This window comes from Gordonia sp. 852002-50816_SCH5313054-c, from assembly GCF_001665925.1.
In the GTDB taxonomy this organism is placed as follows: domain Bacteria; phylum Actinomycetota; class Actinomycetes; order Mycobacteriales; family Mycobacteriaceae; genus Gordonia; species Gordonia jacobaea.
This window is the reverse complement of the sequence record NZ_LZTE01000068.1, coordinates 56,804-169,928: the sequence shown is the minus strand read 5'-3', so window position 1 is coordinate 169,928 and position 113,125 is coordinate 56,804. Positions and strand designations below refer to the sequence as shown.

Sequence of the window (113,125 nt, the reverse complement as noted above, 5' to 3'; positions counted from 1 at the left end):
CGACGCAATCGCGTGGCCGACTAGCGCGAATGTGGTGCGCCCCGGGCGACGCTGAGCGTCGTCCGGGGCGGTACGTACACAACTGTGACGTCAGCGGGGCGCGGCGACAATTATTGTCGTGGCCTCGCGCTGACGACCGGATTGTGTACGTACCGGTCGGGCGACGCGCGACGTCGCCCGGGGTTGGTGATCGCGCCAGGTGGAGCAGGCCGTGTTTCTCGCGCTCAGGGCTGCGGGCTACGTCGCATAGCGCGAAATTCTCAGTGGAGAAGGCCGTCGATGGTGACCCGTTCGGGAAGCTGCGCGACATCTGCGGGCGGCGTCGTCGAGATGAACTCTGCAAGCGCTGAGCCCAACGCTCCCGCGTGATGGATCGGTACGCCGTCGAGTCGGTCGTCGGCGAGCAGCGTCGTCGGGTCGGTGTCGTGGCGGTGAACGGCTGCGGCGCCGAGTAATCTGCGCGCCTGCGCCGGGTCGGTGTCCCAGAGGGCGTCGGCGGTCAGCACGTAGAGGCGCAGCGCGCGTGCGTAGTCGGACAGGTGAATCAGTGCCCAGGCCCAGTGCTTGGCGACGTCGACGGTGTCGGCCTCGCCGCGGCCGTGGGTGTGCACGTACTTGCCGTAGAGCTCGTGGCAGAGCGGGTTGGAATCGGCCCACAGTTCGAGTGCCGACATGCAGCGCACGCAGTCGTGGACGTTGGCGAGGTACGACACCGAATAGGGGCCTTCGCGTCGTGAGCGCATCTCGCGCAGCACCGAGAACTCGGCGAGGGCGTGGTCGTACTCGCCGGCGGCGTAGAGCGACTCGGCATCTTGTTGCATTTCTGCCAACATCTCCATAGTTTCCCTGATCGCGAGTCCTCGCGTGCCGTCTTCTGCGATTCGCTCCTGGGCCTATCGTGGAGGTGTGAGCGACGAAAACGAATCCATCATCGAAGGTGACAGCGAGTACGCACTCGACCCCGACGATCAGTTGCAGCCTCAGGACTCACTCGACGACCGCGGCGTCGACGACGTCCTCGACGAGGGGTACTCGCCGCCCGACTACGAGCCCAAGGCCGCGATGCGCGGGCTCACCGCATCCGAGATGCGCGAGGGTGAGTCGCTCGACGAGAAACTCTCTGAGGAAGAGCCCGACCCGTGGCAGAAGGACGATCCGATCGACGAGATCGAGCGCGACGAGCACCCCGATTGGCAAGCGCACGAGAGCGATTCGAGTCCTGAGTTCGTCGAGGACGACCAGGTGGGCGATCGACGCGCAGGCCGACTCCTCGCACCCGATCAGGGTGGCGTCGTCGACAACGAAGCCGAGGCCGTGGCGACTGACTGCGGAATCGACGGTGCGGGCGCGAGCGCCGAGGAAGCCGCCGTGCACGTCGTCGACGAGGGCGAAGACGCCGCCGACGCCGAGTGGGAGGACGAGGCCGAGGGCCGCTGAGCGCTTCGGTGAGGGGTTGATGTCAGACCCCTGTGCTGGACTGGATGCAGGAGTACGCGAACCACCTGGTCGACGCCCACCGCGTTGACAGGGTGCGCGGCCCTGGCAACGATGGTGTTGTCGGCGAGTGATCGTTTGATCGCTTGTCCCGCGACGAACAGCCACCGGAGGTATTCCAGTGAGCATCACCAATCGCATATCCGCTGAGCAGATTTCGACATCTGCCACCGACGAAGCGTCGAGAACACGGCGATTCCTCGATATCCGCGCACTGACAGATCAGTTGTGCTCGACGCTGTCGGCCGAAGACCAGACACCACAATCGATGACCGCGGCCAGTCCCGCCAAGTGGCATCGCGCGCACGTGACCTGGTTCTTCGAAGAGTTCATCCTGCGCAACGATCCGTCGTACGTGGTGTACGACGAGACCTTCCGCTATCTGTTCAACAGCTACTACGAGACCGTCGGCGAGCGACATCCGCGACCCGACCGCGGGCTGGTCACCCGCCCCGGCATCACCGACATCACGCGGTATCGCGAATACGTCGACGCCGCGATGACCGAACTTCTTCAGCGCGGCGACCACGACGAGTCGACGCTGGGGCTGCTCGAGCTGGGCTGTAACCATGAGCAGCAGCATCAGGAGCTGATCCTGATGGACCTCAAGCATCTGTTCTCCACGCACCACTTCGACCCGGTCTACGTCGACCGCCCCGCCGACGAGCAGGGCGAGCCCGACGCGTTGACATGGCGTGAGGTCGCAGGCGGCGTCGTCGAGGTCGGTACACCGTTCGCCGGGTCGGGCACCACGCCCGAGACTTTCGCGTACGACAACGAGGGTCCGCGGCATCGCGTGTTCCTGGAAGACTTCGAGATCGCCGAGCGCGCTGTCACCAATGCCGACTGGCTCGACTTCATCGCCGACGACGGCTACCGACGACACGAACTGTGGCTGTCGAATGGGTGGGCACATATCAACGAAACCGGCTGGCGCGCACCGGGTTACTGGTCGTTCGACGACGGCGAGTGGACGACGTTCACGCTGTCGGGGCGTCGACCTGTCGTGTGGGACGAGCCTGTCGTGCACGTGTCGTTCTATGAGGCGGATGCCTTTGCGCGGTGGGCGGGGGCGCGGCTGCCAACCGAGTTCGAGTGGGAGTACGCGGCAACGGGCGCGCCCAGCGTTCCAGGCGGCCCGAACCCGGCAGGCGTCGGCGGCGCGCGTGGGGAACTGCTCGATCCGGCACGATGTCATCCCGGACGCGCAGGGTCGGCGATGATCGGCGATGTGTGGGAGTGGACGTCGAGTGCATACCTGCCCTATCCCGGTTTCGCGCCCGCGAACGGGGCCGTCGGCGAGTACAACGGCAAGTTCATGTGCGACCAACACGTGCTGCGTGGCGCGAGCGCGATCACGCCTCGCGGCCACGAGCGGGTCAGCTATCGCAACTTTTTCCCGGCCGATTCGCGCTGGGTGTTCTCCGGGTTGCGCCTGGCCCGATGACCTCAACCACAGCCAATCCGGCCCTGGCCGCAGATGCCGCCGAGGGACTCTGGCAAACCCCGCCTGTCCTGCCGACCAAATGGCTCTACGACGAACGCGGCAGCAAACTCTTCGACGAAATCACCTTCCTGCCCGAGTACTACCCGACGCGCAGGGAGACAGCGATCCTCGCCGCGAACGCCGCCGACATCGCGTCGACGACGGACGCGACGATGATGGTCGAGTTGGGTTCGGGAACGTCGACCAAGACGCGACTGCTACTCGACGCCTTTGCCGCGCACGCCGCCGAACGCGGACGTGAGTTCACCTACGTACCGGTCGATGTGAGTGCCGAAATGCTCGCCGGCACAGCCGAGATCCTCGCCGCCGACTACCCGTCGCTGACGATCGAGCCCGTGCTCGCCGACTTCACCGCACCGGGGCTCCAGCTGCCGCGGTCCGACGGACCCAGGTTGGCGGCGTTCCTGGGTGGCACCATCGGAAACTTCGACGACCCCGCGCGCGACGACTTCTTCACTGCACTGTCGGAGGCGTTGAGTCCGGGCGACTACTTTCTGCTCGGTGCCGACCGCATCAAGGACACCGGCCGACTGGTTGCCGCCTATGACGACAAAGCCGGTGTCACAGCGGATTTCAACAGGAACATGATCGAGGTGCTGCGTCGCGGACTTGATGCGTCGGGGTTGTTCGTCGACGACTTCGACCACATCGCCCGGTGGAACCCCAAGCTGCACCGGATCGAGATGTGGTTGCGGGCGCGGCGTCCGGTCAACGCGCACCTCGGTGCACTCGATCGCGAGTGGCAGCTACCCGAAGGTGCCGAGATCCTCACCGAGATCAGCACCAAGTTCGCGCCGGAGCAACTCGCCGCCGAGTTGTCCGACGCCGGGCTGCCGGTCGTGGAGACCTGGTCTGATCCTGCCGGCGACTTCCAGGTCACGCTGAGCCGGCGCTGACGCGTTGGGGCGCACCGCGACTGGGCGCGCACAGTCGACGGTATGCGGCGCACAGTCGGCGGTATGCGACGCCCAGTCGACGGGATAGAGCGCCCAGTCGGCTGTCTCGAGCGCACAGTCGGCGGTGTCGAGCGCACGGTCGGCAGTGGGCGGTCAGGAGTCGGCGAGCAGCTCGCGGACGCGCGGGATCACCTGTGTGCCATAGAGTTCGACGCTGCGCATGAGGGCGGGGTGGGGGAGTGTGCCGTGTGAGTACTTGAGGTCGAACCGGCTCAGGCTCAGCGCCTTCGCGGTGCGTGCGATTTTCTGCGCGACGGTTTCCGGTGATCCGACGTAGAGCGAACCGGCGGGTCCGGTCGACTGGTCGAACTCGATGCGCGTCGGTGGTGGCCAGCCGCGTTCGGCGCCGATGCGCCCGACGGTGACCCGGTAGTGCGGCCAGAGTTCGTCGCGCGCCTGCTCGTCGGTCTCGGCGATGTGCCCGGGGGAGTGGACGCCGACGGGAAGGTCGGTCGGCTTCTCGAGCTGTTCGAGAGCGCGACGGTAGAGGTCGACGTACGGCGCGAAGCGCAGCGGGTCGCCACCGATGATCGCGAGCATCAGCGGCAGCCCGTAACTGGCTGCGCGGACCACGGACTCGGGGCTGCCACCCACGGCAATCCACGTCGGGAGCGGCGGGTTCTCCAGCTTGGGATACACCGTCTGGTCGCGCAGCGGTGGTCGCAGCGCACCTTCCCAGGTCACCGGCTCACCCGTGCGCAAGTCGGCGAACAGTGACAGCTTCTCGGTGAACAACTCCTCATACTGATCGAGTTCGAACCCGAACAGCGGGAAGGATTCGGTGAAGGAGCCGCGGCCGAGGATGACCTCCGCGCGCCCGGACGAGATCGCGTCGACCGTCGAGAAGCGTTCGAACACCCGGATCGGGTCGTCGGAGCTGAGGACGGTGACCGCGGAGCCGAGTCGTATCCGCTCGGTGCGCGCGGCGATCGCGCCGAGGACGACGTCGGGCGCCGAGATCGCGTAGTCGTCGCGATGGTGTTCGCCGACCCCCAAGAAGTCGACACCGACCGAATCGGCGAGGACGGCTTGGTCGAGTACGTTGCGGATCGTCTGCGCATACGAGATGGTGTCGCCGGAGTCGTCGACAGTGACGTCGCCGAACGTGTCGAGGCCGAGTTCGATGGTCATATGTCTCATCATGCCGGACCTGCCAAATGGCCCGGGTGAGTGAAAGACATTTTGTGGAATTGGTGAATCCGCAGCTCGCGCTTACAGCGCTCGGGATTGCATGTACCGTCATCCACGGCCAATAAGGCCGATTCCCGCCAAGCTAGGAGAAACCGAAATGTGGGAAGGCTTCTGGAACTTCCTGTGGACGATGGTCGTGATCTTTGCGTTCGTCGCCTACCTGATCGTGTTGTGGTACATCATCGCCGACCTCTTCCGTGACCATAAGTCTTCGGGGTGGGCGAAGGCGATCTGGGTCATCTGCCTGATCATTTTCCCGTACATCACGGCGATCGTGTATCTGCTCGCCAAGGGCAAGGGTATGCAGGAGCGTGCGCAGGCAGCCGCCGCCGAGTACAAGAAGGCATCCGACACCTATATCCGTGACGTCGCAGGCACCTCGCCCGCACAACAGATCGCGGATGCAAAGTCGCTGCTCGACTCGGGAGCCATCACACCCGAGGAGTTCGAGCACCTCAAGTCCAAGGCCCTCGCCTCGAGCTGAGCTTCGACGACATGCAGAAGTGCCCGCCCCGAACTCGAGGCGGGCACTTTCGCGTGCACCACGGTGCTGTTCGAGAAGGCCGGCAGGCTACGTCGATGACTCCGGCGTGACGGCGTCGCCGAAGGGATCGTTGGTGTGGCCGACGAGGTCGTTGACCGAGTCCAGGATCAGTGTGGGGCGGTAGGGATACTTCTCGACGGACTTGCGGGTGGAGATTCCGGTGAGCACCAGGATCGTCCGCATTCCCGATTCGAGGCCCGCGATGATGTCGGTGTCCATGCGGTCGCCGATCATCAGGGTGTTCTCCGAATGCGAGCCGAGGCGTCGTAGCGCCGACCGCATCATGATCGGATTGGGCTTGCCGACGTAGTAGGGCTCGCGGCCGGTCGCCTTGGAGATCATGGCGGCCACCGCGCCGGTCGCCGGGATCGAGCCGTCGTGCGAGGGGCCGGTCACGTCGGGGTTGGTGGCGATGAACTTCGAACCGCGCTCGATCATCCGAATTGCGCTCGTGATCGCCTCGAACGAGTACATGCGCGTCTCGCCGAGCACCACGTAGTCGGGGTTGGTCTCCGTCGTCACGAACCCCTTCTCGTACAGCGGCGTGGTCAGCCCCGATTCGCCGATGACGAAGGCGGTGTCGCCTTGGTCCTGTGACGCGAGGAAGTCGGCCGTCGCCATTCCCGACGTCCAGATCGATTCCTCGGGAATGTCGAGGCCGATCTGCAGCAATCTGGCGTGTTGGTCACGTGCCGTGCGGATCGAGTTGTTGGTGAGAACGGAAAAGGGAATGTCGTTGTTGCGCAATTCCGCGATGAATTCGTCTGCGCCGGGTACGAGGTGTTCCTCGTTCGTCAGCACGCCGTCCATGTCCATGAGAAACGTCCAGCCCATGACTCTCACCCTACGGCGAGCTTCGTGATGTTTATCGCGAGATGTGGCCGACTGTTATTGGTCCGCTACCTCTCAGACGATTCCCGTTCACGCATGTCGGACGTCGTTGCCGACGCGCCACAACGGGTTGACGGGGCCGTGCCCGGCTCCCAGCGGATAGGCCGAACGCAGGCCGCGGGTAACCCACTGCTTTGCGAAATCGATGGCGTCCGGCACGGCATATCCATGCGCGAGAGCGCACGCGATGGCCGCTGCGAGTGTGTCGCCCGCGCCGTGATCGTGCGGGGTGTCGACGCGAGCTGTCGCGAACTCGAGAAAGTCGGTGCCGTCGTACAGCAGGTCGGGACTGAGCGCACTGGAGCGCAGGTGGCCACCTTTGACCAGTGCCCACTGCGGACCCAAACCGTGCAATTCGACGGCGGCCTTGCGCTGCGACGCCGCGTCGACGACCTCGATGCCCGTCAGCAGTCGCACTTCGTCGAGATTCGGTGTGACGACCGTGGCAAGAGGAAATAGTCTGCGCCGCAACACATCCAATGCTTCATCGGCGAGTAACTGATCGCCATGCATCGACGCGCAGACCGGGTCGACGACGAGCGGTGTGTCGCCACCGCGCCCGATGCCGAGTTCCACGCAGGTATCGACGATGGCGTCGATGATCGGTCCCGACGCCAGCATGCCGGTCTTGACGGCACTCGTCCCGATGTCGGTCACGACACTGCGGATCTGCGCCGCGACCGTCTCCGGATCGATCTCTTGAAAGCCGCTGACGCCCACCGAATTCTGGACCGTCACCGCGGTGACCGCGACGAGTCCGTGTAGTCCGAGCAACGCGAAAGTCCGCATATCTGCTTGGATTCCGGCGCCGCCACCGGAGTCCGAACCCGCGATGGTCATCACCCGGACGGGCGTGGCTCCCGGTTCGGTGGTGGGCAACAGTGGTGTCGTCATGATCTGCTTGCGGCTCCCGATGTCGCATCGATCGGCAGGTAGACGCGGTTGCCCGCGTCGGCGAACTCGGCGGACTTCGCTGCCATCTCCTGCTCGATTCGTCGGTCGATGTCTTCTGCCGTCACCAGATTGTGTTCCTCCGCGTAGGCCCGCACGTCGGCGGAGATGCGCATCGAGCAGAACTTGGGGCCGCACATCGAGCAGAAGTGAGCCGTCTTCGCGGGTTCCGCGGGGAGGGTTTCGTCGTGGTACTCGCGTGCCGTGTCGGGGTCGAGTGCGAGGTTGAACTGGTCTGTCCAGCGAAACTCGAAGCGCGCCTTGCTCAAAGCGTCGTCGCGTTCCTGAGCTCGCGGGTGGGCTTTGGCGAGATCGGCTGAGTGGGCCGCGATCTTGTACGTGATCACACCGACTTTCACGTCGTCGCGATCGGGTAGCCCAAGGTGCTCCTTTGGTGTGACATAGCAGAGCATCGCCGTCCCGGCTTGCGCGATCATCGCTGCGCCGATCGCGGAGGTGATGTGGTCGTATGCGGGCGCGATATCGGTGGCGAGCGGGCCGAGGGTGTAGAACGGCGCCTCCTCGCACAACTCCTCTTCGAGGCGCACGTTTTCGACGATCTTGTGCATCGGGATATGACCCGGACCCTCGATCATCACCTGCACGCCATGGGATTTCGCGATGCGGGTCAACTCGCCGAGGGTGCGCAGTTCGGCGAACTGTGCCTCGTCGTTGGCGTCGGCAATCGAGCCCGGACGCAGTCCGTCGCCGAGTGAGAAGGTGATGTCGTAGCGCGCGAAGATCTCGCACAGCTCGTCGAAATGCGTGTACAGGAACGACTCTTCGTGGTGGGCGAGGCACCACGCGGCCATGATCGACCCACCGCGCGAGACGATTCCGGTCACCCGGCGAGCCGTCAGCGGTACGTAGCGCAACAGCACGCCCGCGTGCACCGTCATGTAGTCGACACCCTGCTCGGCCTGCTCGATCACGGTGTCGCGGTAGATCTCCCACGTCAGCTTGGTGGGATCGCCCTTGACCTTCTCCAGTGCCTGGTAGATCGGCACAGTCCCGACCGGGACGGGGGAATTGCGCATGATCCACTCGCGGGTGAGGTGGATGTCGTCGCCGGTGGACAGATCCATGATCGTGTCGGCGCCCCAACGCGTCGCCCAGACCATCTTCTCTACCTCTTCCGCGATGGAGCTGGTCACCGCCGAATTGCCGATATTCGCATTGATTTTCACCGCGAACGCCTTGCCGATGATCATCGGCTCGGACTCGGGATGACGGTGGTTGGCGGGGATCACCGCGCGTCCGGCAGCGACCTCGCTGCGCACGAGTTCGACGTCGACGTTCTCGCGTGCGGCGATGAAGCGCATCTCGTCGGTGACGAGTCCTGCTCGTGCCCAGGCGAGTTGGGTCGACGCTCCGTCGACGGGGTCGGGACGGTGCCACTCGTCGCGGGTGCGGGCGAGGCCTGCCTCGACGTCGATCACGGCGGTGGAGTCGGTGTAGGGGCCCGACGTGTCGTAGACATCGAGGTGCTCGCCGTTGGTGAGGTTGATGCGTCGCTGCGGAACCCGTAACCCGTCGACGTCGGCGTAATGCTTGGTGCTGCCCTCGATCGGACCGGTTGTCAGGATGTCGGAGTCGACCTTGTACGCGGAATTCTTGTACGCGGAATTGCTGCCGCCGGATACACGTGTGCCCATGAGATTCTCCCTACGCCGGCATTACCCGGACAGGTTCATGCGGTCAGCGGCCGCCTGCCGCCATCTCAGCCCCCGGTTACGTGAGAGCCCCCGCGTTGATTCGGTTGTGTGCAGTTCACTCTACTGGCTTGCTGCTGTTGCGTCACGAAACCGGGGGGTAGCCCAACGCGAGTTCCTAACTTAGGATTGCCTTACCAAACGGACAGGGTGCTGTTCGAGCTCGCGACGATCCGGAAGGGTGCAACAGCGATGACGTTGGTGGAGATCGTAGGTCTGCAGAAGGATTACGGGGAGGTGCACGCGCTTCGCGGAATCGACGTCGAGATCGCCGAGGGAGAGGTCCTCGGCCTGTTGGGTCCCAACGGCAGCGGCAAGACGACGACCGTCTCGATCCTCGCGACGCTGCAGCGTCCGACCGCCGGGCGCGCACTCATCGCCGGACACGACGTCGTCGACGACGCGGCGCGGGTGCGCGAATTGATCTCTCTCACAGGGCAATACGCATCGCTGGACAACACCCTGTCCGCACGAGAGAACCTCGTCATGTTCGGCAGGCTCACCGGCCTGTCGTCGGCCGAGGCGAAGGGCTCCGTGGCACACGTGGCGGAGGCGTTCGGACTGAGCGAGTTCGTCGATCGTCGAGTGTCGGCGTTGTCGGGTGGCCAGCGCCGCCGGGTCGACATCGCGTGCGCACTCGTCACGCGACCACGGGTGCTGTTCCTCGACGAACCGACAACCGGGCTCGACCCGCGTAGCCGTGCCGCGGTGTGGGAAACGATTGCGGCGCTACGAACCGAGGGCATCACCGTGCTGCTCACGACGCAGTACCTCGAAGAGGCCGATCGTCTCGCCGACAACATCGTCATGCTCGATCACGGCTCAGTGGTCGCTCGCGGAACCCCCGAGCAGCTCAAACATCAAGCGGGATCGGCGATCTGCGAGATCACGCTGCTCGACGCAGCCGATGTGACACGGGTACGGACCGCGCTGGCCGGCCACGAATTCCTCGACGCCGCGACGTCGGCGCAGTCGCGTCCGGTCCTCGTCGTCGAGGCGCCGGGAGAACTCGACACTGTCGTCGCCGTCGCGTCGACGCTTCGCGCCGAAGGTGTGGGCGTCTTCGACATCGCGCTTCGCCGGCCGTCGCTCGACGAGGTGTTCCTGCAGTTGACCGACGAGAATCGCGCTGCCAGTGAGGAAGTCGTGCCATGACGATCTCCGCGGAGCGAACGGCGGTGCGTCGGGAAGCGGCGCCACGCACGTCGGTCGGCTGGTCGACGGCATACGCTGTGCTGACCAGGAGGAGTCTCGACTCGTCGATCCGCACCGGGTTGCTCTTCTTCGCGATCGGCTCGCCTATCGTGTTCTTCACCTGCTTCTACGTGCCGCTGCACTCTCGCTTTGAACGCAGCGGCGTCGACTACGCGCAATACGTTGCGCCGCTGGTCATTCTGCAGGCTGCCATGTTTGTCGCCATCATTTCGTGTGAGATCGCGGGCGACGAGGCGACCGGCGGTATGCGGGAGCGGCTGAGTTCGCTGCCCATCTCTCGCCTGACGCCAGGGGCTGCGCGCATGACGAATGCTGTTGTGCGGATGTGTGTCTCGGCTGTATCGGTGTCGCTGTACGCGTGCGTGTTCGGCTTCAGGCTGCGCGGAAGCATCGTCGAATCGATCGGGTTCTTCGCGCTCGCAATCGTTTTCGCGCTCGCACTGAGCATGATGGCCGATGCTCTGGGTAGCGCCGCCACACACGCCGAGAGCGTTGGGCAGATGCTGATGATTCCGCAGCTGTTGCTCGTGATGTGTTCGACGGGCTTGGTGCCTGCCAATGCTTTTCCCGGGTGGATCGAGCCTGTCGTCCGCAATCAGCCCGTGTCGGTGTTCGCCGAGGCAATGCGCGCGCTCTCGACCGGTGCCGACGTCCAGACCGGGCCAGTCGTCGGGTGGAGCGTCGGGCTGTTGGCCGTCGGAGCGCTGTGCTCGGCGCTGGCCGCACGAAAGGAGGAGCAGCGATGAGCGTCGACATCTCGCCGCGCGGTGCAGAAGGGCGCGGCGCGGCCGGAGCAGTGGAACGCAGAGCAGTGGATCGCAGACCAGTGGGGTGGGGTGTCGGGGCGCGGGTGCTCGCGTCGACGCTGCTGCGGACGTGGTCGCGCGACCCCGGGGTGCTCATTCAGGCAGTCGTCTTTCCCGCCTTCCTTCTCGCGATGTTCCAGCTCGTGCTCGGCCGGATCACCACCGCCATCGGTGCCGGTCAGAGCATCTACGGCTACGCCGGGCTCGTCGCGTTGGTCGGCGCGATGTTCGGCACGCTGATGACGGGCATCTACCTCGTGTCCGAGCGTGAATCCGGGGTTCTCGGGAGGCTGTGGACGCTGCCGATTCCGCGGTCGAGTTTCCTGGCCGGCCGTGTGCTCGCAGAGATGGCCCGCACGTTGCTGGGCACGGTCGTGTTGTTCGCGGTCGCGGCGCTCATGGGATTTCGGTTCACCCAGGGCTGGCTCGCCGGGATAGGCGCGGTGCTGGTGCCGGTGGTCTTCGGCATCGGATTCGTCTTCGTGGTCATCCCGATCGCGACCGTCGCGCAGAAGTCCGTCGTCGACCATCTCGGGGTCCTGTTCTTGCTGATGCTGTTCTTCAACACGGGGTTCGCGCCGATTTCCGAGTACCCGGGATGGCTGCAGCCCGTCGTGCGGTATCAGCCGATGAGCCCGGCGATCGACACCATGACCGGGTTGACCGAGGGCGGCCCGATTCTGGTTCCGTTCTGCCTCACCCTCGGATGGGCGGCGGCATTTGCGGTGGTCTTCGGCGCGCTCTCGATGCGTGGTTATCGGCGGGCCGTCGAACGTGGTGCCTCGTAGCGAGCCGTCGACTTCCTGTCACAGCCGGGTGAACCGCAGACGAACGTTTGCCGTGGATCTGTCTCGATACCGGCGATCTCGACTCAAAGTCCTTGAACCTACGCTCCCGCAGGTTACGATGTGACTGCGATCACACACCGTCGTGCCCGGAGGGGAACCGGACGCAGCAATCAGTGAGCTGTGTAGACGCTGCGAACGAGCCTGAAGAGGGGATGGACGAGCCATGCATCGGAAGAATCATCAACGGCCGACTCAGTCGGCGCGGTCGATCCTGCAGCAGATAGCGCAGGTCGTGCACAACCCGACGCGTGACAGATTCGAGCTGTGGGTTGCCGGTGACCTGGTGGGTGTTCTCGGATACTCGAGCGAGACGGTCGACGGCGAGACAACACTGACCGTTCTCCACACGGTGCTCTACGACGAGTACACCGGTCACGGCCTCGGTACCGGACTCACGCGCAGCGTGATCACCTACGCCAGAAGCCAGGGCGCCCGGCTACGCCCGGTGTGCACCTTCACCAAGCACTATCTCGACGGCCATCCGGGGGTTGTTCCGCTCGCTCCTGCCTGAGAGCTGCTCCTGCCTGAGAGCCGCTCCCGCCTGAGAGCCGATCCCGAGTGTGGAGCCGGGCCTGCCCCCGCAGACCCGGCCCGATGAACTCAGCGCCCAGACGTCAGCGCCTGCTCTGAACCACGCCAACGATCCACAGCAGGATCACCGCGCCGAGAACTGCGGTGAAGAGTGTGAACCACCAGCCGCCGGACGCGGTGTCGACGAAGAAGCTCAGCAGGAAGCCGCCGATCAGTGCGCCGATGATGCCGATGACGATGTTCATCAAGATGCCGGAGCCGCCGCCCTTGACGATCTTTCCGGCGATCCATCCGGCAATGGCGCCGATGATGATGTAGCCGATCCAGCCGACGCTTGTCGTCGTCGTCGATCGTGCGAGTACCTCGGTTGCAGCGAGAATTGTCATGACCGACTCCCTATTTAGTGGTTCCCCGTCTGTCTGCAGGGGTGCTGTCAACGTAACCCGTTGTGGCGCGGTGCAACAAGCGTTCCGTCACATGCGTGGCAGTGGGTCGTTTGCCTCAGAGTAGTGGCCGTCACCGACGGAGAAAATGGTCGTCACCGACGGTAACGACGGTGACGCCAGCCCGACGCCATCCGGTGATCACATCGCGTCGTCGGCTTGCCGACGTTTCGAGAAGCGTGGCAAAGGTGCTGCGCGGCACGGCAACGTCGCGATAGTGGTCGCGGAACCGTAGCTGCGACGTCGCGAACCAGCCGAATGCCTCACGGTCGGCGGTGAGCAGGCGGTCGGCGTCGACGATGTCGGTGAGGTAACCCGCGGGCTTGGAGGTGTGGTTGTCGGAGTCGTCGAGTTCGCGCATGCACTCGTCGAAGGCGTCGGCGTTGTGGCCGAAGTAGTCCGGAAAATCCCATGCGCGCGCATAGGTTTCGTAGAGGCCGCGCAGCGTGGTCATCGTTCTGCCGGTCACTTCACGGAACTCGTACGACGACGGCGCGCTCGGTGGTCGGCTACCAACCCAGAGTCCGACGGCGGGTCCTTGTCGGGCTGCGTCGTCGAGGAAACGCGCTAGGGGAATTCCGGTGTCGGAGATGTTGTCGCCTCCCGTGCTGGGTGTCATGGTTTGCGGCTCACAGGTTGGCGGTCATCGGTCGGGGCCTCGGATCTGGACGAAGGTGTTGTAGTGGTCGGCGGTGTACCACGCGGAACCGTCGCTGCCCGTCACGATACGTTCCGCGTCGCGGCTCCTCCCCGCTTCGCGGCGGTTGACGTCCCACTCGGTGTAGGTGATCCGCTTACCCGACGACGTCTTCTTCGGCAGCCGGCCCTCGAAGTTCCCGAAGTTGGTCCCGCCCTTGGTCCCCGACGCGTCGTCAGGCGGCCACTTACCGGCGTCGATGAGCGACAGCGTCTTGGTCACCTGCGCCGGAACCGATGCCGCCGCGGTCGGTGCCACCGTGGTCCGAGAAGCGGTGCCGCCCTGAGAAGCTGTGCCCGACTGCTTCTTCGACGACGGCTTCGCCGTGGACGATGTCGACGAGGCCGAATGGGTGGCGCAGCTCGAGTCGTCGGATCGGTTGATCAGCCACGTCGCCACGACGACGAGTCCGATGACCACCAGAGCGACGGCCGACACCACCGCTTGTCGACGGCGCTGCGCGACCGTCGGTTTGCGTGCCGACATCAGGTCACCGACTCGTAGTGCGAGGTGTGGTGCAAGGCGAATCCCCTTCTGCGGTACCAGCGTCCGGCAACAGCGTTGTCTGCTTCGACTTGCACGTACGCCGACTGCGCACCGTGTGTCACGCCCCACGCCATCAGTCGGGCGAGCACGGCGTCGGCGATATGGCGCCGACGGTGTGCCGGGTCGGTCCACAGCGCGGTGACTCCGAGCCACGCGACGCCGGACGGCGACGAGGTGACGGCCGCTCGCCCGGTTGCGATCAGCGAACCGCTCTCGTCGACGACCGTCGCGAACGTCACCGTGCCCTGCGCCGAACCGGCAACCGCGGCAACGAGATCTGTGTCGGTGCCGGGTCGGTACGACTGTGACCAACGCGCGCTCGGCGTCGGAGCGAGTTCGACGTCGATTTCTGTCGAGGTTGCCGGGAAATCACTTGCGCTACTGGCGGAGTCGTCGAGGTCGCGGGTCAGGATGTGCACGGTTGGGCTGGCGGGTTCGCCGCCGACCGTACGTGCTGCGATCAATCGCTCGGGAAGCGCGAGCAGGACGGGTAGTCCACGTTCGGCATACCAGGATCCGATGGCGTGCAAGGTCGGCGCATCCGCGTGTGCCGAACGGTCCAGTGGCACAGCGGAATTCGCGCGGCGGGAGAATCCGCCACCCGCACGCACCAGCCAGCCGCCGACCCACGTCGACTCGACGCCCGGCCACGCGAGCGCCGCGGCATGCTCGAGGTCGCGGATTGCGCTGTTGCGCACAGGCTTTGCCGACAAGAGGCGGATCGACACAACCGACTCGAGGGGGATGGACTCGACCTTTCCGTCGCGCTCGATCAGCAGCGTCGAGTCGAAACTCCCGGTATCGGCGCGTTCCAGGAGAAAACCCGTGACATCGGACATCGTGGGCGCCGCCGCGGGAGCCGGGTTCGGTGAGTGCCGCCAGTCGGCGGGCGCGGCGTCGCCGAGTAGATACCGCACGACGACGCGGTCGCCGGGGTAGGCGTCGGCGGGCAGACGTGCAGGGGGCAGACGTGCCGGATCGGGACTCGAGGGTCGCTCGCTCATCGCGTGTCCCGTCGGTGGGTCAGTCGTCGTCGTCGTCGTCGTGGCCGAACGGGTCGGCCTGCTCGCCGGGAATCCAGGTCAGCCCTGGGATGCCCCACTTGTGCTTCTTGATCGCCTTCTTGGCCGCGCGGGCGTTGCGGCCGATCAGGACGTCGACGTAGAGGAAGCCGTCGAGGTGTCCGGTCTCGTGCTGCAGCATGCGGGCGAAGAATCCGTTGCCCTCGATGACCACCTCGTCGCCGTTGCGGTCGACGCCGGTGACCCGCGCCCATTCGGCGCGGCCGGTGGGGAACTGCTCGCCGGGCACCGACAGGCAGCCCTCTTCGTCGTCGTCGGGGTCGGGCATGGTTTCCGGGATCTCCGACGTCTCGAGGACGGGATTGATCACCTCTCCCCGTCGCCGCGCCGAGGCGCGACCCGCGTCGCCGTCGGGACAGTCGTAGACGAACATCCGTTTGCCGACGCCCACCTGGTTGGCGGCGAGACCGACGCCGTGCGCGGCGTCCATGGTCTCGTACATGTCGTCGAGGAGGGTGACGATCTCGTCGGACGGACGACCGGCGTCGTCGAGTTCGACCAACTCGGTCTGCTGGTGCAGGACCGGCTCGCCAACGATGCAGATCGGAAGCACAGACATGAGTGAAAAGCCTACTGCGCGCGGATGACGTCGACTGCCCTGGGCCTTGCGTGATCGGCTCGGTAAGAGCGACCCGACCGGGCGAGTCACACACGGTTGACGGCTTGCGGGCGTGGTTAGATGGTCACGAACCACATCGGTGTCATTCGACGGTCAGCGCACTCGTAGCCCGAGTTCTGTCACCGGGGTGGTACGCCGATTGACCCGGTCGAGGAGCCGACGCGGGTAGGGCCGGAGGCGAGCGTGAGGGAGCAAGATGGACGGCGCAGCAGCGCGTAGTCGCAAGCACGGTGATCAACCCGAGAACGCACCCCAACCGACAACGCAGAGTGCGGCCGGACAATCCGTCGATCCTCACGAGGTGGGTCCGGATGGTCTGTCGCGACGCGAGCACGACATCCTGGCGTTCGAGCGGCAGTGGTGGAAGTACGCGGGGGCCAAGGAAGAAGCGATCAAAGAGCTGTTCGGATTGTCGGCGACGCGTTACTACCAGGTGTTGAACGCACTCGTCGATCGCCCGGAGGCGCTGGCTGCCGACCCGATGCTGGTGAAGCGTCTGCGGAGGCTGCGGGCATCGCGTCAGAAGGCCCGTGCGGCGCGGCGGCTCGGCTTCGACATCACCTAACGCTGAGCGCGGTTGCCCGCCGCGTGTGCGTTAAGGTCATCGGTGATGAATGCTGATCGCGAGCCCAATCGCCTTCCCTTGCGGGCGGGGGCCATGTTGCTCCTCGCGGTGGCTGTCGTGTTCGTCGGACTCGGCTGGCACTCCGCGGCGACCTCTGGACAAAGTCCGGACGAAGACCTGCGCGAGGCCCAGGCGAGCGTCGCCACCACGACGACCCCCGCGTCGTCGTCCGCCGCGAATGCCTCGACGAGCGAGCGTCTCTGCGTGATCAACGCGGGTTCGATCGCTGGTCTCGCGTCGGAGGTCACCGACGATCTGAAGGCCAAGGGTTTCAACACGGCCAGCCCGGCGAACTACGACGGCGGCAGCTTCACCGAGAACACCATCCTCTACCGCGACTCGTCGCAGAAGGCGGACGCGGAGAAGGTGGCGACCGCGCTGGGTTCAAACCCCAGCGTCGAGCAGCGCCCGTCGTCGTTCACGATGTGCCGGGACGGTCTCGCGGTGGTGGTGGTCACCCGATGAGTTCTGACGCGGCAAGACTTTTCATCCGACTTTGTTCACCCGACGGCCCAACGGATCTCTAGGAGCTTTCATGACCGGCAGTTCGACACTCGGCTCGAAGACCCTGCGCAGCGTGCTCGCGCTGGGTGCTGCGGGCGCCATCGCCGCGGCGCTTGCCGGCTGTACTCCCGACGAACCGCGGTCGGACACTCCCGGCACCACCCCGTCGGTCGTGACGGGTAATCAGGCTCCCCCCGGATCCGTCGACGACGCCGACGGCATCCCGAACTCGTCCAAGGAGTCGGCGACCGCCGAGCTCAAGGACACCAAGGGCGCGACCGTCGGCACCGCGACGTTCACACCGAGCGGGTCGTCGCTTCGCGTCGACGTCAAGGTCACCAACGGCATCGCGGCGGGCTTCCACGGCATGCACATCCACGAGAACGGCGTGTGCCAGGCGAGCGGCTCGACTCCGTTCTCGTCGGCGGGCGGTCATCTGCAGGTCGACGGCCGTACCACTCATCCGTCGAGCGGCGACCTCGTGTCGATCAACGTGCTCGCCGACGGCACCGGCGAGACCGTGACCACGACGGACTCGGTGAACCTCAATCAGGTCGCTGGTAAGTCGATCATCATCCACGAGAAGCCCGACAACTTCGCGAACATCCCGACTCGCTACGCACCGGCGCCCGACGCCGACACGATGAAGACCGGCGACGCGGGCTCACGCTTGGCATGCGGCGTCATCACCGTCGAGGGCTGACGCGACACCGGTACCGGTCTGACCGGCACCGGTCTGAGCGGAAGGCCTGATCGATGCCGAAGATCATCCCGATCGAGTTCTCCGGTTCGCCGACGCCGACGCTGGGCGTCGAGTGGGAGTTCGCACTCACCGACAAGGTGTCCGGCGATCTGTCGAACTCGGCGGCGGAGCTGTTCACCGAGGTCGGTCGTCGTGCCCCCGACCGTGCGGGCAAGGTTCACAAGGAGTTGCTGCGCAACACCGTCGAGTTGGTGACCGGTGTGAGTACGACGACGCGTGAGGCGATCGACGACCTCTCGGCGACGCTCGACGTCGTGCGGTCGATCACCGACGGGCTCGGTGTCGACCTGTATGGCGCAGGCACGCATCCGTTCGCGGAGTGGTCGACGCAGTTGCTCACCGAGGGACACCGGTACGCGGAGTTGATCAATCGCACCCAGTGGTGGGGCAGGCAGATGCTGATCTGGGGTGTCCACGTGCACGTCGGCATCGACCGACGCGACAAGGTCCTACCGATCCTGACGTCGCTGCTCAACTACTACCCGCACCTCCTCGCGCTCTCGTCGTCGTCTCCGATGTGGTCGGGTCAGGACACCGGCTACGCGAGCAACCGCGCCATGATGTTCCAGCAGTTGCCCACCGCGGGGCTACCGTTCCAATTCCAGACGTGGCACGAGTTCGAGGCGTTCGTCGCCGACCAGAAGACGACGGGAATCATCGACCATCTCAACGAGATTCGGTGGGACATCCGTCCCTCACCGCACCTGGGCACCATCGAGGTGCGGGTGTGCGACGGGATGACGAACCTGGTGGAGCTGTCCGGGATCGTCGCGCTCATCCACTGCCTCGTCGTCGATCTCGATCGTCGGCTGTCGGCGGGTGAGGAACTGCCGCACATGGCGCCGTGGTTGGTGCAGGAGAACAAGTGGCGAGCCGCGCGTTACGGCCTCGAGGCCATCGTCATCCTCGACTCCGATTGCGATGAACGACTCGTGACCGACGACCTCACCGTGCTGCTCAAACGACTCGAGCCCATCGCCGAGGAACTCGGGTGCATCGATGAACTGGCGCGCGTGGTCGACATCGTCGATCACGGAGCCAGCTATCAGCGGCAGCGCAGCGTCCACGAGCGCACCGGTGACATGCGCGCCGTGGTCGCGTCAGTGGTCTCAGAACTGGATTGAAAACCCGCGGGTGACGCTGCCCGTGGCATTCTCGGTTGTCGCGAAATCACGTTTTGCGTACATAGCGTGCGTGGTCGATTTTGGCGTTGTCATCGGTTTCACTTCTCGCTTTGCGGTCGGCAACCGGCACAATCAAGGGGTCGACCTTAAAACCCTCTGAAGGAAATCAGCCATGCATGCTGTTGTGCCCTTGTCGAGTCCTGCCCCGAACATCGCCGGCCCGCTCGATCCGATCGTCGTCCCGGACGCGACGAGCGATGCGACGATGGTCGTCGCATCGCCGACAATCGTCCCCGACCTCTGGCGCCAGTACCTCGACGGCGCTCACGCCGCGTACTCCGCTCGTGGCGTCGACGATGCGCTCGACTACGACGCCATCAGCGACGGCTCGAGTACCACGCTGTTCTGCGCGGTGCTCGATACCGCCGGGGACATCGTCGGTGGCCTGCGTGTTCAGGGACCGTACACGCTGCCGCATCAGTCGCATGCCGTCACCGAATGGGATGGCCAACCGGGGCAGTCGGAGCTGATCAGAGCGATCGGTGCGCGTCTGGCGGGAGGCCTGATCGAGGTGAAGTCGGCGTTCGTCGATCCGACGTCGAGCGACGCGGCGGCAGCCGCGGGCTTTCTTGCCCGCACACCGTTGATCGTGATGGCGGCCACCGGCACGCGACACATGCTCGCCACCGCGGCCGACTATGTGCTCGCCAGGTGGGAATCGGGTGGCGGTCGGGTTGATACCGACATTCCATACACGCCGTATCCCGACGAAAGGTATCGGACGCAGGCAATGTTCTGGGACCGCGACCTACTCGCACGTCATGCGAAACCGTCGGTGTGGCGAACAATGTGTACCGAATTCAGGCAAATTTCCCACACATTCGACGCTGGATCCGTCGACGTCGCGTGAAACACATCACCGACGCTATTCGGAAGTGAGCGGCCCGCTGGTCTTCGGTCGTTCACTCGTGCTCTCGCTGAAGACCTCGGCGAACACGTCGGGGGTCAGTTCGTTCCACTGCAATTCGTGGTACTCGCGTTGCGCCAGAATCATGCGCTCGATGTCGAGGACGTAGCGTCCGGACATCACCGGACGACCGCACACGATGTTGCGCGCGGCCGCGGCCGCGATACCACCCGACATTGCCGCGGTGGAGCCCAACTGCGGCCAGGAGGCGAGACTTCGACCGACCTGACTGGCGGAGAACGCCATACGCGACGTCAGATTGTCGCCGACGATGGCCATGGCCATGTCGAGGCGCTGCACCGGGTCCGCAGCGTCGGCGGCGCTGAAGTTCTCGCCGCGTCCGTGGAAGATCGGGTACTCGGGATCGAGATCGTATCGTTCGATGTCGAGCATCACGTTCTCGCCGATGTCGGTGACGCTGACCACCGGAATGCGCGCCGCGCGTGCCCGACGACGCATGTCGATCTTCATCGCGATGTCGTCGATCTCCTCGATGATCACCGAGACCGGCTTGCCCGTCGCCACGCCGAGGAAGGCGTCGGCGACGTCGGTCGAATAGCCGTGCACGAACTGTGTCACCGACGAGTACGGATCGCCCTCGAGGATGCGTCGTTCTGCGATGTCGACCTTGGCGAGCCCGACGTCGCAGATCGAGGTCGTCATGCGGTTGAGGTTGGTCGGTGAGAGTCGATCGGAGTCGGCGATGTGGAAACTGCGGGCACCGGTCAGCGCGCACGACGCCAACGCCGACGACCCGACCGAAAGGCCTGCGACGGCGACGGTCGCGTCGCGCCACGCCTCCTGCTCGGAAGTGGTCAGCAGGAATCGGTTGCGCGCGGTCTTGAGCCGATAGAACAGCTCGGCGTCGGGCATCCGGACGACCGTGTTGCGCCAGTCGATCACGACGTACCGTGTTCGGTCGTCGATGACGGCGGGATCGCCGAAGTCGACGAGGGCGTCCGGCGCGGGCCCCGGCTCGACATGCTCGAGCGCATCGAGCGCGCGAAGCTCTTCGAGCGCGGCGGGCCACATGTCGACCAGTTCGCGACGTGACGAGTCGGTGAGCTGCGCGATCCGCGCGGCGTCGTAGTAGGGGTGCAGGATCTCGATCATCGACTCTCTCCTGTTCCACTCGTTGCCGATGACCGTGGCAGTCACGGAGTCGGGCGGTGTGTCGGGTCCAGACCTCGCCGGAGCCGGGGTCGGTGCAGTACCGGCCTGCGCCGCCTTCATGTCGTCCGAGTGCCCATTGACCTCGGCGATCGAGGAGACGACCGACCGGTTTCTACCAAGGTGTTTTGCTGCGTAGAGGAGATGGTCGGCGGGAGCGATTAGCTGGTCGAGGCTCCGCGAGGTCAGCGTGGAGTCGCCGTCGTGGAGTTCGGCGGGGTCGGCGGTCACACCGCCGACGCTGATCGTGACTCCCGCGTGTACATGCACCGTCAGACACAGCCGCGCAGCGATGTCGCGCAGTTGTGCCTCGTCGTCGACGGCCATCAGGATGGTGAACTCCTCGCCGCCCGTTCTCGCGACCAGAGCGTCGTCGGGGACGTTGTTGCCCAGCATGGTCGTCACGTCGACGAGGATCGCGTCGCCCGCGGCGTGACCGTGGGCGTCGTTGATGCGTTTGAAGTGATCGATGTCGATGACGAGCATCGCGATACATCTGCCCGCGCGGTTCGCGGCGCGGAAGATCGGTGTGGCGCCGTCGAAGAGACCGCGTCTGTTGAGAGCGCCGGTGAGTGGGTCGGTGATGCTCAGCCGTGCCTGTTCATCGATCAACGACGACAGCGTGCGACGCAGCATCGTGACCATGATCGTCGGGACCGCGATTGCCATCAGCACCGCGCCACCACCGACCGCGAAAGCGGTCACCGACGTGGCGCGTACGGCCATTACCCCACATGCGAGAGCCATTGCCGCGACCACGAAACCGACAACGAGATGCTGTGGCGACGCCATGGCGGTGAGTGCGGGCACCGCAGCGATGAGCACGAGAACCGCGATTGCCGAGCCGTTGTCGGCGATTACCGCAGCAGAAGCCGCGATGCCCAACATTCCACCGAAACCGTCAAGCGTGAACTGCTGATCACTGAGCTTGCCGGCGCGAATAGTGAGCGCGACCGAGAACAGCGTGAAAACCCCGACGAGTGCCAATACCCAGTGCGTACCGGGCATGAGAAAAGAATCCGACGCGAGCCCGAATGCGATGAGCGGGACAGCGCCGACCTGGCTGCACAGCATAGCGAGCGAGCGCTGATCAAACCGCTGCGCCACCGACGACACTTCTCACCTCCGCGTGTGCTCTTCGTTCGCGCAGTCGGGCGCGAGGACGAATCCCCTACATGATTGTGACCGAACACTGTGTAGCGTGCGACGCTTCACAGGCGATTGTGACGAGATCAGTCGATATCGCCGCGGTCCAACCGTTCTTTGGCGATCAATCCGTCCTGGGCACGTTGTTCCTGATATACCAGTCGCCCGATTCTATGCGCGATGACCGGTGCAGTGATGATGGCGAAGAGGCCGGCGAGAATCAACATTCCGACGTCGACGTTGTCGCCGAGTTGGATGATCGCGCCGAGGAGGATTTGCAGCAGTCCGAAGGTCTGAGGTTTGGTCGCCGCGTGCATGCGGCTCAGGGTGTCGGGGAAACGGAACACGCCGAGCGCCGCGGTGAACGCCATCAACGCGCCGAGTATGAGGAAGACCGAGCTGATGATGTCGACGATCATGGTCGTTGCCCCCTCACGTCTGGTCGTCCCGGACTCGGAATCGGGCGATCGCGATCGACCCGACGAAGCTGAGTAGTGCCAGCGCCACGACGCCGGGCACCACGGTGGTGTCGCCGCTGTAGGCCGCCCACACCGCGAGACCGCACATCGCGAGCGCGATGAGAGTGTCGAGGGCGACGAGACGGTCGAGAGTTGTCGGTCCCATGAGCGCGCGGGCAGCGGTGAGCACGGCTGCGACGAGCAGCAGCGTGGCCACGATCACCCAGACGACGCTCATTGGTTCTGCTCCGCTTTGATCGACGCCCGCTCGGCGGTGCGCACGTGGTGATAGTCATCGTCGATGCCGTGGTACGGACTCGGGTGCCATTCGCTGTCACGCTCGAACGCCTTGATGAACATCCGCTCGACGAACGCGATCTGCCGGTGGAACGCCCGCACCTTCTTGTCTGAGCGGACATCGAAGACGTGCACGTAGATCAGCCGTCGACGATGGTCGATCTCCAGCACCATCGTGCCGGGCACGAGATTGAGATAGTCGACGGCGAGGGTGAGCACCATGTCGGATTTGATTGCCACCCGCACCCGGATGACCGCACCGAGTGGGCGATAGCCGGGTCGGATCGCGGCCCACGCCACCTGCGCGCTCGACACGAAGAAGTCGACGATCAGCCGTGCGATGAGCCAGAGCACCGACACGGGGTGGATACGGCCCTCGACCGGAACCCGCGGCAGCGGCAGCACGATGGAGATGACCAGCGCGAGCACGACGCCACCGATGATGTTGGCCCACGACACCGTGCCCCACAGCAGCACCCAGACAAAGGTGAGCCAGGCGAGGACCCACAAGCGGACGGCCAGTTCGCGGCCGTCGCTCGCGATTCGGCCGGGAAGCCGGATGTGTTCGCGAAGCCACACGAATACCCGGACGGTGTTCCAGAAGATGAACAGCAGCGACACGCGCCACGCATTGACGAGGAACGATCTCACGGGCCCCTTGCCGGGCGCGCGTACCGCCCCGGAGCTGCGGCGTCGGGGGTCTTGGTTGCCCTGGTCCTGGCTCGTCATCTGTCACCTCCCAGCACGCTGACGATGTAGTTGTCGCGGTCGGATATGTTGTCGGCCGCGCTGTCGGTGAAGCGCAGGATCGGGCCTGCCCAGAAGGTCAGCACGAGACCGGCCGCGACCATCAGCGCGGTCGGTACCACCATCGACGTCGGCATGCGGCCGACGTCTTCGCGGTCGTCGAAGGAGATGTCGGCACGCTCGTCGATGAGGGCAGACGGTGCGCTGTCGGCGAGCTCGCCCTCGGGAGCGTCGGCACGCGGTCGCCAGAACGCCTTGGTCCACACGCGGGCCATCACGTAAAGGGTCAACAGGCTGGTGATCACCGAACCGGCAACCAACAACCACGCGAGCACCGACCCGTCGCGAGTGCCCGCCTCGAGCAATCCGACCTTGCCGATGAACCCGGAGAACGGGGGGATACCGCCGAGGTTGAGGGCCGGGATCAAGAAGAGTCCTGCGAGCAGGGGACTCGCGATCAGGCCGCCGAGCCTGCGCAACGACGCAGAGCCCGCCTGTCGTTCGATCAGGCCGACGACCAGGAACAGCGTCGTCTGCACGAGGATGTGGTGCGCGACGTAGTAGATCGCCGCGGACAGTCCCAGTCGCGACGACAGCGCGATGCCGAAGATCATGTAGCCGATGTGCGAGACGAGCGTGAACGACAACAGGCGCTTGATGTCGGACTGCGCGATCGCACCGAAGATGCCGATCAGCATCGTCAGCAGCCCCGCGACCATCAGGATCGAATCCATCGATCCGCCGGGGAACAGCAGCGTATGTGTGCGCATGATCGCGTACACACCGACTTTGGTCAGCAAGCCTGCGAACACCGCGGTGACCGGGGCGGGAGCCGTCGGATACGAGTCGGGCAGCCACGACGACAGCGGGAACACGGCGGCCTTGATACCGAATGCGACGAGGAGCACCGCGTAGAGCGCGTTGCGGGTGCCCTCGGCCACGGTGTCGAGTCGCAGTGCCATCTCGGCGAGGTTCAGCGTGCCGGTCGTCGCGTAGGCGAACGCGATCCCTGCGAGGAAGATCAGCGACGAGAGCATCGACACCATCACGTACGACGCTCCTGCACGCACGCGCTCTCCGCTGGCACCGAGTGTGAGCAGCACGAAGCTCGCCGACAGCAGGATCTCGAACGAGACGAACAGGTTGAACAGGTCGCCGGCGAGGAAGGAGTTGCAGACGCCCGCGCACAGGATCAGATAGGTCGGCAGGAAGATCGACACCGGCTGCTGCGACGTGCCGTCGCGAATACCCTGCCCGATCGCGTAGCTCACCACGCACAGCAGCACCACCGTCGAGACCACCAGCATCAACGCCGCGAGCGGATCGACGACCAACGTGATCCCGAGCGGACCGTTCGGGTACCCCTTCGACCCCCACCCGCCGATATGGACCGAGAACGTTCCGTGTTCGTCGGTGAGGTAGAGCATCATGCCCGACGCAACAAGTGCGGTACCGATTGCGACGAGAGCGACAGCACGCTGCAGGATGGGGCTTCGACCGGCGAGCAGCGTGATCGCGGCACCGAGCAGCGGTACGAGCGTCGGCAGCGTGATGAGAACCGGAATCCACGAGGGCTGGGGGATCATCGATCGTCTCCCGGCTGCGGGGGATCACGCGGGTCGGCCGTTCCGGGATAGGGCTTGTCCGGATCCTGCAGATCGTTGCCCAGCGGCCACGTCATGTCGACGACGTCGAGGCCGGCTTCTGCGAGTTCGTCCTCCTCGCGCGAGACCTCATCGATGACGTCGTCATCGTCTGGCATGAGGTCGGTCTCGATCTTGGTCCGGTGCAGTGCGGCATACTCCTCGGGTGTCAGTGGGTTGCCTTCGTCGTCGAACAGGTCGCCGAGTGGTGTGTCGGCGCCGGTCTCGGGGTTGTCGCTGCGGTCGCGGTCCGGTGCGGTCTGCAGGTTCGTGTTGAGGACCTTGCGATCCTCCACGTCGTCTTCGAGGTCGTCGTCGTCTCGGTTGAGGACGAACAGGCGGTAGACCATCGCGAGGATGAACGCGGCGACACCCATCGTGATGACGATCGCCGTGAGGACCATCGCCTGCGCGAGAGGGTCGGCGTCCTGCGTGCGGTGATCCGACGTCCTGCCGAGGATCGGCGGATTTCCCGGAGGTCCCGCGAGGGTGATGATCAGCAGGTTGATGCCGTTTCCGACGAGCAGCAGACCCAACAGCATGCGGATCAGGCTGCGTTCCATGAGCAGATACGAGCCGCAGGCGGCGAGGATCGCGACGATGACGAGGAGTCCGAGATTCACGCTCATCGGCTTGCCTCCCCGGGTACGCGCATGATGGTGCCTGCCGGGATCGAGGTCTCGACGTCGAGACGCGCGCCGAGGCTGCGCAGGATGTCGAGCACCAGGCCGACCACGATCAGGTAGATGCCGAGGTCGAAGAACAGTGCGGTGACGATCTTGATGTCGCCGAGCAGCGGCAGCGTGACCTTGAGGACCGCCGACGACAGTGCGGGCGCACCGAGCAGCATCGATGTCGCCGCGGTGCCCGCGGAGATCAACAATCCTGTTCCGAGGAACTTGCCGGGTTCGATGGGTAGCGCCTCGCCGAGTTCGTAGCGGCCGCCCGCCAGATAGCGCAACACGAGTGCCAGTCCCATCGTGAGACCACCCGCGAACCCTCCGCCGGGAGCGTTGTGGCCCGCGAAGAAGAAGTAGATCGAGAGCACGACCATCGTCGGGAAGATCAGACGCGTCGTCGCCTCGAGCACCATCGACCGGTGGCGTGGGTCGCGGAACTCGCTGCCGCGCAGCCACGTCGTGCGATCCGGCGGGATCGGGTCGTCGTCTTCGTCGTTCTGGCCGTTCGGGTTGCCGTTGGGGCCATTCGCGAGCATGCGTGCGGCGTCGGACACGCGCGGTGCGGCACCGAACCTGCGGTTGCGGAACACCATCGACGCGACGCCCGTGGCTGCGACGATGAGGACGCTGATCTCGCCCATCGTGTCCCACGCGCGGATGTCGACGAGCAGCACGTTGACCGCGTTGGCGCCGTGGCCCCACTTGTACGCGGCTTCGGGGATGTCGACCGAGACAGGCTGTGAGTTGCGCGCGGCCGCGGCGAACAGGCCGATGACCACGAGGCTGACACCGACCGCTGCGCCGATGAGTGCGCGGACCGCCTTGAACCCCGTCGCGTGCCGCGGCTCGGGTTCTGCGGGCAGCTTGCGCAGGACCAGCACGAAGATGACCAGCGTGAGCGTCTCGACCAGGAACTGGGTGAGCGCGAGGTCGGGGGCGCCGTAGAGAGCGAACAGCACTCCGCAGCCGTAGCCCGTGACACCGACGATCAGTGTTGCGGCGAGTCGGTTGCGCAGCAGGACCGCCGCGATCGCCGCGGCGGCCATGATCCCACCGATCACCACCTCGATCGACGAGTCGAATCCGCGCGGCGAGAGTCGATCACGTGCACCGAGGAACAGCACTGTGACGGGCAGGATGATCGCGGTGCACATGATCACGCCCTGCGTGATGGGCAGCGAACCGCGCTGGGTGTTGCGCGTCAGTGTGAGCGAGAGAGAGTCGGCCGTGCGCAGCGTGGCGTCGTAGATGCGGTCGGCGTTGAGTAGCGGGCGGTAGCGGAACAGCACATCCCGAAGACGTCGGATCAGCATGAACAGCGCTGCGCCACCGACGATGACGATGATGGAGAAGACCACCGGCAGCCCGAAGCCGTGCCACATGGCCAGATGCTCGATCTTGTGGCCGTACGACGGCAGGGTCTCGGCGTAGGGCTCGAAGGCGGTGCCGATAAGCGGGCTCAGGAAAGCGGTGACGACACCGAGTACCGCGAGGATCGCGGGTGGCGTCTGGAACGCGACCGAGGGCGGATGCATCTGTGCGACGACGCGGCTCGGGAGCTGGCGCACCTTGCGACCGAACGCGCCCCACAGGAATCGCGTCGTGTACGCCATCGTGATGATCGACCCCGCCAACAAGACGTAGTCGACGGTCTCGGCCTGCCAGTGCTGCAGCGATCCGGTATCCCAGATCGAGGCGAACGCGGTCTCCTTGCCGACGAACCCCATGGTGAACGGCAACCCGGCCATGCTCGCACCCGCGATGGCGGCGATGAGGGCGAGGGCGGGCAGACGGTGGCCGAGGCGGGCCAGCTTGCGGATGTCGCGTGTGCCTGTCGAGTGGTCGATGATGCCGACGACCATGAACAGTGCGGCTTTGAACATCGCGTGCGCCACCAGCATCGCCAGCGCGGCCATCGCGACGTTCGCGTCGCCCATGCCGAACAACACGGCGAGGAAGCCGAGCTGCGACACAGTGCCGAACGCGAGGATGAGCTTGAGATCGAGTTCGCGAAGCGAGCGCCAGCCGCCGAGCAGCATGGTGAAACAGCCGAGCCCGATCGTCATGACCTGCCAACTGGTGAGGCCGGAGAAGCCGGGAGCCAACCGCCCGATCAGGTAGATGCCCGCCTTCACCATCGCCGCGGCGTGGAGGTACGCGCTGACCGGTGTCGGCGCGGCCATCGCGCCGGGCAGCCAGAAGTGGAACGGGACGATCGCGGACTTGCTGACGGCGCCGATCAGCACCAGCACGATCGCGACGTCGACAAAGATGCCGCTCGACGGCGGGTGCGCCACCAGGTCGGAAAGCAGATACGACCCGGTTCGTTCGCCGAGCATGATGATGCCGACGAGCATCGCGAGTCCGCCGAGGGTGGTCACGAGTAGTGCCTGCGTCGCGGATCTGCGCGAGGTGGCGCGGACGTGATAGAAGCCCACGAGCATGAACGACAACACCGTGGTGAGCTCCCAGAAGATATAGAGCATCAGCATGTTGTCGCTGGCGACGAGTCCGAACATCGCCGCTGCGAACGCAATCATCTCGCCACCGAAGATGGCGACCCGTGGGCGAGCGTCGTCGAAGTAATTGGCGCAGTAGCAGAGCACCAACGCCCCGACACCGAGGATCAGCACCGACATGATGGCCGTGAGCGTGTCGAAACGCATCACGAAATCCATCTGCAGCGTCGGAGCCCAGGTGACCGTCTCGACGCGAGGAGGATCGTGCGCGTGTGGCCAGTTGAGCAGGACCCAGATCAGTCCGCCGAGCGGAGCGAGCGCGAGTACGTAGAAACCCCTGGTGCCGAGCGCATGAACGATGGCGGGTGCGATGAGCGCACACACGGCCAACGCGGCCAACACCGAGATCAAAGGGCACTCCGTCTTTCGTCGTCTGGCGGGGTGTCACGGAGCAACTGCCCGCTCGACTATCTTACCGTTGCAGTCATGTCGCGCTTAGTCAGGTTCACAGTCGTTCTGCTGACGTGCACGCTTGCGCTGGTCATCGGTGCTTGCGGGTCCGACGAGGACAGCGGTCTCAAGGGAGTGGCACTACCGTCTGATTTTCCCTCCGATCAGGTTCCCCTGATCGACGGAACGGTGCTGACTGCGTCGGGTGATGCGACCAAGGGCTGGTCGGTGACGGTCCAGGCACCCGCGGGCGATTCCGGCGTCCTGGACACCGCGGTCAAGAAGTTGACCGACGCCGGCTACACCGAGTCGCAACGAACGTCGCAGAACGGACAGTCCGTCGTGGTGCTGACCGCGGACAAGGCAGGCAAGACGTACTGGGTGAGCGCGGGTGTCACCCCTGCCGCCGCGTCCGGCGGGTCGTCGGTGTTCTACACGATCACGACGAGCTGAGGTTCACAGCCGACTGCCAGAGAGTGGGCAGTCGGACGCAAGGGATGCCACGCACCGTGGACGGCACTGTTGATGCGTCATCAGCGCGCCGAACGTCGGCGCTGTTCGACGACGCACCCGAGCGCAGGGAGTCCCCACGATGTCCGCACCCACCACCGGAGAACACTCGACGAACCCCGAGTACCCGACGAATCCCGATCACCCGACGCCAGGGCAGTCGGCTTGGCAGGCGGAAGCGCCTCCGGCCGGTGACTCTGCGCAGCCACGAGCCGACCAGGTGCCGCCGAAGGTCAAGAACGCGATCATCGCAGGCGGGATCGGGCTGGCGGTCGGGTTCGGACTGCTCGGCTTCGGCGCGGGGTACGTCGTGGGCCACGACAACTCGTCGGGCCAGAGCCAGATGCGCGGCCCCGGGATGAACGGTGGCGGCATGAACGGGGGCGGGATGCCCGGCATGAACGGTGGTGGCATGAACGGTGGTGGCATGAATGGGGGCCAGATGCCTGGCATGAACGGCGGCACGGGCCAGAACGGGCAGCTTCCCAACGGTCAGCAGGGGCAGATGCCGAACGGCCAAGTGCCGAACGGCCAGCTGCCGAATGGCCAGCAGGGCCAGACCCCGAACGGGCAGGTGCCCAACGGCCAGCAGGGCCAGACCCCGAACGGGCAGGTGCCCAACGGCCAGCAGGGTCAGACCGGGCAGGCCGGCACCCAGACCAGCTGAACCCAGCCGTTCACTCGCCCCAGCTGTTCACTCACTCCGTCGGTCGGCGTAGGCGCGCAGATCCTCGACCTGTGCGGCGTCGAGTGACGGTCGCACCCGGGTGCGGGCGTCGACGACGTCGTCGGCGGTGACGGTCGCGGCGTCGATGTCGCGGCGCATGGCTGCCAGCGCCGCCTCGCGCAGCAGCGCGGCGCAGTCGGCGGCCGAGTAGCCCTCGAGGTCGGCGGCGAGCGCGTCGAGGTCGATGCCGTCGGCCAGGGGCACCTTGCGGCCCGACGTGCGCAGAATCTCCGCGCGGGCTTGCGCGTCCGGTGGCGGGACGAAGACCAATCGCTCCAGCCGCCCCGGACGTAGCAGTGCCGGGTCGATGAGGTCCGGCCGATTGGTCGCGCCGAGGACCACGACGTCCTGCAGCGGCTCGACGCCGTCGAGTTCGGTCAACAGCGCGGCCACGACGCGATCGCCGACGCCCGCATCGGTCGACTGGCCGCGACGCGGGGCGAGGGCGTCGACCTCGTCGAGAAAGATCAGCGACGGCGCCGATTCGCGTGCCGCGGCGAACAGGTCGCGCACCGCTTTCTCCGACGACCCGACCCACTTGTCCATGAGCTCGGCGCCCTTGACCATGTGCACCGAGAGCATGCCCGACGCCGCAAGCGCGCGTACGACGAAGGTCTTGCCGCAGCCGGGTGGTCCGTACAGGAGCACACCGCGCGGCGGCTCGACGCCGAGCCGTGTGAACGTGTCGGGGTGCTGCAGCGGCCAGAGCACGGTCTCGGTGAGAGCCTGCTTCGTCTCGGTCATGTCGCCGACGTCGTCGAGGGTGATGGACCCGACCGCGACCTCGGGGGTGCGTAGCCGCGAGACGGGTCGGATGACGTCGAGTGCCCCGATGAGATCATCGTCGGTGAGTGAGGGCGCCGCATCGCTGGCGCTTGCCCTCGCGGCCGCACGCAAGGCTGCCTCGCGCGCGAGCGCAGCCAAGTCGCCTGCGACGAAACCCGGTGTGCGCGCGGCGATGTGGTCGAGGTCGAGTGCACCGTCGGTGGGTACTCCGGTGAGGATCACCCCGAGTATCCGTGCGCGCCGGGCGGCGTCGGGTAGTCCGATGACGAGTTCGCGGTCGCACAGGTCGGGAGCGCGTAGGCGTTCGTCGAGCCCCGCGGGTTCAGCGCTGGTGACGATCAACGCGATGTGGTCGTCGGACGTCGACGTCGCGTCGGTGGGGCTGATCGCTGCGCGCAGTTCGTCGAGGATCAACGTCGAGACCGGCTCGGACTTCGCGGGCAGCAGGGCGTCGACGTCGGTGATCAGTAGCACCCCCGAGCCGGAGCGTCGGAGATCGGCGATCGCGTCGCTGACCGCGCGGAGGCGGGCCGAGGCCTCGAGCGATCCGATGGTTGGTCCGTCGATCGTCGTCAATGTCCTTGCGGCACAGACGGATCGCACAAGTGTCGCCTTCCCGGACCCTGCCGGACCGGAGAGCAGCACGCCGAGTCGGGGAGTGGCCCCGAGCGCGCGCAGTACGCCTGGCTCGTCGAGCGTGATGCTCAGCCACTCGGTGAGTTTCGCGACCTGCGCGTCGACCCCGACCAACTCCGATGCCGGGCGCACCACGTGCCCCGGCGATTCCGCACCCGGCGGTGTGGTGAGCCAACCGCGCCCGACCCCGCCTGCTGCCGCGCCGACGGCGCCGCGACTCTCGCCGACAACGCCGGGACTCGTGTCCGCGGCGCGAGGTGCTGCACCTACGCCGCCGCGTGCGGCGTCGACGCCATCCGACGCCCACAGCACGGCCGTCGACGGCTGCACGCTGACCGGCGACCCGGGATCGGTTGCGGTGACCGTCAGCAACTCGTTGGTCCAGGTGATCCCGACCGACAACGTGAGCGCGCGGGTCGCGGCGCTCGCGCTGAGTTCCGGACCGAGGTCGCGTGGAAGCAGCGACACCGCATCCCCGACCGACAGCACCTTGCCGAGGAGTGCACGCCGCAGCGTCGCCTCGTCGACGCCTCGACTCGCAACAGCAGAACCGGTGACGACGACCCGTGCCGCACCGTGCACGGCAACCTCGGAGAGCACGACGGAAGCGTTTTCCTTGATGCCCGCGTTGGAGAACGTGATGTCGTCGAGCAGTAGCGTGCCGGTCGGCGTCCCCGACGGTGCTGCCGCGACGACGGCTGCGGTGACCCGTGCACCCGTGATCGACACCGCGTCCCACTCGCGCAATCCGAGCGCCGTCAGCGCTTCGGGATGAGCGCGGACGATCCCGCGGCGCGAATCCGCAGCCGACGTATTGAGCCGAGCGGTCAGAGTGAGCTGCGCGTTCACCTGGCTTCACCGCCGGCAGGGGCGTCGGTGACAGGGGCGTCGGAAAGGGGGACGTCGGAAGCGGGGGCGTCGGAAACTGTGGTGTCGGAAACCGGGGCGTCGGAAACACTGTGCGGCGCCGTGGGTTCAGAGCCCGGGATGTGCAGGCCGAGTCGCGCGGTCGACTTGCGCGGTGGCAGCGTGCGGCGCGGCTGGCCGCGGGCGATCGCCCGACGTTCCGCCCGGCGCTCGGCGGGCGGGGCCTCCCAGTGTTCTGGCCGCGCCTGTACCCAGCGTCGACTGCGCCAGGCGAACGGAATGTGCACGGCGTATGCCGCCACCAGGATGATCATCAGCACGTATGGGTAGGTCAACAGCAGTGCTGCGCCGATCGCGACCAGGATCAACAGGCCCGCAAGCTTGCGCGGATGCACAGACGACGTCTTGAGCGATGCTGTCGGAACTCGACTGACCGCGAGCAGCGCCACTACGACCAACCACAATCCGACGACCAGCGGCGAGGTCCACCATCCGTCGCCGAACTGCTGGGCGAGCCCGATCGGCAGCAGGGCCACCAGGGCTGCTGCGGGCGCGGGGACACCGACAAAGAAGTCACGGGTGTAGCCGGGGGCATCGGTGTCGTCGAGCAGGGTGTTGAACCGCGCGAGCCGCAGCACGATCGCGCAGCAGTAGATCAGCGCGAATCCCCAGCCGAGGTCGTGTCCTTGCAGCAGATAGAGGTACACGATCAGTGCAGGCACGACGCCGAAGTTGATGGCATCGGCGAGTGAATCGATCTCGGCGCCGATCTTGGTGGTCGCGCCCATCAGCCGGGCCACCCGGCCGTCGATGCCGTCGAGCAGTGCCGCGGCGACGACGAGTGCCATCGCAAGGTCGACGTTGTCGTTGATGACAGCGCGTACCGCCGTCAAACCCGCGCAGATCGCGAGAATCGTCAGCGCCGACGGTACGAACATGCGGCCCGCTGCGGCCTGTCGCCGCAGTCTGCCCTGCTCGTCGTTCGATGCCGAGCCCCGGGGGACTCGACGTCGCGTCGACCTCATCGACGGATTGCGGTAGTGCAGCGGGGTGCGGTCTACGCCCGCTCGATTGTTGGTCGGCATGTCACCCGCCGTCGCGGACGCGGGTGGTATCCGAGGTACTCAGCGTGGCGAGCGGGGTCTCGGCGCCGACGGTGCGCTGCCCGACCAACACTCGTTGCTTCGTACCCGGCGGGAGGTAGACGTCGACGCGTGAGCCGAACCGGATGAGTCCGTAGGTGTCGCCGATGGAGAGGTGATCGCCGACCTTCGCGGTGCAGACGATTCGACGCGCAAGCAGGCCGGCGATCTGGACCACGGCGATGTCGGAGTCGCGGGGTGTCGGGTCGGGATCGTCGCCGTCGGAATCGTCCCCGCCGTCGGGGCGCACGACCATCGTCGTGCGCTCGTTTGCCGAACTCGCCTCCGGGAGGTCGGCGGACACGAACGAACCGGGCGTGTGCGTCACCGACAACACGCGACCGCTGATCGGGACGCGCTGCACGTGGACGTCGAAGATCGACAGGAACGTCGAGACGCGCGGTCGGGGCTGGTCGCCGAGACCCGATTCCGCTGGGGGCACGGCGTCGTCGACGAGGCTGACGATCCCGTCTGCCGGAGCCACCACGACGCCCGGCTCGGTCGGCGGAACCCGTGAGGGATGCCGGAAGAAGGCTGCGCACGCTCCTGCCGCGGCGGTCGCGGGTACCGCGATCCACCGATGTCGTCGACCAACCACCGCCACCGCCGATGCCGCAGCGACGAACGGGAGGCCTGCCGGGTGGATCGGGGGAAGGGTCTCGCGCGCAAGAGCAACGAGGTGCGTCGGGGTCAGGCCGGAACGGATCGGACCGTCGGATTCGGTTGCCGGATGTTGTGCTGATGCGTCCGGTCGCGGGCGCCTGGCCACCTGATCATCCTCCCGAGTCGGTCGCGCCGGAATTGCCCGTCGCGTCCGTACAGCTTAGCGATGCCAGACAGCTGCGGTTCCGGGGTCTGGGGGTCGCAGACGTCACAGAACGACGACGTCGACGACCGAACCCGCAGGCAATGCGGTGGTCGCGGCAGGGATGTCGATCAACGCGTTCGCCCCCGCGAGGTATCGCAGATGATGCGACCCCGGCGGACCTATCGGCTCGACGACCAGTTGGCCGTCGACGCCCGGGAGCAACGACTCGTCGACGACTCCGCGCATGAACTGCCTTTTGCCCTCCGGTGATCGGATGTCGCTGCCGAGCGTGGCTGCGACGCGCGGTCGGTCGGGTGACAGGCCCATCGCCGCGCGCAGGGGAGGACGGATGAACACCTCGAACGACACGAGTGAACTGACCGGATTTCCCGGCAACGTGATGATCGGGACGCGACGGCCGGCCGGGTTGAGGTGATGCCCACATCCCTGCGGCATCCCGGGCTGCATGGCCACCTTCACGAACTCGACCGGCCCGGCGTCGAGTGCCTCCTTGACCACCTCGTAGGCCCCGGCGCTCACGCCGCCGGAGGTGATGATCAGGTCCGCGTCGGCCGACGCCTCGTCGAGGCGCTCGAGGAAGTCCGCGACGTCGTCGGGCACGAAGTGAACGTGCCGCGCCAGTGCGCCCGCCTCGGTGAGTGCCGCGGTGAGCATGGCGCCGTTGGATTCGTAGATCTGACCGTGCTGCAACGATTTTCCCGGCTCGACGAGCTCGGAGCCGGTCGACAGCACCACAACCCGCAGCCGTCGGGCAACCGCGACGTCGGCGAGGCCGAGCGCCGAGAGGAGTCCGATCTGTGCCGCCCTGAGCACCGTGCCGGCGGGTAGCGCGACGTCGCCGCGCGCGATGTCGGAGCCTTCGCGTCGAATGTGCTTTCCCGCCTCGACGCCCGAGCTGAACCCGACCGTCGAGTCGGGCACGTGGTCGACAGAGAAGTCGCCGTCGGTGAGCTCCACCGGCACAACGGCGTCAGCGCCGTCGGGCAGCGGTGCGCCGGTCATGATCCGCGCGGTCGTCCCCGGTGCGAGTGTCACCAGACCCGTGCGGCCGGCAGGAATGTCGTCGACGACGGGCAGCCGGACCGGCTCCGCCGCACTGGCACCGGCGATGTCGTCGGCCCGCACCGCGTATCCGTCCATCGCGGAATTGTCGAAGGCGGGCATCGCGAATGCCGCGACGGCGTCGTCGACGGTGGCCATACCCAGCGCATCCGCAACCGCGACGCGGACCGTTTCCGGAGGCCCGAACAGCTCGCTGACGATCTTCTGATGCTCGGCGACGGAACGCATTGGCCCAGCATGCCACGTAGATCGAGCCCGTCCTGCGCTCGCGCCCGACGGGCACTAGATTCGATGCATGACGCTGGGGCTGCTGCTCGACATAGACGGGGTGATGGTCACCTCGTGGCATGCGCTGCCCGGCGCCGTCGAGGCGATCGAAGAACTCTCCGAGCGCGGCTACCCGCGAATGTTCTTGACCAACACCACATCACGGTCGCGATCACAGATCGCCGAAGCGCTCGGCAACTGCGGATTCGAGGTCGAACCCGACGAGATCCTCACCGCCGCCAAACTCACCGCCGAATTCCTGGCCCGCAACTATCCCGGCAAGCTCGCCTGGGTTCTCAACGAGGGACCGATCGCCGAGGACATGACCGGCGTCCCACTCACCGACGATCCGAACGAAGCTCAGGTCATCGTCCTCGGCGGCGCCGGGCCGGTTTTCACCCACACTGCGCTGTCGACAGTGCTGGAGAAGATGCTCGCCGGTACCCCGGTCGTCGCGATGCACCGTTCGATGATCTGGTCGACGGCCCGTGGACTCTCGATCGACACCGGCGTCTACCTCGAGGGCCTCGAGAAAGCCTCGGGTCGAAAGATCCGCGCGATCGGCAAGCCCTCGCCACTGGGCTTTCGCGCCGCCGTCGAACTCATGAATCTCGAGCCGACCCAGGTGGTGATGGTCGGCGACGACATGCACAACGACGTCCTCGGCGCCCAGGCCGCCGCACTCATCGGCGTGCTGGTGCGCACGGGCAAGTTTCGCGAAGACGCGCTGCGCGCCCTGCAGCGCGACGAGTTCGGGCCGGTGCCCGACCACATCATCGACTCCCTCGCCGACCTCCCGGCCCTGATCGAGAAGCTCGACGGCGCCTGAGCCTGCCCACTCGACCGTCTGGGGCGCCCACTCGACCGTCTCGGGCGCCCACTCGACGCGAAGTGCACCCGTCGACTGTGCGCTCGAGAGCGTCGACTGGGCGCTGTATCCGGCCGACTGGGCGCTCTATACCGTCGACTGGGCGCTGCATTCCGTCGACTGGGCGCTCTATCCCGTCGGCTGGGCGCTGTATCCGGCCGACTGTGCGTTCAGGCGGCCCGGGCGGTGCTCGATTCTGCGGCGCGCTTGATCTTGCCGAGGGTCTCGGCCATCCCGACCTTGAGCTCTTCCTCGAACGAGTCGGAGCCGCCGAACACGAGGTCGACGAGCGTCGACGACACCTTGGTGGTCTTGCCGCCCGCGGCTTCCCGACGTTCCGTCACCGTCACGCCGCCCGACGGGTTCGGCTCGATGGTGTAGCTCCACACCGTGTGGTTCTCCGCGACGCGGAACCCGATCTCCTGGTTGGGTGCGAACCGAACGACCTTCGACGTCGTCGGCCAGGCGAGCGGTCCGCGACGGTTGATGTTGACGGTGCGGGTGCCCAGCTTCACAGGCCCGCCGATGATGAACATCTTGGCGCACTGCGGACTCCACTCGCCCATGCGGGCGAGGTCGGAGATCACGGACCAGACCTGCGTGGGCGTGGCGTCGATGTCGATGGACTCTTCGATCAGTGCGGCGGTCATGGTTCCCCCGGGTTGTGCGTTGCGGACGGTCGATGACCGACGGTGTCGCCGGTCACAGCTCGCATCACCCTAGAACGCCTATTGTCGGACAGTCAATAAGGCTCAGACGATGAGCACGGTCCCGATCATCGCCGCGACGCCGACGAAGACCGCGGCAGAGATCCATCCCGCGGGATGCGCGTCGTTCTCGAGCAGGATGGTCCCGAGCTTGCCGGGCGTGAGCCAGTCGATGAGCACGAATGACCACATCATCACCGCGATGGTCAGCACCGCGTAGGCGAGCGTGTAGAGCAGCGCCTTCCACAACACGAGGGTCACCGTGTCGACCACCGAGGCGACCAGCACGAACGCGATTCCGACGACCATCGACGTCGTCAGGATCATCGCGTTGCGGTTGTTGTCCACCCAGACGAGCTGCCGAAGTCGGCCCGGCGTCACGAGGTCGAGGGCGCCGAACCCGACGACCATGAGCGCAACCCCCAGGAGGCTGAACGACGCACCCCAGGCCAGATTGGTGCCGAACACTGCGTCCACCTGTGATCTCCCCTCGTCGCCGACCCTCTGGTCGGTGCGTGGTCGCCGGTGCACGCGGGCGCGACACCCACGAAAACCCTAACCCGCGACGACCCCTGCGAGCCCGAGGTTCTCACGCAGTGTCCGACCCGGATACTCGGTCCGGTACACGCCGAGGTCTTGAAGCTCGGGAATCACGTCGTCGACGAAGCGGTCGAGGCCGCCCGGAGTGACGTGTGGAACGAGGATGAAGCCGTCACTCGCGTCGGCCTGCACGAAGCGGTTGATCTCGTCGGCGACGGTGCGCGCCGAACCGACGAACGCCTGACGCCCCGTGACCTCGATGATCAGCTCACGCGTCGTGAGCTTCTTCGACTCGGCCAACGCGCGCCAGCGGGCTGCGACGTCGCGTGGGTCCTCGTGGATGCGGACACTGGCTCGCCCCTTCGCGACTGTGTTCTCACCGGGCAGCGGGTCGATGCTCGGCAGCGGGCCGTCGGGATCGTGGTCGTGGAGGTCTCGATTCCAGAGTTGCTCGAGGAACTTGATCGCGGTCTGTCCGCTGACCTGCGCGAGTCTGATCTCGTGCGCGAGTTCGGCGGCGTCGGCATCGGTGTCTCCGACGACGAACGTCGCGGCGGGCAGGATCAGCAGATCCTCCGGTGTCCGCCCGTGTGCGGCGAGACGTCCCTTGACGTCGGCGTAGAACGCCTTGCCGTCGTCGAGCGTCGAGTGTCGCGAGAAGATCGCGTCGGCGCGCGCGGCGGCGAACTCCCGACCCTCGTCCGAATCGCCCGCCTGGAAGATGACCGGCCTGCCCTGCGGGCTGCGCGGCACCCCGAACGTGCCGCTGATGTCGAACTGCGAGTCGAGGTGCGCGAACTGTCCGGCGTGTGGCCTGCGCAGGAATTCGCCGGCGGACCGATCGGCGACGATGTCGTCGCGTTGCCACGAATCCCACAGTTCCACAGCGGTTTCGAGGAACTGCCGAGCCCGCACGTAGCGCTGATCTGCGGGAAGATATCCGCCGCGGCGGAAGTTCTCGCCGGTGAACGCATCCCACGATGTCACGACGTTCCAGGCGGCGCGACCGTCGGAGAGGTGGTCGAGCGACGCGAATTGCCTTGCCACCTCAACGGGTTCGTTGAACGTCGAGTTGATCGTCCCGGCGAGTCCGAGGTGTTCGGTGACGGCCGCGAGTGCGGCGAGAATCGTGAAGGTATCGGGTCTTCCGACGACGTCGAGGTCGTAGATCTTGCCGTTCTGCTCGCGCAGCCGGAGCCCCTCCGCGAGGAAGAGGAAGTCGAACAATCCGCGCTCTGCGGTCTGCGCGAAGCGCGTGAACGACGAGAACTCGATGTGGCTCCCGGCGGCGGGATCACTCCAGACCGTCGTGTTGTTGACGCCGGGGAAGTGCGCCGCGAGGTGTACCTGCTTGGTCATCGGACACCGCCTGACACGGTCGCACGTGAGTATCGATTGACGGGATGGCGCAGACCCAAGGTCTCCCGAAGGGTCTGTGCTCCTGAGGTTTTCGCTTCCGAGTCGACGACCAGACCGCGTCGACGCAGCTCGGGCGCGAGGTCGTCGGCGACGCGGCGTAGGTCGTGCCCGATCGCGGCCGGGTGTAGCCGGACACCCTGTACCGCACCTGCACGCTCCTCGATGAGGTCGGCCAATCCTGCTGCGGTACCGACGAATTCCTGTGTGCCGTCGTCGAAGTGAGTGCCGAGCCAGTCGTCGTACTGCGCTCGACGACCAGCCGCCGACGCCTGCGTGTCGTCGAGGTAGACGACGAGGTCGTCGTAAAGTCGTAGGTCTTCTCGGCGATCGCTGTCCGACGCTGCGAGCACCTCGTCGAGCGTCGCACGGTCATCTGGACTCGCGAAGAACCCGATATCGGCGCTGCCACTGAGCAATTCGAGTGACGCGGGATCGCCTGCCGAGACCGTCGTCGCGATGATCGGCTGGCCCTGTGGGGGTCGTGGTGTGATCGACGGACCGCGCACGGAGAAGAACTCGCCCTCGAAGTCGATGTAGTGCAATCGATCCCGGTCGATGAAGCGACCGGTCGCGACGTCGCGGATCTCGGCGTCGTCCTCCCACGAATCCCACAGTCGGCCGATCACCTCCGCGTACTCGGCAGCTTCTCGGTGCAGCGCAGCGCGATCCAACGCCACCTCGACGTCGCGACGCCCGAACAGTGAGACGTTCTCGGGTCGGTCGTCGACGGCCAGCACGACTCCCGCACGTCCACCGCTGACGTAGTCGAGCGTGGCGATCGCCTTCGATGTGTGGAACGGCTCCGTGTGCGTCACGGTCACGGTGGGCAGGAGTCCGATTCGCGAGGTGAGCGGTGCGATACGTGCCGCGATCAGCACGGTGTCGAGCCTTCCGTTGACGAGGTCGGTACGCACCGGCGGCGCGCCGGCCGACGACTCGCCGGGCAGTAGCGGTCGGGCCTCGAATCCGTCGTCGAGCGTGACGAGATCGGCTCCCGCGCGTTCGGCGGTGACGATCGCGTCGCGCCAGTAGCTCGCGCTGAACAGTGCGTCCGGTCTGGCCTCCGGGTCTCGCCAGGCGGCCGGGTGTCGACCGGCGCCACGCAGTCCGATGGCCAACGACAGCGTTGAATCACTCACGACTCGTCTCAACGGTCGGCCCGCTCGAGCCTCTTCCCGACCGCGACCAAAAGATCAGCGTGAGCGCAACCGTTCTCTCGATCGTCATATGGGTGCTTACTGGGACATTGCGGACTGGGAACAGAGCTGCCGAAATTCGAGCTGCGGGAGTGACGATGAGCTGGTTGTCCAAGGTGGGCGGGTTGTCGCAGATGGTCGAGACGCACCACCAGATGTTGTTGCGCGGAGCCGCTGGCCTGACGCCCGAATCGTCGGCGGCGTGCTACCCGGGATTCGGCGACGTCGACGCCGGCGTCAGCACACAGACCGCTCACACCAACCCCCAGCGCGTCCGCCGATGACAGCGAAAGGCGCTGCGCCGCTGCCACTCTCAGTCCTCGACCTTGCGCCGGTCAGTGAGGGGTCGACACCCGCAGAGGCGGTGCGGCGCAGCATCGCGCTGGCGCGCGCGGCCGAGGAGTGGGGCTATCGACGCTTCTGGCTCGCCGAGCACCACTTCGTCTCGGTCGGCTCGTCGTCGACCGCCACGCTGATAGCCCTGGTCGCTGCCGCGACCGAGTCGATTCGGGTCGGTAGTGCGGCAGTGCAACTCGGGCATCACACCGCGGCGTCGGTCGTCGAGGCGTTCGGCACCATCGACGCCGTGTTTCCCGGTCGCCTCGACCTCGGGCTCGGGCGGTCGGGGCAGAAGCGCACCGAAGCGCTCGCCGCCGCGGCGTCGGCGCCCAAGGGCCCGAAGGGTCCGCCACCCGCGACCGAACCCGAACGCGTCGTCGACGGCCTGCTCCTACCCGAACCGTTCTTCCTCGCGAGCATTCTGTCGTCACCGCTCATCGGCGCCACCGCGGCGGCACTGGAGTTCGAGGGGGCCGCGCAACCCGACTTCGCCGACGCCGTCTCCGACATCCTCGCGCTGCTCGACGGCGGTCTGCGCGTCGGCGACGTCGAATTGCACGCTGTCCCAGGCGAACACGCCGACCTCGAGGTCTGGGTGTTCGGTAGCAGTAAGGGGCAGAGCGCGCAGGTCGCGGGCGCAGAGGGTCTGCCGTTCGTCGCGAACTATCACGTCAGTCCCGCAACGGTTCTCGAGGCGGTCGAGGCCTACCGGGCCAACTTCCGTCCGTCGGCCCGACTGCGCGAGCCGTACGTGGTGGTGTCCGCAGACGTCGTCGTTGCCGACAATGATTCGACTGCAACACATCTCGCGTCGACCTACGGTCACTGGGTGCACGACATAAGGACCGGTCGGGGAGCGCAACCCTACCTCGATCCCGAGAACGCCGCGCCGCTGACCGATGAGCAACGCGCCGTTGTCGACGACCGAATCCGCACGCAGTTCGTCGGCTCGCCGTCGACCGTCGCCGAGCAACTCGACACGCTGGCACGCGTGACCGGCGCCGACGAGCTCGTGATCACCAGCGTCACACACGATTTCGACGACCGGCTTCGTTCCCATCAGCTCCTGGCAGCAGAATGGGGGCTCACCGACTCACGTCGATGAACCCCCATCCGGTGCGAACCTAGTTGACGGTCACCATCTCGTAGTCGCCCAGCTTGCTCGAGAGCACGCCGAGGTGCTCGTCGGCGTCGCCGAGCGTGCGAGAGATCGCGGTGAGGCGTGCAACGTAATGTCCCACAGGGTATTCCGCTGTCATGCCGATGCCGCCGTGCATCTGGATCGCCTCCTGGCCCACCTTGCGTGCCGAGCGGCAGATCTGCAGCTTCGTGCGGCTGTAGACCGACGGGTCGTCGACCTCGTCGTTGAGAGACGCCGTCGCGTACAAGCTCATGCTGCGTGCCAGCTCGAGCGCGACGTAGACGTCCGACGCGCGCTGCGTCAGCGTCTGGAAGGTCTTGAGCGGCACCCCGAACTGCTTGCGCGACTTGAGGTATTCGGTCGTCAGTTCCATCGCGCGTTCCATCGCACCGACAGCCTCGGCGCACTGAGCCGTCTGCGCGAAGATGTCCGCGTAGGCGATCGCGTCGGACTGATCGCCGTCGGCCAGTTCGATCGCCGGGGCGTTGGTGAAGCTCACCCGGGCGGCACGGCGATCGTCGTAGGTGCGGAAACCGTCGACGGTCACACCCGACGCGTCGGCGTCGACGATGAACAGTCCGATGGTTCCGTCGGTGCGGCGGGCGCTGACGACGAACTTCTGTGCCACGTCACCCGCGAGGACGGGGTACTTCACTCCATCGAGAGTGACGCCGTCGCTTGCGCCGGTCGCCGTGGTGGTGACTGCCGCTGCGGGCCAACGATCTTCGGGTTCTGCGTGTGCGTATCCGAGCAGCAGCCGCCCCTCCGATACCTCTGTCAGCAGACTGGTACGGCGGTCGCCGGATGCGACCTTGTCGATGACGACGCCCGGCAACAACGCGCCGTACAGCAGTGGCTCGGGTGCGAGGCTGCGACCAACCTCGCCCATCAGCGCGCTGACCTCGACCGGCCCTGCGCCGGTGCCGCCTGCGTCCTCGCTGAACGGCAGTCCGAGGATGCCGATCTCGGCAAGCGATTCCCAAATCGACGTCGACCAGCCCGTGTCGGTCTCCGACACGGCGCGGATCTTCTCGATGTCATAACTCTTGAACACGCTGCGGACGGTGTCGCGCAGCAGTGACTGCTCTTCGGTGAGCTCGAAATCCATTGTGTTACTCCAAGTGTGGTTGTCGGGCTACAGGCCGAGGATCGACGACGAGATGATGCTGCGCTGGACCTCCGACGAACCGCCGTAGATGGTCACCTTGCGGTAGTTGAGGTATTCGGGCACCGCGAGCTGCGCCCACTCCGGAGTTCCGACGCCCGGCGCGTCAACGGCCAATCCGCGCGCGCCCGCAACATCTGCGAGCAACTCGGTTGCCGACTGCTGCAGCTCACTGCCACGCAGCTTGACCAGTGACGACACCGGATTCGGCTTGCCGTCGGCAGAGCCTGCGACGACGCGCAGCTGGGTGACCTCCAGCGCGAGCAGTTCGGTTTCGAGTTCGGCGAGGCGCGCGGCGAACAGCGGGTCGTCGATCAAGGTGCCGGTCGCGGTCTTCGTTGCGGCGGCGAGCTTCTTGGCCTCGGCGAGCTTGGTCTTGGTCCAGCCGACGCGTGCGATACCGGTGCGCTCGTTGCCGAGCAGGAACTTGGCGTAGGTCCAGCCGGCGTTCTCCTCGCCGACGAGATTCTCGACAGGCACCTTGACGTCGTTGAAGAAGACCTCGTTGACCTCGACGCTGCCGTCGATGAGCTTGATCGGACGCATCTCGATGCCCGGGGTGTCGAGATCGATGAGCAGGAAGCTGATACCCGCCTGCTTCTTGACGTCGGGGTCGGTGCGCACGAGGCAGAAGATCCAGTCGGCGTACTGTCCGAGCGTGGTCCAGGTCTTCTGGCCGTTGACGATGTAGTGGTCGCCGTCGCGGACGGCGCGGGTCTTGAGTGACGCGAGGTCGGAGCCGGCCTCGGGCTCGGAGAAGCCCTGGCACCACCAGATGTCGAGGTTGGCGGTCTTCGGGAGGAATCGTTCCTTGATCTCCTGTGAACCGAACGTCGCGATGACCGGTCCGACCATGTTGACGTTGAACGTCAGAGGATCGGGCACGAAGTTCAGGCTGAGTTGATCGTGGTAGATGTTGCGCTGGATCGGCGTCCAATCGCGGCCACCCCACTCGCTCGGCCAGCCGGGTGTGGCCAAGCCCTCGGCATTGAGGATGCGCTGGGTGGTGACGATGTCGTCGGGCAGGTTCAGCGTGCCTGCGGCAGCACGCTGACGGATCTCCTCGGGGATCTTCGTCGTGAAGAAGCTCTGGAGTTCTTCGCGGAACTTCTGTTCATCTGAATCGAACTTCAAGTGCATGTAACCAGTCTTACCCTGTGGCACCTGTACTGCGAAAGTGCGGCCCCGCGAGATTCCTCCAGATCGTGATCTCGGCCACGCTGTCGCTGCATTCTGAGTCCTCATCGTAGTGAGGCGGGTCCGTGGCGTTGGGTCAGTGACGACGCCTCAGGCGCGAACGCGATTGTCTCTGGTTCGCGTCCATGCGGTGACGAGTGCGCCGAACACGGTGACGGCGAGGACATAGGCGACGTAGCAGACGACGGTCTCCTGCAGACCGATGTGCGACACCACGAGTCCCGCGATCACCGCGGGAACGCTGAAGGCGATGTAGCTCGTGATGAAGACTGCCGAGAACACCTGCCCGCGCTGATGTGACGGGGTTTGGCTGCTCAGGTTGTCGAGTGCCCCGAGGAACGTAGCCGCGAAACCGGAACCCGCGATGATCGACCCGACGATGTAGAGCGGAAGCATCGACGTGAGGACGCCCGCCAGAGAGATGATCGCGCCGCCGGCGAGTGCGGGATAGCCGTAAGCGAGTTTGGTACTGGCGTCCCAGGTGGTGATCGCCAGCGAGGTGACTGCGCCGGAGGCGAAGAATACGAACAGAACTGCGCCTGCTGCTCCGTGATTGGCGATGCCGAACACACGCGCCACCACCGATGAACCAAGCGAGAGGTAGAGGCCTCCCATCGACCAGGTCGCCACGAAGGCCGGGATTGCGGTGACGAACAGCTTCCGCAAAGCCGACGGCACGGACGCCTGCGGCGCGAGCGTTCGCCACAGATGGCGGCGGGAATCGAAGCCGACGCGTTCCGACGTCTCCGGGATGATCAGAAGTGCGACAAGCAAAATCGCGAACACCGCCAGCGTCACCTCGTAGACGAGGAATCGCGGCGCGGGTGCGTACTGGACCAGCACGCCTGCAACGACGACGCCTGCCGCCAGTCCGAGTGTGGGTCCCGCGCCGGTGATCGCCGAGCCCAGTCGCTCCGACGGCTGCATGTCGACGACCGTGGCGGTCAGCGTGCCGATCGCCGCTCCCGTCGCGAGTCCCTGTAGGGCCCGTGCGGCGATCAGGAGTCCGACGCTGTCGGCCACGACGAACAACACCATGCTGCCGATGAGCAGCACGAGCGCGACCGCGAGGACCGGGCGTCGGCCGATGTGATCCGACAGCGAGCCGACGGTGAGCAGGCTGACCAGCATGGTTGCGACATAGATCGCGAACACCACGGTCAGGGTGAACGGCGAGAATCCCCATAACTGCTGGTAGACGGGGTAAAGGGGGGAGGGGGCTGCCGACGCGAACAGCACCGTGATCATGGTTGCGGTGACGATCCAGAAAGCGCGGTGCGGGTGCAGCGGCCGCGCGCCGCGGCGGCGTCGAGCGGTGTTCTCCAACGTTGCGGTCACGACCGTGTCTCCTAAGGCAAAGCTGATTGCATTAAGGCCAATGTATGCGGTCGCTGTTCTAAAAGCAATGGGATTTGCAATAATGGTGACATGGCTGGAACGTCGCAGGCAACGGAGAGATCGTCGATGGAAAGCGCAGCGTCGAAGACCGTTCCATCAACGGCCCCATCGCACGGCAAGCGTCCCGGTGGCCGGAGCGCTCGCGTGCAGAGTGCGGTCTTCACGGCTGTCGGTCAGCTCGTAGGAAGCGGAGAGCGGGAGACGATGACCATCCCGCAGGTCGCCGAGCTGGCGGGAGTGAATCCCACAAGCATTTATCGACGCTGGGGGACCATCGGCGATCTACTCGAGGAGGTCGCGGTCGCCGCGCTGACGCAGGGCGAGGAACTGCCCGATCACGGCACATTCACCGACGACCTCGCCGACTGGTCGCGGATCATCGCCGCCGACATCAGCCGTCCGAAACGTCGTGCGTATCTGCGGGCGATGACGTCGGCTCGCGACGGCATTGTCGAGGTGTGTCCCTGCTGGGAGATCCGGCGGGAGCAGGCGACGGAGATGATCGACCGCGCCACCGCGCGCGGCGAGAGCGCACCCAGCGTGCCGCAGGTGCTCAACCACATCATCGCCCCGCTCTATCACCATGCGGTCTTCGCGCTGCCGATCGACGACGACTACGCCACCGACCTCGCCGCCGACGTCATGGCCATGGTTCGGTAGCGGTTCGGTGAGCTGGGGTGCGGTGAACTGTTGCGAACTGATTGTGTCCTGACGGCGGTCCGCTGCGGCTAGGCTTCGGGCCATGCAGCACGTACATGCCTTCCGCGACGATGCGCTGGGCGAACTCGACGGGGTAGGTGTCGGCGCGGCCATTGCCGCAGGCGAGATTTCGGCGGTTGAAGCGGTCGACGCGGCGCTCGACCGCATCGACGCGGTGAACTCGACGCTCAATGCGGTCGCCTTCGACGATCGTGAGCGCGCCCGCACACGCGCCGTCGAGGCCGATTTCGGTGCGGGGTCGTTCGCGGGGGTGCCCTCGATCGTCAAGAACAACACGGACTTTGCCGGGATTCCGACTCGTAACGGCTCTGCCGCTACTCCTGACACCCCCGCGTCGACCACCGAACCGCTCCTCGAACAGTTCGTCTCAACCGGTGTGAACATCGTCGGTGCGTCGACCTTGCCCGCCTTCGGGCTCACCGCGACAACGGAATTCGTCGACAGGCCGCCCACCCGCAATCCGTGGAACACCGAACTCTCCTGTGGCGCTTCGTCAGGAGGGTCGGCCGCCCTGGTCGCGGCAGGCGCGCTCCCGATCGCGCACGCGAACGACGGAGGCGGGTCGATCCGTATCCCCGCGGCCGCCTGCGGCCTGGTGGGTTTCAAGCCGAGTCGGGGACGGCTGCTGCTGACGGCGGAATCCGAGCAGATGCCGATCGACCTGATTGCCAACGGAATCGTGAGCCGCTCGGTGCGCGACACCGCACACTTCCTCGCCGATGCCGAAAAGTACCGGTCTGCAGCCGATCTGCCCGCCGTTGGTCTCGTGGCCGGCGAGAGTCGACGTCAGCTCCGCGTCGCGATGATGACCGAACCGATCACCGGAAGTTGCTCGACCGCGACACCGAGACCGCCGTCGCAGGCGTCGCCGAACTGCTCGAGTCGCTCGGGCACGGCGTCGAACATGTGCCGGTCCCCGTAGACAGGCGATACGTCGACGACTTCACCGAGTATTGGGCGCTGCTGGCCTTCTTCATCGACCACTTCGGAAAACGGTCCTACGGCAAGGGATTCGAGCGATCACAGCTCGATGCGTTCACGCGCGGACTGTCGCGGAAGTATCTGCGTCGCATGTGGCACACCCCCGCGATGATCCGCGCGCTCACACGCTCCACCGCGACGTTTCGGGAGATGTTCACGCGGTTCGACGTGGTGCTCTCGCCGACACTCGCGCACACCACTCCCGAGATCGGATACCTCGACCCCGCAGGCGATTTCGACGTCGTCTTCGAGCGGTTGATGCGATACGTCTCGTTCACGCCGATCAACAACACCTCCGGTACGCCCGGCATCAGCCTGCCGTTGGCGCAAACCGACGCCGGACTGCCACTGGGGGTCCACTTCTCCGCCGACGTCGGAGACGAGCGGACCCTCCTCGAGTTGGCATTCGAACTCGAAGCAGCGCAACCTTTTGCGCGGATCGATGCCTCGCGCTGATCGAGTAGCGACGAGCGAACGCAGTGAGCCCGACGCGTATCGAGATCCACAGTGCGCCCCACAGCTCCGTAGATCTGGTCGCTATATGCGACCAGATCTACGGAGTTGTTGACACGCATCCGGCAATGCGGGCGCTCAGTGCACGACGGTCTTCTCGGCGCCGACGCTGGTGCACCGGTCAGCCGTGACGTGCCACATTCCCGCGCGTCGACTGGTGCGGTCCCACGTTGACTGGGCACGCCTACGCGTCGACTGTGTCCGGCTCAGTCACCGATCCAGGTCACCACATCGTCAAGAGGTGCGCGGGTGGTGCGGAAGCCGTTGGCCGGGTGCGTGGTGTCAGCGAACCCGAAAGAGATGCCGCACAGGATCTTTCGATCGATGGGGATGGAAAAGTACTCGCGGAAGAACTCCGAGTGGTTCGCTACGGCCGCCTGGGCAATGGTGGCCACACCCAGGCTTTGTGCGACGGTCAGGAAAGTGGACACGTAGACGCCGGTATCGACCGCGCCGTACACACCGAGGGTCGCGTCGGTGGTGATCAACGCCAGATGTGGTGCGCCGAAGAAGCGGAAGTTCTCCAGGCCCTGTCGTGCCGATGCCGCGCGGTCACCACGTTCGATGCCCACCGCCTCATAGAGCTGCCAACCGCATTCGCGCCGACGGTCGCGGTAGACGCCGACGTAGTCGGTAGGTGGCGGGAAGTCGAAACCCGTTGCTGTGCCAGACTTTACATGGTCGACGAGTGCGGTGCGCATGTCGTCGGTGGCAGTTCCAGAGGTGACGATGACGTTCCACGGCTGGGTGTTGCACCATGAGGCGCTGCGTTGCGCGCCGGTCAGGATGCGTTCGATCGTGGCCCGCGGCACCTGGCGATCCTCGTACGCGCGACAACTGAACCGCTCCGAAAGCACCTCGTCGACGACGTCGGCGCGGTGCACGGACTCGATCGACGAACTCACTGCTCGCTCTGTGGGCGCAGCACGAACACCGGGATCTTCCGGTTGGTCTTGGCCTGATAGTCGTTATAGGCCGGCCAGATCGCGACGGCACGATCCCACCATTCGTCGCGCTCGTCGCCGGTGACGACCTCGGCCCGATAGGTCTTCGACGTCGGGCCGTCCTGCACCGTGACCTGCGGATCGGCCAACAAATTGCGGTACCACGCCGGGTGCGTCGGAGCGCCGCCCTTGGACGCCAGGGCCGCGTACTGCCCGTCGTGTTCGACGCGCATGACGGGCACCTTACGAATCTTGCCGCTGGTGGCACCGCGCATCGTCATCACGACGACAGGTACACCAGCGAGGGTGTTTCCCTCTGTGCCGCCCGAGGATTCGTACTTCGCGACTTGTTCTCGAACCATCTCCGACGGGCTGGGTTCGTAGGTGGACTGTTCGGTCATACGGTTTCTCTTTCCATGAACTCACGCAGCGCGGCCACCGCGTTCTCAATCACCATTGCGATACGTTCGGCGGCCACGTCCGGTGTGACATCGTTGGTGTGAACCACCAGGGAACTGTCGTCGTCGATGGCGATGACATCGACGACACCCACGTGTGAAGTCAACGAAGGGTTTCCGCCGACAATCCGGTACCGGAATCGGCGGATCGCGTCATCGCAGGAGAGTACCTCCTCCACCAGGGTGCCGCGGCCCTCGATGGTCACTGTCCTTGTGGTGCCGTCGAATTCGACGTTCTGCACGCCGGGGAACCACCAGCGGATCGCGGTGGGATCGGCGAACGCCGCCCACACGTCGGCGGCCGGCCGTCGGATGCACGCATGACTGCGCACTGCTGCCATGAATCCTCCAATCCGCTCCGATGTCAGACGAGCTGTGCCTGACGCAGGCGGTAGCGGATCGGCAGCGACGTCACGCCGCTGACGAAGGTCGACGCCAATCGTCCTGGCTCACCGGCGAGTTCGATGGATTCGGTGCGATCGAGCAACTGATTGAACAGCGCGGTCATCTCGAGCTTGGCCAGATGCTGGCCCAGGCACTGATGGACACCGAAGCCGAATCCGAGGTGGCGGTTGGGGGAGCGGTCGATCCGGAACTCGCGGGGGTTGTCGAATGCGGTCTCGTCGAAGTTTCCCGACGGGTAACACAGGAACACCGCTTCACCCTCGTGGATGGTAGTGCCAGCGACCTCGGTGTCGGCGGTAGCCGTGCGCATGAAGTGGTTGGCCGGTGAGCCCCAACGGATTCCCTCGTCGATGGCAGTGGGGAGTAGCGATCGGTCCTCACGCAGCCGTTCCAGCTGGTCGGGATGCTGCAGGAGGGCCAGGAGCAACTCACTGAGCGAGATCGCCGTGGTGTCGTGCCCGCCGATGGCGAGCAGGAAGAAGTAAGAGTTGCGGTCATGATCCGACAGCGGCTCACCATCGATCGTCGCGTTGCAGAGCAACGTAGCCAGGTCGTCGCGGGGGTCGGCACGACGGGCCGCGACGAGATTGTTGAAGTACTCGAAGGCGCCCTGCAGGGTGTTGCCCAGATCGATCTTCTTGCCCTTGTTGATCGACGGGTCGGCGGGTGAGAAGAACCGTTGGGTGATGTCGATCATCAAGTCCTCGTCCTCGGCGGGGACTCCGATGATCTTCATCAGCGCGCGGATCGTGTACTTGGCTGCGACATCTTCACCGAAGTCGTATTCAGTTCCCGCAGCGGACATGTCGTCGAGAAATGACGAGGCCAGTTCGTCGAGCGAGTCGGTCAGTGTCCGAAGGTTGGGCGGCATGAACCATTCCTGGGTGATCCGACGGTACTTGCGATGATCGGGCTCATCCATGTGCATCATCGAATGCATCGGTTGCGACGAGCCGGTGACCCGCCGGATGCTCTCCTCACGTTCGATGGTGCGCAGCACCGTGCGCGGCGCTGCGATCCATTGTTGTTGTGCACGTTCGATATTCATGATGTCCTGATAACGGCTGATGGTCCAGAACGGGTTGTGTCCGTCGGGTTGCGTCCACCGGACGGGCTCGTCGCGACGCAGTCGGCTGTAGAGGTCGTGGAAGATCTCTGGGTTGGAATACGTTGCCGCATCGGCGATGGCGTTATCGATTGCTTGACGATCGGTATCCTCGGACATGAGTGAACCTTTCTGAGTGACTGGTGAGTACTGGGCTGCGTAGTGGTTGGGCTGCTGACGATCAGAACCGGATGACGCCGCGAATGTTGCGGCCTTCGCGCATGTCGTCGAATCCCTGGTTGATGTCATCGAGTGTGTATGTGCGGGTGACCATTTCATCGAGCTTGAGTTTTCCGGCGCGGTACATGTTCAGTAGCATCGGCATGGCTTCGCGTGGTGACTTCATTCCGTAGAGCGCGCCCTGGATCCGCTTCTGGCTCATGGCCAAGACGTTCGCGTTCAGGCCTGGGATGATGGCTTCCTCGTTGTGGGAACTCAGGCCGGTGACGACGAGCGTGCCGGCCTTTCGAGTCGCCGCGAAGCCGGCGCCGATCAGTTCGTTGGGCACCAGGCCGGCGGCTAGGATCACTACGTCGGCGCCCTGTCCGTTGGTCAGGTGCGCGATCCGCTCCGCGCTCTCGTCGAAGCTGCCGTAGGACTCGGTGGCACCGAAGTCCAGGCACCACTTCTGTTTGTCGGCAACGGGATCGATCGCGATGATGTGGGCCGCGCCGCTTTCCCGTGCACCCTGAACGGCGCTCATGCCGATGCCACCGAGCCCGGCAATGACCACTACGTCACCCGCCGAGACATTGCCCGCGGTGGTGGCCGATCCGAAGCCGGTCTGCACACCACATGCCACCAGGCATGCGATTTCCAGCGGAATATCCTTGTCCACCTTGAGAAGTGAGATTTGGTCGTAGACCTGCCACTGGGAGAACGTGCCGAGCAGACCCATCGCCGAGACGTCGAGGCCGTCGTCGGTGTGCATCCGGAAGGTGCCGTCCATCTGGTGGCCGACCATGATCAGCCGGCCGTTGTCGCAGAGGTTCTGCATGCCCGCCGCACACCAGCGGCACTTCCCGCAGGCCGGGATGAACGACGTCAGGACGTGGTCGCCCACCTCGAGGCCGGTCACATTCGGGCCGACCTCGCGGACGATGCCGGCGCCCTCGTGTCCGCAGATCTTGGGCAGCATCGGTGCGTAGATGTCGCCCTGGGCGATGTGGTCGTCGCTGTGGCACAGGCCGGTGGCCACCATTTCCACCAGCACTTCGCCGGATCGCGGGGCGTCGAGTTCGACCTCCTCGACCGACCATTTTCCGGGTACTTCGCGCAGCAGGGCGGCTTGTGTTCGCATGGTGTCCTCTTCTGAATCAGCGGCCGAGCCGCGGACCGTGATCATCGTGATCTGTGTCCCAGACGCTAGGACTGTGTGGCGTGACTGACAAATGACAGTCGTTGATGTGATCTATTCGCGCGGTGAATGCTGATCGGTGTACCGATCGAGTCGACGCAACCACAATCGCGCTGAAAGTGTTTGTGCGTCAACGGTATCCACTCGATACGCGAACGGGAATCGACTGTGCGTTGTCGGTGCGCAGAGACGCCACTTCTCGTAAGAAACACTCCGCGCGCTTGACGTTTCTGGCCAAATGTGAGGTTTCCGCAGGCGCGGGATCGCTCTACTTGGTCAGATCCGACAAATTGTCCGAGGTCGACGCGGGTGGGCTGTCCGGTTCGTGGAAGAGCTCGCGGAACTGGGTGCGTAGCCAGGTGGTCGCCGGGTCGGTCTCGGCGTGGCGGCTCCAGTACTGCGCGACGGTGGTCCGAGGCGGTGCCGGATCCTCGTGAAAGGGAACCGGATACACCCGGATGCCGGGATAGCCGCTGAAGAAGGTGCCCACCGTCTGCGGGACGGTGGCGATGAGATCGGACTCGCGGACCACCGCGGGAACGCTCAGCATGTGCGGCACGGTCAATGCAACGCGGCGATCAAATCCGTTCTCGCTCAGGAACTCCTCGAACACATCCCGGGTGCGGCCGGGTGAATGGATGACCAGGTGGGCCTCGGAGAGGTAGACCTCGCGGGTCAGTCCGTGCTGGTTGACCGCGGGTTGATCGCGCGCGGCGAGGCACAGAAAACCACGCCGGTAGAGCCGCTCGCGTCGCAGGCCGGACTGCGAGAGCTCAGGGAACGGTCCGACGGCGAGGTCGGCCAGACCCCGGTCGAGCGCCTCCACCATCGCATCCGGCGGCAGGGTCGACGAGGCGATGTTGATGCGTGGTGCCCGCGCCCGCAGACGGTGCATGATCTGCGGCAGCAGCACCATCTCGGCCGAGTCGGTCATGAAGATCCGGAAGGTCCGCTCAAGCCGGCCCGGATCGAAGGTCGACGACGAGTCGAGTTCGTCATCGACGACCGCACGGATGCGCCGGGCCGCGCCGGCGAGGTACTCGCCGCGCTGCGTGGCGAGCATTCCGGTCGGTGTCCGCACGAACAGCTGATCGTCGAAGGTGGTGCGGAGCCGCCGCAGCGAGTGGCTGACGGCGGGTTGGCTGACCCCGAGTTCGTCAGCGGCTTGCGAAATCGACCCGGTCCGATGGATGGCCTCCAGTGTATACAGCAGGCGAACATCCAGGTCACGCAGGTTCATATGGTCGATATTCGCACATCTCATGCCGCGTATGTCAAGGATTCATTTTTCTAATTTCTCAAGCGCTGTTAGCGTGCTCTCACAGCCGGAATGTGATGTAGGCCACCTGCGTAAATGCATGAGCTCCGCCCCACATTCCCTCATTACCTCGGGAGACACGATGGACGACCAAGCTCTGAGCAACGCGATCGCCGATCCGCGCACCTACGCAGACATGGCGCGCTACCACGAGATCTTCTCGACGTTGCGGCGTGAGGCTCCGATCCGGTGGACCGAGCCGGAGGGCTACCGGCCGTTCTGGACAGTGAGCCGCTATAGCGACGTCGTCGAGATCGAGCGTCAGCAGAAACTGTTCATCAACGCGCCGCGCACGGCGTTGCGCTCGGTGGTCGAGGAAGAGCAGATCCGAGCGGTCACCGGCTCGACGCAGGCATCGCACACGCTGATCCAGATGGACGATCCCGAACACAAGAAGTACCGGATGCTCACCCAGTCCTGGTTCATGCCGCCCGCGTTGAAGGCGATGCACGAGCAGTTGACGGGACTGGCCTCGACATTTGTTGATCGCATGGAAACCTTCGGTGGCCGTTGCGATTTCGCCCGTGACATCGCCGTCTGGTATCCGCTGCGCGCGGTGATGCTGCTGCTGGGGGTGCCCGAGGAGGACGAGCCGCTCATGTTGCGGCTGACCCAGCAGCACTTTGCCGGCAACGACCCCGAGGTCAACGGCGGCGAGGCCGTCGACGCCGGTGCCGCGGCCAAGCAGGTCTTCGCCTATTTCACCGAGCTCACCGAGAAGCGGCGCGCAGATCCGCGTGAGGACATCGTCTCGCTGCTGGCCAACGCGGAGGTCGATGGCCAGCCCATCAGCGACTTCGACCGCAACTCCTACTATTTCGTGGTCGCCCTGGCTGGTCACGACACCACCAGTTCGTCGACGGCGGGATTGCTCGACGCACTTCTGCGCCACCCCGAGCAACTCGCCAAGCTGCGCGAGGATCCCTCGTTGCTGGACTTGGCGATCGACGAGGGTATCCGCTGGACCTCGCCGGTGCGGCACTTCTTCCGTACCGCCACTGAGGATTACGAGATCGGCGGACAGACGATCCGTGCCGGGGACTCGTTGATGATGTGTTACCCGTCGGCGAACTTCGACGACGACGCCTTCGACGCACCGCACGAATTCCGCGTCGATCGAAAGCCCAACCGCCACATCGCCTTCGGTTTCGGCGTCCACCAGTGCCTCGGCCAACACCTGGCGAAGATGGAGATGCGGGCATTGTTCGGCGAACTGCTGCGCCGGATCGACTGGATCGAGGCGACCGGCGATGCCCAGCTCCTCGAGACGAATTTCGTGGGCGGCATCAAGTCGCTGCCCATCCGATACCGCATGCTCGCACCGCAGCCAGCCTGACCGAATGTCCCTGACCGGATATCACTGTCCCACAACAGAGGTGAACAATGAACGACTACAATCTGCTGATCGACGGCAAGCTCGTTCCGGGAGCTCTCACACTGCCGGTGATCAACCCGGCCACCGAAGAGGTGGTCACGCACGCACCGCGGGCTTCCCGAGGCCAACTCGACGAGGCGGTCAACGCCGCCGCGGAGGCATTCCCCGCGTGGGCGCAGACCTCCGTCGACGAACGTCGTGACGCGTTGACCGCCATCGCGAAGGTCGTCACCGACAACAGCGATGAACTGGCCGAACTGATTACCGTCGAACAGGGAAAACCGTTGCGGGAGGCGCGACGTGAGGTCGGCGGCACCGCCGCGTTCTTCCGGTACGCCGCGACGCTGGAGATCCCGGAGACCACCATCGCCGATCCTGACCGCGACGTCGTCGTGGAGCAGCTGCCGCTTGGCCCGGTCGCAGCGATCATCCCGTGGAACTTCCCGTTGTTCACCATCGCGTTCAAGCTGCCGTGGGCATTGTTGGCCGGCAATACCGTGGTGGTGAAACCGGCGCCGACAACACCGCTGACCACACTGCGTTTCGGCGAGCTGGTCGCCCCCCTGCTGCCTGCCGGGGTGCTCAACATCATCGTCGACGACAACGATCTCGGGGACGCACTCACCTCGCACCCGGCTATCCGCAAGGTGAGCTTTACCGGCTCCACCCAGACCGGTGCACGCGTGATGGCCGGTGCCAGCGCCACCGTCAAGCGACTCACTCTGGAACTCGGCGGCAACGACTGTGCGCTGGTGCTGCCCGACGCCGACCCGGAACCGGTGGCCGACAGCATCTTCCGTGCGGCCTTCACCAACAACGGTCAGGTGTGCCTGGCGATCAAGCGCGTGTATGTACATCGCGCGAACTACGACGCTTTCGTGGCGGCGCTGGCCACGCGTGCCGAGGCGTCGGTGGTCGGTGACGGACACCAGGAGACCACCGACCTCGGGCCGGTCCAGAATGCCAAGCAGTATCAGAAGTTGTTGGGCCTGCTGGAGTCGGCTGCGCGCGACGGCCGGATCGTCGCCGGTGGCACGGCCATTGATGGGCCGGGCTACTTCCTGCGACCCACCATCGTTGCCGACATCGCCGAGGGAACCGAGATCGTCGACGACGAACAGTTCGGCCCGATCCTGCCGGTGGTGGTCTACGACGACCTCGACGACGCGGTGAAACGGGTGAACAACACCACCTTTGGGCTCGGTGCCTCAGTGTGGTCGTCGGATGTGACGCGGGCGCGGGAGGTCGCACGCCGGATCGACGCCGGCACCGTGTGGGTCAACAAGCACGCCGATCTGGCCCCGCACGTCCCCTTCGGAGGGGCCAAATTGTCCGGTGTCGGTGTGGAATTCGGGCAACAAGGACTGCTCGAGTTCACCCAGCGACGTGTGATCAGCAGCTGAGGAACCACAGATATGTACGACGTGAGGATCGGCCGCATCAACGAGCTGGCCACCGACATTTACGCCATGACGCTGGAGCCATGCGACGGACGTGACGCCCCGGAGATCACCCCTGGCATGCATGTGAACCTCCGGATGCCATCGGGTATCGAGCGCAGTTACTCACTGGTCAACGCACCCAAGATGCGCAAACACCTGGAGATCGCGGTCAAACTCGAAGCCGACGGACGTGGCGGCTCACGTGAGTTGTGTTCGCTGCCAACCGGAACGCAGCTGACCGTCGTCGAGCAAACCAACGACTTCGCCCTCGACGAGAACGACGAGACGCACGTGCTCATCGCGGCCGGCATCGGGATCACCCCGCTGTGGAGCATGATCCAGTACGCCGAATCCGCCGACCGCGCGTGGGTGCTGCACTACTGCGCCAAGAGTCGCAGTACCGCTGCCTATCTCGACGAGCTTGAGAAGCTGGAGGCGCAACGTCCCGGGCGGGTTCATCTCTATTTCTCCGACGAGGACAAACGTCTGGATATGGCGGCGGTGGTGGCCGGACTCGGACCCAGTGACGGCGCGTATTGCTGTGGTCCCGAACGGATTACCGCGGCCTTCTCGGGATACGCCGACGGACTTGGCGATCGCGCACATGTAGAGGACTTCAGTGTTGCCGAGGTGGCGGCGGGTGGATTCGTGGTCATGCTTGCGCGCTCGGAGATCGAGATCCAGGTGCCCGAGGATTCCACCATCCTCGACGCGGTCCTCGCGGCCGGTGTCGACCCGGACTACTCGTGCATGTCGGGTACCTGCGGGAGCTGCGAAGTGGCGGTGCTCGAAGGAGAACCCGACCATCAGGACTTCGTGCTGACCGATGAGGAGAAGGAGGTCGGTGACCGAATGATGATCTGCTGCTCCGGATGTCGTGGTAACCGACTGGTGATCGACCTCTGACGCCGGGCGTCCATGGAATAGAAGTGATGAGAGTAAGGAACAACATGTCTTCAGGTGGAATGGATTTCCACTCCCTGGGCCGGGTGGTCGACCATCGCGAGTTCGATGACGTGTCGCGTCGTATTGCCGCCGGGTTCGCCGAACTCGGCGTCGGTGACGGCGACGCCGTCGGACTGCTGATGGTCAATGAGATCGAGACCCTTATCTGCGCTGAGGCGCTGGCGTATCTGGGAGCCTTCACCGTGCCACTCAGCTGGCACAGCACTCCGGCGGAATTGGCCTATGTTCAACAGGATTCGTCGTTGAGCGCGCTCGTTGCTCACGATGCGCTGGCACAGACCGCCGTGGCGGGGACCACGTCGGATCTGCCGCTGGTCATCGTTGACCTGCCGGAGCCGACGGCGGCTGCCATGTCGATGTCGCCGTCGGTGATCGGTGAGCGTGGGTCGGTGTATCGATGGTCGGAGATGGTGGCATCGGCGACACCGTGGTCGGGTCCGCGTCGTGCGCCACGTCCGGCCGTCGTCTACACCTCGGGCACCACCGGGAAGCCAAAAGGTGTTGTGCGCGGTCAGCATTCCGATGACGAGGCACGCGCCCGCCAGGCCGCATCAGTCGGCTCGGTATGGGGGAGTGAGGACGGTATGCGGACACTGTTGGTCGCCCCGCTCTATCACTCCGCGCCAACCGCCTACATCCGTTCGGCGATGGGCGCTGCCCGCACTGGTGGCGAGATCCACTTCCTACCCAAGTTTGACGCCGAGACCGCGCTGGCGATGATCAGCGAGCATCGGATCACCCACATGTGGATGGTCCCGACGATGTTCATCAAACTCCTCGCGCTTCCCGACGAGGTACGTGCGAAGTACGACGTCTCATCGATCCGCAACATCGTGCACTCGGGTGCACCATGTCCGATCGGGGTGAAGCTCAGGATGATTGAATGGTTCGGGCCGGTGATCAACGAGTTCTACGGGTCCACCGAGACCGGCCCGGTCACCTATGCCGGTGCCGAGGACTACCTCGCCCATCCGGGTACGGCCGGCCGCGTACTCGACTTGTGCCGGATCGAAATCGTCGACGCCGACGGAAATATCTTGCCGCGCGGTGAGATCGGTGAGATCGCGGCCGCCAACACCACTTATCCCGATTTCACCTACCGCAACCGCGACAGTGAGCGTAACGATCTCGACGTCGCCGGTTTGATCCGGTCGGGCGACATCGGGCTCATCGACGCCGACGGCTTCTTGTTCCTCAAGGACCGCAAGAAGGACATGGTCATCTCCGGTGGCGTCAACCTGTACCCCGCCGAGGTGGAAGATGTCCTGCTGCAACTCGACAACGTTCGCGACGGAGCTGTCTTCGGTCTGCCCGACGAGGTCTTCGGGGAACGTCTGGTCGCGGCGGTGAGTTTGCATCATCCCGAATCCGACGTGGCCGATCGGCTCAAAGAGCAGTTGCGTGAACAGCTCTCGTCCACCAAGGTGCCGCGCGAGATCTTCGTCATCGACGACTTCCCCCGGTCGGAGGCCGGCAAAGTCGCCAAACACAAATTGCGTGCGCTCGTCGGATGAGCGCTGCACCACTGACCAATCAACCACCAGACAGGGAGGGCCCCATGAACGAAGTCCTGATCGAAAAGCCCGCCGACGGAATCGCGTTGGTGCGCATCAATCGTCCCGAGGTCCGCAACGCCCTCAACGCGGCGGTGCGCGCCCAGATCAACGAGGCCTTTAACAGTTTCGACACCGACTCCTCGGTCCTGGCCGTGGTACTGACCAGCACCGGCGACCATTTCGCGGCCGGCGGTGACCTGCGTGAGTTCGGTGCGGCGTCGATGGTCGACCGGATGACCGCGGAATACACCGACGGCATCGCGCGCTGCCGCAAGCCGGTGATCACCGCAGTGAACGGTTATGCGCTCGGCGGCGGGTGCGAGTATGCGATGAACGGCGACATCATCATCGCCGGCCGCGACGCGGTCTTCGGTCAGCCCGAGGTCAAGGTGGGCCTGGTACCCGGACTTGGTGGCACTCAGTACCTTCCGCGTGCCATCGGCATCTATCCGGCGATGCTGATGCTGCTCACCGGTGATCCCATCGACGCCGAGCGCGCCGCGTCACTCGGGTTGGTCAGTGAAGTGGTCGACGGTAGTGCCGAGGACCGCGCCCTCGAGATTGCCAAGAAGATCGCGAAGTTGCCACCGCTGACGGTGCAGACGATCAAGCGGGTGGTCCGCTACGGCACGCAGGTGTCGCTGAACAGCGCGCTGGAGATGGAGAAGATGGCGCATCAGCAGATGTTCGCCACCCAAGACATGCGCGAAGGTGCCACTGCTTTCTTCGAGAAGCGCCGCCCGAGCTTCGAAGGACACTGAACAATGAGTCAACACAACCAGATTGCGATATGTGGAGGCGGGCTCGGCGGTCTGACCGCCGCGCTGGCCCTGACCCGTCGGGGATTCGACGTCACCGTCTACGAACAGACCGAGCGGCTCGCGGAGGTTGGTGCCGGACTTCAACTGGCCGCCAATGCCACCCGGGTGTTCGCCGAACTGGGCGTGCTCGATCGCATTGCGGCACTGGCCTCGGTGCCGCAGGGCAAGCGGGTTCGCTTATGGGACAGTGGAGAATCCTGGAAACTGTTCGACCTGGGCGCCGTATCGCAGGAAAAGTACGGCTCCCCCTATCTGATGGTGCATCGCGCCGACCTGCAATCGGTACTGATCGATGCGTTCGCCGAGATCGCTCCCGGCCGACTGGTTTTGAGTAAGCGGTTGACCGGTATCGACCAGACCGGTGACCGGCCCACTTTGAAGTTCGCCGACGGCACCCAAGCGAGTGCCGATGTGGTGGTCGGCGCCGACGGTGTTCATTCAGTAGTTCGTCGTGAGCTCTTCGGCGCGACCGAGGCCACCTTCTCCGGGTGCATGGCGTGGCGCGGTGTTGTCGATGCCGGCACGCTGCCAGATGCTCTACGAGAACCGCAGGGCACCAATTGGATTGGTCCGCACGGACACGTAATCCAGTATCCACTGCGGGGTGGGAAGCTGGTGAACTTCGTTGGCATCGTCGAACGTGATGACTGGCGCCAGGATTCGTGGAACTCGGCCGGCGACAACGCCGAGTGTGCCCGCGACTTCGCCGGTTGGCATCACGACGTCCAGGCATTGATCACTGGCATCCCGACGCCGATGAAGTGGGCACTCAACCTGCGTCCCACCATGACTCAATGGAGCAAGGGCTCGGTGACCCTGCTCGGTGACGCCTGTCATCCGACGCTGCCGTTCCTTGCCCAGGGCGCCTGTATGGCCGTCGAGGACGGTATGGTGTTGGCTCGCGCGCTGAGCGAGATCGCCGACACTACAGCGGCATTGACCGCCTACGAACAGGCTCGAATCGATCGGACCACCGCGATCGTCGAGGGCTCGACGGCCAATATCGCGCGCTTTCACAATCCGGTTCTCGCCGATCCGGTCGCCGCGCGGGACTATGTGTCCAAGGAATGGGCCTCCGACGAGGTCTCCGACCGGTACGAGTGGCTGTTCCGTTACGACGCGGTGACGGTGGAGATCTGATGGCTGGCGACACGACAGCCACCGACGCCACCGACACCACCCTCGAGGGGTCGCGTGATCCTCGAACCGGCCAATGCTATTGGCCGAAAAGAACATTTAGCGTTGACGGGGAGCTGGTCAGGCTCGACGACGTCGAGCTGCCTTCCACCGGCGAGCTTGCGGCTTTCGTCTCCGCGGGCGATCGATGCTTCGGCTATGTCGATCTCCCCGGTGATGTCCGACTGATCACCGAACTCGGTACCGGACCACATGAGGTGGGCGCGAGTTATCGGGCCGTGGTGACCGAGAGCGGTAGGAGGTTTGATCGTGCGTGAAGTGTATGTACTCGGATCGGCGGTGTCTGCTTTCGGCAAGCATCCGACTGGCAGCGGCCGGCATCTGGCAGCGCAGGTGGCTGCTGATGCGCTCTCAGAAGCGGGAATCGACTTCAGTGCTGTCGACGGCGTGTGGGCCGGCGTCGCACTTGGTGCCAGCCCGCGCGCGGTCTTCGTGGCCAAGGAACTCGGTCTGACCGGAGTGCCGGTACAGCAGGTGGTCAACGCCTCGGCCAGCGGACTGGCCGCGGTGCACGAGGCGAGGATGGCCATCAGATCCGGCGACCACGACGTCGTCCTCGTCCTGGGTTACGATGTGCCCGAATATGATACGTCCGCGCAGGAGGCAATCGCGCGGCAGGGTTTCCTACCGCCGGTTACCCAATTCGCCTTATGGGCAGCCCAGCGCGAACAGGAGTTCGGCACCACGGCCGAGGATCTGGCACGGGTGGCGGCGAAGAACTGGAACTACGCGCGAAGTAACCCGCTCGCCGCGCGCCAGGCCGACGCCGAAGTGACCGTCGACGACATTCTCGCATCGAAAGTAGTTGCTGGACAGCTGCACTCAAAGATGTGTACGCCGTGGGGTGACGGTGCGGGAGCAATCGTGCTCGCCTCGGCCGAGGGAGCACGAGAAATCGGGGTCATTCCGACAACCGAACTCGCCTCGTCGGTGTTGCGCAGCGAGATCCACGGTCGGCACCACACCTTTGAAGGAGCGGTGGTGGGGCCACGTGAGATGACCACGCGCACATCCGAACTGGCTTTCGACGCAGCCGGCGTACGACCCCGTGATGTGGATGTGGTGCAAGTTCATGACGCCTTCGCCAACGAGGAACTCGAATACCTGGAGCTGATGGGGTTCGTGGGCCCTGGTGAGGCCGACAAGCTGTTGCGCGACGGTGCGTTCGGTCCCGGTTCACGCCGCCGCTTCGGCCTGCCTGAGGTGTCCACCGACGGTGGGCTGCTCGCACGCGGGCACGCCAGCGGCGGTACGGGTGTCGCCCAGATCCACGAAACTCGACGACGATTCGCCGAACACGGCGATCGGGTCGGGGTTTGTCATCTGCTCGGCGCCGGATCGGTGTGCGTGATGCAGGTTCTGCGAAGCGTCGACTGACCGCCGGATCGGTCATCGCTCCGGTTCATCGCGAACACGAATAGGGCGGCTCGGCATGATTGCCGAGCCGCCCTGCTGTGGTGTCGCTCTCCTGTTCAGCGAGTTTCGGTGAGGGCTGCCCCGGTGCGGGCTCGCACCTCGTCGACGCCGACACCCGGTGCCGTTTCCAGTAACACGAGTCCAGCGCTGGTGACGTCGATGACGGCGAGATCGGTGATGATGCGATGAACCACGCCACGCCCGGTCAGTGGAAGGCTGCACTCGTCGACGATCTTTGGCGCACCGGATTTGTCGGTGTGCTCCATCACCACGATGACGCGTCGGGCGCCGTGCACGAGATCCATGGCGCCGCCCATGCCTTTGACTATCTTGCCCGGAACCATCCAGTTCGCCAGGTCACCGCAGCGTGAGACCTGCATGCCGCCAAGCACGGCGGTGTCGATGTGCCCGCCGCGGATCATGCCGAAGGAGGTGGCGGAGTCGAAGAAGGACGCGGTCGGTCTGACGGTGACAGTCTCCTTGCCCGCATTGATCAGATCCGGGTCGACGTTGTCGCTGGTGGGGTAGGGCCCGGTGCCGAGAATCCCGTTCTCCGAGTGCAGGATTACCCGTACCCCGTCGGGTAGATGGTTCGGGATCAGGGTGGGCAGCCCGATGCCGAGGTTGACGTACTCACCGTCGCTGAGTTCGGCAGCGGCCCTCGCCGCCATCTGTTCACGTGACCAGCTCATGCCGACGGTTCCCCCTTCGCGCTGATCGTGCGTTTCTCGATGCGCTTCTCGGTGATGGCGGTCGTTACGATGCGCTGCACGTAAATTCCCGGTAGATGGACCTGCGATGGATTGAGTTCACCTGGGGCTACGAGTGTTTCGACCTCGGCGATGGTGATCGTGCCAGCCACCGCGGCGAGTGGGTTGAAGTTCATGGCTGCCTTGTTGAAAACGAGGTTGCCCTCGGTATCGCCGAATTGTGCTCTCACCAGGGCGAAATCGGATCGAATGGCTTCTTCCAGAACGTACTCGTGTCCGGCGAAGATCCGGACCTCCTTGCGTGGCGAGGCGACGGCGACGCTGCCGTCGGGTGCGTACCGGTAGGGCAAGCCCCCCTCGGAGATGGGGGTACCCACACCGGCCGGTGTGTAGAAGGCTGGAATACCCGCCCCGCCGGCCCGCATGCGTTCGGCCAGGGTGCCCTGTGGGGTCAGTTCCACCTCGACCTCACCGGAGAGGTATTGACGTGCGAACTCTTTGTTCTCGCCGACGTAGGAAGCGGTGATACGTCGTATCTGTCCGGCCGACAACAGAATTCCGAGTCCCCAGTCGTCGACGCCGCAGTTGTTGGAATAGATCTCCAGATCGCCGACACCGCGCGAGGCCAGCGCGTCGATCAGGTCGCTCGGGATGCCACACAGTCCGAATCCGCCGACTGACAGCGACGATCCGGCAGCGATGTCAGCGACGGCCGCCGCCGCAGACGGGAACACCTTGCCCATCGGTTCGGTACTCTGCGGGTCGTTGCTCATCGGGTTGGCCCTGATTCGGTCGGCGCCGATGCGCTGATGGTTCCCCGCACTTCACCGAATCCGATGCGGCCGCCGCCGATGCCCAGTGCCGACGCGGTGATCGAAACGGTGTCACCGTCTTCGAGGAAGGTCCGTTTGTGGCCATCCACGGCGATGGGTTCTGCACCGCCCCAGGTGAGCTCGATGAAGGCGCCACGTTGGTCGCGGTCCGGTCCGGAGATGGTGCCCGATCCGAACAGGTCCCCGGTCCGGGCTGCGGCCCCGTTGACTGTAGTGTGGGCGAGCATCTGCGCCGGCGACCAGTACATCTCGCGATATGGGGGATGTGAGACCACATCCCCATTCCATTCGACGGCCAGGTCGATATCGAGGCCCCACTTCTGGTTGCCCTGCAGATAAGGCAAGGGGGCTGGTGTCTGCGTAGGTGTGGCGACCCGGGCCGACTCCAGGGCGTCGAGCGTGACCACCCACGGCGAGATCGACGTCGCGAAACTCTTGCCGAGGTTGGGTCCGAGTGGGACGTACTCCCAGGCCTGGATATCGCGGGCCGACCAGTCGTTGAGAAGGACAACACCGAAGCAGTGATCGGTGAACTCGTCGGGGCTGATCGGGCTGTTCATCGGCGAACCGACGCCGATGATGAAGCCCAGCTCCGCTTCGATGTCGAGCCGGACCGACGGGCCGAACGAGGGCTGATCGTCGCCGGCGATCTTGCGTTGGCCGCGCGGCCGCACGATGTCGGTGCCGGACACCACAATGGTCGACGATCGTCCGTGATATCCGACCGGCAGATGTTTCCAGTTGGGCATCAGCGGTTCTGAGTCCGGACGGAATAATCGCCCCAGGTTGGTTGCGTGGTGTTCGGAGGCGTAGAAGTCGACGTAGTCGGCGACCTCGATGGGCAGATGCATCGTGGTGTGCGCGACATCGGCGAGCGCATCGTCGGCGACGTCGCCGGCCGCGAGCGCGGAGACCTGTTGCCGCACTTCGGTCCATCGTGAACGACCTTGTGCCATGAAGGGGTTCAGGCTGGGGTGGGCGAAGACGTCGTCGTTGAGTGCGCGGGCCAGGTCGATGATGGTGTCGGCGACCCGCACGCCGACCCGCGGTGGTGTGGTGGCGGTGGAGAAGACACCGTACGGCAGATTGTCCAGACCGAACAGTGAATCGTCGGGGATGTCGATAGTGGTCACAGGGTTGCTCCTTGGCGGACGTAGGAGGTCGGCAGCAGGCCGAGAGCGGCGAGGTCGTCGAGAGGCTCGATGACGCTGCAGGTGCCGAATGATCGGAACCGCGAGCGCAGGTTGACGATCTCGTCGGTGGTGAGCGTCGCGATGCGTTCGGCGATGCGGTTCCCGTTGCGGTCACCGAGAACCGCGATGAGTTCGTCGATGCCGGCGGCCTGGCCTGCCAGGTGCACGGCCAGCATCAGGTTCACGAACCCGTGCTGCTCGAAACCGGTTGTCGGATCGGTATTTCGGATTGCATGATGCAGCCCTGCTGTTGCTTTGAACGGGATGTCATGTCCGACCACGGTGCGGACGGCCGCGGCCAGTTCGGCCTCATCGGGATAGGCGTCGGCGTGCACTCCGCCGGTTCGGAACTTGGCTGCGAACGATGTGCCGCTCAGGGCGCGCAGAAATGACTCTCGACGTTCGTCTCGGGGGATCTCGACGAAGATCTCCACATCGGGCCGCGTGGCTGCGATGTCGTCGAGCGCAGTCACCAATGATGCCGGACTGTGGGATTCGTCGACGACGATCTCCAGGGCGCGCAACCGTACCCACCGGATGCTGCTGAGTTGTGCGAACGCCGCGTCGAGGGTGGTCGGTCCGCCGGGTACCGTCAGGCTCATCGAGAGTTCACCGTCGGGATGTAACATATTCGCCAGTTCGGTAAGCCGTGGTGCGGGAAAGATGAAGGGGCCGAGGGTATCTCGATACGATTCACTGCGGTGGGCGGAGTGCGCAGGGATCGCCGCTTCCAATGGGCTATTGCCCGGCGGGAACATCGCGGCGTCGTCGAAGAGTCCGGCGAACAGTTCGGTGGTGATGCCGTCGCGGTATGCGGTGGGTCTCACGTGAGCGCTCCCTGCCGCGCCCAGCTCCACGAGTAGTTGGCGTCCTCGCAGGCCAATGCGCCTTCGCCGAGTTCGAGCGGAGCGAAGGTGTCGACCATGACCGCGAGCTCATCGAAGGTCTCTGCGCCGATGCTGCGTTCGTACGCGCCGGGTTGCGGACCGTGTGCGTGACCGCCGGGATGGATGCTGATCGATCCTTGACCGATGCCGGATCCCTTGCGGGCCTCGTAGTCTCCGCCGCAGTAGAACATGATCTCGTCGGAGTCGACGTTGGAGTGGTAGTAGGGGACCGGGATGGCCAGCGGGTGGTAGTCGACCTTGCGCGGCACGAAGTTACAGATGACGAAGTTGTTGCCTTCGAACACCTGGTGCGCCGGTGGCGGCTGGTGGATTCGCCCGGTGATCGGTTCGAAATCGAAGATGCTGAAGGTGAACGGGTAGAGACACCCATCCCAGCCGACCACGTCGAAGGGGTGGTGGGCGTAGACCATTCGGGTTCCGACGACCCGTCCGCCGGAGCGGTGCTTGACATAGACGTCGACGTCGGTGCCGTCGGCGGTGATGAGTTCGCCGGGGCCGTGCAGGTCGCGTTCGCAGTAGGGGGAGTGTTCGAGGAGCTGACCGTACCGAGAGAGATACCGCTTAGGCGGCACGATGTGGCTGTTGGCCTCGATGGCATACGCGCGCAATGGTTCTACTCCCTCGGGTATCCACCGATGGGTGGTTGACGCCGGGATCAGGACATAGTCTCCTTGCCGCGCGTTCAGTGGGCCGAAGACGGTCTCGACGCGTGCGCTGCCGGACTCGATGTACACGATTTCGTCGCCGGTTGTGTTGCGGTACAACGGCGATGATGATGTGGCCACCACATAGGAGATCCGGACATCGGAGTTGCCGAGGATGAGTCGACGGCCGGTCACCACGTCCACGCCCTGGCCATCGGTCGGGAACAGATCGTGCAGCCGCAGGTGCCGCGGTTTGAGGGGGAGATTGGGGGTGGTGGTTTGGTCGGTGAGCTCCCAAACCTGCGCGTCGACGATGGCCGACGGGATGGTGCGGTGATAGAGCAGCGACGAATCCGAGGCGAATCCCTCCTCTCCCATCAACTCCTCGAAGTAGAGCTCACCAGACGGCGTTCGGTGTTGGGTATGGCGCTTGGGCGGGATGGTGCCCACTTGGCGGTAGAAGGACATGGCGACTACTCCTCGATCGACGTACTCCAGCGTGCTCTGAGTCACACTAGATAGTACATAGATTAACTAGTTTTGCGGCGCGAGACAACTGCCGATCTCGCGGTGGCGCGTCAGGTCAATTGCGGCCGCGAACGTCGAACTGGCGGCGGTTGGTGATGAGCTTGTCGAGCAGGAGGATCAAGATGCGCTGCTCGGCTTCGGTGAGTGCTCCTGCCCAAGCGAATTCGCGTTCGTTGTGCTCGGTGAAGACCTGCTCGATGGTGACCCGACCGTGATCGGTCAGCGACAGCTGGACCGATCGCCCGTCGTGCTCGTCGGGTCGGCGTCGTAGCAGGTCGGCGGACTCCAGCGTCTTGGTCAGATTGGAGACCGCTGCGCGACTCATACCGGTCAGGCGCGCTGCGGTCTTGGGCTCAACGGGTCCGGCGAGCCACACGACGAACATCAACCGGAACGCCGACCAGGACAAACCGTGGGGCCGGTGGACGGCAGACTCCAGATCGTAGGTCACCACGTTGGCCGCGCGATTGAGGGTGAGTAGCACCTGGGTGGCCAGCAGATACTCGGGGCCGACCTCCTCGGAGAGGCGCCGCTGGGCAAGCTCGATGAACGACCAGAAGTCGAGATCATCGGGGCCAGACTCGTGCTCCCGACTGCCCTGCTCTGGTTGGTCCACGGTCATGAGGCCAACTGTAGTGCCAATGTATTTAGTTCATGGATAAATCAGTTGCGGTGTCGTCGACGGCCCGGTCCGGCGTCGACACCAGCGTCAACGCCGCCACACCAGCCGGCACCCGGGCTGCGGCATTGGTCACAACCGATATCGCGCAGACCGCCATCAGCGCCGCCAGTAGTGCTGTGGACACGCCCGCGATCGTCGAAATGGTCACCAGCACATCGCCGATGTGCAGCGAAGTGATTGCGGGCAACGCGAGAAAGGCTGCCGAGAACGCCAACCAGACGCCACCGGCGAAGGGGCGTAGACGTCGCCAAAGCGCAAACCGTTCGCGCCTGGAGCCGGCTGGGATCAGCATGTGCGCTCACCCTTGTCGATCGTGGCGCTAAAGTTGTCCAGCCGCAGCGATGATGCGCGGATGGCAGTCGCGGTGACGTGCGCGGCGACCAGAGCCGACGACTCCGCGATGATGGCCGAGGTGAGCTGCGCGGCGCGCGGATCGGTGGTCGAGACGTCGGCCCCGATGATCAAGTTCTTGATCCCGATCTGACCACCCAGCGAATCGGCGTCGAGGACAAGGTTTTCCGCGTGGGTACTGGGACCGGGTGCACGGATGATGAGCGTCGCATCACCGACGAGGGGGATGTTGTGGGCGGCCATGGCAAGGCAGAGATCGGTGAGAGTGGCGGTGCCGAGCCGGACGGCCATGACGGGTTTGCTGCCGATCGTCGCGGTGAAGGATTGCCCGGAGAGCGCGATATTCATCGGCAGGTCACCGCGGGCGATGCCGGTGCCCAACAGTGCGGCCGCCCCGAACCCGGCCACGAGCACCGTCGCTGCGACGCGTTTGCGAATGCGCACCTCGCGCCTCCCGTCACCCACTGTTGATGTGACTGAAGGTAACGCATACCTGCCGGTGGTGACCCCGGCGGGCCGTCCGGGCTTGCTCACACTGTCGGAGAATGGTGACACGTAACTCACTGAGAACTGGGTATGGCACAATCACGTCGACACGCCGAGTGAACGATCGGTCAATGTTCGGGTCGGCCACGCGGGCGGGCTGTTCATGACGATCACTGAGTTCACCAACATCACAGGAGGTCAGGATGGCTGATCAGGCATTCAAGGGGCGGACCGCCGTCATTTCCGGCGGCAGCCGAGGGATCGGCCTGGCGATCGCCACCGCACTCGGGGCGCGCGGGGCGAACATCGTGTTGCTGGCCAAGACCGATACCCCGCACCCCAAGTTGCCGGGCACCATCCACACTGCAGTCGAGGAGATCGTGGCCGCCGGCGGCGCTGCCACCGGTGTGGTCGGTGACGTCCGCAACGCCGACGACGTGGCGCGCGCGGCGCACATCGCCGCCGACACCTATGGCGGCGTCGACATCTGCATCAACAACGCGAGCGTGTTGAACCTGACGCCGACCGAAGAACTGCCGATAAACCGGTTCGATCTCATGCAGCAGGTCAACGTCCGAGGGACCTTCCTGCTCACCCAGAAGTGTCTTCCGTACCTGCGAAAGTCGCCGAATGCGCACGTGCTCACGCTGTCGCCGCCGCTCAACATGAGCGCAGCGTGGCTCGGCAAGCACCCCGGCTACATGCTGGCCAAGTACGGAATGACGCTTGCGGCAATGGGTTTCGCCGCCGAATATGCCGACGCCGCCGTTGCGAGCAACTGCCTGTGGCCGGAATCGACCATCGCAACCGCCGCGGTCCGCAACCTGCTCGGTGGTGACGAAGCCGTCGCGCACTCCCGATCGCCGCAGATCATGGCCGACGCCGCTGTCGCCGTGTTCTCCAAGGACTCCACGCAGACCGGCCGGTGCTACCTCGACGTCGAGGTACTGGCTGAGGACGGTGTCACCGACTTCTCGATCTACGGCGGGCAGGACCCGATCGAGTACGACATCTTCGTCGACCCGCGGTAGCCGTTCTCCCGGATCAGTAGGTGGCCCACTCGCCCTGGGCGTAGCGCAGGATCCGCGGGTCCATGAGGGTCGACGGTGGCATCTCGAGTGGCTGTCGGTCGAGTGGGAACACCGCGGCCGCAGACAGTTCGGCTTCGCTGAGGAAGCGCATCGGCCCCGGAGCGCGCAGGTGGAGCTTCGGGGGCGTGCCCTCATCGGCGAGAAAGAATCCCCAGTCGCCGAACGACGGGACGTCGACGTGGTACGGCGTCACGGCGAGCCCGGCAGAACGCAGCGTCGACCCGATGCACCAGTACGACTTCGGTGCGAAGTACGGTGAGCCGGACTGCACGACGATCCGCCCGCCCGGTGCGGAGTGGGCCTTCACGAGTGAGTAGAACTCGGTCGAATACAGCTTGGCCGTTGCTGATTCGTCTGCGTCGGGCATGTCGACGATGATCACGTCGTACCGCTCGTGCTGCTGTCGCAACCATGTGAAGGCGTCGGCGGTGACGATGTTCGCGCGCGGATCGTTCATGGAGTTGCGGTTCAACTCGAGCAGTCGGGAATCAGTGCGTGCGAGGTGAATCATCGCGGGATCGAGTTCGACGAGCGTCGGCCGAACACCGGGGTAGCGCAACACTTCTCGTAGGGCGAGGCCGTCGCCGCCACCGAGGACGAGTACCGACGCAGGCGTCGACCCGCCAACGCTGCTGCGGGCCACCGCGTCGGCCATCGCGGGGTGGACGAGTGCTTCGTGATAGCGGTACTCGTCGCTCGATGCGAACTGCAGGTCCCCGTTCAGATACAGCCGCGTATCGCGCCCGGAGCCGATGCGTCGCTCCGTGATCACGATGTCCTGATACTGCGTACGTTCTGCTGCGACGATCGGGTCTCGATACATCGCCTGACGAGCGGTCACCTCAAAACGGTCGGCATAGACCAGCGCGGCAACCAATACCGCGATCACCGCGACAGCGGCCACACTCAGCACAGCGAACCCGGTGCGCGTCAGCGACTTCCGAAACATCACGAAGACCAGGAAGCAGCCGGCGATGGCGTTGACGAGGCCGACGACGATCGCGCCGCGCAACTGTCCGAACACGGGCAGCAGTACGAACGGGAAGCACAGCCCGCCGATGAGTGCTCCGATGTAGTCGGCGGCGAACAGGTCGGCGACCGCAGAACCCGCCTCCTGCTTGCGAATACGCTGCAATAGCACCATCAGCAACGGAATCTCCGCGCCGATGAGCAGACCCAACACGAAAGCGACCACCACAAGGGCCTGGGTGTACAACGACAGATATGCGAACGCCGCGTACAGCGCCAGCACCGACAATCCGCCGAGTAGTGCGAGCGCGAGCTCGATGGCTGCGAACGCCGTGACCGCGTGGCGCTGTAGGGGTTTGGCTGCCAGCGAGCCGATGCCCATCGCGAAGACCATGACCGCCAAGACGATCGACGCCTGTGTTGCTGTGTTGCCGATCAGATACGAGCCGAGTGACACCAGCGCCAACTCGTACACGAGCCCGCATGCCGCGCAGACGAATACGACGGCGAGCAATCCGACACGGGCGAACCGTGATCGGGGAGCGGTGTGTTCGGCCAGCAGTGTCACAGTATGGCAGCGGCGATGATCACTGCGATGCCGACGTGCGAGATGCCGTGGACCCACACCGCGGGATGGCTTTCTGCCCCGATGACGATCTCACCGAGCTTGCCCGGGGTGAACAGGTCGATGACGAAGAACGTCGCGCACATCACCGCCAGACCGATCAGCGTGTAGATGACGGTGTAGGTCAACCCGACCGCGAGACGTCCCTCGCTCGCTGCGATCGCAGCGGTGACGATGATCGCGACGGCAATCAGATTGGAGCCGACGAGGATTCCCGCATTACGGTTCCGGTCGATCCACAGCTGATGACGCAGGTTGCCGGGCGTCAACGCGTCGATGACCGCAAAAGAGATCAGCATCAGCAAGACCCCGACACCCGCGTAGGCGGCGGCGTAGTAGGTGTTGGTGAGAATCGCGTCGGCCGAGATCATGTGTGTACTCCCGTGTCTGATGCTTGCTCTGGTCGGACTTCCGTGTGCTGGCACAAACTGCACCGCGGTGTCTTACTTTCCGGTTCCACTGCCACCGCCGCGGTTGGAGCTTCCCGACCCGGAGAAGTCGGGCGTCGGGACCCAATAGCCGCCGACGTAGCTGTGATAGTGGTTGTAGCCCGACCGGTAGTCGCGGCTGACCATCACCTTGGTTTTGTCTGCGGCATAAGGGAAAAGGCCGATCAGGTAGCCCGGGTACTGCAGAAACTGCGTACCTGCGACGTTGCCCGCCCCAGCAGTGTCGCCCGCGCGCTGGTCGGTGGGATTCTGGGCGGACGCGAGTTGTGCTGACACAGTCGACGGGTCACCATCGGCGATGTATGCGTCGACGTCGGACTCGTCGAGCGAACTGTCGCGCTGATAGTGCGACGTGACGTACGCCCGCGCGTCCCCTCCGCCCGATCCGCGAAATGCGCTGACCGCGCACGAGCCGAGCGCGATCAACGCGACGATCACGATGAGCGCGATGATCGTGTTGCGTATCCGCCGCAGCCTCCGGGTCGGATCAGCCTGGCCCTGTCCCCGTGGCCCGCCGGACCGGCAGGGTCCTTGCGGGCCACCCGGGGCGCCAGGCCATTGCCCTCCCGGGTCGTCGCCTCCCGGCGGGTAGGTCATGACCGGACCGCCAGGGCGTCACGGTCGATTCGGCTCGACGTGACCACCACCTCGCCGGCCTGTGGATAGGTGTGCCAGGTGCGCCAGATGAGCGCGTCGTCGTCGGTGTCGGCGGTCACTGCCGTCACCGCGAGCTCGTTGCCGGGGAATCGCCCGAGGAGTGCGGGCAACCCGGCGCGCGCATGTCCTTCGACCTCGGATTCGATCTGCTCGAGCAGGTCGGCCATCGCATCGGAGCTGCACTCGATGATTCGCGACGAGAACACGTAACCGTCGGCCTGAAAGCTGTCCGGCAGTGCGGTGGTGATGTCTGGCAGGCAGGCGACCGTCTCGCACAGTTCGTGCGCGTCGTCGGTGATGACAATCTGATGGCTGGCACCGAGGAGTCGGATGGAGAACGTCAACGCCCCGATCGTGTGATCTGCCGCTGCGAGCGGCTCACGCTGCGCGGCGGTCAGCGAGAATCCGAGCTGACCTGCCCGGGTGTCGGAGAACGCGACGTCGAGGTCGGTGAACGGACTCACCGCTGCTCCGGGCCCGGATTCGACGGGTAGATCCGGTACTCCGAACGATCGAGCACCTGGCCGCGTGCGCATTCCCACCCGCTGCCGTAATCCTCGAAGGACAGCCTGTCGCCACCCGCTTCATAGTCGTGATAGCGCATCCGGCCGACCTGCGCCAGACCTGTCGTACCGAACGACGTGAACTGTGCTGAACCCGCTTCGTCGTTCGTATACCGCCGACCTTCGAGATCGACGTAAGCCGGTCCGGGGGTCACGGTCACGCCGCTGAGCTCCTGCCAGAGAACCACTTCGAGATCCGGATCGTCCTCCACCGAGATCCAGGCCTTCCGGCCGAGACCGGTGTCGAGGAAGTTCTCGGCCCACGAGAAGCCGTCCTGTGAGAGCTTGAGCGCGCCCCGGACCGCGAATGTCTCTCCGCGGATCTCGACGAGGTCGCCCGGTTTGAGCTGGCGAGGATCGCCGCGCACGGCGTCGTCGTCTGCGGTCGAGAAGGGATCACGCGGCTGGTACGTGCGCGAATACAGCGCGTCCCGCTCGGCTTGCTCGCGCTTTCGTTTGCTCAAGACGTTGAACACGAGCACGACGACGATGATCGCCAGCAGAGCGATGACGATGATCAGCAGGAATTCCATTGGTCAGAGGATAGTGCGTCGGGCCGGACATTCGGGGCACCCAGTGTCGGTACCGCGAATGACATCCAGCCCGACGCACCGTCGTTACCGAACCCCTGACCTACTGAACCCAGTTCTGCTGAACACCGGTCTTACTTGACGTTGGTGTCGATGAACTGGGTCGAGTACAGTTCGTTCGCGGGGATCTGCGCGGGCAGATCGGATCCGGAGTTGTTGAGCACCGGGATCAACTGATTGATCGACTCCTGCGCCTTCGCCATGTCGATGCCGCCCCACACACCCGCGGCGTCCGGGCCGATGACACCTTTCTCCTTGAGGATCTTGGCCGAGTACGACGCCTCGCCCTCGCTGTAGGTGCTGAACGAGACGTCCTGCGAAACCCAATCGGTGATGGTCTTGTTGATCGCGTCGGGCGAGTTCACGTAGTTCTTGCCGGTCTGCTGGATCATCGGGATCAGCTTCTGCAGGCAGGGAGTCAGCTTCTCCATCTTGTCGGGCCGCACACTCACATTCGACGCGTAGACGTCGTAACCGGCGTCGCGGACCATCGCGTAGGCGACGGGCTTGTCCCACGACGGGGTCTCATGCTCGTAGGTGTACGGCTCGGAGTTCACGAAGCCCTGCTGCGCGATCGACGGGTCACCGACGAATCGTGCTGGCGCGCCGTCGTATCCGGTGTCGAGCTGGCTCTGCTTCAGTAGCCCCTTGGCCACCAGCCATTGCGGGAACACCTGCTCCTTCGACACGACGACGGTGGCGTCGGACTTGCCGATGTCGGCGATGGTGCGCCAGTCGGGGTGCTTTTCCGGGTCCCACATCAGGATCGACGGGTTGTACTGCAGGAGTGGCGTCAGTGCTACGACCCGCTGCTTCGAGGCAGCTGAGACGAGCTGGTCGCCGTGGACGAGTCCGAGGTCGATGCTGTCGTCGGCGTGCATCACCGAGGGCACCGACTGGAATCCGATCGCGGGACCGCCCGCCCGCAGGGTGATGTCGACGCCGGTGTCCTTGCCGTCGTAGGCGAGCGGGCCGGTGGCCGACTTCTGATTCGCGTCGACGGTGTATCCGGGGCCCATCAGCCCGATCACGCCGGCCATATCCGACTGCGGCTGCCACTGGAGTTGCACCACAACATTTTTCGGGCAGACGGACGCGAGGTTGTATTCGGCCGGTGCGGACGGCAGCGACTGCGCCGAGCTAGACGACGTCGACGACGAGTCGGTGCACCCGGCGAGTGCGGCGACACACGCGGAGGCGGTTGCCGCTACGACGGCTGCGCGTACTGACAGTCTGCGACGTCGCGAGGCGACGTGGGACGGCGAAGCTTTGGACACGGTGGAACTCCTCTTGCGGAAGGGTGAACGAGACCGACGACGCCGGCCCCTGGAGTGGATTACATGTAAATGTAGGGGCTGCTGGTGGATCGCGCGAGTCTGGTGCATGTAGCGCCGATTGGCCGGTCTGGCATCGGAAAACTTCTTCTGACATGCGCTTTGATAGTGTCTCACCTGCGTGTACCGGGTTCGAGCCCGCGGTTCTGTCACATATTGTTTACGTCGGGACACGCGAGCGCAATGCATGTAACCAACAATCAGAAAGCGGAGTAAGTCCGACTCTTACATGTAGGCGCTCCCATGTGCCGTGGCTCTGATGGATGTACACATGAACCTGATCGACACCGTCAACGACACTGACGCGAGGCATCTCACGAAGGGTGTGATGATCTCGGCGTCGGGAGTATCCAAGCAGTTCGATTCCGGCACAATCGCTCTCGCCGACGTCGACCTCGACATCGCGCGTGGCGACTTCGTCGCGATCGTCGGTCCCTCCGGCTGTGGCAAATCGACGCTCCTGCGCATGGCTGCGGGATTGGAGGCGCCGACAACCGGTAGCGTCGCGCTGGCCACCGATTCGGTCGGCGTGATCTTCCAGGAACCCACATTGCTGCCGTGGCGTTCTGTGCAGGCCAACGTCGAACTATGTGCCGAGATCGCGGGTGAGTCACGTTCGGAGCGTCGGGAACGTGCTGCCGCGGCCATCGATGCCGTGGGCCTCGCCGGCTTCGAGAAGCAACTCCCGCGCACGCTCTCGGGCGGCATGAAGATGCGAGTCTCGTTGGCGCGCATGCTCACCAAAGAACCTGAGGTGATGTTGCTCGACGAGCCGTTCGGTGCGCTCGACGAGATGACTCGCCTCGACATGCAGGCAGAACTGTTGCGGCTGTACGGCGATCGGGGATTCACCGCGCTGTTCATCACCCACTCGATGCCCGAGGCGGTGTTCCTCGCCAACCGGGTGATCGTGATGTCGGCCCGACCGGGCCGAATCGCCGCGGACATCCGCATCGACCTTCCTTATCCCCGTCAACCCGACGTGCGCTTCGACCCGGCTTTCACGTCGTACGTCGCCGCGATCTCCGAAACACTCCGAGGTGCCTGATGACCATCATATCGACTGCAATGACACAAGATTCGACGTCGAGCACCGCTGTCACCACAGCGTCGCCCGCTCCCTCGGCCTCGGGAACCGCGCCGGGCGGTAAGGCAACATCGTCGACGAGAACGCGGCTACGCACAGCGGTGCGCATGGTCGCACCGCCCGCGGTGTCTCTCGCTGCGGCGATCGGACTCTGGTACCTGGTCAGCATGGTGATCCTCTCTCCGCAGCGGCGATTCCTCCTTCCGCCGCCGCACGAGGTGTTGACCAACTCGTTGCTCGACAAGGCTCACGTCAACCCGATGCTGGAGGCACTCTGGGTCACCGCGAAGGTGAGCCTCGTCGGGTTCCTCTTCGCCGCTGTCATCGGCATCGCGATCGGCGTGCTGATGAGCCGCGGCTCTCTGATGGAGCGCGCGATCTACCCGTGGGCCGTTGTGCTGCAGGTCATTCCGGTACTCGCGATCGTCCCGCTGATCGGTCTGTGGTTCGGGTACGGCATGGTGGCACGCACCATCGTGTGTGTCATCATCGCGATCTTCCCGATCATCGCCAACACCCACTTCGGGCTCACCTCCGTCGACCGCGGCATGCACGAGCTGTTCACGCTGTCGAAGGCCTCACGCACCCAGCGATTGGTGAAACTCGAGTTCCCCGCGGCACTTCCGGCGATGATGACCGGATTCCGCACGGCGTCGGGGCTCGTGGTGGTCGGCGCGATCATCGGCGACATGTTCTTCGCGAAGGGCGAACCGGGAATCGGGACCCTGCTCGACGTCTACCGCGCGCGACTGCAATCCGACGATCTCATCGCGGCCATCGTGCTCGCGTCGTTGTTCGGCATCGCCGTCTTTGCGGTGTTCAGCATGCTCAACGCCGCCGTCGCACGCCGCCGCTAGCCGCCGACTCTCACAAGGAACTCCAGACATGTTCACCGTTCCCATCATCGACATCTCGCCCTACGCCGACCCGCAGAGCACGCCAGAACAACGAGCACAGGTGGCACGTCAACTCGACGAGGCCTCTGCCACAGTCGGATTCATGCAAATCGTCGGACACGGAATCTCCCAGAGCGTCGTCGACGGTCTCACCGAGGCCCTCGACGCGTTCTATGCACTCCCGCTCGACGTGAAGAAGAACTGCGTGCGGCCGGGTGCCAATCGTGGCTACAGTCCGCCCAAGAGCGAGTCGCTGAGCATGAGTCTCGGTGTGGCAGCGGCGAACCAGATGAACGACTTCTATGAGGCGTTCACGGTCGGCTCGGAGCAATCCTGGTATGCGGCAACGGATCTTCCCGAGTCCAGCTATCCCGACAACACCTGGCCCGATGACGCGGTGGCGAGCTTCCGGCCGGCAGTCGAGGAGTGGTTTTCCCAGGCGCGAGGCGTGTCACGAATCCTGTTGCGTGCCTTCACCGAAGCGCTCGGACTTCCGGATGGCTACTTCGATGCGCTCACCGATCACTCGATCGACGCGTTGAAGATGAACAACTACACGCTGCCCGAAGGCGAGATCGAACTCGCGGGCGAGTTGACCGGGATGGGCGCCCACACCGACTTCGGCATCCTCACCGTGCTCTGGGCCGATCGTGTGCCGGGATTGCAGGTCCTTGATCGCGACGGCATCTGGCACGACGTGCAGCCCGAGCCCGGTGCTCTCATCGTGAACCTCGGCGACGCCATGGCCCTCTGGACCAATGATCGCTGGTTGTCGACCATCCATCGGGTCGATCCGCCCGTCGTCGACGGAAGGATCATCCGACGACGTTCCGCGGCCTTCTTCTTCGACGGCAACTTCGACGCCGTCATCGAAACACTGCCCGGATGCGCGCGCACAGATCAGCCCGGGTACCCGCCGATTACCGTCGCCGACAACATCAACGCCAAATTGGCCGGAATGAAACAGGGGGTCGCGCCACAGGCCGCTGATCGGGAGGCGCAGCGGCTGACGTCGGCGCACACGGCGCGATAGGGCGTTACGCTCGATGACCGTGACGGTTGGAGGCGGTGAGGGCGCATTGCTGACGCAGTCGGTGGTGCGCCGACTCCGCGACGAGATCTTCGCCGGGCAGATGGCCCCCGGCACCCCGCTGAGCGTGCCGGGACTCGCTGCGCGTCTCGAAGTGTCGCGCAGCCCGGTCCGCGAGGCGGTGCAGCAACTCGTCGTCGAAGGACTCGCCGAGTACACACCGCGTGTCGGCGCCAAGGTCGCCGCGCTCGACGAGGCGAGTCTGCGCCACGTCTTCGAGGTTCGCGAGGTGCTCGACGGTCTCGCCGCCCGCCAGGCCGTCGAACGCGTGACTTACGCCGAGATCGACGACCTGTGGGAGCAGGTGCGCACTCAGGAGGCCCTGCTCGCCGAGGCCGCAGATCATCACCGAGACTCCCAACTCGACCTCGACTTCCACACCGCGGTGCGGTCCCTGTCGGGCAACAAACCGCTGTGCGACGCGTTGTTCAAACTCGACACGCAGTCGCACCTGTACCGCTCCGATATGTGGCAGCACGACGTCAACCGACGTCTCGCGGTGGCAGAGCATCATCGAATCGTCAGTGCGCTGGAAGCAGGCGACGCCGCCGGGGCGCAGATCGCGGCACAGGCACACGCCGCCGGGGTCTTGGTTCGGTTGCTCAGATCGTGACGGGCGCAAGCGTGACGGGCGCAAGCGTGACGGGGACAGGCGCGACGGGGGCAGGCGAACTCACCGAGCTGCCGCCGCAGCTGTGGGGCGAGTACCCCGACACGCTCGCCGACGTGATGCCCTGGATCGGGCGGTCCCTCGGCGTCGACGCCCTCGGTGGCGATCTGCCGGCGGCAAGCGAGCGCAGTCGCCTCCCCGAACTCGACGCGGCGTCGGTGGTGCTGCTGCTCGTCGACGGCCTCGGCGAACGGCAACTCGCCGCCCACGCACACCTCGCACCGACACTCACCGGACTGCAGGGCACCGTGCTGCGGGCGGGCTTCCCGTCGACAACGGCGACATCGATCACCAGCCTGATGCGCGGCGAACCGGCAGGCGAGCACGGGATCATCGGCTACAGCTTCGTGCCGGACGACGCGGCCCGCAGTCACGGTCCGGCCCGCACGCTGAACATGCTGCGCTGGACACTCGACAGCGCCGACGGCCCGTCGGCCTACGACGTCTATCCGCCGACCGCACTTGCCCCGGGAGAAGGGGAGGGCGCGGTGGGCGCGCTCGAGCGGTCGGGGGTGCGCGTCTTTCAGGTGATGCCCGGCGAGTTCAAGGACACGGGCTTCACCTCCGTCGCCTCCGGTACCGCGGGCAGACATCTACCCGCCAAGGCTCCGGCCGAGGTTCGAGCAGGCATCACCACCGCGCTGACCAGAACGCTGCCCCGCTCACACCGGCCGCGAGTCGTCTACGCATATCTCGCCGACCTCGACACCGCCGGTCACATCTACGGTCCGGGCTCCGACCCCTGGTGCGATGCACTGCGAACCGTCGATTCCCTTGTCGCCGACGTCCTTACCGACCTTCCGTCCGACGCCACCCTCGTCGTGACCGGCGACCACGGGATGCTGCGCGCGGGAAAGGCCATCGACCTCGACGCCGAGCCTGCGTTGTCGGCGGGCGTCGCACGGATCGCGGGCGAGGCGCGAGTGCGCCACGTCTACGCGATCGACGGGGCCGTCGACGACGTCGCGGATGCCTGGCGCGATCTCCTCGGCGACGACGCGCACGTCGCGCCGCGCGAACAGGTTCTCGCCGAACACTGGTACGGACCCCGCACCGCCGATCGAACCGCTGCGCGAATCGGCGCTCTCGTCGTCGTGGCGAAGGACCGTACGGTGCTCACCCGACCGGCCGCTGAGCCGGGGGAGTCGCGCATGCTCGGGCACCACGGTGGCTGGACCGCCGATGAACTGCTGGTGCCGCTGCTGATCGGCAACGATCCCGCGTAGACCGCTCCTCACCGTTGACCTTGCACTCACCGGGGTCGAGTGCTAAAACGGACGTTGGCACTCACGGATCGTGAGTGCTAGGTCGGGACGGTGAGATCGGTACCGAATGACACACCGGTCGTCCGTCGCGGGCACCGAGTCCGGCCATACAAACCTAGTGTCACCCCCTATCGGAGGATCACTTACCCATGGCCAAGCAAATCGCGTTCGATGAAGAGGCCCGTCGCGGCCTCGAGCGGGGTCTCAACACCCTCGCCGACGCAGTCAAGGTGACTTTGGGACCCAAGGGTCGCAACGTCGTTCTGGAGAAGAAGTGGGGCGCCCCCACGATCACCAACGATGGCGTGTCCATCGCCAAGGAGATCGAGCTCGAGGACCCCTACGAGAAGATCGGTGCCGAGCTCGTCAAGGAGGTCGCCAAGAAGACTGACGACGTCGCTGGCGACGGCACCACCACCGCAACCGTTCTGGCTCAGGCACTCGTGCGTGAGGGTCTGCGCAACGTTGCCGCAGGCGCCAACCCGATGGGCCTCAAGCGCGGCATCGAGCAGGCTGTCGACGCCGTCACCGAGTCGCTGCTGAAGAGCGCCAAGGAGGTCGAGACCAAGGAGCAGATCGCTGCGACCGCTGGTATCTCGGCAGGCGACCCCTCGATCGGCGAGCTCATCGCCGAGGCGATGGACAAGGTCGGCAAGGAAGGCGTCATCACCGTCGAGGAGTCCAACACCTTCGGACTCCAGCTCGAGCTCACCGAGGGCATGCGCTTCGACAAGGGCTACATCTCGGGCTACTTCGTGACCGACCCCGAGCGCCAGGAAGCCGTCCTCGACGACCCGTACATCCTGCTCGTCTCGGGCAAGGTCTCGACCGTCAAGGATCTGCTCCCGCTGCTGGAGAAGGTCATCCAGTCGGGCAAGCCGCTGCTGATCATCGCCGAGGACGTCGAGGGCGAAGCCCTCTCGACCCTGGTGGTCAACAAGATCCGCGGCACCTTCAAGTCTGTTGCCGTCAAGGCTCCCGGCTTCGGTGACCGCCGCAAGGCCATGCTCGCCGACATCGCCATCCTCACCGGTGGCGAGGTCATCAGCGAAGAGGTCGGCCTCTCGCTGGAGGGTGCCGGTCTCGAGCAGCTCGGCCAGGCTCGCAAGGTCGTCGTCACCAAGGACGAGACCACCATCGTCGACGGCGCGGGCGACGCAGACGCCATCGCCGGACGCGTGTCGCAGATCCGCACCGAGATCGAGAACAGCGACTCCGACTACGACCGTGAGAAGCTGCAGGAGCGCCTGGCCAAGCTGGCCGGTGGCGTTGCAGTCATCAAGGCGGGCGCGGCCACCGAGGTCGAGCTCAAGGAGCGCAAGCACCGCATCGAGGACGCCGTCCGCAACGCGAAGGCTGCCGTCGAAGAGGGCATCGTCGCCGGTGGCGGCGTGGCTCTGCTGCAGTCCGAGCCTGCCATCGACTCGCTGACCCTCGAGGGCGACGAGGCGACCGGTACCAACATCGTGCGCGTCGCGCTGTCGGCTCCGGCCAAGCAGATCGCCGTCAACGCAGGGCTCGAGCCCGGCGTCGTCGCCGACAAGATCCTCAACTCGCCGCTGGGCACCGGCCTCAACGCCGCCACCGGCACCTACGAGGATCTCCTCGCCGCAGGCATCAACGACCCGGTCAAGGTCACCCGCTCGGCCCTGCAGAACGCAGCGTCGATCGCGGCTCTGTTCCTCACCACCGAGGCCGTCGTCGCCGACAAGCCCGAGAAGAACCCGGCCCCGGCCATGCCCGGCGCCGACGAGATGGGCGGAATGGGATTCTGATCCCGTCTACGACGGGGATGGGATTCTGATCTCGTCTTCGACGAGGATGGGATTCTGATCCCCACCGCTGCATAGCGAACACACCGAAGGCCGGTCACCCGAAAGGGTGGCCGGCCTTCGGCGTTCCCGTCGACCGGGCGCTGTATCCCGTCGAGTGGGCGCTGTATCCGGTCGAGTGGGCGCCGCATGACTGAATTCGAGACGCCGCGGAATGATTCTGAGACTTATCGCGCGCCGGGCTGATTCACGCGGCTACCGTGAAGTAAGCGACCCACGATTATTCGTGGGATGCTCGGATCGATATTTCGCACGTCGCGGTGAAGTGTCTCGTCGGTGTTGTCAACAACGAACGGAAGTGGATTCCTGTGTGTACACGGGTGATGTGGCCAGAGGCCAACGGTTCTGTGATCGTCGGCCGCAACATGGATTTCCACCAGGATCTCCACACCAATCTCTGGAAGCTCCCACGCGGCGTCGACCGTAATGATCGCGTCGAGGGAAAGCTGAAGTGGACGTCGAAGTACGGCAGTGTGATCGCCGGCGTCTACGACATCCTCTCGACCGACGGGGTCAACGAGAAAGGTCTGGCGGGCCACATCCTGTGGCTGGCCGAATCCGAGTACGGTGACCCCGACCCCGACCGCCCTCAGCTCGCGATGTCGGTGTGGCTGCAGTACTTCCTCGACAACTTCGCGTCGGTGGCAGAAGCCGTCCGGTGGGTAGAAGAAAACAACCCGCAGGTTATCCCCATGACGGACCCGACCGGCGGCAGCAAACCTGCGATCCACCTCGCGATCGATGACGCGACGGGCGATTCGGCGATCTTCGAGTACATCGACGGGAAGCTGGACGTGTATCACAGCGAGGACTACTGGGTGATGACGAATTCGCCCAGCTACGACCAACAACTCGAACTCGTGAAGAAGTATGAGGGTCTCGGCGGCGACCAACCCCTACCGGGTACATGCGCCGCTCCCGACCGTTTCGCGCGCGCCACCTTCTACGTGCACAACCAGCCAGAGCCGAAGTCGCGCGTGCAGGCCACCGCCGCCATGGCGAGCATTATCCGGAATGCTGCGCAGCCGTACCGGATTCCCGAACCCGGCAAGCCAGATGCGTCGACGACGCTGTGGCAGGTCGTCATCGACCTGACCAACCCGCGCTACATCTTCGAGTCCGTGACATGCCCGAACGTCGTGTGGGTCGATTTGAAGGACCTCGACTTCACCGAGGGTTCCGGCGACGCCAAGCTGGATCTGGTCAAAGGTCTCGCGGTCGAGAATGGGCTTTCGGGCAATGTGGCCCACAAGTTCGAAAAGCACAAGTTCCATATCGTTTCCATCGAGCAGGCAAAACTGATCGGCGAAGTAGCCGCCAAGGCAAAAGAAGGCTTGGACTCAACGAAGCCGATCGAGGATCGCATCAAGACGGTCCAGGAAAAGGTGGACGCAAAGCTCGCGGAATTCGTCGACGCGACGTGAGGCGGTGTGACCTGACAGGGTCACACGTTCCGTGCACATTCAGCGGTACCGGCGGCGCCGCGGAATGTGGCACCGACGCCTCGGCGTTGCACAGAACATGAGTACTTTACCCATCGACGTCTGGTCGGATATCGCTTGCCCGTGGTGCTACATCGGCAAGCGGAACCTCGACGCCGCGCTCGCGCTCCTCGACGACTCCGACGACGTCGACCCCAACGTCGTTTCTGTCGACTTCCACAGCTACCTACTCGCTCCCGACACACCGCCGGAGACAGACGCTCCCGAGATCGATTTCCTGGTGCAGAGCAAGGGAATGCCTGCCGATCAGGTCAGGCAGATGTTTGCCCACGTCACCCAGGTCGCTGCCGATGCCGGCCTGCACTACGACTTCGACATCGCGCGCCACGCCAACACCCGCAAGGCCCACGAACTGCTGCACTACGCCAAAAGTGTTGGCCGGCAGGCTGATATGGCCGAGCGTCTGTTCGCCGCACACTTCACCGAAGGAAAGCACATCGGCGGCATCGACGAACTCGCCGACCTTGCGGCCGAGATCGGTCTCGACCGAGACGACGTCGAAAAGGCTTTGCGCGCAGGGACGTACGCGGACGCCGTCGACGCCGACCTCGACCAGGCGAGTGCCTACGGAATCAGCGGTGTGCCGTTCTTCGTGATCGACGGTCGCTACGGCGTCTCGGGTGCTCAACCGCCCGAGGTGCTCGCGCAGGCCATCGGCCAGGTCCTCGCCGAGCGCGCTGAAACCTAGAACTCGTTACATTGATTCACCAATGTAATCCGATCGAATCACTTTGCTGAAGTTTCGTATCTTCGGGTGACACGAGTCGGCGCACGGACTCAATACGGTGGGTGCACAACAACTCTCACCGAAGGGGTTCCATGTCTCTCAACAGGTTTCGACGTTTCGCATTGGTGATCGGGGTTGCCTCGGCGCTGGGTGCGCTGGGCGTACCAGGGGCGGCCGTCGCCGATACCTCGACCGGAAGCAGCGTCGACACGGGGTCGGCCGAGGACCTGCTGAAGGCCGTGCCGCCGGAGGTCATCGAGCAACTCGGGCTCGGGAGCACCGGTGGCGGTTCGCCCAAGGTTCAGCAGTGCAATCAGTCGACGAAGTCGGGTGGGCAGGGCGTGACCGAGACCAAGCACATCATCGGGCGTACCGGTCCGACATCGTTCACCCTCAACTACGACACTCGAATTCAGCCGGACAAGATCGACGTGTTCTACCAGGGCCGGCTCATCCGCAGCACCGGATATGTCGGCGACCGCACCAACAAGGGCAAGGGCAGCATCGTGGTCAACGTGCCGCCGGGTGTCGCCAACTACGTGACGGTCAAGGTCACCGGGCCGGAGAGCGGCACCGTCTGGGATTACACAGTCAATTGCCCGCGCTGAACCAACTCAGCGCTGCGGTCGAAGTGAGTTCTTGGCGGTCAACTGGCCGTCGGGTTGATCGACGAACTGTCCGTCGCAGTGTCCGGCTGCTGCACGCGAAACGGCTTGGAACACTGCGGGATTGACGGCATCGGCCGTGTGCTCGGTGTAGCCGGTCGGTGCGACGAATGCGGGCAACGGCGTGATACGGCACTGGCCGCCGTCGAGGTCGCCGGTCACCCATTCGTAAGCGCTGCGAATGCGGTAGTACCTGGTGGGTCCGGGGGTGTCGTCTCCTGCATTGAGGTCACGCAGGAACGCACTGCCCGGGCACAATTGTCCGTCGGCGCCGGGTTGGTTGCATCCGCCCGGCGAGCCGTATTCCGGTGTGCCGACGGCGATTACGTTGGCCACCTTCGACGCGCCGCCGAGGTTCTTCACGTAGTAGCGCGTCGTCACGCCGCCGACGCTGTGTCCGACGAGCGACACAGGCGTCGACGGTCTGGCCTTCTTCTCTGCGTCGACGGCCCTGCTGATGGCGCGCGAGTCGGAGAGGAGTTGCGTGCCCATGAGGTCGAGGACGCGCACCCGGTAGCCGTCACGGCGCAGCGCGTCGGCCATCAGCGTGTACGGAGCGGCTCCGAACGATTGGCCGGGCACGATGAGGAGTGTTCCGCGCGGCGCAGCGGCATCTGCGGTCGTCGTCGGCGCTGCCAACGCAACCCCGGCGGCAGCGGCGGTGAGGGCGACGATCGCGGCAAGGCGGCGAAGAATTCTCATGCGGGCATTCTAAGCCATGCTTAGCCTTGCCTTACTAACCTGTGCGGTGAACCCGCTCGCAGGGCCGTCGTCGGCGACGGTCGGTAGCGTTGGTCTCCGAAGCCGATTTCGGACCAGCGAGGGGAATTCCCATGTCGCACCACAACTCTGGGCCGCGGGCCCATCAACTTCCCGAAGCCGACATTACCGACATGTACGCGTTCACGGTCCCGGGGGCGCAAGGTCGGCTGGGCCTGGTGCTCAACCTTGTGCCGTGGACGCCCCCGAACGGACGCTTCTCGGATGCTCTGATCTATCGGTTCCGCATCCGCCCGATCACTGCCGACGCGTCCGAGCCCGCGTTCTTCTCGGTGGCCGACGCTGAGGCAGAGGTCACCATCGACTGCACGTTCACCACCCCGGACGTCGCCCAGACCGGCACCTGCACGGTGTCCGTCGGTGGCAACCCCACGGGTACGTCGGTCACGTTCGCGGTCGACGACGAGGCGGGCGGTGCGACCGACGGGCTGCGCGCCTTCGGAGGCCCCCGGTGGGATCCGTTCTTCAGCGACGCAACCGCGCTGGTCAACACCATCTCGACCGGGAAGCTCTCGTTCACCGACCACGGCAGCATCCTCGGTGACGGCAAGAACGTGATGAGCATCGTCGTCGAAGTAGACCTCGGGCCGCTCGTCGGCGACGGCAGCATTGTCGCCGTCGTCGGGGAGAGCGTCATCGGCGGCAAGATCCCGGTCCGGTGGGAGCGATTCGGTCGACCCGAGTTCGAGAACGCGATCCTCGGCATGAAGAACTACGACCCCGTCAATCGCGATCTGGAGATCCGCGACCTGTTCAACGCCGAGGACGCGTTCGCGCTCGGCCCCGACTACCTCGGCGCCTACCACGCGCGACTGAACGCCAACCTCGCCTACTGGGACGGTCTCGACGGCAACGTCGACTGGCCGGTCGACGCCGACGGCAACCACCCGCTCGCCGAGATGCTGCTCGCCGACTTCATGATCGTCGACGCGTGGAAGCCCTTCGGCGACAACACTTTTCTCGAGATCGAACGCGCCGTCCGCGACGGCCGACCGCACGAGACGATGGGCGGACGCTCGCTCAACGACGACTGCATGGACACCCTGTACACCTACCTCGTCAACGCTGCGAAGGGGCCGCGCATCAGCGATCACGTCGACGCCCCGACCCGCCTCGCAAGTGACACGTTCCCGTACCTCGCCCCCGCCAATCCGAATCCGCCGGAGGCGCCCGGGTCTCACTGAATCGCGACAGGTCATCTGGAAGACTCGGTGCCATGCCCTTGAAGCCCGGTGCGCCGAGTCCCGTCTCCAGTCTGCCCAACCTGCGCGACCTCGGCGGCTACCGCGGGCACGGTGGCAGGGTCGTCGTATCCGACCGGCTGTACCGCTCGACGGATTTCCGTTCGATGGCTACGGCCGATCTGCCTACTTTCGAGAGTCTCGGTGTCCGCACGATCTACGACCTGCGTTCGGAGGCCGAGCGGACCGCACTTCCCGATCCGGCGCTTCCCGACGTCGCCGACATCCACCTCGACGTCCTTGCCGATTCGACAACCGCGGTGCCGGCAAATCTGCAGCAGTTCTTCTCCGACCCGGAGACCGTGAAAATGGCCTCGCGCGAACTCGCGGGCGGTAAGGCCGCCGACGCCATCGCTGCCACCTACCGCGGAATGGTCTCGCTACCGAGCGCTGTGCGCTCCTATCGCGGCTACTACCAGGGGCTCCTCGGCGAATACGACGGGCCGTCGCTCTTCCACTGCACCACCGGCAAGGATCGCACCGGCTGGGCCGCGGCGTCGCTGCTGGCGCTTCTCGGCGTCGACAAGGACGACATCTATCACGACTACTTGCTGACCAACGAGCGTCTGATCCCGGCGTTGAAGCCGATCTTCGACGACTTCGCGGCTGCGGGCGGCGACCCGGACGTCCTGCTCCCGGTCCTCGGCGTCGACCCGTCCTACCTCGACGGCGCGTTCGACGAGGTACGGCAGAAGTACTCCGACATCGAGGGTTACTTCGTCGCCGGACTCGGGTTCGACGACGCCGCGCTCACCACGCTGCGCGACACCTATCTCGTCTCGGCCTAGCGAAACACGATGCAGGTGGTGCTGCCGTGCGCGACCAGCCTGCCGTCGGCCGAGAACACCTTGCCCTCGGCGGTGGCGGTGCGCCCGCCGACGTGGATGATCTCGCCGACACCGGTGAGTTCGCCGTCGTCGGTCTGCACAGCTCGGATGTAGTTGACCTTCAGTTCCAGCGTCGTATAGCCCGCGCCCGCGGGGAGTGTGGTGTGGATCGCGCAACCCATCACGGAGTCGAGCAGCGTCGCGCAGATGCCGCCGTGGACGGTGCCGAGCGGATTGGCGAAGTCGGGCTGCGGGGTGACGGCGAAGCTGACCGAACCCTCGTCGACTCGGACGGGGCGCATGCCGAGCAGGCGTCCGATGCTCGGGCGTCCGTCGTCGGGATTGTCGGCCCAGGCGCGAAGCAACTCCAGTCCGGACATGGTTGCGAGCTCGCTTGGTGCTGCTGTATCAGCGGTGGATGGCTCCATGACTATGTATCCTTGCATAGAAGCGATCAACTATGAAGACCTGCATAGTCGAGTTCTGGGAAAGGCGGCGTGACGGTGGCTCACGATGACGGGGAACTCGGCCCGCGAGACCGGATGATCGTGTACGCCGCGGATCTGATCGGACGAGACGGCGTACCGGGAACGTCGATCGGCGACGTTCTCGCGGCCAGCAAGGCGCCACGCGGTTCGATCTATCACCACTTCCCGGGCGGGAAGTCGGAGTTGATGAACGAGGCCGTGCGGTATGCGGGGGAGTTCATCTCGTCGCGAATCGCCGACACCCACGCGGGTTCGGCCGCCGACGCCGTGGTCTCTATCGGAGACGTCTGGCGCAAGATGCTGGTCAGCACCGATTTCCAGCGCGGCTGCCCGGTACTCGCGGGGGGACTCGCGCGGCGGGCCGAGCCGACGACGGCCGACGAGTCAGACGAGATCTTTCGACGCTGGCGCCACCAGATCGCGGCACGTCTCGTCTACGAGGGAGTCGACGACGCGCGCGCAGACTCACTGGCGAATCTGATCATCGCGGGTATCGAGGGGGCCGTCGGACTGTCGATGACCCAGCGCAGCGTCGAACCTCTTGATCTGGTGATCGACGAACTCTCCCGACTGTGCGAATCCGCAGTGGTCGTGGGCTGAAACAGCCCACCGCGTCGACCGTCGCAGGCAATACTGCCCACCTCGGGCCGGAGGTCTCTACACGGTGTTGTGCGCCACATAGTAGGTTCTCCCACAGGCCCGGGCGGATTGTTGCCTCGGGCAAGCTTGGGGGGAGGGAATCGTGACGCCGGTGTATCGGGAGGCGCTGGGTTCCGACTTCGACAAACTGCACCCCAACGTCGCATGGCGGTATTCGATCGACTCGACGTCGGGTGTGGCCCAACTCGGCAGCGGAATCTACGAATCGGTGTACGTGTCGTCGGCGCTGCCGCCACCGCTCGTCTGGTTCTACGCCAAGCGCAACGCGTTCCCGGCGCGGTCGAGCCGAATGGTGCCATTCACCCAGAACCAGTACTGCTACGTCGACGAACTCGGCCGCGAATCGTTGGCCGTGCTGCGCACCTTCTCCTACACCAACGGCGACCGCGCGCTGAACTCGCTTCTGGTCGACGGCAGGTCCGGACTCGTCGACTACTTCGGCGACGGCCCCGACCTGCTGTGGCCCATCGAGCCGTCGGTGACGCGGGCCGGCGAACTGCTTCTCGAGAGCGGGCCGATGCGCTGGCTCGGTCGCGGACCCAAGGTCGGGATGAAGGGCATGTTCGCCACCCAGATGAAGTACATCGAGGGATGGGACGACGAGCATGAGCGCTTCCGCTGCGACGCCACGGTCCGGAATCCGGTCGTCGGCGAGGTCATCCACTTCCGCGGGTGGTTCACCGCCGTCGACGTCGCCTGCGGTCTACGTGATATCCCGGACGAGGCGTGGCCGCTTCGCCTCGTCGACCGCGAGCATTGACGTCATCCTGATCACACGCACAAGGTAGGTTGCTCAGCATGGCCGTCTCAGCAAAGACCGAATTCGATATCGCCGCACCGTTATCGGTGGTGATGGAAGTCCTGATGGACATCGAGTCACTCCCGGAATGGTCCGGCCCCCACAAAGCAGCGCAGATCGTCAGCACCCACGATGACGGCACGCCGGACGAGGTCTCGATGACCGTCAATGCGGCAGGCATCAACGACGATCAGTCGGTGAATTACTCGTGGACCGACACCACCTGCGAGTGGACGCTGATCAAGTCGACGACGCTCTCGGAGCAGCAGGGCAAGTACACGTTGACCGATAACGGTGACAGCACCCACGTCGAATTCGAGTTGCTGGTCGACCTCAAGATCAAACTGCCAGGACTCATCGTGAAGCGGGGGCAGAAGGTCGCCGTCGACACCGCGCGCAAAGGCTTGACCGCCGAGGCGGAGCGTCGCGCAAAGGCTTGAGCCACATAGCTTTTCGTACTTCCTGGCAACGACGCCGGAGTCCCGAGATGGGGGACCCGGCGTCGTTTCCTATCCGTTACCTGAGAACGTGGGTTGCGCGGTATTCCTGATGGCGGTTGCGGGGTACGCTGATCGGGCTGCCCGCGTCTGCGTGACGCCCGATCATCTTCTGGAGGCCAAATAAATTGCGTATCAACACTTTTGCCGTCCGTGTCTTCGCCGTCGTCTGCGGAGGTGCGGGATTAGTTGCCGGGTTCGCGCTCGGTGGCGGTGATGCGCACGCGGGCACAGAATGCAATGCCGCCAACGGCTCTTCGGTACAGCACATCTCGGGCACGAGCGGTTGCGGTGCGCGCGCGGGAGCAGGCAGCTCGGCAAGCGCGACCGACGCGTCGTCGAGCGGCACCGCGGTGGCAGTCGCCGACGGTGGAGGGCATGCCCGCGCACACAATCTGCAGCCGGGATCGACGGCGCTCGCGGGAGCCAACTCGGGCGGTAACGCCTACTCGGTCACCACCGGCCCGGGCGCGATGTCGATCGCTCAGGCGCGTCGCGGGAGCAACTCGGTCGCCGTCGGCGGATGGGGCGGCCAGGCGGTCGCGACGGAGCGGGGCGTCTCGTGCTCCGGCGGGTTCGCGGCGGCAGCCGACTCGGGCAGCGGCAAGGCATGCCTGCGCTCGGGATCGATCAGCCTGCGCAACTGAACGTCTACTTCGACTGAACCCGCGCTACTGAAGTCTTGAGTACCGGGCCGACTGCCGGCGCTCCCAACGGGGGGCGTCGGCAGTCGGCCTTTCGGGACCAACGCCACGTTCTCGCCGAAGCCGAGTTCACCTCATTGCCACGCGGTGTTTGCCGGATACGAATATCTTTGGGTGGTGACCGAGTTACACGATCTCGAAGCCGTCGGCCCCGATTTCAGCAAGTTGAACGGACGTGAGGCCCTCCAGCAGCTCGTCGATCTGAAGGACACCACGCAGTTCACGGTGAACGACGATGACGACGACGACCCGATCCTCCTCACGCTTCCCGAGCGCAATGTGGTGGACACCTGGCGTGAGGACTACCCGTACGACGAGCGCATGAGCCGTCGGGAGTACGAGATCACCAAGCGTCGACTGCAGATCGAACTGTTGAAGATGCAGAAGTGGTCCAAGCAGACCGGCCAACGTCACCTGTGGCTCTTCGAAGGACGCGACGCCGCAGGCAAGGGCGGCACCATCAAACGTTTCAACGAGCACCTCAACCCGCGCGGCGCGCACACCGTCGCGTTGGAGAAGCCGAGCGAGCGCGAATCCACGCAGTGGTATTTCCAGCGTTACGTGCAGCATCTGCCCGCAGGCGGCGAGATCATCTTCTTCGACCGGTCCTGGTACAACAGAGCGGGCGTCGAGCGGGTCATGGGATTCTGCACCGACGAGCAGTACGACGAGTTCATGCGACAGGCCCCCGGATTCGAGAAGATGCTCGTCGACGACGGCATCAGCTTGATCAAGTTCTGGTTCTCGGTCACGCCGCTCGAGCAGCGCACCCGGTTCGCGATCCGACAGATCGACCCCGTCCGGCAGTGGAAGCTCTCGCCTATGGACCTGGCCTCCCTGGACAAGTGGGACGCGTACACCGCGGCCAAGGAGACGATGTTCGAGCGCACCGACACCGACCACGCGCCGTGGACCGTCGTGAAGAGCAACGATAAAAAGCGTGCCCGCATCAACGCGATGCGCTACGTGCTGTCGCTGTTCGACTACGAGGGCAAGGACGAAGAATTCGTGGGCCAGCCCGATCCGCTGATCGTCGGGCGTGCCCGCGACCTGGTCGGGGAGTGACCGCCGCCGAACGCACATCGAGAGGTCAGCATCGACCGGTAGCGTCATAGCCGTGCGAACCTTCCTCAGTGGTCTGGCGACGATCGTCGCGGTCGTAGCCATCGTTCTTGCAGTGCCCGCTGTGTGGATCAGCGAACGAATCGTCAGCGACGACGGCTTCAGCTCACTGATCGAGCCGGTCGGTCACGACCAGGCGGTCAAGGACTACCTCGCAGGCCAGATCACCGACGAGATCGCTTCGCGCACGTCGATTTCGGGAGCCGAGTCCGTCGTGCGGCCGCTCGCAAACGCCTACACCAACAGCTCGCAGTTCCCGGCCGACTTCGCCGACGTCGCGAAGCAGCAGCACCAATGGCTGTTCGACGAGGCGTCGGACCCGAATGCGCCGATGCAACTCGACATCACACCGATGGTCAACCGCGTGCTCGCGAGCGCGCGCGTCGGTGTCACGGTCTCCGGCTCCATCACGATCCCGGTCTCCAGCGGCAACACCGGGCTACACGCGGGCGCATATCACCGGGCGGGCGAGCAGATCACCACGATCGGCAAGGTGTCGGTGATCGTGGGGATCATCGCTGCGGTCATCGCGCTGCTCGTGGCGAGGCGACGTGGAACCGTGATCGCGTGGCTGGGCATCGCGGCGGTCATCGCGGGCGTGGTGTGCTGGGCGGGCGCGAACCTCTACGGGACATATGTGAAAAACGACCTCTCGTCGTCGGAGAACAGCGCCAAACCAGTCGCCGACGTCGTGATCGACACCATCTCGCAAGAACTGCAATGGACAGGCGTGATCTCGATGCTGGTGGGTGCCGGCATCTTCGTGTTCGGCGTCGTGGTGCGTCTGGTCTTCGGCGGAAGGCGTTGACCTTCTCCAATGCGGGTGCCGGCTTCTCCACCCCGCAGCGCGCTCCCGACGTCATCGACGACGTCGTGCTCGCCGACGGCACTCGCACGCCGCTGCGGATCTTCGTCGCAGACTCGGTCGCCCCGACGCCGCTGATCGTTCTCTTTCCCGGACTGGGAACTCCGGCAAGCTACTTCGACCTGTTCGCCACCCGCTGCGCCGCCGCCGGGGTGTCGGTGGCGTGCGCAGACCTGCGCGGGCAGGGGGCAAGCAGGCCGCGCCCGTCACGCGCCAGCGCGTTCGGCCAGCAGGAGATGGTTGTCGACGACGTGCCGTCGGCAATCGCCGTCGCCCGACGACAGGTCCCCGAAGGCCCGCTATTCGTCGCCGGTCACTCGATGGGCGGACACATTGCGTCGCTGTATGCGGCGCGACAGGCGCACCTCGGTGCCTACGACAGTCATCGACTGAGCGGCCTCATTCTCATCGCCTCCGGTGTGCCGTTCCACAGGCTCTACCGCGGCGGCTCGGGTCTGCGGGCCTCGTTGGGGCCGCTCGCGATGTACCGCATTTCGCATGCTGTCGGCTTTTGGCCGGGAACGGTTGTCGAGGGCTACGGCAGGCAGTCCCGCGTGCTCATCCGCGATTGGACGTATCTGAACAGGCACGGCCGATTCAGTCCCCGCGGCGCCGACATCGACTACGAGGCCGCTTTCGGCGAGATCGACATCCCGGTGCTCGCGGTGACGATCGGCGCCGACACCGACGCACCGCCGCAGGTCATGGGCGCCATGACCGCGAAGTTCACCCGCGGCGCCGTCGACCATCGGCACATCGCAGCACCACTCGGGCACAACCGTTGGGCGCGCGATCCGGCCGCGCCTCGCCTGGTCAGCGAGTGGCTGCACGAGCTGTGAGGTTCCTCCGAGGATGACCTCGGTCAGCGTCGATCGCGGGCGCAGCAGCCGTCGGTGCGTCACACTTGAGCACGATGACGCAGGCAACCGGTGACACGACGACGAGCCGGCGACCACGACGTGTGGCCGCCCACCTCGTGTCCTGCCTTCGCAGCGCACCACTGACGTTCCTGTGGCTCGCGGTCTTGTTGGCGACGACCATCGCGCAGCACCTGATGAGCCCGGCCGACCTCGATCGCGTGCTCGGCGCACGCTCGACCAACCTCGAACACCTCACGCACGATCCGATCCACGTCCTATGGACCAGCCTGTTCTGGATCGACGGCGCGTTCTGGCTGCCCTGGGCGGTGGCCTTCTGCATCTTCCATGTGCCGGCCGAGCGGTGGCTTGGCTCGTGGCGCTGGCTCCTCGTCGGAGCATCGGCGCACATCATCGCGACGTTCGTCAGTCAGGGTGTGCTAGGGCTCGCCATCCACGAGGGCGTCCGCAGCGCCGACATGATCCACGTGCAGGATGTCGGCGTCAGCTACTTCTTCGCCGGGGTCGTCGGTGTACTCACCTATCGGATCGCGCGACCCTGGCGATGGATCTACCTCGCGGGAGTGTTCATCTACTACGCCGTTCCGGTGATCACCGACCTCAGTTTCACCAACATCGGCCATCTGAGCGCCGCGCTGATCGGGCTGGCGTGGTATCCGATCACGCGCGGTCGCGGCGAGGCGTGGGACCCCGTCGCCTCGGCCCGTCGGTGGCGTGAGCGTTGGCGTCTACGGCATTCAGACTCAGTCGAACCGGCTGCACCGCAGTAGCTTACGGCGGCAGCGCAGGGGCGTGTCGCCGATCAGTCGCGAGCCGGGAAGGCAACCATGCCCTCCTGGACGACGGTCGCCAGCAGCACGCCGTTCGAATCGAAGATGCGGCCGGTCGCCAGTGCCCGTCCGTTCCCGCTGATCGGTACGTCCTGAACGAGCGCGATCCACTCGTCGGCACGGCCGTCGTTGTGCCACCACATGGCGTGATCGAGACTCGCGGTCACCACGCCGTCGTCGGCCCAGGCAAAGCCGTGGTAGCGCAGTGCGGGTTCGAGGAGGGTGTAGTCGCACAGGTAGGCAAGTGCCTGCCGGTGGACGGCGGTATCGTCCGGCAGTGGTTGAAAAGCTTTGAGCCACACCACCTGTTGGTGTACGCGCGGTCCGGACACGGACGTGTAGACCGCTCCGGGGTGGTGCCGGATGTCGAAATGCCGTTCGTGTGACCAATACTGCGCGTCACGTACCCGGCTTCCGGCCAGTAGTTCGGCAGAGGTGGGCAACGACTCCGGATTCGGTAGGTCCGGCGCCGACAGCTGATGTGATACCGACTCCGAACCGATGTGAAACGACGCCAAGCCGGTGAAGATCTGCTTGCCCTTCTGCGTGCCGGTCACCGCGCGGGCGGAGAAGCCGCGCCCGTCCCGCGTAGCGTCGACGGTCCACGTGGTGGATTCGTTGACGTCGCCCGGCCGGAGGAAATAGCCGTGGAAGGAATGGATAGACCTGTCCTCACCGACGGTCCGTGTCACCGCGGTGACGGCCTGTGCCACCACCTCGCCACCGTACGCACGGCCGGAGGGGATCACCTGGTGTCGCGCCGAAAAGGCGTACTCGCCGGTGTCGGCCCGTTCACCGCCGGTGAGATCGAATGCGTCGAGAAGGCTGAACGTCGAGGTGCTCATGCGCGCGAATACCCTTCTAAGAGAGCATCATCGACGTCGTCGAGGTTGATCACGATGTTGTCGGGCGTGCGTGCGGTCAGCCAGACCAATTCGTCTGTGGTGCTCATGTTTGCCTCGACGTGAGGCATGAACGGGGGCACGAAGACGAAGTCGCCCGCACTCATGTCGATGTAGTCGGAGTAGTTGTCGCCGAAGTAGATTCGAGCGTGTCCGGTCAGCACGTAGCCGCCGGTCTCTGCCTCTCCATGGTGGTGCGGCAGCGAGCGGTAGCCGGGTTCGTTGGAAACCTTGCCGTACCAGATCTTGGTGGCAGGGGTGTGCTGCGGGCTGACCCCGGAGACGCGCACGGCGCCGCCGGATTGTGCTGTCGCCTGGTGCTCTTGGCCGTGCCTGGTGACGACGGGCACGGTGCCGCAGGGGAATTCGGGTGAAGCAGCGAGCTTCTCGGAGGTGGACATGGTAGGTGTGCCTCTCAGTTGGCGGTCGAGTTGAGGACAGTCGAGTTGACGACGATGCGGTTCTCGCACCGTCCCAATCCCTCGATCTCGGTGACCACGACGTCACCGTGGCTCAGCGAGCGTGGCGGCGAGCATGCCGCACCTACGCCTGCGGGTGTGCCGGTCAGAACCACGTCGCCCGGTCGCAGGGTGGTGAAGGTCGAGATGTAGGAGAGGAGGGCCGCCGCATCGAACACGAGATCGGCGACGTCGGACTCCTGCTCGACACCGCCGTTGACCGTGCAGCGGATGTCATGGCCGTCGGCGGGGTCGAAGGCGTCGGCTCCAACCAGTACCGGACCGAGGGGAGTGGTGGCATCAAATGCTTTGCCCGGCAGCCACTGTCCGGTGTGGCGCTGCCACGGTCGGACCGAAATGTCGTTGGCGACCGTGTATCCGGCGATTGCCGTACGCGCGGTCGTGGCGTCGGCGTTGCGGATCGTCGCACCGACGACCACCGCGAGCTCCGCCTCCCAATCGAGTCCCTCGGCAACCGCGGCGTCGAAGACGACGTCGTCACGTGCGCCGGTCAATGTGTCCGCGAACTTTGCGAACAGCGTCGGATGCTCCGGTGTCGGCCTACCCATTTCGGCGATATGGCCCGCGTAGTTGTGACCGCAGCAGAGGATCTTTCCGGGGCTCGTGACCAGCGGCGCGTAGTCGGCCTCGGCGACAGGAATGGACTGGGCGGCAGGTTCTGATAGAGCCTCGCCGGCCAGCTGTGCGCGCCAATCGGGTTCGGCCAGAAGCGCTCCCACATCTGGAGCAGACAGCAGCGTATAGGTGTCACCGGTGCGTACGGCGCAGCGTGTGCTCTCCGAGACACGCAGGGTCGCCAGGATCGTCGGATGTGGTCCGCGCCCGCCGCTTTCCGCATCGCCGTCCGCGCTCGTTCGGGTCACACCGGTCTCCTCGGGTCCTTGTGGAACAGGCAACACATATAGCGTGCAATTGACGCCAGTGACAACTACGATATACGACGTATCGATGTCGCGCACCAATTGAGGAGAAGTAGGCATGACCGTCTCGTTTGTGAATCCCCCTGAGTTGCTGAAGCCCTCCGGCTTCTCGCATGCCACCCGCCACGGCGGTCTGATCTTTCTTGCGGGCCAAACGGCGTTGACCGCGGAGGGGAGGATTGTCGACGGAGGTATCGTCGAGCAGTTTCGCCAGGCGTTCGGCAACGTGCTCGCTGCGTTGGAAGCCGCCGGTGGTGATCCGGCCGGGCTGCTCTCGGTGACCATCTACCTCACCGACATCCCCGACTATCAGGCCCACGGGAAAGAGATTGGACGCATCTGGCGTGAGATGACCGGAGTGAGCGACTATCCCGCGATGGCGGGCATCGGCGTCACCTCGTTGTGGCAGCAGGAAGCGATGATCGAGATCCAGGGGATCGCTGCTGCTGCAAGCTGATTCGGTGCGCCGTTGAGCTAGGAGATGTGCACGATCGACTGCACGTGTTCACGTGCTCTTGGCTGCAGTGATGCGTCGATCTCGCTGAAGAGTTGGGCGGCGTCGACTCCCGGCCATCCTTCGGGAAGCACTTGCAGTGGCAGACCGGGGTCGAGGTAGGGCAGTCGACGCCAGGTGGTCAGCATCGGGACGTATTCGACAAAAGCGCGACGGGTGCCGATCTCGCCCGAGATGTCTTGCGCCAGTGGGGCATAGTGATCGAGAAAGGCGGTGTACTGGTTCGCCAACTCCTCGAGGTTCCACCAGGACGCGACCTTTGCCGCGGCGTCGTCGGTGAGTACGCAGTGATCGAATAGACTTACGTAGGGCTCCATCTCGTTGCGCTGCAACATTTTCCGAACCTCATCGAGGATGACGGCCGGGGCGATCCACACCCCGGGCGCAGCTATCCCGAATCCGAGTCGGGTCAGCGCTGTGCGCAGTGCGTGCCGTTTGTCTCGCTCGGACTCGGGTATCGAGAAAACCGCGATCACCCACCCGTCGTCGAGAGTCGCGCGCCGACGACCGAAAATGCGGTCGTCGCCGTCGTTGATGGTGTCGAGAACTGGCTGCGACAGTGAGTATCCAGCCTGACCATCATGGCGGACGCTGGTCAGAATGTTCTTGCGCTTGAGTCGTGAGATCGACGAACGGACCGACGGTCCGTCGACGCCAAGATCTTCCATCAGCCGGACGACGGAAGCCACCGAGAGCCAATTGTTCTCGGGTCGGGCATACATCGCGAACAGAGTCACGATCAGGTGGCGCGGCGCCGGAGCTGTGAGGTCGGCTCCGTGTGGTGTGGCGACGGTCGTCATATTGACACCATACGACACGCCGGCGGCATGCGGCGCGTCTGTCGATGCGCCGCATTGCCACCGGAGTCAGTGATTGGCGAACGCCTCTTTCAGCCACCACGCGCCACCGTCGGAGGCGATCTTGGCGTCGATGACCAACGGCCCCGTCTGGGTGCCTGACTCGACCGCGGTGATCCACGCGCGGACCGGGTCCAGGTCTGCAATCGAACGTACGGTGACTCCTGTCGCGCCGTATCCTCGCGCGATCGCCGCGATGTCGACGTCGGGAAATGTCACCGTGGACATGTCGGCATCTCCGAAGTGATGGACCTCGGCGCCATACGCGGAATCGTTGTACACGATCACGACGAGCGGAATGTTCAGGCGCACAGCTGTTTCCAGCTCGGCGATGGCCATCAGGAAACCGCCGTCGCCGGTGCCGAGAACGGGGAGCCGATCGGGTTGCGCGGTAGCGGCGCCGATCGCCGTGTACAGCCCCAGTCCGATGGACTGGAAGGCCTGGGTGAAACAGAAACCGAACTCGTCGGGCACCCCCAGATGTGTGGACGGGTACCCCATGAAGTTTCCGGAGTCGATCGAGACGATGCGCTCGGCGGGCAGGATGTCGTCGAGCGCGATGCTCAGCAGTCGGGGATCAACCCGTTCAGGAGTGGAGATGTCGTCGACGGGCACATCCCGCCAGCGCGACGATGCGGCGATGCGCGCCGCGATATCCGGTGTGCGGTAGCCGACAGATGCTGGCGCGCCGGTGATTTCGAGTTCGGTGAGAGCGTCGGCCGCGGTGAGTGCGCAGTCTCCGACCAGGCCGAGTCGGACCGGCCGGTGCGCACCGATGGCGTCGACTTCGACGTCGACCTGCGCGACGACGGTCTCCGGGCCGATCAGCGCACCGTGCCGCATCGTCCAGTTATTGAGTGCGCAACCCCATCCGACGATGAGGTCCGCCTCGGTCAGTAGCTCTGCTGTTGTCGGAGAAGAGAATCCGCCGGAGATGCCCAGTGAGAAGGGATTATCCGTGAACAGGCCGTTGGCCACCGCCGACGTGGCGACGAGTGCACCGGTCTGCTCTGCGAGCGCCGCGATCTGAGCCCCGGCATCTCGCGCGCCGCGTCCGGCGACGAACACGGGACGCTGCGCGGCGTTGATGAGAGATACCAACTCCGCCAGCCCTTCCCGGCTCGGACGTACCCGTTGGGCTGTGATGTCCGCAGTGACCGGGCCGACGACGGTGGCGGGCGTGGCAGCGACGTCGATCGCAACATTGAGGACCACCGTCCGACGCTGTGTGACCGCGGTCCGGACGGCTCGTATCACGTCAGCGACCACGGTTCGCGGGCCGTGCACGCGCATGCTGACGGCTCCTACGCTGGTAACGAGTGCGTCCTGATCGATCCGAAAATTCGAATGCAGATCCGACGCAGGGGCATCCGCGGTGAGCACCAGCATCGGTGTGCGACTCTTCGCGGCCTCGCCGATCCCGGTCATCGCGTTGGTCAGTCCGCACCCCTGGTGCAGCGAGACCACGCCGACGTTGCCGGACATGCGGGTGTAGGCGTCGGCCATGGTCGCCGCACCACCCTCGTGGCGGGCAGCGGTATACCCGACGCCGCCCGCGCGCAGGGCGTTGGTCATGTCGAAATTGCCGCTGCCGACCACACCGAAGACGTGTCCGACGCCGAGGTCGGCGAGGACGCTGCCCACCACCTCGGCGACCGTCGGACCGTAAGTGCGACAGCCAGATTGGGGTTGCTGGCCGGAGTCGTCGGATGGGGTGATGGTGGTCTGGGGTAGTGATGTCACGAGAAGAACCTTGCGATCGGGTTGCGTGAGCGCGGGGCCAGCAACTGTTGGGCGACGAGATGTCCAGACCCGCCGCCGAGCCCAGGGCCTGGATGGGTGGATGCCCCGATATGCCAGAGGTGGTCGATTCCGGTGCGGTGGCGTCCCTGCGAGGTGATCGGTCGCCAGCGAAGATTCTGGTCGAGTTCGGCACTGCCGCAGTAGGGATCACCGTTGACCGCATTGGCATTGTGGCCCGCGAGATCTGTCGGCGAGATGATGTTGCGAGCCACGATGGTCGACGTCAGGTCGGGTGCGAGAGCGGCGATGCGTTCGAGGACGCGGTCGGCGTACGCTTCGGCGACCGCCGATGTCCAGGTGCCGGTGGTCGAGATCTCGCCCGCCGCATCGGCAACCGGTGCAAATGGCAGCTCCTGCAACTGAATCCAGAGGGTGGCAGCCCCGTCCGGGGCGCGCGACGGATCGAGCAGTGACTGCGCTCCGACGACGATCGTCGGTTGGTCCGGCAGCACACCTGCCTGCGCTTGGGCACACGCGATCCCGATCGTCGACGCCCCCTCGGTGACATGAATCAGCGGCACCTCGCGCAACCGTTCGTCTGACCATGCCACCGGCCGATCCAGAGCGAGGTGGATCTGCATGGCCGCTCGCCCGTACCGGTAGCCCCTCGCCTGTTCGAATACCTTTGGCGGCACCATATCTCGGGGCAGTAGCTCGTTGTAGAGCGCCTGCGGCGTGACCCCTGCGACCACAGCATCCCGAGCGAGCCACTCGTCGTCTGCGGTGCGGACTCCCGCCGCGACGCCGTCGCGCATCACGATCTCGGTGACAGGGGTGCTGCGCACCACTGCCACGCCGTGATCGTCGAACAACGCGGTGAAGGCGTCGATGAATTTCTTCGCGCCGCCACGTACCACCGGCAACCCGAATTGGTGCATGGTGCCCGCCATCACGGGAAGCATCACGCCGCCGGTCGCCGAGTCCGGACCCAGGCCGGCGTGCAGCAACCACGGAGACCAGAGTCGGTCGGTTTCCCAACCGTCGAATCGAGAATCCAGATAGCTGCGGCCGCTGGACAATCCGTCGCGTACCAAGGCCTCGGTACCGGCGGCGCGCTGACTGCCGAGGGTGCGCATGGCCAGTCTGGCCATCGACGATGGGTCGAGTTCGGTGCCGAGTGCACCGAAGATGGTGCCTGCTCTGGCTTCGAGATCTCCGAGCATCCCGAGGTAGGCGTCCTTGTCCTCGGGATGCTCGAAAGCAGCCAGCGTGGCGTCGATGTCGCGGTGGGCGACAGCGACGCGGCCGTCGGGCCCTGCGCCTGCGGTCACCGGGCCGTCGGTGTTGTCGTAGACCAGTCCGCGCGCGTGTAGCTCGTCGCCGAGCGCCCCGTAGGCGGCTCCTGATACGAACAGCGGATGCCACGACGAGAAGGTGTCGTGGATGAATCCCGGTGCGGTTCGTTCACCGGACTCGATGAAACCGCCGATCTCCGGGTTGGCCTCGATCAGCGTCACCGAGCGCCCGGCGAGTGCGAGTTCGGCCGTCACGACCAGCCCGTTGATGCCCGAGCCGATCACCACCACATCGCTGATCGAACTCATGCCGACGGCGCTTTCTCGACCAAGGCCAGCACCCGAGCCGGACTTCCGGTGCCGCCGACGATCGGCAGCGGCGCAACGACGATGACCGCACCGGTGGCGGGAAGCCGGCCGAGGTTGCGCAGCGACGTGACGCCGTACTTGTCGTTGCCGAGGAAGTGATAGTGCACGGGGAAGGCGGGTTCGAAACCGCCAGCCATTCCGGCGTCGACACCGACCGTTTCCACGCCGAGTCCGGTGATGGGCCGCTGGGTGGCCAGCCACTCGGCGCATTCGACGGAGACACCCGGTGTGTGCGAACCGGTGTCGTCGACGTTGAGGAACTCGGCTTGCGAGCCGCCGCGTGTCTCCCAGCCGGTGCGCAGCAGCAGCCAGGCGCCCGCGGGCAGGGTCCCGTTCGCAGCCTCCCAATCCTCGACGTCGGCGACGCTGAGTAGGTAGTCGGGGTCGGTGGCCACCTTGTCGGTCAGGTCGATCACCGCGGCGGGTCCGATCAGTCGCTCAACGGGGATCTGCGACACGTCGTGGCCGTCGCGACCGCTGATCCAGTGGATCGGGGCGTCGAGGTGGGTGCCGATGTGCTCACCGGTGTGAATGTTGTTGTGCCGCCAGAAGGGGCCGGGTTCGTTGTAGGCGCTGACCTCCTCCAGACTGAAGTCGATCAGATTCACGAACGGGTCGGGAAGCACCAGGGCGGGCGTCTCGCTGCTCAGCGGAGTTGTGAGGTCGAGTACCGTCACCGAGCCGTCGGTGAGGGTGGCAAGAAATGATGCGAGCGTTGCCGACCCGGTGGTGAGTGACTCGGTCATGGCAGAACCTTTCGTCGGTCAGTGATAAAGGCGCGGTGGTGGATGGACGCCGCGGTCTTTGGATGCGGTGGGGTGGATGGTGGGAGCGAGTCTATGCGGGGGTGGCTGCGGCAGGTTGCCGATCGCTCGTGAGGTAGTTGGTGACGCGAACGGCCGACAACAGTGAGCCGTCGTCTGCGCGCAGCTCCACCTGGTGCACGGTGAGGCGTCTCCCGAGCGAGAGTGCCCGGCAGTCGGCATGGACCTCGCCCGCGTCGGTGCCGCCCACGTGACTGGCGGCGAGCTCGGTGCCCAGCGCGATACGTCCCGGGCCCGCGTGTACCGCCGCCGACAGGGAGGCGATGGTCTCGGCGAGCGCCGCGTACGCGCCGCCGTGTACCCGTCCGCTGACCTGGGTGTTGCCCGCAGCGGGCATCACCGCCCGAGAATGCTCAGCCGAGAGTTCGACGACGCGGATGCCCAGGGTGCGGTCGAGCGCCCCCTGGCGGTAGCCCAGGGCGTCGAGGACGATGTCGCCATCCGCCTGCTCCGTGGTCACGGCGTCTGCTCTCGTCGACGGGCGCTGCGGCCGGACCGATACTGCGTGGGCATGGGACCCGCCCGATAGCCCTGGTCCAGTGCGGCATTCAGCGTCCAATAGGGATCGACCAGGTGCGGTCGGGCGATGGCACATAGGTCCGCTCGACCCGAGAGCACGATGGTGTTGACATCGTCGACAGACGCGACAGCACCGACGGTGATCGTTGGAATGCCCAGCACGTTGCGGATGCGGTCGGAGAACGGCGTCTGATAGAGACGACCGTAGGCGGGCTTGGCGTCGACCGAGGTCTGGCCCGTGGATACGTCGATCAGATCGGCGCCGTGCTCGGCGAAGATCGTCGACATGGTCATCACATCGTCGTCGGTGATGCCACCGTCGACCCAGTCGGTTGCGCTGATACGCACGCTGATCGGGCCGTCGAACACCTCTCGGACGGCGTCGAGTATCAGTGCACCGAAGCGTGCGCGGTTGGCGATGGAACCGCCGTATTCATCGGTGCGCGTGTTGGTCAGCGGAGACAAGAACGCCGAGAGCAGATAGCCATGGGCATAGTGCAATTCGATCATGTCGAAGCCTGCGGATACCGCCAACCGCGCAGACTCCCGGTAGGCGTCGACCATGGCGAGAATATCGTCGACGCTCATCTCCCGAGGTACCTGACTGTCGCTGCGATACGGTTGCGGTGAGGGGGCGATGATCTCCCACGCACCCTCCTCCAGCGGGTCGTCGATGCCCTCCCACATCACCTTGGTCGCACCCTTGGGTCCGGAATGACCAAGCTGCAGAGCGATTTTCGCGTCTGATGACTGGTGTACAAAGTCGACGATCCCTGCCCACGCGTCGCGTTGCGGCTCGTTCCACAGGCCAGGACATCCCGGCGTGATCCGACCATCGGGTGTGGGTGCGGTCATCTCGGTGATGACCAGGCCCGCCCCGCCGACCGCACGTGATCCCAAGTGCACGAGGTGCCAGTTGTTCGGGACGCCGTCGATGGCGCTGTACTGCGCCATCGGGGAGACCACAACCCGGTTGGGCAGGGTCAGTCCACGAATGGTGAACGGATAGAACATCGGTGGCGTCGACGCCGGTACCCCGACGCCTGCGCGATTGTCGGACTGAGCGAACCACTCGTCAAGGCGCCCAACGAACTTCGGATCGCGCATCTTGAGGTTGTCGTAGGTGACGCGTTGGCTGCGGGTGAGTAGCTGGAACACGAATTGCTCGGCCGGGATCGAGCGGTAGCGATCGATGTCCTCGAACCACTCCATCGACGTCTGTGCTGACCGCTGCAACGACGCGGCGACGGGCATACGTTCGCGCTCGTAGGTGTCGAACGCATCGGTGACCTGGTCGGGTTCGGTGACCCCACGCAGGGCGGTGGTCAGCGCGATGGCGTCCTCCATCGCCATCTTGGTGCCGGAGCCGATCGAGAAATGGGCGGTGTGGGCTGCGTCGCCGATCAAGACGGTGTTGCCGTCGTGCCAGGACTCGTTACGCACCACGGTGAAGTTCAACCAGCCGGAGTTGTTGCCCAGCAGCGGATGTCCGTTCAGATAGTCGGCAAATACCTCCTCGCAGAACTTCAGCGACGCCTCGTCGGTCTCGCCGGGACGGCGTGGCTGCTCGGCGTACACGTCGAGTCCCGCGTTACGCCATGTCTGCGGAGAACACTCGACGATGAACGTCGAGGTGTGCTCGTCGAACGGGTAGATGTGGGCCCAGAACAAACCATGTGGGGTGTCACGAAAGACAAAACGGAAGCAGTCGACTGGTGCGGTGGTGGCAAACCACGCGTACTTCGACGGACGTCGATCGAGACTCGGCTCCAGCGACTCGGCGATCGCGGTGCGCGTGGTCGAGTTCACTCCGTCGGAGGCGATTACGACGTCGCTCGTCGAACGCAACTCCTCGAGCGGGGGTGCGGTGGTGGAGAACCGCAGGTCGACCTTCAGCTCGGCCGCGCGCTCGGCGAGCAGCAGCAGCAGTTGCTTGCGGGCCATCGCCGCAAACGAATGTCCCTCGGAGCGTTCGTGATAGCCGCGATAGTCGACGTCGATGGGTGACCAATACCGGTAGTACGTGCGCATCCGGTCGAGCAATACCGCGTCGGCCGCCTCGAGGTTGGCCAGCGTGTCGTCGGAGAACACCACACCGAAGCCGAATGTGCTGTCAGGTGCGTTGCGTTCGTAGACGGTGACCTCATGCGAGGGGTCGTCGAGTTTCAGCAGGATGGCCGAGAGCAGCCCGCCTGGGCCGCCGCCGATGATGGAGTACTTCATTTCGGCTCCGTTCAGCAGCTCAGGTCGGTGAGGGGTTCGAACTCGACGGCGAGATCGGTGAGTGCCACACCGACTGCACTCAGCGCGACCCGCGCGTTGGACGCCACGCAGGGTGCCAGTGAGTCGTCGGAGACGAGGTGTTTGAGCTTCGCGTAGACGTTGAGAAGCGTGTCTTCGGCGAGATCGAGCGGCGTACCGAGCAAATCGAGGGATCTCGATTCGCCGGTGATCGCGGTGACATTGGGGGACATGGATTTTGCCTTTCTCAACAGGCGAGGTGGTAGGCGATGAGTCGGCGACTCAGCGGTTGTCGACGAGACGTTTGGCCTTGAGTTCGAAGCGCGGCAGGCTACCTGTATTGGCGCGTTCGAACTGAAAGCGCAGCCCTTCGTGGGCGTCGGCGAGCTCGCGGCTCAATTGTGTGGCCACGCTGTTCCACTCGTCGTCGGTGACAGCGACGAACGGCTCTGCGGCAAGGGTGATCTCGTCGCGGATGTCGCGGCGTTCGATCCGGATCTGGAACTCGTCGATCTCGGTGTAGCCGCGCACGATGCTCTCCACCGCACGTGGATACACATTGGTGCCGCGCACCAGCTTCATGTCGTCGACTCTGCCGAGGATTCCTCCCTCGTAGATATCCCATGTGCGGCCGGTGCCTGCACGTGTATGGGGCACCTTGACCACCAGATCTGCACTGCGATAACGGATCAGCGGAATCGTGCTGCGGCCGAACGAGGTACACACGCGTTCGCCGCGCTCTCCGTAGCCGACCTCCTCGCCGGTCTCTGGATCGATGACCTGCTCGATGAAGTGGTCCTCGATGATGTGACAGCCACCGGGCTGATCGATGGGCTCGAACATGAAGATCGTCGACACCTCGGTCATACCCGCTGTGTCGAAACACTTGGCTCCCCATTGGCTTTCGATCAATGCCTTGGTCTCGGGAATCGAACCTGCAGGCTCCCCGGACAGGATCACGGTGTGCACCTTGCTGGCGGGCAGGTCGATTCCCAGGGCCTGGGCTTCCTGTGCCAGCCGGAGTGCGTAGGTCGGCGTCGAGGCCACAACAGTGCAGTCGAAGTCGATGATCTGTCTAATGCGCTGGGTGGTAATCTGTGCGCCTCCGGGGATGGTGAGCGCGCCCAGCTTCTCCAGTCCGTTGTGCAGGCCCCAGAAGCCGATGAAGGTGCCGTAACCGAAAGCGACATAACCGATGTCGTGAGGACGTATGCCCGCACCCCACAGGGCGTAGCACCACATTTCGGCTGACCACGCCCAATCCTTGCGGCTGTCGAGCGCGCGGAGCGGGGTCTTGCCGCTGGTCCCGCTGGTGGTGTGCATCCGGATCGCACGAGTGTGATCGGCGACCGGCAATTCTCCGTAGGGCGGACACTGTTCCTGGCTGTGCATCCAGTCCTCACGTGTGAGGAACGGGATTCGATTGATGTCGGCTCTGGTCTTCAGCTGCTCGGGCGCGAAACCCGCTGCGGCAAAACTGCGTTGATAGAAGGGGCTGCGTGCTGCGGCCCATTCGGTCAGGCGGCGCAGCTTGGTCAGTTGCAAGGAGTCGAGCTCGGAGCGGTCGAGCTGCTCAGTCTTCGGATTCCAGAAGGGTTGGTCGTTCACTGTGGCTCATTCCCGTCAGGTGTGCTGATCAGACTGGGGACAGAAGGTGGATGGGTGGACGCCGGCAACGATGACGGATCGGCTTATTCGATATTGCGTCAAATTGACTGCCGTCGCAATACCGATATACGAGCTTTTACCGGCCCGTAACGCATCCCGTCGGTGGTATGAGGCGCCCGAGGCACGTCGTAATCGAATCGGCGATACTCCATGGTCAGGCGTGGTCGGGATGTGTTGCGACGAGTCGGTAGCTGCCTGAGTGGAACACCAGAGGTTCTCCGCCGGGTGCGCTGAACTCCTCGACCTCTCCGAGGAAGATCACATGGTCTCCCGCGTCCACGCGCTGCACGGTTCGGCACTGGAACTGCGCGACAACGCGATCGAGTAGCGGTGTGCCGTCGATGCCCTCGGTGTGTTCCACACCTGCGAACTTGTCTTCTGCGGGTGTCGCGAACTGACGGGACAGGTCGTGCTGGTCTGCGGCGAGGATGTTGACCGCGAACCTGCCGGCCGCACTGAGATCCACCAGACTCGGCGCGTTTCTGGCAGGACAGAAGGAGACAAGGGGTGGGTCGAGCGACACCGACGTGAATGAGTTGGCGGTGAGCCCGATCTTTCGACCGTCCGGCGATCTGGCGGTGATGACGGTGACTCCCGTGGCGTAGTGCCCGAGCGCGCGCCGGAGTTCGCGACGATTGTGCACGGACTTGGCCTCGCGGCGGGCGGTGTCGAGTAGACGCTGCGCTTGTGCGGGGGCGAACCACCAGTCCGAGACGGTGCGGGGGTCGTCGAATCCGCGGACCACGGCATCGGCGACGGTCGGCCACTGTGTCGCTTCGGCGAATACCGTCTCCACATGGTCGGGGATACCGGCGAGCATGCTGTTCGTCCAGGAGACCGACCATTGCCCCCAGCCTCGCCAATACTTCTCGAAAGTTCTTCGCATCCAAGCGGAGTCGAAGGGGCGATCGCCATGCGAGGTGATTGCCTGGTGGTAGACATGCGCCGAGTGCACGGCATTGTTGCTGCCCTGCCCTGTCACCGGATCATTGAGGACCACAACGTCGGCCATGCCGAGAACATGCCGTCCGTTGCACAAGGTGGCCACAGGGTGGCGCACCCGCGGGACCACCGCACCGTGCAGCGTCGCGTTCATGTCGGTGAGTGCGATATCGCCTGCGCGGCGGGCGATGTCGGGAAAATGCCCTGTCAAGGCGGCGCGGATGTACTCGAGACGCTGCCCAGGGGAATCGAGCCCTGGGGCGTCCGGGGCGCCTCGCGGGTCGAGCGGTCCGCCGGGAACCGCTTCGATCAAGATGATCTGGCAGGTTCCGCTGGTGGACAGCGCAGGCATCGTGAGGCACTCGCCGACGCCCGCCACCGACGTCATCGTCAGTTCGGCGCTCGGATCGGAGGACATGCCGGTCACATAGGCCATCGTGGATATGCGCTGTGGCGCATCGTAAATCGTGCGCGATCGGTCGATCTCAAAGACCTCCGACAACGCGCCCTTTCCGCTGGCCACGATCGTCAGATCGTGTGTGGCGGTCAGCTCTTGAAGGTCAACGGTACCGACCTCGCCCAGCCGAATCCTGCCGTCGAGGGCAACGAAGTCATCGATCCAGCGCGCGCACTTGAGTCGCTGATCCACCGATGCGGCGGGGGAATCGAGGTGACCCACGAATGACGTCGTCGAATTCGCTGGATCAATGCAGTTGGCGGAATCGCCTGTGCCCGTGTCATCGCCTGTGCCCCTGTCGATCGCGCCCTCGCTGACAGTGATTGCCATGCGCTCGATGGTGGGGATCTCGCCCGACCAGTGATCGAGGCCGAGGTCTGATTCGACGGCCAGGGCCGAGGAGAACATGCACTGACTCGACAACACCGGACCGGTGCGGATTTCTGCGGCGGTGCGATCGGTGGCCAGCGTGACGTCGTATCCGTCGCGGCGTAGCGCAAGTGCCAGCAGCGCGCCGGACTGCCCTGCGCCGACGATGGCGATACGTCGACTCATGACGCGACCGGAGTGAGGTACTCCGAGGCTGCCAGTGCGGGATCCATGAACCAGTTGAAGAAGTCTCGCGGGTCGTCGAATCCGTTGACGAATCGGCGAGTTATCCGATTGTCGGCCGCCGCTCCACCGAGGAGTGCCAGGACGTGCTCGGGGGGAGGTGCAAGCAGCGCGTTGGTCCAGTCGACCACGTATTTGGCGTAGTCCCAATAACGTTCGAAGGTGTCCTGCATGAAGGTCGCGTCGAATGGCGCGTCGCCGTGCTCGAGGATGCTCGCGAGATACGACGCCGCGCACTTGCTGGCGTTGTTGCTTCCCTGTCCGGTGATCGGATCGTTGAGCACCACGACGTCTGCCATTCCCAACACCGGGGCGCCCGAGGGCAATGTGGCGACCGGGTGCCGGACAGCAGGCGTGAATCGGCCGGCGAGAGTGCCGTTGGGATCGGTCAGCTCGATGCCCGCTGAGCGCTCGGACTCCCACGGAGTGAACGTGTCGACAACCCACTTGGCGCGCGCGAGATGCTCGTCGGGACCGGTGATATCGGACCAACAGTCCATCGGGCCCCCCGGAATCCCCTCCATCACCATGATTTCGCAGGGTCCGCTGGTCGTCAGCGCCGGGAAGACGAAATACTCGCCGACACCGGGGATCAGATTGAACGCGACCGACGAGTACGGGGTGCGCGGCGTCATCCCGGTGACGTACGTCAGGGCAAGGGCGCGCGCGGGTGCGGTGTGGACGGAGCGGATGTCGTCGCGCGAGAACAGCTTCGCGATCTCACCCTTGCCCGCGGCCACAATCACAAGATCGCTTGTAGAGGAGTACTTTTCGAGGTCGTCCAGGTCGGCGGAATCGATGACAAGCGTGCCTCCGCGACGGGTGAACTCGTCCATGAACTTCGGCATCTTGACGCGCTGGTCGACCGACTGGGCGGGCAGGTCGAGTCGTGAAGACCAACTGAAGGCCGGTGTGCCGTCCGGGCCGGGCACAGCGAAGCCGACACCTTCGACCGGTGGACACTCTTTGCTCCAGAAGTCCAACCCCAGTGCTGCTTCGCGAGCCAACGCGGAGCCGAACATGCATTGGCTGGAACTGACTCGTCCGGCCGCGATCTGATCCGGAGTGCGATCGGAGACGATGGTGACGTCGTATCCGTTGTCCAGCAGCCCGATTCCGAGCTGCAGGCCGGACTGTCCGGCGCCGATGATGGTGATTGTCGACATGGTGTCTTCCTTCGTGATGATTGTGGTGCGGATGGTTGTGGTGAGATCGGGTGGTTTCGCCAGATGGGTTGGCGCGAAGACTATTCGGCGAGCAGAGGGATGGCGGGTTCCGAGCGCTCGGGACCGATGGCCGAGTATCCGCCGTCGGCGGCCCAGTCGGCACCGGTGACGACCGATGCGGCGTCGGAGGCGAGAAAGCTTATGACGTCGCCGATTTCAGATGGGTTGCCCACTCTGCGAGTCAGGTGAAAAGGTGCAGCGACCGCGTCTGTCTTCGCGCGGTCGTTTCCGGACATCTCGCGCATGATCTTCGACCAGGTCCAACCGGGACTCACCGAGTTCACGCGAATGCCGTCGGCGGCATAGTCCATCGCCATCGAGCGGGTCAGTTGTACGACGGCAGCCTTGCTGGCGGGGTAGACCCAGCGTCCGGTTTGCGCGACTGTGGAGGAGATCGACCCGAAGTTGACGATGGCGCCGCCGCCGCGCTTGCTCATATGTGGGCGCACGGCTTCTGACAGCAGAGCGGCACTGACCAGGTTGACATCAAGTGCGCGTAGCCAATCGGCGCGTGTGGTCGCCATGCCGTCGTCGACGTAGCTGCACGCCAGGTTGACCAGAATGTCGATCCCGCCGAATTTCCCGACGGTGGTCGCGACCAACTCTGCAAGCGAATCGTCCTCGGTGAGATCGGTTTCGACGAAATCGATACCGGGGTCGGTATCCGCTAGCTGCTTGCCGCGATCGACGTCGATATCCGCGACGACGACCGTGGCCCCGGCGGCGCGCAGGCTGTGTGTCACTCCCCAGCCGAGGTCGGTGGCACCCCCGGACACGATGGCTATGCGGTTGGACAGCGGGCGTGCCGTGCGATCGGCGTCGGTAGGCAGTGGGGCTGATGTCACGGGATTCTCCGATTCCTTGGACGAGCGGTGGCGGGCAGACTGCGCGGGCCACGTGGGGTGTCCGGCGCTGCGGTGACCACCAAGCTAGGAATGCGGGGGCCGGGCGTCTATGCGCCGTGCGCAGGTGTTATCCGCTTCGCGCACGGCCGCGACAAGTTGACGGCGATGAATCTCAGGTGGAACGCAGAGTTAACACGATTCCGTGACGCCAGTCAGAAAATCGCAGTAGCCTTGCGCTACGAGCAGGGAGAAGTGCCATGACAATCACCACGGACGCCGCGCCTGCGGCTGAAATGTCCTGGGTCCCGCTACGTCGATTCGAGCTGGCGTCGTCTGCGGACGTCGATAACGCGAGATCAACTGTGGCCGAGGCCTTCTGTCGGCATCAGCTCTCACCGATCGATACCTCCGACGGGTTCGCGGCTCAGTTCAATGGCGTGCAATTGGGCAGCGTCGGGCTCTACTACCTCGATTACGGAAGTACCGTACGGATCGATCCCAGAGAACTCGACGACTTCTATCTCGTACAGATCCCACTCGCGGGGTACGCAAGCATCCACGGTGGTGGGTGGGAGGTGGAATCGGGACCGGGTGTCGCGTCGATACTCCAACCGACGCAGCAGGTATCGATGCGCTGGCGAACGGGCAACCGACAGCTTCTCGTGCACATCGACAGCGACGCTCTGCACGACCGGCTACGTCGACGCCTCGGCTATATTCCGCGCGAATCGGTCCGATTCGACTCGGCCATGCGACTCGACGGCGATGCCGAACGCGCGTGGGTTCGGCTCGTTCGGACACTCGTCGACAACGTCGATCTCATCGGCGCGGATCAGGGACACCTCGCCGTCGGCGAACTCGGCGACGCGGTCATGAACCAGTTGCTGCTCAGCCACCACAACAACTACTCCGACCGCCTGCACGAGCAACGTACCGACGTGGTGGTTCCACGCCCTGTGCGCCGCGCTGCGGATCTGTTGGAGGCGCGGATGTCCGCGCCGGTGAGCATCCCCGATATCGCCGGCGAGGTCGGACTGAGCGTGCGCTCGTTGCAGTTGGGATTCCGCACGCACTTCGGGACGACGCCGTCCGAGCATCTCCGGTCCCTCCGCCTGGCGCGCGTTCACGCCGAACTCCGGGCTGCAGATGCCACGGAGACAACGGTGTCCGACGTCGCGCTGCGATGGGGCTTCACACATTTGGGGCGCTTCGCCGCCGCATATCGCAGTGAGTTCGGTGAGACACCCGCCTCGACGTTGAGGCGCTGGTGACCCTGGCTACGCAGAAGCTCCGTACGGCCCCGACGGGGTATCAGGACACCGGTGGCTCGGCCTCACCCAACGTCTCCCAGAGAAACTCGTAGGCCAGCGCCGACTTGTATGCCGCCTGCTTGTTGTCGGCGGCGCCGCCGTGGCCGCCCTCGATGTTCTCGTAGTAGTCGACGGTGTGGCCGTTTTCTTCAAGCCGCGCAACGAGTTTGCGCGCGTGACCCGGGTGTACACGGTCGTCGCGAGTCGAGGTCGTCACAAGGATCGGCGGGTAGTCGACCTCGCGTCGGATGTTCTGATAGGGCGAGAACGGCTCCATGAACGCCCACTCCTCGGGGTCTTCCGGATTGCCGTACTCGGCAACCCACGACGCTCCCGCGAGCAGAAGGTGGTAGCGGTACATGTCGATCAGCGGCACCTGGCAGACGAGTGCACCGAACAGCTCGGGGTAGCGGGTGAGCATGACGCCCATCAGTAGTCCGCCATTCGAACCACCCTGTGCACCAAGCTGTTCCGGGGTCGTGATGCGTCGAACGACCAGATCCTTCGCGACGCTGGAGAAGTCCTCGTAGACCAGATGGCGCCCCGCCTTCTGTGCCACGGTGTGCCATGCGGGGCCGTACTCGCCGCCGCCGCGGATGTTGGCGATCACGTAGATGCCGCCGCGTTCGATCCATGCCCTCCCGGCAACCGTCAAATAGCCTGGGGTGAGAGCATTTTCGAAGCCGCCGTACCCGTAGAGCAGCGTCGGTCCGCTCGTGACGTCGGTACGTCGAACGACGAAGTAGGGGATGAGCGTGCCGTCGTCGGAGGTCGCGAAGTACTGTTCGGTGGTCACTGCCGATGCGTCGAAGAACTCGGGGCTGTGCTTGATCACGGTGGCGTCGTCGGAGCCGATCGTGCCGTGCAGCAGGCTGGGCGGTTCGGTGAACGACGTGGCCGACCAGAACACTTCGTCGCTGTGATCGGG

115 protein-coding genes and 1 pseudogene (2 of these 116 cut by a window edge) are annotated in these 113,125 nt (G+C 65.1%); 51 read left to right on the top strand and 65 right to left on the bottom strand.

Going from position 1 to position 113,125, the window contains the following annotated elements:
• Positions 1 to 24, top strand: the 3' end of a protein-coding gene (locus tag A5788_RS18410) for a DoxX family protein (protein WP_064865778.1). It extends 396 nt beyond the left edge of the window; the window shows 24 of its 420 coding nt (coding positions 397–420); its start codon lies beyond the left edge, outside the window; its stop codon occupies positions 22 to 24.
• Positions 25 to 260: 236 nt separating this feature from the next.
• Here the strand turns inward: A5788_RS18410 and A5788_RS18405 are convergent, their stop codons facing one another.
• Positions 261 to 833, bottom strand: a complete 573-nt coding sequence (locus A5788_RS18405; RefSeq protein ID WP_231894132.1) for a hypothetical protein — start codon at positions 831 to 833, stop codon at positions 261 to 263.
• A 73-nt stretch (positions 834 to 906) separates the two neighbouring features.
• Between A5788_RS18405 and A5788_RS18400 the strand changes: the two genes are divergently transcribed.
• The 3 genes from A5788_RS18400 to egtD all read left to right on the top strand — a co-directional run bounded on the left by A5788_RS18400 (position 907) and on the right by egtD (position 3,897).
• On the top strand, positions 907 to 1,437 hold the full coding sequence (locus A5788_RS18400) for a DUF5709 domain-containing protein (protein ID WP_005206712.1): 531 nt from the start codon (positions 907 to 909) through the stop codon (positions 1,435 to 1,437).
• Positions 1,438 to 1,615: 178 nt separating this feature from the next.
• Positions 1,616 to 2,941, top strand: coding sequence for an ergothioneine biosynthesis protein EgtB (egtB, locus tag A5788_RS18395; RefSeq protein WP_064869045.1), 1,326 nt, complete (start codon positions 1,616 to 1,618; stop codon positions 2,939 to 2,941).
• Positions 2,938 to 3,897, top strand: a complete 960-nt coding sequence (gene egtD, locus A5788_RS18390; protein WP_064869049.1) for an L-histidine N(alpha)-methyltransferase — start codon at positions 2,938 to 2,940, stop codon at positions 3,895 to 3,897. Before egtB ends, egtD begins: the two co-directional genes overlap by 4 nt.
• A gap of 153 nt (positions 3,898 to 4,050) precedes the next feature.
• On the opposite strand, the gene A5788_RS18385 is transcribed toward egtD, so the two are convergent.
• Positions 4,051 to 5,088, bottom strand: coding sequence for an LLM class flavin-dependent oxidoreductase (locus tag A5788_RS18385; RefSeq protein WP_156525549.1), 1,038 nt, complete (start codon positions 5,086 to 5,088; stop codon positions 4,051 to 4,053).
• A 157-nt stretch (positions 5,089 to 5,245) separates the two neighbouring features.
• Here A5788_RS18385 and A5788_RS18380 point away from each other — a divergent pair, with 157 nt between their 5' ends.
• Positions 5,246 to 5,632 (top strand): SHOCT domain-containing protein, encoded by a 387-nt coding sequence (locus A5788_RS18380; protein ID WP_064869055.1) that lies wholly within the window; start codon positions 5,246 to 5,248, stop codon positions 5,630 to 5,632.
• Positions 5,633 to 5,719: 87 nt separating this feature from the next.
• On the opposite strand, the gene A5788_RS18375 is transcribed toward A5788_RS18380, so the two are convergent.
• From A5788_RS18375 to thiC, 3 genes are all read right to left on the bottom strand, one after another.
• Entirely contained in the window at positions 5,720 to 6,526 is an 807-nt protein-coding gene (locus tag A5788_RS18375; protein WP_197494480.1) for an HAD-IIA family hydrolase, read from the bottom strand.
• Between the two features lie 87 nt (positions 6,527 to 6,613).
• Positions 6,614 to 7,477, bottom strand: coding sequence for a bifunctional hydroxymethylpyrimidine kinase/phosphomethylpyrimidine kinase (gene thiD, locus A5788_RS18370; RefSeq protein ID WP_064869058.1), 864 nt, complete (start codon positions 7,475 to 7,477; stop codon positions 6,614 to 6,616).
• Complete coding sequence (thiC, locus tag A5788_RS18365) at positions 7,474 to 9,189, bottom strand: phosphomethylpyrimidine synthase ThiC (RefSeq protein WP_082937890.1); 1,716 nt, start codon at positions 9,187 to 9,189, stop codon at positions 7,474 to 7,476. Before thiC ends, thiD begins: the two co-directional genes overlap by 4 nt.
• Positions 9,190 to 9,438: 249 nt before the next feature.
• On the opposite strand from thiC, the gene A5788_RS18360 reads away from it, so the two are divergent.
• The 4 genes from A5788_RS18360 to A5788_RS18345 all read left to right on the top strand — a co-directional run bounded on the left by A5788_RS18360 (position 9,439) and on the right by A5788_RS18345 (position 12,626).
• On the top strand, positions 9,439 to 10,401 hold the full coding sequence (locus A5788_RS18360; protein WP_064869195.1) for a daunorubicin/doxorubicin resistance ABC transporter ATP-binding protein DrrA: 963 nt from the start codon (positions 9,439 to 9,441) through the stop codon (positions 10,399 to 10,401).
• The gene (locus tag A5788_RS18355; protein WP_064869060.1) at positions 10,398 to 11,207 is read left to right on the top strand and encodes an ABC transporter permease; all 810 of its coding nucleotides are present in this window, start codon (positions 10,398 to 10,400) and stop codon (positions 11,205 to 11,207) included. Before A5788_RS18360 ends, A5788_RS18355 begins: the two co-directional genes overlap by 4 nt.
• Positions 11,204 to 12,055 (top strand): ABC transporter permease, encoded by an 852-nt coding sequence (locus A5788_RS18350; protein ID WP_064869062.1) that lies wholly within the window; start codon positions 11,204 to 11,206, stop codon positions 12,053 to 12,055. The genes A5788_RS18355 and A5788_RS18350 overlap by 4 nt, the downstream gene beginning before the upstream one ends.
• A 223-nt stretch (positions 12,056 to 12,278) precedes the next feature.
• On the top strand, positions 12,279 to 12,626 hold the full coding sequence (locus A5788_RS18345; RefSeq protein WP_049697561.1) for a GNAT family N-acetyltransferase: 348 nt from the start codon (positions 12,279 to 12,281) through the stop codon (positions 12,624 to 12,626).
• 103 nt (positions 12,627 to 12,729) lie between these two features.
• On the opposite strand, the gene A5788_RS18340 is transcribed toward A5788_RS18345, so the two are convergent.
• The 5 genes from A5788_RS18340 to A5788_RS18320 all read right to left on the bottom strand — a co-directional run bounded on the left by A5788_RS18340 (position 12,730) and on the right by A5788_RS18320 (position 15,973).
• Positions 12,730 to 13,032 carry a GlsB/YeaQ/YmgE family stress response membrane protein gene (locus A5788_RS18340; protein WP_049697562.1) on the bottom strand — a complete coding sequence of 101 codons (303 nt, stop codon included), beginning with the start codon at positions 13,030 to 13,032 and terminating at the stop codon, positions 12,730 to 12,732.
• A gap of 130 nt (positions 13,033 to 13,162) precedes the next feature.
• On the bottom strand, positions 13,163 to 13,708 hold the full coding sequence (locus tag A5788_RS18335; protein WP_082937885.1) for a barstar family protein: 546 nt from the start codon (positions 13,706 to 13,708) through the stop codon (positions 13,163 to 13,165).
• Between the two features lie 24 nt (positions 13,709 to 13,732).
• Positions 13,733 to 14,272, bottom strand: coding sequence for a ribonuclease domain-containing protein (locus A5788_RS18330; RefSeq protein ID WP_064869064.1), 540 nt, complete (start codon positions 14,270 to 14,272; stop codon positions 13,733 to 13,735).
• Positions 14,272 to 15,336: an N-acetylglutamate synthase, CG3035 family gene (locus tag A5788_RS18325; protein WP_064869135.1), complete on the bottom strand. Its 1,065-nt coding sequence runs from the start codon at positions 15,334 to 15,336 to the stop codon at positions 14,272 to 14,274. The genes A5788_RS18330 and A5788_RS18325 overlap by 1 nt, the downstream gene beginning before the upstream one ends.
• Positions 15,337 to 15,355: 19 nt before the next feature.
• The gene (locus A5788_RS18320) at positions 15,356 to 15,973 is read right to left on the bottom strand and encodes a peptide deformylase (protein WP_064869068.1); all 618 of its coding nucleotides are present in this window, start codon (positions 15,971 to 15,973) and stop codon (positions 15,356 to 15,358) included.
• A 256-nt stretch (positions 15,974 to 16,229) separates the two neighbouring features.
• On the opposite strand from A5788_RS18320, the gene A5788_RS18315 reads away from it, so the two are divergent.
• The 5 genes from A5788_RS18315 to A5788_RS18295 all read left to right on the top strand — a co-directional run bounded on the left by A5788_RS18315 (position 16,230) and on the right by A5788_RS18295 (position 19,959).
• Complete coding sequence (locus A5788_RS18315) at positions 16,230 to 16,598, top strand: DUF3263 domain-containing protein (RefSeq protein ID WP_049697566.1); 369 nt, start codon at positions 16,230 to 16,232, stop codon at positions 16,596 to 16,598.
• 45 nt (positions 16,599 to 16,643) lie between these two features.
• Entirely contained in the window at positions 16,644 to 17,123 is a 480-nt protein-coding gene (locus tag A5788_RS18310) for a LytR C-terminal domain-containing protein (protein WP_064869070.1), read from the top strand.
• 70 nt (positions 17,124 to 17,193) lie between these two features.
• Positions 17,194 to 17,865, top strand: a complete 672-nt coding sequence (gene sodC, locus A5788_RS18305) for a superoxide dismutase[Cu-Zn] (RefSeq protein WP_064869133.1) — start codon at positions 17,194 to 17,196, stop codon at positions 17,863 to 17,865.
• Between the two features lie 53 nt (positions 17,866 to 17,918).
• Entirely contained in the window at positions 17,919 to 19,049 is a 1,131-nt protein-coding gene (locus A5788_RS18300; protein ID WP_049697569.1) for a glutamate--cysteine ligase, read from the top strand.
• Positions 19,050 to 19,221: 172 nt separating this feature from the next.
• Complete coding sequence (locus A5788_RS18295) at positions 19,222 to 19,959, top strand: hypothetical protein (protein ID WP_064869075.1); 738 nt, start codon at positions 19,222 to 19,224, stop codon at positions 19,957 to 19,959.
• 15 nt (positions 19,960 to 19,974) lie between these two features.
• On the opposite strand, the gene A5788_RS18290 is transcribed toward A5788_RS18295, so the two are convergent.
• The 7 genes from A5788_RS18290 to A5788_RS18260 form a co-directional block, all read right to left on the bottom strand.
• Complete coding sequence (locus A5788_RS18290) at positions 19,975 to 22,293, bottom strand: diguanylate cyclase (protein ID WP_231894131.1); 2,319 nt, start codon at positions 22,291 to 22,293, stop codon at positions 19,975 to 19,977.
• Between the two features lie 125 nt (positions 22,294 to 22,418).
• Positions 22,419 to 22,751 carry a monovalent cation/H(+) antiporter subunit G gene (mnhG, locus tag A5788_RS18285; protein WP_064869081.1) on the bottom strand — a complete coding sequence of 111 codons (333 nt, stop codon included), beginning with the start codon at positions 22,749 to 22,751 and terminating at the stop codon, positions 22,419 to 22,421.
• Positions 22,752 to 22,764: 13 nt separating this feature from the next.
• Positions 22,765 to 23,028 (bottom strand): monovalent cation/H+ antiporter complex subunit F, encoded by a 264-nt coding sequence (locus tag A5788_RS18280; RefSeq protein ID WP_049697570.1) that lies wholly within the window; start codon positions 23,026 to 23,028, stop codon positions 22,765 to 22,767.
• Entirely contained in the window at positions 23,025 to 23,816 is a 792-nt protein-coding gene (locus tag A5788_RS18275; protein WP_049697571.1) for a Na+/H+ antiporter subunit E, read from the bottom strand. The genes A5788_RS18280 and A5788_RS18275 overlap by 4 nt, the downstream gene beginning before the upstream one ends.
• Complete coding sequence (locus A5788_RS18270) at positions 23,813 to 25,420, bottom strand: Na+/H+ antiporter subunit D (protein WP_049697572.1); 1,608 nt, start codon at positions 25,418 to 25,420, stop codon at positions 23,813 to 23,815. Before A5788_RS18270 ends, A5788_RS18275 begins: the two co-directional genes overlap by 4 nt.
• Entirely contained in the window at positions 25,417 to 26,106 is a 690-nt protein-coding gene (locus tag A5788_RS18265) for a Na(+)/H(+) antiporter subunit C (RefSeq protein ID WP_049697573.1), read from the bottom strand. The genes A5788_RS18270 and A5788_RS18265 overlap by 4 nt, the downstream gene beginning before the upstream one ends.
• Positions 26,103 to 29,027, bottom strand: a complete 2,925-nt coding sequence (locus A5788_RS18260) for a Na+/H+ antiporter subunit A (protein ID WP_064869084.1) — start codon at positions 29,025 to 29,027, stop codon at positions 26,103 to 26,105. The genes A5788_RS18265 and A5788_RS18260 overlap by 4 nt, the downstream gene beginning before the upstream one ends.
• Before the next feature lie 75 nt (positions 29,028 to 29,102).
• Between A5788_RS18260 and A5788_RS18255 the strand changes: the two genes are divergently transcribed.
• Entirely contained in the window at positions 29,103 to 29,519 is a 417-nt protein-coding gene (locus A5788_RS18255; protein WP_049697575.1) for a hypothetical protein, read from the top strand.
• A gap of 139 nt (positions 29,520 to 29,658) precedes the next feature.
• Positions 29,659 to 30,243, top strand: a complete 585-nt coding sequence (locus A5788_RS18250; RefSeq protein WP_064869087.1) for a hypothetical protein — start codon at positions 29,659 to 29,661, stop codon at positions 30,241 to 30,243.
• Between the two features lie 27 nt (positions 30,244 to 30,270).
• On the opposite strand, the gene A5788_RS18245 is transcribed toward A5788_RS18250, so the two are convergent.
• The 4 genes from A5788_RS18245 to moeA form a co-directional block, all read right to left on the bottom strand.
• Positions 30,271 to 32,574 (bottom strand): AAA family ATPase, encoded by a 2,304-nt coding sequence (locus A5788_RS18245; RefSeq protein WP_064869090.1) that lies wholly within the window; start codon positions 32,572 to 32,574, stop codon positions 30,271 to 30,273.
• A complete protein-coding gene (locus tag A5788_RS18240) occupies positions 32,571 to 33,677 on the bottom strand; it encodes a CDP-alcohol phosphatidyltransferase family protein (protein WP_442902869.1) in 1,107 nt (368 codons plus the stop codon). Before A5788_RS18240 ends, A5788_RS18245 begins: the two co-directional genes overlap by 4 nt.
• 1 nt (position 33,678) lies before the next feature.
• Positions 33,679 to 34,503: a phosphatidylserine decarboxylase gene (locus A5788_RS18235; protein WP_442902870.1), complete on the bottom strand. Its 825-nt coding sequence runs from the start codon at positions 34,501 to 34,503 to the stop codon at positions 33,679 to 33,681.
• A gap of 102 nt (positions 34,504 to 34,605) precedes the next feature.
• A complete protein-coding gene (moeA, locus tag A5788_RS18230; protein WP_064869093.1) occupies positions 34,606 to 35,853 on the bottom strand; it encodes a molybdopterin molybdotransferase MoeA in 1,248 nt (415 codons plus the stop codon).
• Between the two features lie 67 nt (positions 35,854 to 35,920).
• Between moeA and A5788_RS18225 the strand changes: the two genes are divergently transcribed.
• A complete protein-coding gene (locus A5788_RS18225) occupies positions 35,921 to 36,721 on the top strand; it encodes an HAD-IIA family hydrolase (RefSeq protein WP_049697580.1) in 801 nt (266 codons plus the stop codon).
• A gap of 209 nt (positions 36,722 to 36,930) precedes the next feature.
• Here the strand turns inward: A5788_RS18225 and A5788_RS18220 are convergent, their stop codons facing one another.
• The 4 genes from A5788_RS18220 to A5788_RS18205 form a co-directional block, all read right to left on the bottom strand.
• The gene (locus A5788_RS18220) at positions 36,931 to 37,410 is read right to left on the bottom strand and encodes an SRPBCC family protein (RefSeq protein ID WP_049697581.1); all 480 of its coding nucleotides are present in this window, start codon (positions 37,408 to 37,410) and stop codon (positions 36,931 to 36,933) included.
• A gap of 102 nt (positions 37,411 to 37,512) precedes the next feature.
• Complete coding sequence (locus A5788_RS18215) at positions 37,513 to 37,944, bottom strand: DUF350 domain-containing protein (protein WP_005206677.1); 432 nt, start codon at positions 37,942 to 37,944, stop codon at positions 37,513 to 37,515.
• A 78-nt stretch (positions 37,945 to 38,022) separates the two neighbouring features.
• A complete protein-coding gene (locus A5788_RS18210; RefSeq protein ID WP_064869096.1) occupies positions 38,023 to 39,366 on the bottom strand; it encodes an NtaA/DmoA family FMN-dependent monooxygenase in 1,344 nt (447 codons plus the stop codon).
• A complete protein-coding gene (locus A5788_RS18205; RefSeq protein WP_064869099.1) occupies positions 39,363 to 40,565 on the bottom strand; it encodes an LLM class flavin-dependent oxidoreductase in 1,203 nt (400 codons plus the stop codon). The genes A5788_RS18210 and A5788_RS18205 overlap by 4 nt, the downstream gene beginning before the upstream one ends.
• Positions 40,566 to 40,720: 155 nt before the next feature.
• Between A5788_RS18205 and A5788_RS18200 the strand changes: the two genes are divergently transcribed.
• Both A5788_RS18200 and A5788_RS18195 read left to right on the top strand, forming a co-directional pair.
• Positions 40,721 to 40,906, top strand: coding sequence for a hypothetical protein (locus A5788_RS18200; RefSeq protein ID WP_064869101.1), 186 nt, complete (start codon positions 40,721 to 40,723; stop codon positions 40,904 to 40,906).
• Positions 40,903 to 42,066 (top strand): LLM class flavin-dependent oxidoreductase, encoded by a 1,164-nt coding sequence (locus tag A5788_RS18195; protein ID WP_064869104.1) that lies wholly within the window; start codon positions 40,903 to 40,905, stop codon positions 42,064 to 42,066. The genes A5788_RS18200 and A5788_RS18195 overlap by 4 nt, the downstream gene beginning before the upstream one ends.
• Before the next feature lie 19 nt (positions 42,067 to 42,085).
• Here A5788_RS18195 and A5788_RS18190 read toward each other — a convergent pair whose 3' ends face one another.
• From A5788_RS18190 to A5788_RS18180, 3 genes are all read right to left on the bottom strand, one after another.
• Positions 42,086 to 43,210, bottom strand: coding sequence for an acyl-CoA dehydrogenase family protein (locus tag A5788_RS18190; protein WP_064869107.1), 1,125 nt, complete (start codon positions 43,208 to 43,210; stop codon positions 42,086 to 42,088).
• 27 nt (positions 43,211 to 43,237) lie between these two features.
• Entirely contained in the window at positions 43,238 to 44,407 is a 1,170-nt protein-coding gene (locus tag A5788_RS18185) for an acyl-CoA dehydrogenase family protein (RefSeq protein ID WP_064869110.1), read from the bottom strand.
• Positions 44,408 to 44,554: 147 nt separating this feature from the next.
• A complete protein-coding gene (locus A5788_RS18180) occupies positions 44,555 to 45,802 on the bottom strand; it encodes an MFS transporter (protein ID WP_231894130.1) in 1,248 nt (415 codons plus the stop codon).
• 126 nt (positions 45,803 to 45,928) lie between these two features.
• On the opposite strand from A5788_RS18180, the gene A5788_RS18175 reads away from it, so the two are divergent.
• Both A5788_RS18175 and A5788_RS18170 read left to right on the top strand, forming a co-directional pair.
• Positions 45,929 to 46,522 (top strand): TetR/AcrR family transcriptional regulator, encoded by a 594-nt coding sequence (locus A5788_RS18175; RefSeq protein ID WP_064869113.1) that lies wholly within the window; start codon positions 45,929 to 45,931, stop codon positions 46,520 to 46,522.
• Between the two features lie 82 nt (positions 46,523 to 46,604).
• Positions 46,605 to 48,019: pseudogene (locus A5788_RS18170) on the top strand (amidase).
• 263 nt (positions 48,020 to 48,282) lie between these two features.
• On the opposite strand, the gene A5788_RS18165 reads toward A5788_RS18170, so the two are convergent.
• The 6 genes from A5788_RS18165 to A5788_RS18140 form a co-directional block, all read right to left on the bottom strand.
• Positions 48,283 to 48,981, bottom strand: a complete 699-nt coding sequence (locus tag A5788_RS18165; RefSeq protein ID WP_064869116.1) for a nitroreductase — start codon at positions 48,979 to 48,981, stop codon at positions 48,283 to 48,285.
• The gene (locus A5788_RS18160) at positions 48,978 to 49,421 is read right to left on the bottom strand and encodes a nitroreductase family deazaflavin-dependent oxidoreductase (RefSeq protein WP_064869120.1); all 444 of its coding nucleotides are present in this window, start codon (positions 49,419 to 49,421) and stop codon (positions 48,978 to 48,980) included. Before A5788_RS18160 ends, A5788_RS18165 begins: the two co-directional genes overlap by 4 nt.
• Positions 49,418 to 49,819: an SRPBCC family protein gene (locus A5788_RS18155; protein ID WP_064869123.1), complete on the bottom strand. Its 402-nt coding sequence runs from the start codon at positions 49,817 to 49,819 to the stop codon at positions 49,418 to 49,420. Before A5788_RS18155 ends, A5788_RS18160 begins: the two co-directional genes overlap by 4 nt.
• Before the next feature lie 23 nt (positions 49,820 to 49,842).
• Complete coding sequence (locus A5788_RS18150; protein ID WP_064869126.1) at positions 49,843 to 51,108, bottom strand: cytochrome P450; 1,266 nt, start codon at positions 51,106 to 51,108, stop codon at positions 49,843 to 49,845.
• Between the two features lie 61 nt (positions 51,109 to 51,169).
• Positions 51,170 to 52,288, bottom strand: coding sequence for an NDMA-dependent alcohol dehydrogenase (locus A5788_RS18145; protein ID WP_064869185.1), 1,119 nt, complete (start codon positions 52,286 to 52,288; stop codon positions 51,170 to 51,172).
• Positions 52,289 to 52,613: 325 nt separating this feature from the next.
• Positions 52,614 to 53,585, bottom strand: coding sequence for a LysR family transcriptional regulator (locus tag A5788_RS18140; protein WP_064869127.1), 972 nt, complete (start codon positions 53,583 to 53,585; stop codon positions 52,614 to 52,616).
• A gap of 160 nt (positions 53,586 to 53,745) precedes the next feature.
• On the opposite strand from A5788_RS18140, the gene A5788_RS18135 reads away from it, so the two are divergent.
• The 8 genes from A5788_RS18135 to A5788_RS18100 are packed head-to-tail and all read left to right on the top strand — an operon-like array spanning position 53,746 to position 62,397.
• Positions 53,746 to 54,999 carry a cytochrome P450 gene (locus tag A5788_RS18135; RefSeq protein WP_064869124.1) on the top strand — a complete coding sequence of 418 codons (1,254 nt, stop codon included), beginning with the start codon at positions 53,746 to 53,748 and terminating at the stop codon, positions 54,997 to 54,999.
• A gap of 47 nt (positions 55,000 to 55,046) precedes the next feature.
• Positions 55,047 to 56,441 carry an aldehyde dehydrogenase family protein gene (locus tag A5788_RS18130; protein ID WP_064869121.1) on the top strand — a complete coding sequence of 465 codons (1,395 nt, stop codon included), beginning with the start codon at positions 55,047 to 55,049 and terminating at the stop codon, positions 56,439 to 56,441.
• A gap of 12 nt (positions 56,442 to 56,453) precedes the next feature.
• Complete coding sequence (locus A5788_RS18125; RefSeq protein ID WP_064869118.1) at positions 56,454 to 57,386, top strand: PDR/VanB family oxidoreductase; 933 nt, start codon at positions 56,454 to 56,456, stop codon at positions 57,384 to 57,386.
• A 44-nt stretch (positions 57,387 to 57,430) separates the two neighbouring features.
• A complete protein-coding gene (locus A5788_RS18120; protein ID WP_064869115.1) occupies positions 57,431 to 58,960 on the top strand; it encodes an AMP-binding protein in 1,530 nt (509 codons plus the stop codon).
• A gap of 44 nt (positions 58,961 to 59,004) precedes the next feature.
• Positions 59,005 to 59,763, top strand: coding sequence for an enoyl-CoA hydratase-related protein (locus tag A5788_RS18115; RefSeq protein ID WP_064869112.1), 759 nt, complete (start codon positions 59,005 to 59,007; stop codon positions 59,761 to 59,763).
• A gap of 3 nt (positions 59,764 to 59,766) precedes the next feature.
• Positions 59,767 to 60,963 (top strand): FAD-dependent monooxygenase, encoded by a 1,197-nt coding sequence (locus tag A5788_RS18110; RefSeq protein WP_064869109.1) that lies wholly within the window; start codon positions 59,767 to 59,769, stop codon positions 60,961 to 60,963.
• The gene (locus A5788_RS18105) at positions 60,963 to 61,277 is read left to right on the top strand and encodes a hypothetical protein (RefSeq protein ID WP_064869105.1); all 315 of its coding nucleotides are present in this window, start codon (positions 60,963 to 60,965) and stop codon (positions 61,275 to 61,277) included. Before A5788_RS18110 ends, A5788_RS18105 begins: the two co-directional genes overlap by 1 nt.
• Positions 61,270 to 62,397 carry a thiolase family protein gene (locus A5788_RS18100; RefSeq protein WP_197494479.1) on the top strand — a complete coding sequence of 376 codons (1,128 nt, stop codon included), beginning with the start codon at positions 61,270 to 61,272 and terminating at the stop codon, positions 62,395 to 62,397. The genes A5788_RS18105 and A5788_RS18100 overlap by 8 nt, the downstream gene beginning before the upstream one ends.
• Positions 62,398 to 62,492: 95 nt before the next feature.
• Here the strand turns inward: A5788_RS18100 and A5788_RS18095 are convergent, their stop codons facing one another.
• From A5788_RS18095 to A5788_RS18060, 8 genes are all read right to left on the bottom strand, one after another.
• The gene (locus tag A5788_RS18095; protein WP_064869102.1) at positions 62,493 to 63,128 is read right to left on the bottom strand and encodes a CoA transferase subunit B; all 636 of its coding nucleotides are present in this window, start codon (positions 63,126 to 63,128) and stop codon (positions 62,493 to 62,495) included.
• Complete coding sequence (locus tag A5788_RS18090) at positions 63,125 to 63,889, bottom strand: CoA transferase subunit A (RefSeq protein WP_064869182.1); 765 nt, start codon at positions 63,887 to 63,889, stop codon at positions 63,125 to 63,127. Before A5788_RS18090 ends, A5788_RS18095 begins: the two co-directional genes overlap by 4 nt.
• A 26-nt stretch (positions 63,890 to 63,915) precedes the next feature.
• A complete protein-coding gene (gene fahA, locus A5788_RS18085) occupies positions 63,916 to 65,112 on the bottom strand; it encodes a fumarylacetoacetase (RefSeq protein ID WP_064869098.1) in 1,197 nt (398 codons plus the stop codon).
• Positions 65,109 to 65,930 carry a hypothetical protein gene (locus A5788_RS18080; RefSeq protein WP_156525555.1) on the bottom strand — a complete coding sequence of 274 codons (822 nt, stop codon included), beginning with the start codon at positions 65,928 to 65,930 and terminating at the stop codon, positions 65,109 to 65,111. Before A5788_RS18080 ends, fahA begins: the two co-directional genes overlap by 4 nt.
• A gap of 65 nt (positions 65,931 to 65,995) precedes the next feature.
• A complete protein-coding gene (locus tag A5788_RS18075) occupies positions 65,996 to 67,192 on the bottom strand; it encodes a homogentisate 1,2-dioxygenase (protein ID WP_064869095.1) in 1,197 nt (398 codons plus the stop codon).
• Between the two features lie 115 nt (positions 67,193 to 67,307).
• Positions 67,308 to 67,874: a MarR family winged helix-turn-helix transcriptional regulator gene (locus A5788_RS18070; protein WP_064869092.1), complete on the bottom strand. Its 567-nt coding sequence runs from the start codon at positions 67,872 to 67,874 to the stop codon at positions 67,308 to 67,310.
• A 25-nt stretch (positions 67,875 to 67,899) separates the two neighbouring features.
• Positions 67,900 to 68,226 carry a DUF6114 domain-containing protein gene (locus A5788_RS18065; protein ID WP_064869089.1) on the bottom strand — a complete coding sequence of 109 codons (327 nt, stop codon included), beginning with the start codon at positions 68,224 to 68,226 and terminating at the stop codon, positions 67,900 to 67,902.
• Positions 68,220 to 68,729 carry a DUF6230 family protein gene (locus A5788_RS18060; RefSeq protein ID WP_064869086.1) on the bottom strand — a complete coding sequence of 170 codons (510 nt, stop codon included), beginning with the start codon at positions 68,727 to 68,729 and terminating at the stop codon, positions 68,220 to 68,222. Before A5788_RS18060 ends, A5788_RS18065 begins: the two co-directional genes overlap by 7 nt.
• A 245-nt stretch (positions 68,730 to 68,974) precedes the next feature.
• On the opposite strand from A5788_RS18060, the gene A5788_RS18055 reads away from it, so the two are divergent.
• On the top strand, positions 68,975 to 69,802 hold the full coding sequence (locus A5788_RS18055) for an SDR family oxidoreductase (protein WP_064869083.1): 828 nt from the start codon (positions 68,975 to 68,977) through the stop codon (positions 69,800 to 69,802).
• A 13-nt stretch (positions 69,803 to 69,815) separates the two neighbouring features.
• Here A5788_RS18055 and A5788_RS18050 read toward each other — a convergent pair whose 3' ends face one another.
• From A5788_RS18050 to A5788_RS18025, 6 genes are all read right to left on the bottom strand, one after another.
• The gene (locus A5788_RS18050) at positions 69,816 to 71,399 is read right to left on the bottom strand and encodes a polyamine aminopropyltransferase (RefSeq protein ID WP_064869080.1); all 1,584 of its coding nucleotides are present in this window, start codon (positions 71,397 to 71,399) and stop codon (positions 69,816 to 69,818) included.
• On the bottom strand, positions 71,396 to 71,827 hold the full coding sequence (locus tag A5788_RS18045) for a DUF350 domain-containing protein (protein WP_152929994.1): 432 nt from the start codon (positions 71,825 to 71,827) through the stop codon (positions 71,396 to 71,398). The genes A5788_RS18050 and A5788_RS18045 overlap by 4 nt, the downstream gene beginning before the upstream one ends.
• 72 nt (positions 71,828 to 71,899) lie before the next feature.
• Positions 71,900 to 72,502, bottom strand: coding sequence for a DUF4247 domain-containing protein (locus tag A5788_RS18040; protein ID WP_082937880.1), 603 nt, complete (start codon positions 72,500 to 72,502; stop codon positions 71,900 to 71,902).
• The gene (locus A5788_RS18035; protein ID WP_064869076.1) at positions 72,499 to 73,026 is read right to left on the bottom strand and encodes a DUF2617 family protein; all 528 of its coding nucleotides are present in this window, start codon (positions 73,024 to 73,026) and stop codon (positions 72,499 to 72,501) included. Before A5788_RS18035 ends, A5788_RS18040 begins: the two co-directional genes overlap by 4 nt.
• Positions 73,023 to 73,658 (bottom strand): DUF4178 domain-containing protein, encoded by a 636-nt coding sequence (locus tag A5788_RS18030; protein WP_049697599.1) that lies wholly within the window; start codon positions 73,656 to 73,658, stop codon positions 73,023 to 73,025. The genes A5788_RS18035 and A5788_RS18030 overlap by 4 nt, the downstream gene beginning before the upstream one ends.
• Before the next feature lie 131 nt (positions 73,659 to 73,789).
• Positions 73,790 to 74,992: a hypothetical protein gene (locus tag A5788_RS18025; protein WP_064869073.1), complete on the bottom strand. Its 1,203-nt coding sequence runs from the start codon at positions 74,990 to 74,992 to the stop codon at positions 73,790 to 73,792.
• Positions 74,993 to 75,320: 328 nt separating this feature from the next.
• On the opposite strand from A5788_RS18025, the gene A5788_RS18020 reads away from it, so the two are divergent.
• The 9 genes from A5788_RS18020 to A5788_RS17980 all read left to right on the top strand — a co-directional run bounded on the left by A5788_RS18020 (position 75,321) and on the right by A5788_RS17980 (position 84,726).
• The gene (locus A5788_RS18020; protein WP_049697601.1) at positions 75,321 to 76,097 is read left to right on the top strand and encodes an ABC transporter ATP-binding protein; all 777 of its coding nucleotides are present in this window, start codon (positions 75,321 to 75,323) and stop codon (positions 76,095 to 76,097) included.
• Positions 76,097 to 76,993, top strand: a complete 897-nt coding sequence (locus tag A5788_RS18015; protein ID WP_442902871.1) for an ABC transporter permease — start codon at positions 76,097 to 76,099, stop codon at positions 76,991 to 76,993. The genes A5788_RS18020 and A5788_RS18015 overlap by 1 nt, the downstream gene beginning before the upstream one ends.
• Before the next feature lie 28 nt (positions 76,994 to 77,021).
• Entirely contained in the window at positions 77,022 to 78,065 is a 1,044-nt protein-coding gene (locus A5788_RS18010) for an isopenicillin N synthase family dioxygenase (RefSeq protein ID WP_064869071.1), read from the top strand.
• A 13-nt stretch (positions 78,066 to 78,078) separates the two neighbouring features.
• Complete coding sequence (locus tag A5788_RS18005) at positions 78,079 to 78,735, top strand: GntR family transcriptional regulator (protein WP_049697604.1); 657 nt, start codon at positions 78,079 to 78,081, stop codon at positions 78,733 to 78,735.
• A gap of 116 nt (positions 78,736 to 78,851) precedes the next feature.
• Positions 78,852 to 80,018, top strand: a complete 1,167-nt coding sequence (locus A5788_RS18000; protein ID WP_082937888.1) for an alkaline phosphatase family protein — start codon at positions 78,852 to 78,854, stop codon at positions 80,016 to 80,018.
• A 188-nt stretch (positions 80,019 to 80,206) separates the two neighbouring features.
• Positions 80,207 to 81,832 (top strand): chaperonin GroEL, encoded by a 1,626-nt coding sequence (gene groL, locus A5788_RS17995; protein ID WP_007238086.1) that lies wholly within the window; start codon positions 80,207 to 80,209, stop codon positions 81,830 to 81,832.
• A 365-nt stretch (positions 81,833 to 82,197) separates the two neighbouring features.
• On the top strand, positions 82,198 to 83,313 hold the full coding sequence (locus A5788_RS17990) for a linear amide C-N hydrolase (protein ID WP_082937887.1): 1,116 nt from the start codon (positions 82,198 to 82,200) through the stop codon (positions 83,311 to 83,313).
• Between the two features lie 97 nt (positions 83,314 to 83,410).
• Complete coding sequence (locus A5788_RS17985) at positions 83,411 to 84,079, top strand: DsbA family oxidoreductase (protein WP_064869067.1); 669 nt, start codon at positions 83,411 to 83,413, stop codon at positions 84,077 to 84,079.
• A 131-nt stretch (positions 84,080 to 84,210) separates the two neighbouring features.
• Positions 84,211 to 84,726 carry a hypothetical protein gene (locus A5788_RS17980; protein ID WP_064869065.1) on the top strand — a complete coding sequence of 172 codons (516 nt, stop codon included), beginning with the start codon at positions 84,211 to 84,213 and terminating at the stop codon, positions 84,724 to 84,726.
• 6 nt (positions 84,727 to 84,732) lie between these two features.
• Here the strand turns inward: A5788_RS17980 and A5788_RS17975 are convergent, their stop codons facing one another.
• Positions 84,733 to 85,485: an esterase/lipase family protein gene (locus A5788_RS17975; RefSeq protein WP_064869063.1), complete on the bottom strand. Its 753-nt coding sequence runs from the start codon at positions 85,483 to 85,485 to the stop codon at positions 84,733 to 84,735.
• A 131-nt stretch (positions 85,486 to 85,616) separates the two neighbouring features.
• Here A5788_RS17975 and A5788_RS17970 point away from each other — a divergent pair, with 131 nt between their 5' ends.
• Positions 85,617 to 86,747 carry a DUF4331 family protein gene (locus A5788_RS17970; protein WP_064869061.1) on the top strand — a complete coding sequence of 377 codons (1,131 nt, stop codon included), beginning with the start codon at positions 85,617 to 85,619 and terminating at the stop codon, positions 86,745 to 86,747.
• A gap of 32 nt (positions 86,748 to 86,779) precedes the next feature.
• The gene (locus A5788_RS17965) at positions 86,780 to 87,592 is read left to right on the top strand and encodes a tyrosine-protein phosphatase (RefSeq protein WP_064869059.1); all 813 of its coding nucleotides are present in this window, start codon (positions 86,780 to 86,782) and stop codon (positions 87,590 to 87,592) included.
• Here A5788_RS17965 and A5788_RS17960 read toward each other — a convergent pair.
• A complete protein-coding gene (locus A5788_RS17960; RefSeq protein WP_064869057.1) occupies positions 87,589 to 88,077 on the bottom strand; it encodes a PaaI family thioesterase in 489 nt (162 codons plus the stop codon). The two genes, A5788_RS17965 and A5788_RS17960, sit on opposite strands and share 4 nt — an antisense overlap.
• A gap of 96 nt (positions 88,078 to 88,173) precedes the next feature.
• Here A5788_RS17960 and A5788_RS17955 point away from each other — a divergent pair, with 96 nt between their 5' ends.
• From A5788_RS17955 to A5788_RS17920, 8 genes are all read left to right on the top strand, one after another.
• Entirely contained in the window at positions 88,174 to 88,719 is a 546-nt protein-coding gene (locus tag A5788_RS17955) for a TetR/AcrR family transcriptional regulator (protein ID WP_231894136.1), read from the top strand.
• A 142-nt stretch (positions 88,720 to 88,861) separates the two neighbouring features.
• Positions 88,862 to 89,539, top strand: coding sequence for a DUF4166 domain-containing protein (locus tag A5788_RS17950; RefSeq protein ID WP_049697614.1), 678 nt, complete (start codon positions 88,862 to 88,864; stop codon positions 89,537 to 89,539).
• Between the two features lie 38 nt (positions 89,540 to 89,577).
• A complete protein-coding gene (locus A5788_RS17945) occupies positions 89,578 to 90,018 on the top strand; it encodes an SRPBCC family protein (protein ID WP_049697615.1) in 441 nt (146 codons plus the stop codon).
• A 185-nt stretch (positions 90,019 to 90,203) separates the two neighbouring features.
• The gene (locus A5788_RS17940; RefSeq protein ID WP_064869051.1) at positions 90,204 to 90,722 is read left to right on the top strand and encodes a DUF6764 family protein; all 519 of its coding nucleotides are present in this window, start codon (positions 90,204 to 90,206) and stop codon (positions 90,720 to 90,722) included.
• Between the two features lie 174 nt (positions 90,723 to 90,896).
• Positions 90,897 to 91,844: a polyphosphate kinase 2 gene (ppk2, locus tag A5788_RS17935; RefSeq protein ID WP_049698008.1), complete on the top strand. Its 948-nt coding sequence runs from the start codon at positions 90,897 to 90,899 to the stop codon at positions 91,842 to 91,844.
• Positions 91,845 to 91,896: 52 nt separating this feature from the next.
• Entirely contained in the window at positions 91,897 to 92,709 is an 813-nt protein-coding gene (locus A5788_RS17930; protein WP_064869171.1) for a hypothetical protein, read from the top strand.
• Positions 92,706 to 93,605 (top strand): alpha/beta fold hydrolase, encoded by a 900-nt coding sequence (locus A5788_RS17925; RefSeq protein WP_231894127.1) that lies wholly within the window; start codon positions 92,706 to 92,708, stop codon positions 93,603 to 93,605. Before A5788_RS17930 ends, A5788_RS17925 begins: the two co-directional genes overlap by 4 nt.
• 74 nt (positions 93,606 to 93,679) lie before the next feature.
• Complete coding sequence (locus tag A5788_RS17920) at positions 93,680 to 94,414, top strand: rhomboid-like protein (RefSeq protein WP_082937878.1); 735 nt, start codon at positions 93,680 to 93,682, stop codon at positions 94,412 to 94,414.
• Positions 94,415 to 94,446: 32 nt separating this feature from the next.
• On the opposite strand, the gene A5788_RS17915 is transcribed toward A5788_RS17920, so the two are convergent.
• The 3 genes from A5788_RS17915 to A5788_RS17905 are packed head-to-tail and all read right to left on the bottom strand — an operon-like array spanning position 94,447 to position 96,718.
• Positions 94,447 to 95,319 carry an acyl-CoA thioesterase gene (locus A5788_RS17915; RefSeq protein WP_064869048.1) on the bottom strand — a complete coding sequence of 291 codons (873 nt, stop codon included), beginning with the start codon at positions 95,317 to 95,319 and terminating at the stop codon, positions 94,447 to 94,449.
• A complete protein-coding gene (locus tag A5788_RS17910; RefSeq protein ID WP_064869046.1) occupies positions 95,316 to 95,777 on the bottom strand; it encodes a cupin domain-containing protein in 462 nt (153 codons plus the stop codon). The genes A5788_RS17915 and A5788_RS17910 overlap by 4 nt, the downstream gene beginning before the upstream one ends.
• Before the next feature lie 14 nt (positions 95,778 to 95,791).
• The gene (locus tag A5788_RS17905) at positions 95,792 to 96,718 is read right to left on the bottom strand and encodes a fumarylacetoacetate hydrolase family protein (protein WP_231894126.1); all 927 of its coding nucleotides are present in this window, start codon (positions 96,716 to 96,718) and stop codon (positions 95,792 to 95,794) included.
• Positions 96,719 to 96,833: 115 nt separating this feature from the next.
• Between A5788_RS17905 and A5788_RS17900 the strand changes: the two genes are divergently transcribed.
• Complete coding sequence (locus tag A5788_RS17900; RefSeq protein WP_064869043.1) at positions 96,834 to 97,232, top strand: RidA family protein; 399 nt, start codon at positions 96,834 to 96,836, stop codon at positions 97,230 to 97,232.
• A 17-nt stretch (positions 97,233 to 97,249) separates the two neighbouring features.
• On the opposite strand, the gene A5788_RS17895 is transcribed toward A5788_RS17900, so the two are convergent.
• The 11 genes from A5788_RS17895 to A5788_RS17845 form a co-directional block, all read right to left on the bottom strand.
• The gene (locus A5788_RS17895; protein WP_064869162.1) at positions 97,250 to 98,089 is read right to left on the bottom strand and encodes a PaaX family transcriptional regulator; all 840 of its coding nucleotides are present in this window, start codon (positions 98,087 to 98,089) and stop codon (positions 97,250 to 97,252) included.
• A gap of 66 nt (positions 98,090 to 98,155) precedes the next feature.
• Positions 98,156 to 99,790: a thiamine pyrophosphate-binding protein gene (locus A5788_RS17890; protein ID WP_082937876.1), complete on the bottom strand. Its 1,635-nt coding sequence runs from the start codon at positions 99,788 to 99,790 to the stop codon at positions 98,156 to 98,158.
• Between the two features lie 95 nt (positions 99,791 to 99,885).
• Positions 99,886 to 101,493, bottom strand: coding sequence for a phytoene desaturase family protein (locus A5788_RS17885; RefSeq protein WP_064869038.1), 1,608 nt, complete (start codon positions 101,491 to 101,493; stop codon positions 99,886 to 99,888).
• Positions 101,490 to 102,299, bottom strand: coding sequence for a cyclase family protein (locus A5788_RS17880; RefSeq protein ID WP_064869035.1), 810 nt, complete (start codon positions 102,297 to 102,299; stop codon positions 101,490 to 101,492). Before A5788_RS17880 ends, A5788_RS17885 begins: the two co-directional genes overlap by 4 nt.
• A 91-nt stretch (positions 102,300 to 102,390) precedes the next feature.
• The gene (locus A5788_RS17875) at positions 102,391 to 102,837 is read right to left on the bottom strand and encodes a PaaI family thioesterase (protein ID WP_064869033.1); all 447 of its coding nucleotides are present in this window, start codon (positions 102,835 to 102,837) and stop codon (positions 102,391 to 102,393) included.
• A complete protein-coding gene (locus A5788_RS17870) occupies positions 102,834 to 105,119 on the bottom strand; it encodes an oxidoreductase (RefSeq protein WP_064869029.1) in 2,286 nt (761 codons plus the stop codon). Before A5788_RS17870 ends, A5788_RS17875 begins: the two co-directional genes overlap by 4 nt.
• A gap of 11 nt (positions 105,120 to 105,130) precedes the next feature.
• On the bottom strand, positions 105,131 to 105,370 hold the full coding sequence (locus A5788_RS17865) for a hypothetical protein (protein WP_064869026.1): 240 nt from the start codon (positions 105,368 to 105,370) through the stop codon (positions 105,131 to 105,133).
• A 49-nt stretch (positions 105,371 to 105,419) separates the two neighbouring features.
• On the bottom strand, positions 105,420 to 106,745 hold the full coding sequence (locus A5788_RS17860; RefSeq protein ID WP_064869023.1) for a phenylacetate--CoA ligase family protein: 1,326 nt from the start codon (positions 106,743 to 106,745) through the stop codon (positions 105,420 to 105,422).
• Between the two features lie 214 nt (positions 106,746 to 106,959).
• Positions 106,960 to 108,759 carry a flavin reductase gene (locus A5788_RS17855; RefSeq protein ID WP_064869020.1) on the bottom strand — a complete coding sequence of 600 codons (1,800 nt, stop codon included), beginning with the start codon at positions 108,757 to 108,759 and terminating at the stop codon, positions 106,960 to 106,962.
• Complete coding sequence (locus A5788_RS17850) at positions 108,756 to 109,982, bottom strand: styrene monooxygenase/indole monooxygenase family protein (RefSeq protein ID WP_064869017.1); 1,227 nt, start codon at positions 109,980 to 109,982, stop codon at positions 108,756 to 108,758. Before A5788_RS17850 ends, A5788_RS17855 begins: the two co-directional genes overlap by 4 nt.
• Before the next feature lie 80 nt (positions 109,983 to 110,062).
• Positions 110,063 to 110,887, bottom strand: coding sequence for an SDR family oxidoreductase (locus A5788_RS17845; protein WP_231894125.1), 825 nt, complete (start codon positions 110,885 to 110,887; stop codon positions 110,063 to 110,065).
• A gap of 257 nt (positions 110,888 to 111,144) precedes the next feature.
• Here A5788_RS17845 and A5788_RS17840 point away from each other — a divergent pair, with 257 nt between their 5' ends.
• Positions 111,145 to 112,158, top strand: coding sequence for an AraC family transcriptional regulator (locus A5788_RS17840; protein ID WP_082937875.1), 1,014 nt, complete (start codon positions 111,145 to 111,147; stop codon positions 112,156 to 112,158).
• Between the two features lie 40 nt (positions 112,159 to 112,198).
• Here A5788_RS17840 and A5788_RS17835 read toward each other — a convergent pair whose 3' ends face one another.
• Positions 112,199 to 113,125, bottom strand: partial view of a prolyl oligopeptidase family serine peptidase gene (locus A5788_RS17835; protein WP_064869011.1) — the end only. The gene runs 1,131 nt beyond the window's last position; only the last 927 of its 2,058 coding nucleotides appear in the window; its start codon lies off the right edge, out of view; the stop codon is at positions 112,199 to 112,201.

Coding starts and splice junctions, on each gene's coding strand:
- moeA (WP_064869093.1), bottom strand. CDS start 35,853: ATGCGTTCCGTCGCCGAGCATCAGAAGATCGTCAGCGAGCTGTTCGGG.
- A5788_RS18225 (WP_049697580.1), top strand. CDS start 35,921: ATGACGCTGGGGCTGCTGCTCGACATAGACGGGGTGATGGTCACCTCG.
- A5788_RS17910 (WP_064869046.1), bottom strand. CDS start 95,777: ATGTCCACCTCCGAGAAGCTCGCTGCTTCACCCGAATTCCCCTGCGGC.
- A5788_RS18380 (WP_064869055.1), top strand. CDS start 5,246: ATGTGGGAAGGCTTCTGGAACTTCCTGTGGACGATGGTCGTGATCTTT.
- A5788_RS18190 (WP_064869107.1), bottom strand. CDS start 43,210: ATGGATTTCGAGCTCACCGAAGAGCAGTCACTGCTGCGCGACACCGTC.
- groL (WP_007238086.1), top strand. CDS start 80,207: ATGGCCAAGCAAATCGCGTTCGATGAAGAGGCCCGTCGCGGCCTCGAG.
- A5788_RS17955 (WP_231894136.1), top strand. CDS start 88,174: ATGATCGTGTACGCCGCGGATCTGATCGGACGAGACGGCGTACCGGGA.
- A5788_RS18220 (WP_049697581.1), bottom strand. CDS start 37,410: ATGACCGCCGCACTGATCGAAGAGTCCATCGACATCGACGCCACGCCC.
- A5788_RS18010 (WP_064869071.1), top strand. CDS start 77,022: ATGTTCACCGTTCCCATCATCGACATCTCGCCCTACGCCGACCCGCAG.
- A5788_RS18040 (WP_082937880.1), bottom strand. CDS start 72,502: ATGACCTACCCGCCGGGAGGCGACGACCCGGGAGGGCAATGGCCTGGC.
- A5788_RS18155 (WP_064869123.1), bottom strand. CDS start 49,819: ATGGCAGCAGTGCGCAGTCATGCGTGCATCCGACGGCCGGCCGCCGAC.
- A5788_RS18300 (WP_049697569.1), top strand. CDS start 17,919: ATGCCGAAGATCATCCCGATCGAGTTCTCCGGTTCGCCGACGCCGACG.
- thiC (WP_082937890.1), bottom strand. CDS start 9,189: ATGGGCACACGTGTATCCGGCGGCAGCAATTCCGCGTACAAGAATTCC.
- A5788_RS17885 (WP_064869038.1), bottom strand. CDS start 101,493: ATGAGTTCGATCAGCGATGTGGTGGTGATCGGCTCGGGCATCAACGGG.
- A5788_RS18355 (WP_064869060.1), top strand. CDS start 10,398: ATGACGATCTCCGCGGAGCGAACGGCGGTGCGTCGGGAAGCGGCGCCA.
- A5788_RS18120 (WP_064869115.1), top strand. CDS start 57,431: ATGTCTTCAGGTGGAATGGATTTCCACTCCCTGGGCCGGGTGGTCGAC.
- A5788_RS18065 (WP_064869089.1), bottom strand. CDS start 68,226: ATGCTGATCCCAGCCGGCTCCAGGCGCGAACGGTTTGCGCTTTGGCGA.
- A5788_RS18405 (WP_231894132.1), bottom strand. CDS start 833: ATGTTGGCAGAAATGCAACAAGATGCCGAGTCGCTCTACGCCGCCGGC.
- A5788_RS18030 (WP_049697599.1), bottom strand. CDS start 73,658: ATGGAATTCCTGCTGATCATCGTCATCGCTCTGCTGGCGATCATCGTC.
- A5788_RS18350 (WP_064869062.1), top strand. CDS start 11,204: ATGAGCGTCGACATCTCGCCGCGCGGTGCAGAAGGGCGCGGCGCGGCC.
- A5788_RS18105 (WP_064869105.1), top strand. CDS start 60,963: ATGGCTGGCGACACGACAGCCACCGACGCCACCGACACCACCCTCGAG.
- A5788_RS18210 (WP_064869096.1), bottom strand. CDS start 39,366: ATGACCAAGCAGGTACACCTCGCGGCGCACTTCCCCGGCGTCAACAAC.
- A5788_RS18330 (WP_064869064.1), bottom strand. CDS start 14,272: ATGTCGGCACGCAAACCGACGGTCGCGCAGCGCCGTCGACAAGCGGTG.
- A5788_RS18005 (WP_049697604.1), top strand. CDS start 78,079: ATGACCGTGACGGTTGGAGGCGGTGAGGGCGCATTGCTGACGCAGTCG.
- A5788_RS17870 (WP_064869029.1), bottom strand. CDS start 105,119: ATGAAGTACTCCATCATCGGCGGCGGCCCAGGCGGGCTGCTCTCGGCC.
- A5788_RS17920 (WP_082937878.1), top strand. CDS start 93,680: ATGACGCAGGCAACCGGTGACACGACGACGAGCCGGCGACCACGACGT.
- A5788_RS17975 (WP_064869063.1), bottom strand. CDS start 85,485: ATGAGAATTCTTCGCCGCCTTGCCGCGATCGTCGCCCTCACCGCCGCT.
- A5788_RS18125 (WP_064869118.1), top strand. CDS start 56,454: ATGTACGACGTGAGGATCGGCCGCATCAACGAGCTGGCCACCGACATT.
- A5788_RS18075 (WP_064869095.1), bottom strand. CDS start 67,192: ATGTCCTTCTACCGCCAAGTGGGCACCATCCCGCCCAAGCGCCATACC.
- A5788_RS18315 (WP_049697566.1), top strand. CDS start 16,230: ATGGACGGCGCAGCAGCGCGTAGTCGCAAGCACGGTGATCAACCCGAG.
- A5788_RS18240 (WP_442902869.1), bottom strand. CDS start 33,677: ATGCCGACCAACAATCGAGCGGGCGTAGACCGCACCCCGCTGCACTAC.
- A5788_RS18385 (WP_156525549.1), bottom strand. CDS start 5,088: ATGACCATCGAACTCGGCCTCGACACGTTCGGCGACGTCACTGTCGAC.
- A5788_RS18080 (WP_156525555.1), bottom strand. CDS start 65,930: ATGTTCCCGCCGGGCAATAGCCCATTGGAAGCGGCGATCCCTGCGCAC.
- A5788_RS18255 (WP_049697575.1), top strand. CDS start 29,103: ATGTCGCGCTTAGTCAGGTTCACAGTCGTTCTGCTGACGTGCACGCTT.
- A5788_RS18325 (WP_064869135.1), bottom strand. CDS start 15,336: ATGAGCGAGCGACCCTCGAGTCCCGATCCGGCACGTCTGCCCCCTGCA.
- A5788_RS18310 (WP_064869070.1), top strand. CDS start 16,644: ATGAATGCTGATCGCGAGCCCAATCGCCTTCCCTTGCGGGCGGGGGCC.
- A5788_RS17895 (WP_064869162.1), bottom strand. CDS start 98,089: ATGACGACCGTCGCCACACCACACGGAGCCGACCTCACAGCTCCGGCG.
- A5788_RS18185 (WP_064869110.1), bottom strand. CDS start 44,407: ATGCACTTGAAGTTCGATTCAGATGAACAGAAGTTCCGCGAAGAACTC.
- A5788_RS18265 (WP_049697573.1), bottom strand. CDS start 26,106: ATGAGCGTGAATCTCGGACTCCTCGTCATCGTCGCGATCCTCGCCGCC.
- A5788_RS18280 (WP_049697570.1), bottom strand. CDS start 23,028: ATGAGCGTCGTCTGGGTGATCGTGGCCACGCTGCTGCTCGTCGCAGCC.
- A5788_RS18150 (WP_064869126.1), bottom strand. CDS start 51,108: ATGTCCGAGGATACCGATCGTCAAGCAATCGATAACGCCATCGCCGAT.
- A5788_RS18090 (WP_064869182.1), bottom strand. CDS start 63,889: ATGGGCAAGGTGTTCCCGTCTGCGGCGGCGGCCGTCGCTGACATCGCT.
- A5788_RS18320 (WP_064869068.1), bottom strand. CDS start 15,973: ATGTCTGTGCTTCCGATCTGCATCGTTGGCGAGCCGGTCCTGCACCAG.
- A5788_RS17900 (WP_064869043.1), top strand. CDS start 96,834: ATGACCGTCTCGTTTGTGAATCCCCCTGAGTTGCTGAAGCCCTCCGGC.
- A5788_RS17970 (WP_064869061.1), top strand. CDS start 85,617: ATGTCGCACCACAACTCTGGGCCGCGGGCCCATCAACTTCCCGAAGCC.
- A5788_RS18375 (WP_197494480.1), bottom strand. CDS start 6,526: ATGGGCTGGACGTTTCTCATGGACATGGACGGCGTGCTGACGAACGAG.
- A5788_RS17840 (WP_082937875.1), top strand. CDS start 111,145: ATGACAATCACCACGGACGCCGCGCCTGCGGCTGAAATGTCCTGGGTC.
- A5788_RS17980 (WP_064869065.1), top strand. CDS start 84,211: ATGTCTCTCAACAGGTTTCGACGTTTCGCATTGGTGATCGGGGTTGCC.
- A5788_RS18270 (WP_049697572.1), bottom strand. CDS start 25,420: ATGATCCCCCAGCCCTCGTGGATTCCGGTTCTCATCACGCTGCCGACG.
- A5788_RS18135 (WP_064869124.1), top strand. CDS start 53,746: ATGGACGACCAAGCTCTGAGCAACGCGATCGCCGATCCGCGCACCTAC.
- A5788_RS17850 (WP_064869017.1), bottom strand. CDS start 109,982: ATGTCGACAATCACCATCATCGGCGCCGGACAGTCCGGCCTGCAGCTC.
- A5788_RS17865 (WP_064869026.1), bottom strand. CDS start 105,370: ATGTCCCCCAATGTCACCGCGATCACCGGCGAATCGAGATCCCTCGAT.
- A5788_RS18000 (WP_082937888.1), top strand. CDS start 78,852: ATGCCCTGGATCGGGCGGTCCCTCGGCGTCGACGCCCTCGGTGGCGAT.
- A5788_RS18360 (WP_064869195.1), top strand. CDS start 9,439: ATGACGTTGGTGGAGATCGTAGGTCTGCAGAAGGATTACGGGGAGGTG.
- A5788_RS17965 (WP_064869059.1), top strand. CDS start 86,780: ATGCCCTTGAAGCCCGGTGCGCCGAGTCCCGTCTCCAGTCTGCCCAAC.
- A5788_RS18070 (WP_064869092.1), bottom strand. CDS start 67,874: ATGACCGTGGACCAACCAGAGCAGGGCAGTCGGGAGCACGAGTCTGGC.
- A5788_RS18335 (WP_082937885.1), bottom strand. CDS start 13,708: ATGACACCCAGCACGGGAGGCGACAACATCTCCGACACCGGAATTCCC.
- A5788_RS18115 (WP_064869112.1), top strand. CDS start 59,005: ATGAACGAAGTCCTGATCGAAAAGCCCGCCGACGGAATCGCGTTGGTG.
- A5788_RS18145 (WP_064869185.1), bottom strand. CDS start 52,288: ATGCGAACACAAGCCGCCCTGCTGCGCGAAGTACCCGGAAAATGGTCG.
- A5788_RS18345 (WP_049697561.1), top strand. CDS start 12,279: ATGCATCGGAAGAATCATCAACGGCCGACTCAGTCGGCGCGGTCGATC.
- A5788_RS18295 (WP_064869075.1), top strand. CDS start 19,222: ATGCATGCTGTTGTGCCCTTGTCGAGTCCTGCCCCGAACATCGCCGGC.
- A5788_RS18110 (WP_064869109.1), top strand. CDS start 59,767: ATGAGTCAACACAACCAGATTGCGATATGTGGAGGCGGGCTCGGCGGT.
- A5788_RS18015 (WP_442902871.1), top strand. CDS start 76,097: ATGACCATCATATCGACTGCAATGACACAAGATTCGACGTCGAGCACC.
- A5788_RS18340 (WP_049697562.1), bottom strand. CDS start 13,032: ATGACAATTCTCGCTGCAACCGAGGTACTCGCACGATCGACGACGACG.
- A5788_RS17985 (WP_064869067.1), top strand. CDS start 83,411: ATGAGTACTTTACCCATCGACGTCTGGTCGGATATCGCTTGCCCGTGG.
- A5788_RS18275 (WP_049697571.1), bottom strand. CDS start 23,816: ATGACGAGCCAGGACCAGGGCAACCAAGACCCCCGACGCCGCAGCTCC.
- A5788_RS18175 (WP_064869113.1), top strand. CDS start 45,929: ATGGAAAGCGCAGCGTCGAAGACCGTTCCATCAACGGCCCCATCGCAC.
- A5788_RS18160 (WP_064869120.1), bottom strand. CDS start 49,421: ATGACCGAACAGTCCACCTACGAACCCAGCCCGTCGGAGATGGTTCGA.
- A5788_RS18130 (WP_064869121.1), top strand. CDS start 55,047: ATGAACGACTACAATCTGCTGATCGACGGCAAGCTCGTTCCGGGAGCT.
- A5788_RS18020 (WP_049697601.1), top strand. CDS start 75,321: ATGAACCTGATCGACACCGTCAACGACACTGACGCGAGGCATCTCACG.
- A5788_RS18095 (WP_064869102.1), bottom strand. CDS start 63,128: ATGAGCTGGTCACGTGAACAGATGGCGGCGAGGGCCGCTGCCGAACTC.
- A5788_RS17960 (WP_064869057.1), bottom strand. CDS start 88,077: ATGCAAGGATACATAGTCATGGAGCCATCCACCGCTGATACAGCAGCA.
- A5788_RS18200 (WP_064869101.1), top strand. CDS start 40,721: ATGAGCTGGTTGTCCAAGGTGGGCGGGTTGTCGCAGATGGTCGAGACG.
- A5788_RS18140 (WP_064869127.1), bottom strand. CDS start 53,585: ATGAACCTGCGTGACCTGGATGTTCGCCTGCTGTATACACTGGAGGCC.
- A5788_RS18055 (WP_064869083.1), top strand. CDS start 68,975: ATGGCTGATCAGGCATTCAAGGGGCGGACCGCCGTCATTTCCGGCGGC.
- A5788_RS17855 (WP_064869020.1), bottom strand. CDS start 108,759: ATGAGTCGACGTATCGCCATCGTCGGCGCAGGGCAGTCCGGCGCGCTG.
- egtD (WP_064869049.1), top strand. CDS start 2,938: ATGACCTCAACCACAGCCAATCCGGCCCTGGCCGCAGATGCCGCCGAG.
- A5788_RS18045 (WP_152929994.1), bottom strand. CDS start 71,827: ATGATCTCGGCCGACGCGATTCTCACCAACACCTACTACGCCGCCGCC.
- mnhG (WP_064869081.1), bottom strand. CDS start 22,751: ATGATCGTCGACATCATCAGCTCGGTCTTCCTCATACTCGGCGCGTTG.
- A5788_RS18250 (WP_064869087.1), top strand. CDS start 29,659: ATGTCCGCACCCACCACCGGAGAACACTCGACGAACCCCGAGTACCCG.
- thiD (WP_064869058.1), bottom strand. CDS start 7,477: ATGACGACACCACTGTTGCCCACCACCGAACCGGGAGCCACGCCCGTC.
- sodC (WP_064869133.1), top strand. CDS start 17,194: ATGACCGGCAGTTCGACACTCGGCTCGAAGACCCTGCGCAGCGTGCTC.
- A5788_RS17945 (WP_049697615.1), top strand. CDS start 89,578: ATGGCCGTCTCAGCAAAGACCGAATTCGATATCGCCGCACCGTTATCG.
- A5788_RS17880 (WP_064869035.1), bottom strand. CDS start 102,299: ATGACCGAGTCACTCACCACCGGGTCGGCAACGCTCGCATCATTTCTT.
- A5788_RS17915 (WP_064869048.1), bottom strand. CDS start 95,319: ATGAGCACCTCGACGTTCAGCCTTCTCGACGCATTCGATCTCACCGGC.
- A5788_RS18195 (WP_064869104.1), top strand. CDS start 40,903: ATGACAGCGAAAGGCGCTGCGCCGCTGCCACTCTCAGTCCTCGACCTT.